We start from the raw sequence: 105,339 nt of genomic DNA, 5'->3' as shown, positions 1-105,339 counted from the left end.
CTACTTTTTTTGTAATTTGTATATCTTTCATATCAGATGGTATTATTTAAGTTAATTTTGCACTAACAAATTAATAATACCTCCTGGTTTTAGAATGACACTTTAAACATACAAACTCGATTTAATTTTTTTATAAAAAATAATATTAAAACAATGATTTTCAATTGTTTGTCATTTCGACAGAGCGAAGTATGAGCCTTTCGACTTCGCTCAAGATAAACTTTCGAGAAATCTCATAAGGATGGGATTCCTCCTCAATAGCTACGCTATATACGTTCAAGTAAAATATATTTTACCCTCCGTAGCGTTCGGAATGAACATAGGTTCATTTAAAGAACTAATTATCAGATTATAATATATCGAACTCACCTTTAGTGAAAATTTGTGTAATTCGTGTTCAACTTTTACTATTCTATTACATATGCTAATTTTCTGTATGCACAGTAGGCTTTTATAATCTTAAGTTATCTATTTTTTCAAAAACTGAAACAATAACCTTTACAGCTTCTACATAAAACTCTGGATGAATGTTTTCATAATCATCTGTAGGTTCATGGTAATCATTATGATCCTCTACTCCAAAGTATAAAAATGGAATGCCTTTTTTATAAAAATTCACATGATCCGATGAATAGGTCCAGTTCTCTAGGGCATCACTATCATTATGACCTTCTATGAGTTTGATTTTCTTAGAGTGTTGATAATAGCTAACAGCATGTTTCAATTTTTTGTTACGTTCTGTTCCAACTACATACAATTCATTCTTTTCACTCCTGCCAATCATATCCATATTGATATTTACTTTGATGTTTTTTAATGGAATAATCGGATTTTTCACAAAGTACTTAGACCCTTGCAACCCCAATTCCTCACCATCAAATGCTGCTAAAATTACTGAATACTTTGGTGGATTATTTTTAAAATATTCACCAAAACTAAACAATGCGCTTAATCCGGAAGCATTATCATCGGCGCCATTATAAATGGCTCCTTTTTTAATCCCTTCATGATCATAATGTGCACTAATAACTATGTATTCGTCAGGGTTTTTGGTACCTTCTATTAGGCCTAAAATATTTACTGCCTTATATTCTTTTTGTTTTTTTACAAACAAAAATGGTTGCTCATAGCCTTTTCCTAATGGTTGAACATTTAGCGAATGGAACTGATTAATTATATATTTTCTAGTTTTTAAGGCGCCTCTAGTCCCTGTTCTTCTACCTTCGAAAGCATCAGATGACAATGATTTTAAATGTTTTAACATAGATTCTTCACAAAAGAAACTAGCTTCTTTTTCACATATTTGTGAATTTACATTTATACATATAAAGTGACATAGAAAACATAAAGCTATCAATTTTATTTTCATCTACTAGATTTAATTTCTTAAATCTAAATAAAAAAACCCAAGCATGAGCCTGGGTTCTTAAATTTTAAGATATGTATAACTAAAATACTATGATATATTAGCTTTCATTAACTCGCGATTCATTCTAGCAATGTTATCTAAAGAAATTCCTTTAGGGCATTCAATTTCACAAGCACCTGTATTTGTACAGTTACCAAAACCTTCTAAATCCATTTGAGCAACCATATTTTTAACACGATCTGCTGCTTCTACCTGTCCTTGAGGTAATAATGCATATTGTGATACTTTAGCACCTACAAACAGCATGGCGGATGAATTTTTACAAGTTGCTACACAAGCACCACAACCAATACACGTAGCAGCATCCATGGCTTCATCAGCCGCATGTTTTGAAATAGGAATCGAATTTGCATCTTGAGTATTTCCAGAAGTATTCACAGAAATATATCCTCCAGCTTGCTGAATACGCTCGAAAGCCATTCTGTCTACTACTAAATCTTTTATTACAGGAAAAGCTGCTGCTCTAAATGGCTCGATAGTAATCGTATCACCATCATTAAACATACGCATATGTAATTGACAGGTTGTTATACCTCTATCTGGACCATGAGCTTCTCCATTAATATACATAGAACACATTCCGCAAATACCTTCGCGACAATCATGATCAAATGCTACAGGCTCTTCACCAGTATTAACTAATTGTTCGTTCAAAACATCCATCATTTCTAAAAAAGACATATGCTCTGAAATATCAGTAACTTTATAATCGACCATTTGACCCTTTGCATTTGAGTCTTTTTGTCTCCAAATTTTAAGTGTTAAATTCATTTTATTTTAGTTATTTGGTTATTGAGTTATTTGGCTATTGAACGATCGTTTTATAGTGCAATTTCTAATTAACTTAATAACTTTATTTTTCTTTTTGATTCTTTAAATATTTAATATATCCATTTAAAATCAAAAGCGTTTTTATTATGTATTATTCTTAATTCATTTAAATTTTCTTCTGAAATGTAGCCTTCATCAAAAGCAATAATTCCATGATCAAGAGTTTCAAACAAAGAGCCTCTTGCTATCCTACAAAACTGAATGTTCTCTTGGAAGTGAAATCTTCCATAACCTTCAGATATATTATTTCCAACAGAACGTGATGAACGTTTAATTTGATCAATAAGAGCAAATTTCTCAGAGTTAGGTATCTTAGTAATTATTTGAGTCTTTACAAACAATCTTAAATTTCTTGCTTCTTTCCAACAAGACAATTCTTCAAAAGATTTAAAATTACCCACTCAAAATAACTAAATAATTAATAACTATTTATAAGATCTCTGCTTCAATTCAATATCATTAAATTCTAATTCTTCTTTATGTAAAACGGCATCGGCAGGTTCTCCTTTATATTCCCATGCAGAAACAAACGCAAAATCTTTATCATTACGTTTTGCTTCTCCTTTTTGAGGACCATCTAATTCAACAGATTCTTCTCTAAAGTGACCTCCACAAGATTCTTCACGTACTAAAGCGTCTTTTGCAAATAATTCACCTAACTCTAAGAAATCGGCAACACGACCAGCTTTTTCAAGCTCAGGGTTCATTTCATTTGCACTTCCTGGTACTTTAACTTCTTTCCAGAACTCTTCGCGAATGGCTTTAATTTCGGCCATAGCTTCTTTTAGTCCTTTTTCATTACGCGCCATTCCTACTTTATCCCACATAACTTTTCCAAGTCGTTTGTGGAAATGATCAACAGATTTTGTTCCTTTATTATTGATGAAGAAATCAATACGGTCTTTTACTTCTTTTTCAGCTTCTTCAAACTCCTTAGTATCTGTTGGTATTTTTCCGGTTCTAATATCATCCGATAAATAATCACCTATTGTATAAGGTAATACAAAATAGCCATCTGCTAAACCTTGCATTAATGCCGAAGCACCAAGTCTATTTGCTCCATGATCTGAGAAATTAGCCTCACCAATACAGTACAGTCCTTCAACAGTGGTCATTAAGTTATAGTCAACCCAAACACCTCCCATTGTATAGTGGGTTGCTGGATAAATCATCATAGGTGTTTCGTATGGGTTCTCATCAACGATTTTCTCATACATTTGGAATAAGTTTCCATATTTGGCTTCAACGATAGCCTGCCCTAGTTCGTATATTTTTTCTTCAGAAGGGTTATCTATATTTTGAATTTTCGCCTGTTCTTTTCCGTAACGTTCTATAGCAGCAGCAAAATCTAAATAAACAGCTTCTCCAGTTGCGTTTACCCCAAAACCTGCATCACAACGCTCTTTTGCAGCTCTAGAAGCTACATCACGAGGCACCAGGTTACCAAATGCAGGATAACGTCTTTCTAAGTAATAATCTCTATCCTCTTCGGCTAAATCGGTCGGTTTTAATTTACCTTGCTGAATGGCCTGAGCGTCTTCTATTTTTGCTGGAACCCAGATGCGACCATCATTACGTAGAGATTCAGACATCAATGTTAATTTAGACTGATAATCTCCTGAACGTGGAATACATGTTGGGTGAATTTGTGTGTAACAAGGGTTTGCGAAATACGCTCCCTTTTTATGAATTTTCCAAGCAGCTGTGGCATTACTTCCCATAGCGTTTGTTGATAAGAAATATACATTTCCATAACCTCCAGTAGCTATTACAACAGCATGTGCCGAATGTCTTTCTATTTCACCAGTAATTAAATTACGAGTGATAATACCTCTTGCTTTTCCGTCTACTTTTACAACATCAAGCATTTCATGACGGTTAAACATCTCTATTTTACCACGAGCAATTTGTCTATTCATTGCAGAATAAGCTCCCAATAATAATTGTTGTCCTGTTTGCCCTTTAGCATAAAAAGTTCTTGACACTAATACACCACCAAACGAACGGTTATCTAATAACCCTCCATAGTCACGCGCAAAAGGAACTCCTTGTGCCACACATTGATCAATAATATTTGCAGATACCTCAGCTAAACGATGTACGTTTGCTTCACGAGAACGATAATCACCACCTTTTACGGTATCGTAAAATAATCTATATGTTGAATCCCCATCTCCTTGATAGTTTTTTGCAGCATTAATCCCTCCTTGAGCAGCAATAGAATGCGCACGCCTTGGAGAATCTTGATAAGCAAATGCTTTTACATTATATCCTAACTCAGCTAGAGTAGCGGCAGCCGAACCACCTGCTAAACCAGTTCCTACTACAATAACATCTATATGACGTTTATTAGCAGGATTTACTAAGTCGATATGATTTTTATAATCTGTCCATTTATCTTTAATTGGACCTTTTGGTACTTTTGAATCTAAAGCCATACTAAACTATTTAAGATTAATGGTTAAGGTGATGATAAAGTGCAATTATTATAAATCCTAGCGGAATAACAATTGAATATACTTTTCCAAATGTTTGTAATGCTTTTTTACGTCCAGCTGTAGCTCCTACCGATTGGAATGCTGATGTAAATCCGTGCATTAAGTGTAGCGCTAAGAGTATAAATGCAACAACATAGGCACCTACTCTGGCTGGACTTAAAAATTTGTGTTGCAATTCGTGAAAATATCTAAAACTTCCATCATGCATTCCAGACATGTCACCTTGAATGTATTTAGTATTTATTTCCGGAAACCAGAAATCTATAAAATGAAGTACAATAAAAGCTAATATTACTAGCCCACTGTAAATCATATTTCTACTCATCCAAGTAGAGTTTGCTGCACCATTATTTTTGGCGTATGCAACGCCATTTGCTTTTTTGTTCTTAATTTCTAATACGAATCCCATTACAAAATGAAATACAACACCAAATATTAACACTGGTTGTAAAGCAAATTGAACTAGAGGGTTTGTTCCCATAAAATGAGATAGCTCATTAAAAACATCTTCACTAAATAGAGATGTTATATTTACTGCTAAATGTATTATTAAGAAAAACATGAGGAAGAAAGCAGAAAGTGCCATTGCAACTTTTCTTCCAATCGAAGATTTAAAAAATCCACCCATTATTTTGAAGTTATTTTTGTTTTTACAAAGGTAAGTTAGGATGAAGTTTTAGACAACTAACAAATGTCATGTTTTTACTATTTATAATGATTTTAAGTTAAAATTAGCTTAATTTATCACTAAAACTTCTTTTTCAGATTCAATTTGAATATAGTACGTCCCTTTCGGTAAGTAATATTTATCATTCTTAGCTTTATTGATTTCTATGTTAGCATCTTCTTTAAGAAGTAACTTTCTACCTTTTTGGGTCAGAGTCATATCATAACTTGTATAATTATATCCTTTATCTGCTTTAAGTTTAATTTGATTGAGTAAAGTTCCTTTTTCTGAAAATACCTCAATAATTTTTTCTTCGGATGAATTTGAATAAAAAGTCACATTAATTTTAGGTTCAGAAGCTTTAAGCCACTTGCTCCAGGTATTCCCCCAATTAGAAGCATGTTTTAGACCTTTTACTTTAAAAAGTGTAACTGGTTTTAACTGCATCGTGTCATTCATTAATTGAAGTGGTGCAATATCTGTTTTGTAAATACTTCTTCCGTGAGTGCCAAGTAATAAATGTTTTGCATCTGGCTGTACAACCAAGTCGTGAATAGCGACACTTGGTAATCCGTTGCCAAACGCTTCCCAAACCAGACCTTGATTAAACGAAACATAAACGCCATTGTCTGTTCCTAAATACAAAATATTCTCGTTCATAGGATCTTCTTTTATCACATTAACTGGAGAGGCAGGAATGTTTGAGCTGATTTCTACCCATGTTTTTCCATAATCATTACTCTTGTAAACATGTACCATGAAATCGTCCCAACGATATCCATTCAAGGTCACATAAACACGTTCTTTTTTATGCTGTGATGCCACAATACGACTTACCCAGAGATCTTTTGGTAACGATTTTGAAATAGTCTGCCAACTTCCACCAGCATCTTTAGTAACCTGTATTAATCCGTCATCACTGCCTGTATAAATTAGCCCAAATTGAAAAGGGGATTCACTAATAGTTGTCAATGTTCCATAGGCTACATTACCTTTTTTCCCTCCATTGGTTAAATCTTTGCTGATGGCTGTCCAATTGGTTCCTTGATCCATTGAACGCATTAATTTATTTGCGCCTAAATATAAAATATCCTGATTATGAGGCGACAGTAAAATTGGAGTCTGCCAATTAAAACGATACGGATTTTCTCCCAATTCGTGTTTAGGCTGTATATAAGTTCGTTCTCCGGTTTCTAAATTTAATCTATAATAATTTCCGAATTGATAGCCTGTGTATACAATATTGTGATCTCTACTATCAATTTGAACTTGCATACCGTCTCCACCCATGATACTTTTCCAAGGATATTGTCCGCTTTGATGCCAGCTTTTATCTTCACGAGCATTATTAGCACCAACCCAGACACCATTATCTTGTAAACCTCCATAAATATTGTATGGCTTAGCATTATCTACATTAATAGAATAAAACTGACCAACAGAATTAACATTGAGTTTTTCCCATGATTCGCCATCATCATAACTCATATTTAATCCGCCATCATTTCCATTTATTAAGTGACCCGTTTTTTCAGGATTTACCCATAATGCTTGATGATCTGCATGTACATTTTCTTTACTTATAGAGGCAAACGTTTGCCCTCCATCTTTAGATTTTAAAATAGGAACTCCTAAAACATAGATACTTTTTTCATCTTGAGCATCTACCCTTATTTCTCCAAAGTAATACCCATAACTATAATATAATTCATCAATATAATCTTTATGTGTTTTTTTCCAACTCACGCCTCCATCTTCACTTCTATAGACTTCAGCACCTATAACCGGCGTATCAAATAACATTGAATTGGCAGTTTCAAGATATTTTGCAAGGTCAATTGGCTTTACATTGCCACTCCTTACCATTTGCTTTACATTTTCTGCTCTGTATTTTTCTTGAAATCCATTTGTTTTTAAAAACCCATTGAGCTTCTTATCATCAAGTTCAAAAAAGGTTTCATCTGTCATCGTCTTAAAATCTTCCTTAGTTAACCCTCTTTTTTCTTCATTTTTTTCTTCAGGAACTCTTCTAAATTGACTATCGTGTAGTGCATAAATAATAGTATCGTTAAAAACGGCTAAACCAATTCTTCCAACACCTTGCCCCGTTGGAAACCCACTTTTTTCGGTAGAAACTTTAGTCCATGTATTTCCCGCATCTGTACTTTTATAGATTGCGGAATTATTTCCGTTGCCATCAAAATTCCAGGCTTTACGATCTTTAGTCCATGATGTTGCAAACATGAGGCTAAAGTTATTTGGACTACATTGTACATCAATAATGCCACTCATATCATCTACAAATAGTTTTTGTGTCCAGGTTTTTCCTCCATCTACCGTTTTATAGACCCCTCGTTCCTGGTTTGGAGAATATAAATGCCCCGTAACTCCAACAATAACTTCATCGGGATTCTTTGGATTGATTAAAATTCGACCTATATGATGCGAATCTTTAAGCCCCATATTTTGCCAAGTTTTTCCATTATCTGTAGATTTTAAAATTCCAATACCAGCATAACTAGATCGAGACGCATTGTTTTCTCCGGTACCCACCCATATGGTTTTATTTTTCCAATCAACAGCAATATCACCTACGTTTTGGGTATTAGAAGTGTCCAGTACAGGGTTAAAAGTTGTCCCATTATTTTTGGTATGCCAAACACCTCCGGATGCATACCCTACATAAAATTCGGTGGGGTCTTCTGGATTAACAGCCAAATCGGTAACACGGCCACTCATAACTGTTGGTCCAACATTTTTAAAAGCAACATTCTTCACTAATGACTTTTGAACAAGCTGCTCTTTTTTGATTAATGCGTCTTCTATTGTTTTTGGAGATGTAGCAACTTGTTGTGCCGATATTTTTAAAAAAGAAATAAGGAAAAATAAATGAAGAATTTTAAATTTCATGTGGGCTAGTTTTTTAATTATTGAAAATAACTAAAACCAGCCAAAATAATACTATTTTAATATGCTATAGTTTTGTTAAATTAATCTAGAATCATTTTTCTGGTAATCATAGCGCTTTCGGAATGAATATTTACAAAGTAAATACCTTTGGACACTCCAGTTACATCAATAGTTTTAGTTCTTGTGGTATTAGAAATGTCATATTCATTAATAAGCCTTCCGCTTAAATCGTAAATCACAGCTTTTTCTAAATTAATAAATGAATTATTTTTTATATAAAATATACTTTGAGCTGGGTTAGGGTATAAGCCAATAGCATTATTTAGTTCTTCATCTTCCACACTCAATGAACAAGCGTAAGCAGACATACTTGATTTTCCAACAAAACAAGCAGGCACACTAGATTCGCTTCTACTTTGCACATTGTTCGCAGCTATAATATTATTAGAACTTAAATCTCTTAGCTGTTCACCAAAACCTAAATTAAAATGCATCGCATCATTATTTGTATCAATCACATGGCCTAACTGGTGTGCATGGCCTAATTCATGAAGTGCTACACTTTCAAAATCAATTTCAAGTCCTGGCAAACCACTACCATAAAACCAATTCTCATCATCATTAAATACCATATCAATTTCTGTTGGATACGCTTGAATACTTCCTAAATTTCCACATCCTGAAAAACTATACGACGTTTCTCCAAGTGTTCCAGAATCTAATTCGTTACCATTATCAAATCTTATAATATTGGTTCCGTCTACAGTAGCCTCATCAATAGAACTAACAGAACCTATTGTAAAATTAACTCCTGTTTCACACCTCCAAGTATCCAAAGCGCTTAAAAATGCTGCTTTGGCACCAGACTCTTCAACATCTGCGTCAAAACTTGTCTCCATTCGGAAAACATATCCGCCACTTCCATCGTTATCCAGATGCCTGGTGGGAAATGCATACATGGTTCCAGATCCTTGAGGCACTTCGAACGTTACATTAATTTCGGCATGAGTAACCGTTAAGTCTGCAGAAGAAACTATGACGTTTGAAGAAGCATCAGTCACTCTAATATCACCTGTTCCAGCTTCGGCAGGGACTTCTACAGTAATAGATGTACTTGTCCAACTTAATACTTGTGTATCTAAAGCATCAATATATACTGGGTTAAATGAAGGAGGACCGTCATTACCACCAGAATCCGCATCTCTAAAACTAACCTTACCTTGATTATCACCAAAATTACCAGTTGCTCCTCCGGGAATAGTAATAGTTATTGTAGATTTTGTACCAGCAGAAACACTTGTTGGAGAAAAAGTTATGCTACTAGGAACTAATAAACTTTTATTCTGACTTGATTTAGAGGTTCTTTTTTCAACATCAAAATGACTTACATTCTTATAATTAGACTTAGTATGACCCGTAATTTTTTTATAAAATGTACTAGAAATACCTTTTTCACCATGAAGCGTATTAGTTACTATATCATCATGTAAATTATATTTGTAAAAGCCTTGTTTTGCCCCATATACTTTAAACAATTTATTTGTAATTTTATTTTTATCAGATATGGATATATCATTATTATATAAAGTGAATACCCCCAAATCTCCTTTACGTAAATTTAAACTAGGAATTACCATTTGACATTCCATGCCTATTGCCCCCCCCTTAGTTATAACATCAACAGAGGTTATTGGTTCTCCTTTAAAAACTTTATATATTTCAACTGTATTAGCGGTGTAAATATTATTATCTAGACCTCTAAAGGATTTTTTTGAAATTACCTTACCTTCAACAACCAAACTTGAATTTTCAATTTGTTGTTGCAGTGGTATCTCTCTAAGTAACTGCTGAGCAAATAAAACAGAGGAATTAAAAAGATAAATTAATGTTATAGCAATTAAACCAGAGAGTGTGTATGTTTTCATTTAAAAAAAATTTGTAACTGAGAGTATTATTAACCTAATATACGTGCTATACCTGTACTTAGACGTTCAATCATATTTCCTAAGACAGATAGATTCTTTTCGGTATTTTTTACTGAAACTTTCAAATATAACAAATTATAATCTAAATGATTTATTTAGCTTTGCTACATTTAATAAACTTAATATACAATTAACATGAAATATCATCCAATTAATAATGAGCTCTTTATAAAGAATCGCAAAAACTTCACTTCTAACATGAAACCTAAAAGTTTGGCTGTTTTTAATTCAAATGATATCTATCCAATAAGCGCGGATAGCATTATGCCTTTTGAACAACATCGGGATATCTTTTATTTAAGTGGTGTGGATCAGGAAGAAAGTATTCTTGTACTATTTCCAGATTGCCCTAAAGAGAAACATCGCGAGATTCTATTTTTAAAAGAAACCAATGAACATATTGCTATTTGGGAAGGCGAAAAATTAACCAAAGAAAAAGCGTTCCAAACTAGTGGTATTAAAACTGTTTACTGGTTACAAGACATGGAAAAAATCATGTTTGAGATTATGACACAATGTGACACGGTTTATATTAATACCAACGAGCACTATAGAGCCAATGTAGAAACCGAAACTAGAGAAGTCCGTTTTACAAAATGGTTAAAAGAAAAATACCCCGCTCATGCTGTTGCTAAGAGCAATCCTATTTTACAAAGACTCCGCTCGATTAAAGATAATATTGAAATAGATTTAATTCAACAAGCCTGTAATATTACAGAAAAAGGATTTAGACGTATTTTAAAGTTTGTAAAACCAGATGTTTGGGAATATGAAATTGAAGCAGAATTTATGCATGAATTCTTAAGAAATCGCTCTAAAAAATTTGCTTACACACCTATTGTTGCTTCCGGAAACAATGCTAACGTATTACATTATATAGAAAACAATCAACAATGTAAAGCAGGTGAATTAATATTAATGGATGTTGGTGCAGAATATGCTAATTATTCTAGCGATATGACACGTAGTGTGCCTGTTTCTGGAAAATTTACTCCAAGACAAAAAGATGTTTATAATGCTGTAAATAGAGTCAAAAATGAAGCGACTAAAATGCTAACTCCCGGAACTATTTGGGCTGAATACCATGTAGAAGTAGGTAAAATAATGACTAGTGAACTATTGGGGTTAGGTCTACTAGATAAAGCAGATGTACAGAACGAAAACCCAGAATGGCCAGCTTATAAAAAATATCTCATGCATGGTACAAGTCATCATATGGGATTAGACACACATGATTATGGTATATTAACAGAACCTATGCAAGCTAATATGGTATTTACAGTAGAACCTGGAATTTATATTCCAGATGAAGGTTTTGGAATACGATTGGAAGACGATGTAGTTATTCAGGAAAATGGACAACCATTTAATTTAATGAGAAATATTCCTATTGAAGCAGACGAAATAGAAGATATTATGAACTCATAAAAAAGAAGAAAGGGTCGTTTAAAAACGACCCTTTTTGCTAACAATACTAAAATTTTGTAATTTAAAGAGTGACTAATTCAAATAAATAATCGTTTAGTTTTTGCAGCGAATCAATTTTATCTTTTGTATCAACTAATAGAGAAATATTATTTTTACTCCCTCCATAAGAAATCATCCTAATTTTTACATCTTGTAATATTTGGAATAACTTATAAGTATCTTGATGATTAACAACAGAATGACCTACTAAACAAATAATACTTTGGTTTGTATCAATTTCTATTGTTGCAATTTTTTCTAATTCTTCAATAATTTTTTCTAAGTTTCTATCATCATCAATCGTTAAAGACACCGCGACTTCCGATGTTGTAATCATATCTATAGAGGTCTTATAAGTTTCGAAAATCTCGAAGACTTTTTTTAAGAAACCATGAGCCTGCAACATTCTTGCAGATTTAATTTTTATTGCTATAATATTATCTTTAGCCGCTATAGCTTTAATGCCTTTTTCTGAAGTGATATTAGAAATTAAAGTGCCATGTGCTTCAGGGTTCATCGTGTTTTTTAAGCGTACAGGAATATTATCTGCTCTAACAGGAGTAACTGTTTGCGGATGTAATATTTTGGCTCCGAAGTAAGCTAACTCGGCAGCCTCATCAAATGATAGATTAGAAATTGGTTTGGTGTTTTCAACATATCTAGGGTCGTTGTTATGCATCCCATCTATATCTGTCCAAATTTGCACCTCCTTAGCTTTAATTGCTGCGCCAATTATAGTTGCTGTATAATCGCTCCCGCCTCGTTGTAAATTTGAAACTTCATCCTTATCATCTAAACAAATAAACCCTTGTGTGATATATATTTCTGAATTCCCTGCAGCATTTATAGCAACCTCAAAGTGTTTTTTAATATAACTTATATCTGGCTCTTTATCTTTGTCTATTTTCATGAAACTCAAAGCTGGCAGTAAAGCAGAACTTATACTTTCTTGTTGTAAAAAGCGGTTAAACATATAAGTTGAAAGCAGTTCTCCTTGAGCCACAATGTTATTTTCTAAATCTATAGAAAACGCTTTGTAAGTGCATGTAACTAAAAAATTAAAAACACTAGAAACGTAATCTTTAACTTCTTTATTTAAATCTTTATTAGTTAAAAGTGTATCTATTGTAATAGTATAAATTTCATGCAGCTTGTTAATTTTATCAACAGCTTCATTAGGTTCTTTGTTCGAGATATTATTTGCAATAGCAACTAACTTATTTGTAGTGCCAGACATAGCCGAAAGTACAACAATTTTCTTGTGCCCATCGTTAATAATATCTTTAACGTTTTTTATGTTTTCTATGGAGCCTACGGATGTACCTCCAAATTTTAAAACTTTCATTCACACTAATTTGAATGTAAAACTAAAACTCCTTAATCCAAATACTATATTTATTTAAAAAAAAGATTATTTTTACACAGATTGTTAAATAATTAACATGTACGTAATAGATATAAGCAAATGAAAACCGTATCTAACTGTGTTGAAGACATTTTAATAACGCAACCTTATTTGGAAGAGGCGTTGTCTAGAAACATCATAAACTTTAGCGCCCTAGCTATAGAATTAACAGAACCTATTAGTAAAATGCTTAAAAAAGAAGTTAAGCCTGGTGCTATTATGATGGCTTTAAGGCGATATAACCCACCTACAACATTAACCAACTCTGTAAAAATGAGACGAGTTATTCAGAATTTAGGTGATATAACAGTACGTTCTAACTTAACAGATTTTACCGTTAAAAATTCTGATACTATTATTGATAATCATTCCAAAATTCTAGATAGGATAAATCAAGAATCTAAATTATTTTACACATTTACAAGAGGTATTCACGAAAGTAATATTATAATTTCCAGCAGCTTAAAAGATTTCATTATTGATCAATTAAAAAACGAAACTTTTTTAGCGATACAAGACGGGTTATCTGCAATTAGCGTCAACCTACCTCAAGACAATTCTAAAATTGCCGGTCTTTATTATCACTTCTTTAAGCGTTTGGCTTGGGAAGGGATTGTCCTTTATGAAGTCATTTCAACTACGAATGAATTTACAATTTTGGTAGAAGACGAATACGTAGACAAAGCCTTTGCTGCTATTAAAAAAGTAAAATCTTAGTGTTTCTTATTTGAATGAATTTACAATATAAAGGCATCAATGTTTTTTATACTGATAATGGAAAAGGTAATGCCGTTGTCTTACTTCATGGGTTTTTAGAAAATGTCTCGATGTGGGATCCTTTTATTCCAACATTATCAAAAAAGAATAGAGTCATTTGCATCGATTTATTAGGTCACGGTAAAACCGAGTGTTTAGGCTACATTCACACTATGGAGCTAATGGCTGAAGTTGTGCAAGTTGTTTTAAAACATTTAAAAATTCGCCGCTCTACTTTTGTTGGGCACTCTATGGGTGGCTATGTAGCACTCGCTTATGCAGAAAAAAATCCTGATGCATTAAAAGGGTTATGTCTTATGAATTCTACTACAAGCGCAGATACTCTTGAAAAGAAAAAAAATAGAGATCGAGCTATAATCGCTGTTAAACAAAACCACAAAACGTTTATTAGAATGGCTATCTCTAGTTTATTCAGGCCAAAAAACAGAGCCATTTTTTCTGAAAAAATAAAGCTACTAAAAAAGGAAGCCTTAAAAACATCCTTGCAAGGAATAATAGCATCTCTTGAGGGCATGAAAATTAGAAATGACAGGGAAGCATTGCTTCATTTTACGCCCTTTAAAAAAATGCTGATTATTAGCAAAAAAGATCCTGTGCTAGATTATAATACATTAATTTCTCAAACAAAAAACACCAATGTCAAAGTAGTAGAATTTCCTGATGGACATATGAGTCATATTGAAAATAAAAGCGAATTTTTACATACAATTATGCATTTCATCGAAAATATATAGCATTTTGTCGTTTTATTGATTTTTTTATTTTAGATTTATTGTTCCTAAAATTATTACCATGAATAAACCTACAACTAACAAACCTACTTTTATTCCTAAAATGTATTGTAATCTTTTTGGTCATCATTATCAAGTCACTAAAAAAGTTACATATCATGTTAAGGAATACACATGTTCTCACTGTAAAAAACAATTAACAACAAATAGCAATGGCCGTTTAATTGAACTTACGCCAAAATTTAAAGAGATAAATGCCATCTTAGAACGTATTCATGCTTCACGAATGGAACGTTCAAAGAAGAAAACACTCGCTTCGTCGATTTATTAACAAATTGTTTTTTCTGTCTGATTGTTTTTTAATATTTTAATAAGCTCTAACTAATTAATCTAATAGCGTTAAATGAAAAACATTCACTGTAAGGTATTCGGACATGATTTCCGAGTATCAAGAAATGTTACTTACCATGTAAAAGAGTACACCTGCAAAAATTGCAAAAAAGAACTCACCACCAACGGGAGTGGTCAATTAATCGAGCTTACTCCTAAATTTAAGGAAATTAACGACGTATTAGAGCGCATTCATGTGAAGCGACACATGAGGTCCATTGATAATAGTCAATACGTAACTGCAGATTATGATGAATTGGAACCTATTCATATTACACATGAAGTAAAATCAAGTGATGATCAACCTTCAACTATAAATCCTGCTAATTTATTAGTATTTAAGCATTAAAATTTTTCCAACCCTGCGCTTTAATAGGTATTTTAGTATCTGCTCGAGTTACTAAATGCATTCCAGCTTGCGCTTCCTTCATGTAACCAATTACAGTAAAATTCGGATTGGCTTTAATTTTAGAATAATCGTCTTGGGAAATTGTAAATAATAGCTCGTAATCTTCCCCGCCATTTAAAGCAACTGTTGTACTATCAATATTAAACTCTTCGCAAGTAGAAATGACTTGAGGGTCCAATGGAATTTTTTCTTCATACAGATCACAACCTACTTTGCTATGTTTACATAAATGTATAATTTCTGAAGATAAACCATCACTTATATCAATCATTGAAGATGGTTTTACGTCTAAGTCTTTCAATAATTTAATAATATCCTTTCGTGCTTCAGGCTTTAATTGACGTTCTATTATATAAGAGTAAGCCTCTAAATCTGGCTGGCTATTGGGATTCACTTTATAAACTTCCTTTTCACGCTCTAAGACTTGTAACCCCATGTAAGCTGCTCCTAAATCTCCGGTAACTACTAATAAATCACTAGGTTTGGCTCCTTCTCTATATACCTCATTATTATTTTCAACTTCTCCAATAGCTGTTACCGAGATCAACAGCCCTGTTGTTGAAGAGGTTGTATCTCCACCAACAACATCAATATTATAAATCTTAGCAGCTGTTTCTATTCCAGCATATAAATCCTCAAGAGCTTCTAATGGAAACCTATTAGAGACGGCTATAGAAACTGTAATTTGTGTAGCTTTGGCATTCATCGCAAATATATCGGACAAATTAACAATAACCGACTTATAACCTAAATGCTTTAACGGCATATAACTTAGATCGAAATGAACACCTTCTACAAGCAAATCAGTTGTAACAACAATCTTTTTATCTTTAAAATCTAAAACAGCAGCATCATCTCCAATACTTTTTATTGTTGATTTATGGTTAATTTTAAAATTCTTAGTTAGGTGATCTATAAGTCCAAACTCTCCTAAATCACTTAATTGAGTTTTCTGTTGATTTTTATCTTCTATCATAGTGCAAAAATAAGAAGCTTAAGCATATAAATGGATAAACTTTAATATTAAATAATCTCAAATTAATCGACTAACATTTAATTTTAACATGAAAAACCCAATAAGCTGGAACACTTTTTATTATTTATTAAACTAAATTTATTACTTTACACAAGTAACCATATCGTAATACATATAAATACCTGTAAACAATATGTTTATTATAGAATTCGTTTTAATTTAAAGGCTATGAGATTCTAACAAATTCTAGATTTCGAAAAAGATTGATTAAAAAAATTGCAAACATGAACTACTTAAAAAAAAGTATTTGTTTTATTAAGCTATTTATTTTTGGTTGCCTGTTATTTCTATGTACACAATCTTGTGAAAGAGATAACAACGTACCTATTCTTAAAGATGAAGCAGACCTTACAGAAACAAACACATCAGTTGCATGTGAAAATGGTTTTGCCGGTGCTTATCCATGTAATGATTATGATTTAATGATGCAAATGCCATTAAATACTTTTGGAGCTACCAAAGGAAATGATTCCTGGGGCTGGGTAGATATAACTACTAACAAGGAATATGCATTACTGGCAACAGACGCTAATGTGTCTTTTATTGATATTTCTGATACAAATAATCCAATATATTTAGGACATGTTCCAACTGCTACAATAAGTACTTCCTGGAGAGATGTAAAAGTTTATAAAGACCATGCCTTTATTGTAGCAGATAATGCTGGAAATCATGGCATGCAAGTATTCGATTTAACACGCTTAAGAAATGTTGCTAATCCACCAGAAACATTTACTCCCGATGCTCATTTTACCGAATTTGGAAGTGCTCATAATGTGGTAATAAATGATGTTAGCGGATATGCTTACATTGTTGGTACAAACAGAAACGGAACATTTGCTGGAGGTCCGTTATTTATAAATATTCAAAATCCGACATCGCCAGTATCTGAAGGTGGTTTTGATGAAGGCGGCTATTCACATGATGCGCAAGTTATAACATATAACGGTCCAGATACAGATTATACTGGGCGTGAAATATTAATTGGAAGCAATGAAAATGAAGTGGTTATTGCCGATGTAACCAACAAACCCAATCCGATAAAGATTTCAGATATAAGCTACTCCAATGTTGGATACACACATCAAGGTTGGTTTACGGAAGACTTGAATTATTTTATTTTAGGTGATGAAACCGACGAAATAGACATTGGCACCAATACACGTACAATCGTTTTTGACTTCTCTGATTTAGATACCCCAGCTTACCACATGGATTATCTAGGCCCCTCGGCGGCAATTGATCATAATGGCTATGTGAAAGACAATACATTTTATCAGGCAAGTTATAGTGCGGGAGTACGAATGATTGATATTTCACAAATTGCAAGTAGCACCATGACAGAAATAGGATTCTTTGACACCCATCCAGAAAATGATAATACAGGTTTTAATGGCGCGTGGAATGTTTACCCGTACTTACCAAGTGGTAATATTATTGTAAGTGATATCGAAAGAGGCTTGTTTGTTATTAAAAAAAGTGACTCTTAATAAAAGATCGCCATGCAAGTCTCAAAAACAAAAACCCTTTTAGCAATTGGTTTTGCTTTCTTTTGTAGTTGTTCTAATAATGATGACTCTTCTAATGAAACTCCTAATGAAATAAAAAAAGAAATAGATTTTGTTAACACCATTGGAGGTACAAAAAATGAAAGTGCGCAGTCCATTACTAAAACTTCAGATGGCGGTTATATTATCTTAGGATATGTGCAGAGTTCTGATGGTGATGTATCAAATAAATTGAATGAATCTTTTGATTATTGGTTATTGAAATATGATCAAAACAATACACTACAATGGCAAAAAATTTATGGAGGCAGTGATGATGATCGCGGTAGAGATATCATTCAAACATCAGATGGCGGATTTGCGATTTTAGGCTATAGTAAAAGTAATGATGGTGATGTCACTGAAAATAATGGTTTCAATGATTTTTGGATTTCTAAGTTAGATGCTTCTGGATCTATTTCCTGGGAAAAATCTTTTGGTTTTTCAGGAGCAGACAATGGTACTTCTATGATTCAAACCAATGATGGGGGTTATCTCTTAACTGGTGTTTTAGATGTATCTGCTTCAAATGGTGAAGGAAATAGTAAATCTTTTTCATCAAAAAGACATGCAGGTGGAGATTACTGGGCTATTAAATTAAACGCTTCTGGCGAAAAGCAATGGAGCAAGTTTTATGGAGGTACGTTCACAGATACTCCTTACGATGTTATTCAAACAGAAGATAGTGGATATATTATTGTAGGTTCATCAGATAGTGACGATGTTGATATAAAAGGAAATAAAGGATCATACGATTTTTGGATTATTAAAATATCTGATACTGGTAATTTAATTTGGGAAAAATCTTTTGGAGGTTCTCAAACAGATGAAGCCAGAGCCATAGTAAAATCATCTGATGGCAATTACATTATTGTTGGAGATACTAGAAGTGAAGACTTCGACATTTCAAGTAATAAAGGTGCCGCCGATCTATGGGTTATTAAAATATCTACAACTGGAAACTTAATCTGGGAGAAAACATTTGGCGGTAGTAATTTTGATGTTGGGCGTTCCATTTCTAAAACCCAAGATAATGGCTTTATTATTTCTGGTAGTTCCAGAAGCTCAAACGGAGATCTTTCAAATAACAATGGACAAAATGACGCCTGGATTGTAAAAATTGATGACCAAGGAAATTTAAAATGGCAAAAAACTGTTGGAGGCTCCGATATAGATTTTGCTTTCGATGCTGTAGAGATTAACAACGGAAGTATTATTGTTGTTGGAGAATCAAATAGTGCAAACATTGATATTCCAAACAATAAAGGATTTACAGATTTACTAATTTTTAAAATAAAATAAGAAGATGCGAAACATATTCCCCATATTAGTTTTCAGTTTTATCACATTACTATCGTGTGGCTCTGATAATGATGATGAGGTTTCTCAAGCAAATGTCACATTCAACTTTGACCATAATTGGGATGCATCACCCGTTACAAATTCTAATTTCAATACCATTCAATATACCAATGCTAATGGTGAGGAATTAAGTATTACAAAACTAAGATACCTTATTTCAAACATAACATTTCAAAAATCAGACGGAGAAACATTTGTTCTTGACGGTTATAATTTAGTAGATGTTACTAATAATACGAACCTTTCTTTTACACCAACCACAACAATCCCAACTGGTACTTATAGTAAAGTGCTTTTTACTTTTGGCTTTAATAATGATGCTAACTATAATAATAATTATCCCGATTTAAATTCAGCCACCTGGAATGTTCCGTCCATACTAGGTGGTGGCTATCATTATATGCAGTTAGAGGGGAAGTTTATTGATAATACTACTACTGAAACCGGTTATGCTTATCATGCCATAAGAGCATTAGATAATTCAGGTGCAACTCAAGAATTTCAAGATACTTTTTTTGAAGTTGATTTAGGTGAAGTTACTATAACGCACAATGCAACTTTTGAAATCGATATGAATATTGCCGAATGGTTTAAAAATCCAAACACTTGGGATTTGAATGTTTTAAACAATATGCTTATGCCAAATTTTAATGCCCAAGTAATGATGTCTCAAAACGGACAAAATGTATTTAGTCTAAACACAGTTAATCAATAAAATGTTTAAATGGATTTCATATTTTATCTTACTTTTTTTCATTTGTATATCATGTTCAAATGAAAGTGTCAATGAATATGTACCTACGCCAAGTCCATTAGAAATCCCTCCGTTTTTTCAAGACAATATACTTGCTCCAGTTATCCCCACTAACAACCCACAAACCGTTGAGGGAATCGCTTTAGGTAAAAAATTATTTTTCGACCCTATATTATCAGCAGACAATACGCAGGCTTGTGCAGATTGTCATGCTCCAGAAAATGCATTTTCGGATGCAGATCGATTTAGTGATGGTATAGATGGTTTTTTTGGTAATCGCAACTCCATGCCTTTATTTAATTTAGCTTGGAATTACGATGAGAAATTCTTTTGGGATGGTAGATCATTTGGCATAGAGCATCAAGCTTTTCAACCTGTAATCGATCCTTTAGAAATGCATAATACCTGGGTACAGGTAGAACAAAAATTACAACAACATATAGAGTACCCTAACTTATTCGAACAAGCATTTGGTACCTCAACAATAGATTCGACCTTAGTAACCAAAGCCATTGCACAATTTGAACGCACTTTAATTTCTTCGAATTCAAAATTTGACAAACACCTTTTAAACGAAGCAACTTTAACGCCTGAAGAACTTAATGGGTTTAATATTTTTATGGACGAAACTAAAGGAGATTGCTTTCATTGTCATGGTAGTGACAAAAATCCCTTATGGACGGATAACATGTTTCATAATAATGGTTTAGATGCTACTTTTACAGATTTAGGCTTAGGTAAAATTACTGGTGATCCCGCAGACAACGGAAAATTTAAATCGCCTTCATTACGAAATTTAGCATTCACAGCACCCTACATGCACGATGGTAGATTTGCAACACTCGACGACGTTATTAGTCATTACAGTGAAGGTTTACAAAACTCACCAACTATTGATCCTTTAATGAAAAAAGTAGCACAAGGCGGTGTGCAACTATCAGCACAGGATAAAGCAGATTTAAAAACCTTTTTACTATCTCTATCTGATTTTGAATTTATAAATAATCCTGCTTTTTCAAATCAGTAAATACTTTGTTGAAAAACTAATAACGCCAATTACCAGCAAATAACAAGTTGTTAATTCATAAATCGAAACATCACTTTGTTTTTCATCGAAAAAAAAATTGTTTAATCTGTTTTGACAGATTTTTTGCGATATTTGCAGCCCTAAATTTCCCACGTAATGACCTACGAAAAACCTATAGATAGATTTTGCTCCATATTTGGGCATAATTATTTACATGTAGATAAAATAAATAAAGAAACCTCAGAATTAATATGCAAATCTTGCAATAACCGTTTCATATCAACCAATAGTGGTAATATCATAAATCTATCAGTTTATAAAGAAATGAGTCACTTTCCTAATTACCTAAAAAGAAGAAGAGCATCTAGACTTTCAAAAACGTCATCATAAGACAATGCTTTATTCTAAATAGGTAGAGAACAAGTTCCGATTAGCGGAAGAAATACAAAAATCTGATGGCAAAAATATATTGTTTTTAAGTAATTTGTCTGAAGAAGAAGTAACTTTTCAAACAAGAGTTAAATTTCAAACATTATTTTTCAAAACAATGGAACGGAATCTAAATGATGATATATCATTTTACAACAAAATCTGGATAAATTAAGGATTATAGTCCTCATTTTTTGAATCTAATTTTCATCACTAAATATAGTTTGATGATAAAAAATAATATCATGCTTTAGCATGATAACGCACACCACGACCAGAACCAGTAGTTAATATAAAACCTTCTTGAACCAAGTATTGTAAATCTTTTTTAAGTGTATTTCTCGAGTAATCAGATAGGTTTTCTTCCAAGTCTTTTATCTGAACCGTTTTATGCTCATCTATATAAGCTAATACTTGTTTCTGTCTATCGTTGGTACTGCTTTTTAAGCTATTATAGGTATCATATTTGGTTTTTAACTTTTCGGTAAGTTCAATGAGGCAGTCCAAAAAGAAAACCACCCAACGATCCAGTATTTCATCATCTGTTCCTCTGTGTTTTTGAGTTTCCATAAGGACTCTGTAGTACATATCCTTTCTGTTTTCAATAACATGTTCAAAGGATACATATTCAATGAAATTGTAGTCCTGTTTTAGTAGTAAAAATGTGGTTAACAATCGTGACAATCTACCATTGCCATCTTGATATGGGTGAATTGATAGAAACTCATACACAAATACGGATGTTATTAGTATTGGGTGTAGTTTTTTTTCTTCCAATTGCTCATTAGTCCACACAATTAAATCGTGCATCTCACTAGCTGTTAAATGTGGCTCGGTAGTTCTAAATATAACTTTTTGTCCGCCACCTGGATAGTTAGCTACTACTTGATTGGATAAATTTTTATATTTCCCTTTGTGTCGTTGGTCTTTACTACTATACTTTAAAAGTACTGTGTGTAATTGGTGTAAATAGCGTTCTGAAAGGTCTATATCCTCGTAATGCTCTAATATAAGTTCTAAAGCTTCATAATAGCCTACAACTTCTTGTTCTTCACGCTTATCAAGTTTATTTATTTGTACCGACTTAAGTAATTGTTTAACTTCTTTATCAGTTAAAGTAGCACCTTCTATTCTGGTTGATGAACCGATACTTTGAATGGTAGCAATATCACGTAACTCTTTTAAGTAACGCTTTTCTTTATTTTCAATGAGATTCCAGCCACCTTTAAAGGTATCAACAAGACCTGTTTTTTGTATGATGTCCTGAAATATAGCTGGTTGAAATACTATCTTTTTAGATATATCCATTTTGTATCCAATTTTATCCAATTACAAATATATGTAATTATTCTTTTGGATATATCCAATTAGTATCCAATTTTATCCAATAATAGAATCATTTAATAAAAACAGATTTATTTTAACACATGAATCAAGTCATGGATTAACCACATCAAATAAAACACATCCGCAGCACTACGATTAGTATTCGGACCATACTTTTTGTGGTTTTAGGTAAAGGCTATAAAGCGATGTCTTGTTTTATTTTTTTAGCTGTTCTTAAACCATACACATCCTAAGAGAATTTAAAACCAAATAGAGGCCTTAGAATTAAAGAGCATCTAGATTTTCAAAAACTTTATCTAAAATTGATTTAAAATATTATTACCCAATTAAAAGCTACTTTCTTTCCTAATATCTTTTACAATCTTAACACTTTAAAGTTTTAAACCTCTTAAGTTCTTACATACAACTTTCAGTTAAAAATAATGCAAATTTAAAAGTGTTTAAAACCTTCCTTTTCAAACTGTCAATTTATCTATAAAAAGTGATTTTAAGAGGAAAAATCACCATAAAAACCAATCTAATTTGTTAAAAAAATAGAATTTTTCTTTCAAGTATGTATTATTTTACTTAATTTAATTTACAGAAAATTACTAATACCATGAAAACCAATTTAACTTCAACCCTATTTTGCTCTGCTTATGGACATAATTATTTTCGTTTAAACAAAACAAATACAAACACACCTCAATTGATTTGCAAGAGTTGTAAAAACTACTTTAAATTTGGTAAAAATGGTGATATTGTAAACGTAAAACAAAAACAAAATATTTTATCCATTACAAAAACAAAAAGAATAGTTTAACGTATTAACATTTAAAAATCTTAAAACAATACAATAAAAGAGCTTTCATTTAAGCTCTTTATTTTTTAATAAAAAAAACCTATAAACCCATATACTAATATAATGTTAGGTTATATGGTAATCCATGACTTATATTGTATATTTGTGATCTATTTAGAAACTGTCTTAATAAAATTAACACATTTCTAAATCTAATAAAAAATAATATGATAAAAGTTTCTGAAACAGCTAAAAAGAAAGTTATTGAATTAATGACTGATGATGGCTACAATCCTTCTAAAGACTACGTACGTGTAGGTGTTAAGAGTGGCGGTTGTTCTGGGCTGTCTTATGATTTAAAATTTGATAAAGAAAGTAAAGAAGACGATAAAGTGTTTGAAGATAATGATGTAAAAATTATCGTTGATAAAAAAAGCTTTTTATACCTAATCGGAACAACACTTGAATATTCCGGAGGATTAAACGGAACAGGTTTCGTATTTAACAATCCTAACGCAAACCGCACTTGTGGTTGTGGAGAATCATTTTCACTCTAAAAAGCCCATCTAAATCTTCCCAAAGGGAAGACATAACCAAAAAGAACAATGAGTAATAAATACACAGAGGACGATTTAAGGGAAGAACTTAAAACCAAAGAATACGAATATGGTTTTTATACTGATATAGAATCAGATACATTCCCTAATGGTTTAAATGAAGATATTGTACGTGCCATTTCCCAAAAGAAAGAAGAGCCACAATGGATGACCGATTGGAGATTAGAGGCCTTTCGTGTTTGGAAAGAAATGACTGAACCAGAATGGGCAAATGTACGTTATAAAAAACCAGATTTTCAAGGCATTTCATATTATTCTGCACCAAATAGTAAACCTAAATATGATAGCATTGATGAAGTTGATCCAGAATTATTGGCAACTTTTGAAAAACTGGGTATTTCTCTGGATGAGCAAAAGAAACTTGCAGGTGTTGCCATGGATGTTGTTATAGATTCTGTTTCAGTTGCAACAACCTTTAAGAAAACCTTAGGAGAAAAAGGCATTATATTTATGAGTATTTCCGAAGCTATAAAAGAGCATCCGGAATTAGTCAAAAAATATTTAGGTACTGTCGTACCTCAAAAAGACAACTTTTATGCTGCATTAAACAGTGCTGTGTTTAGTGATGGTTCTTTCTGCTACATCCCTAAAGGGGTAAAATGCCCAATGGAATTATCAACTTACTTTAGAATCAACCAGGCAGGTACTGGACAATTTGAAAGAACATTGGTAATAGCAGACGAAGGCAGTTACGTAAGTTACCTTGAAGGCTGTACAGCACCTAGTAGAGATGAAAACCAATTACACGCAGCTGTAGTCGAACTCATTGCTCTAGACGATGCTGAGATTAAATACTCAACAGTACAAAACTGGTACCCCGGTAACTCAGAAGGTAAAGGAGGCGTTTACAACTTTGTAACCAAGCGTGGTTTATGTGAGAAAAACGCGAAAATCTCTTGGACACAAGTTGAAACAGGTTCTGCTGTTACCTGGAAATACCCATCATGTATATTAAAAGGTGACAATTCTGTGGGAGAGTTTTATTCTATAGCAGTAACCAATAATTACCAACAAGCAGATACCGGAACCAAAATGATTCATTTGGGAAAAAATACCAAATCAACTATCATTTCAAAAGGAATTTCAGCTGGAAAATCACAAAATAGTTATCGTGGTTTAGTTCAAATTAATTCCAGAGCAGAAAACGCACGTAACTTTTCGCAATGTGACAGTTTACTAATGGGAAATGAATGTGGTGCACATACCTTTCCTTATATAGAAGCAAAAAATAAGTCCGCTAAAATAGAGCACGAAGCTACTACCAGTAAAATTGGTGAAGATCAAATTTTCTACTGTAACCAACGTGGTATAGACACAGAAAAAGCCATTGCTTTGATTGTAAACGGATTTAGTAAAGAAGTTTTAAATAAACTTCCAATGGAGTTTGCGGTAGAAGCTCAAAAATTATTAGAAATAAGTTTAGAAGGAAGTGTTGGATAAAATAGTTTGCAGTATTCAGTTGCAGTTCGCTCACGCTTAACTGAATATTCAAAACCTTAAAATATAATGAACAGTTTCTCGTTTAGTTTTGAAAACTGAAAATAAATTTAAAAATGAAAAGAGCATTTTTTATCGTAACAATTCTGGCAATATTTGTAAGCTGTGAAAAAGGGGAAATAATAAAAGGGGAATTTGTTTATTATGATGGAGCTGCCGTATTACAAACTCAAAATGAGATTTATGGTGTTTTAATTACTGATAAATTGCATGAGTTAAACAAAAAAGCCGAAACCTTCAAATCTGAACCGACAGATATGGTTTCTGTTGAGATTAGAGGGCGAATTACAAATCAAAAAGACGAAAAAATACTTTGGGAAAATAAAGTTGAAATTGTTGAAATTTTAGACGTAACAGCACCGAAGAAAGGAGATAACAACGTTGTAAAACTAGTGAAGTAAATAAAAACTATGTTAAAAATTGATAATTTACACGCAAGTGTTGAAGATAAAACCATTTTACAAGGCATTAACCTTGAAGTAAAGGCGGGAGAAGTACATGCCATCATGGGACCTAATGGTTCTGGAAAAAGCACATTAGCTTCTGTGATTGCAGGAAAAGAAGAATATGAAGTGACTAAAGGCAATATTGAATTCAACGGTGAAGATATTGATGAATTAGCTGCCGAAGAACGTGCACACAAAGGCGTGTTTTTATCATTTCAATATCCTGTTGAAATTCCTGGTGTTTCCGTTACCAACTTCATGAAAACAGCTATTAACGAAACCAGAAAAGCCAAAGGATTAGAAGACATGCCTGCTAAAGACATGCTTAAATTAATTCGTGAAAAATCTGAGCTTTTAGAAATTGATAGAAAGTTTTTGTCTCGTTCATTAAACGAAGGGTTCTCTGGGGGGGAGAAAAAACGTAACGAGATCTTTCAAATGGCTATGTTAGAACCAAAACTAGCAATTCTTGATGAAACAGATTCCGGTCTTGATATTGATGCTTTACGTATTGTTGCAAATGGTGTAAACAAACTTAAAAGCAAAGACAACGCTGTTGTTGTTATTACACACTATCAACGTTTATTAGACTATATCGTTCCTGATTTTGTACATGTATTATACAATGGAAAAATTGTTAAATCTGGAACAAAAGAACTTGCTCATGAGCTTGAAGAAAAAGGTTACGACTGGATTAAAGAAGAAGTGAACGCATAGCTAGTCCGCAGTATTCAGTTAGCAGTTGGCAGTTTTGCTTACTCAAACCCTGATTACTCTTACTATTCTATTCAAAATAAAACAGCAATAAATTACACAGATTTGGTAACGCTTATGACTGCTTACTGAAGACTGATCACTGAAGACTGAGAAAATGGATTTAAAAGAAAAATTATTATCATCCTTTTTAGTATTTGAAAATCAAGTAGACATTGATACCTATGTGCACGATGTAAGAAATGATGCTATTAAGATATTTGAAGAAAAAGGCTTTCCAACAAAAAAAGAAGAAGCCTGGAAATACACTTCTTTAAATAAAATACTAAAAGAGGACTATAGTGTATTCCCTCAACAGGAAAATGCCATAGAATATAAAGACATTAAAAAATATTTTATCCACGATATAGATACCTATAAAATTGTATTTATCGACGGTAAATATTCGTCTCACCTATCGCAAACTACTCACGATGGTATGGATGTTTGCTTAATGTCGTCTGCACTTACAAAACCTAAGTATCGTATTTTAATTGAAAATTATTTCAACAAAGCAGCAACAAAAGATAGTCTATCATCATTAAATACAGCATTTTCAAGTGAAGGTGCCTACATTCATATTCCAAAAAATAAAATGGTTGAAAAACCAATTCAGATCTTGCATTTTTCAACAGGAAATGAATCAGCAACCATGTTACAACCTCGAAATTTAATTGTGGTTGATGAGAACTCACACGTACAGATTATCGAGCGTCACCAAAGTTTAAACGACAATCCTGTTCTTACAAATAGTGTTACCGAAATTTTCACAAATAAACGTGCTATTGTCGATTACTATAAAATTCAGAACGATAACTCTAATGCATCATTAATAGACAATACGTTTATAAAACAAAAGAAAGAAAGTGTAGCATCTGTTCACACTTTTGCCTTTGGAGGGAAATTAACACGTAACAATTTAAACTTCTTTCAAGAAGGAGAACGTATTGATTCTATCCTAAAAGGTGTAACTATTATTGGTGAAAAACAACATGTAGACCACAATACATTAGTACATCATATAGAACCGAATTGCGAAAGTCATCAAGACTACAAGGGTATTTTTGGAGAGAATTCAACAGGTGTTTTCAATGGGAAAATTATTGTTGAAAAAGAAGCTCAGAAAACCAATGCATTTCAGGCAAACAACAATATTTTAATAAGCGATAAAGCAACGATAAACACCAAGCCACAGCTAGAAATCTTCGCAGACGACGTTAAATGTTCGCATGGCTGTACCATTGGACAATTAGACGAAAGTGCTATGTTTTATATGCGTTCGCGTGGTATTCCGGAAAAAGAAGCCAAAGCACTTTTAATGTACGCTTTTAGTAATAACGTATTAAGTTCGGTTAAAATTCCAGAAATGAAACAACGTATTACAAAGATTATCGCGAATACACTAGGGGTTAATATAGGATTCGATCTATAGTACAGAGCTTATTTCAGTATCAAAATTATTCATTAATATAATGTCACTTTGAGCGCAGTCGAAAAGTCTTTCCTAGTAAAAAAGACTTCAAATCGTAAACAGAATCAAAAACAATTATCGAGACTAAACAAAAAACCATGTTCAACGTACTAGACATAAGAAAAGATTTCCCCATTCTTTCGCGTAAAGTTAATGGCAAATCATTGGTGTATTTCGATAATGCAGCCACATCACAAACACCACAACAAGTTATTGATACCATCGTAGATTATTACTCAAACTACAATGCCAATATTCATCGTGGTGTACATACCTTAAGTCAGGAAGCAACCGATTTATACGAACAAGCACGCCATAAAATACAAGCCCACTTTAATGCTAAGTTTTCGCATGAAATCATACTAACATCCGGAACAACACATAGCATTAATTTAGTAGCAAACGGCTTCTCTTCACTCTTAAAGAAAGGAGATGAAATCATTGTTTCTGCTTTAGAACATCATAGTAATATTGTACCATGGCAAATGCTCTGTGAACGCACAGGTGGTATTCTCAAAGTCATTCCAATGAATGAAGATGGTGAATTGGTGATGAGCGACTTCGACAATTTACTATCCGAAAACACAAAACTTGTTTTTGTAAATCATATTTCAAATGCTTTAGGAACAATCAATCCTATTGAATATATTATAGAAAAAGCACATCAAGTTGGTGCGGCCGTTTTAATTGATGGCGCCCAAGCATGTCCACATATAAAACCAGATGTGCAAGCTTTAGACGTTGATTTTTATGTGGCATCGGCTCATAAAATGTGTGGTCCAACCGGTGTTGGTATGCTTTATGGAAAAGAAACATGGCTTAAAAAATTACCACCCTATCAAGGAGGAGGGGAAATGATTGCCGAAGTAACGTTTGAGAAAACGACCTATGCCGATTTACCCCATAAGTTCGAAGCTGGCACACCAAATATTGCTGGAGGTATTGTTTTTGGAACTGCTATCGACTATATGAACAGCATTGGGTTTGATGCTATAGCAACTTATGAAAACGACTTGTTAGATTATGCTACAGAAAAGTTATTGGCTATAGATGGTTTAAAAATATATGGAACCTCTAAAAACAAAACATCTGTAATTTCTTTTAATTTAGAAAATATACACCCCTACGATGTTGGTACCATTTTAGATAAACTAGGAATCGCCGTTCGTACAGGACATCATTGTGCGCAACCTATTATGGATTTTTATAAAATTCCGGGAACCGTTCGAGCTTCGTTTTCATTTTACAATACCAAGGAAGAGATTGATATCTTAGTTGAAGGTGTAAGAAAAGCAAAAATGATGCTCTCTTAAATCTCGGCTTCTTTTTTGTAATACTCTTATAAAAATCAAACCCTATGAAATACCTTTTTATATTATTATCATTTGCTTTTGTCGACAACCGTTGTTCAGAATCTAAAATAGATCAAGAAGCTATTTCGGTTGAATATACAACTCAATCAAGAGGTAGATATAAAAATATTAAAATCAATAAAAAGACTATTTCTATTATCGACAAAAAAGGCAATACACCACTAAGTAAAACATGTAGCGAAGCACATTGGAATATTCTATTAAAAGCACTTAAGCCTATAAATGTTGAAAATATGCCGAACCTAAAAGCCCCTTCAGAAGATCGCTTTTTTGATGGAGCAGCTATTGCAAGATTAAAAATCATTTATGACGGGACTACATACGAAACACAACCTTTCGATCATGGAAATCCGTCAAAAGAAATAAAGGAACTTGTTAAAGAAATACTATCTATTTCAGAAAACATTGAATAGAAAATTTTCTTGTTGTATTTTTGTATTATAACGATATGTCAGATCGGGTGCAGTCGAGATCTATTTAAAAAACGCTTTTATTAAAACGACCTCTCGACTGCGCTCGAGGAGATAAATTAAAATTGTAACTGTGACTATTCAAGATATACAAAACGAAATTATAGACGAATTCTCAATGTTTGATGATTGGGAAGAACGTTATCAATATATGATTGATTTAGGTAAAGATTTACCTTTAATCGAAGAGCAATACAAAACGGAGAGCAACATTATTAAAGGTTGCCAGAGTAAAGTTTGGGTACATGCCGAAATGAAAGACGATAAAATAGCTTTTACAGCAGATAGTGATGCTATTATTACAAAAGGCATCATCGCTATTTTAATACGTGCTTTTTCAGATCAGCACCCCAAAGATATTATTGACGCAGACACTGATTTTATAGATAAAATTGGTTTAAAAGAACACTTGTCTCCTACACGAGCCAATGGTTTAGTAAGTATGGTAAAACAACTTAAAATGTATGCGATAGCGTACCAAACACAGTTAAACTAGTTTATAAAAATGAGCGAAACAACAATAGATACCAATGCCTTAGGCGAAAAAATAGTAAATGTCTTAAAAACTATTTACGATCCGGAAATCCCCGTGGATATATACGAATTAGGTTTAATTTACGACGTATTTGTTAATGAAGATTACGATGTAAAAATCCTGATGACCTTAACGACACCTAACTGTCCAGTGGCAGAAACGCTACCATTGGAAGTTGAAGAAAAAGTAAAATCTTTAAACGATGTAAAAAGTGCGGAAGTTGAAATTACATTCGACCCACCCTGGACACAGGAATTAATGAGCGAAGAAGCTAAGCTTGAATTGGGAATGCTTTAAACTCGGTTAATAGTCTCAGTGTTCAGTATACAGTTGCAGTGTTCAGTGTTCAGTGTTCAGTGTAACAGATAAAAAATCAAATAACTTAATAGCTTATATTTTTTGAAAGACGAGATCATAAATCGCATAGCGAATAGCAAGTTAATAACTATCGACCTAGAAGATTATTATCCTAAAGGACAACGTGTTCTTTTCGATATTAAAGACTGGTTATTTGATGGCTTCGTATTGCGTGAAAAAGATTTTAGGCGCCAAGCATTAGAGTTTGATTGGATTCAATATCAAGATAGCTATATTGCTTTAACGTGTAGTAGTGATGCCATTATTCCAGGATGGGCATATATGCTTCTTAGCATTCATTTAGAACCCTTTGCAAAAAAGATCGTTATTGGCGATTTAGAAACACTGGAATCTTCCATTTATCAAGACATTTTAAACCAACTGGATATCACCGAATTTAAAGACAAACCTGTCATTATAAAAGGGTGTTCCAAAAAACCAGTGCCACAAAATGCTTATATCATGCTTGCCAATAAACTAAAGCCACATGCAAAATCTATTATGTATGGTGAAGCTTGTTCTTCTGTCCCACTTTACAAAAACAAATAACTTAACCTGTGACCAAATTGTAAAAAAGTGTCTAACTATTAATTCAAAATTTTAATAAACTAAACATGAAAAACCTATCATTATTATTTATCTTTTTTATTGGAATCACATCAATACATGCACAAGAAACTCTAGAAGAATTAAAAGCAATTCAAGGCCCCAAAAAAGATTCTATTGCAGCAATCCAAGGACGTGTTGATGCGATACAGGCAAAAATTGACGCTTTACCAGGATGGAAAAAAGGGGCTTTTGGTACTATTGGTGGTAGTATATCTAGTTTTGAAAACTGGTATGCGCAAGGAACTCCAAATAACAATTCAGGAAACATTGGTTTTACTGTTAATGCTTTTGCTAATTTAAATAAAGAAAAATTCTTTTGGAGAAATGCTGTTAATGTAAACTTATCTTGGGTAAAATTAGATGATAAAGATGATCCTACAGATAGTGATTCCTTTCAGGAAGCAACAGATGTTTTTAATATTACCTCTTTATATGGACATAAACTAAGTGATAAATTTGCACTTTCTGGATTGGTTGAATACAGAACGACTATATTAAGTAATTTTAACGACCCTGGGTACTTAGATTTAGGTGTTGGTGTTACCTGGACGCCAATAAAAGATATGGTTGTGGTAGTACACCCTGGAAACTACAACTTTGTTTTTAGCAAAGAAGACACCGTTTTTGAGTCTTCTTTAGGAGCTAAAATCCTTATTGATTATACGAAGCAAATAAAAGCCATTAGTTTTAAAACAAATCTTTCAATGTTCCAAAGTTATGAGAGTTCAAACTTATCAAACTGGACATGGACAAACTCTTTTGGCTATAGTTTATGGAAAATGATTGGTGTTGGTTTTGATTTTGGCTTAAGAAGCAATAAACAAGAAGCACTTAATTATGCTTTGGCTCAAACACCTCCTACTGCAACTTCTTTTGAAGATGTTGATAATGACTTACAAAGTTATTGGATGTTTGGGTTAAACTACAAGTTCTAAAAGCTACCTAAGCAAATATCATATATAGAATAAATGCGCTTTTTAAAATAAAAAGCGCATTTTTTTGTATTATAGTATGTACTGGTTTTTCTTAAAAACCGAGCACCAAACCAAGAAGACAAAGACTACATTCTTATCATTTATTTCTTACTTAATTAATCATTTTGACGTATTTTTTTGCATTTAATCGATATAATTTCATATATTGCATTCAAATTTGAAAGAAAAATCAATCTAAATAAGTGAGAGATTATGGTTAAATCGAATTATGAATACATAGATTTAGATGTACTAAAAGAAAGTACTTTTGATGATGTTTCCATTATTAAAGAAATAATGGAGCTATTTCTTGAACTTATAGATGAATACGTAGAAGTTCTAACATCTCAGTTTCCAAATAAAAAATGGGATTTGCTTTTTCAAGCCACCCATAAGATAAAACCAAACATAAGCATGTTTGGCATCTTTAAATTAGAATCAATAATACTTCAATTAGAGTCTAATTTTAAAGACAAACAAAACTTGGACACTACTGCAGCACTTGTTAATGAATGTTTAACTCTTTTTAAAGAAGTAAAAAGAGAAATAATAATCGAACTTAAATCAATCAATAATGACTAAAAAGAAAATTGTTTTAGCAGAAGACAACTCAACACTTTCATTGTTATTGAAATTTAGGTTAGAGAAAGAGGGATACGAATTACTTATGGCAGAAGACGGTAGGAAAGCTCTGGATTTAATTGAAAAAGAAACACCAGATTTAATTTTAACAGACATTATGATGCCGTTTGTTAGTGGACTGGAGGTAATAAGTCATATCCGATTAAAATTAGATTCAGACACACCCATTATTGTATTCTCCTCAGCTGGTCAAGAAGAAATGGTAATTAAGGCATTCAATCTAGGAGCTAACGATTTTATGGGCAAACCATTTAGTCCTAATGAATTAATAATTAGAGTAAAAAGGCTTTTAAACTAATTAGCGTTTTATATGGCAGCTTATCAATATCTTATTGATCATTTCAATGAAGCCCCTCTCTTAATACAAACAGCTTGGGCAATTAGTTGTACATTACTTTTGGCCATTGTTATTCTTACCTTATACTTAAAACTAATTCGTGCAGCTCTAAGAAAAAAAGATATAGAAACTGCCAAGTTTAGAGAAGATTACGAATCAACATTAATTGAATATTTGTATTCTGATTCTGAAGATGGAGACATTACCGATCATCAAATAGCTATAATAGAAAAACTAAAAGTCTCAGTACATATAAAATCAAAACGTAAAATAATTATTTCCATTTTATATAATTTAATGAATGAAGTTTCCGGGGAAATGTCAGATTCTATTAAATTACTTTACTTTAAAACAGAGCTCTATAATTATGCTTTGAAGCGTTTAGAAAATAAAAATTGGTACATCATAGCCAAAGGCATTGGGGAACTAACCCGTTTTAAAATTGAAGAAGCACATGATCTTGTAAAACCATTTATTAAGCATCCAAGACTTGAGGTTAGAAAAGAAACCCAATTATACATGGTAAATATGTTTAGGTTTAATGGGCTTTCTTTTTTAGACGAACTTAAAAACCCATTATCTGAATGGGCACAGGTACAGTTACTGGAAACACTTCAGAAGTTTGACGATCAACAAATTTGCGATATTAAACCCTGGTTAAAATCTTCAAACCAAACAGTCGTTTTATTTGCCCTAAAACTAGCCAAGATGTATAACCAATTTGAGGTTAAAGATACTTTAATTGAGTTGTTATCTCACCCAATAAAAAAGATTAGGGTTAAAGTTATTGAAGTATTAACAAGCCTATATGGAATAGAAGCAAAAGAAATGCTAAAAGCTAATTTTAACGAACTAAGTTTAGAAGAACAAATTAGTTTTTTTGGTTTACTCGAAAAATTAGTAGTTCCATCTGATGAACCTTTTATTGAAAAACATCTTTTTCATAAAAATTTCGAAATACAATTGCTGGCACTTAAAATATTAAAATCTATCAACTTAGATAAGTTTATGGGACTTAGCAAATCCCCTAAAAGCAGAGGTAATAAAAAGATATTAAAATTTGTAACTAACACTTAATTATGGATACTAGTACAGTTAAAATAATTTTACAAATACTGCATTACCTGTTTTTTGGGTACGCATTTGCTGCGATTACTTCTTATATCATTCTATCGGTAATATCTGGCAAAGAAACCGTTGAATATCTTAAAAAAAATAGTTTCGTTAACTATAAAGACATCTTATCATCTACCATGTCCCCTTCAATAACCATTATTGCTCCCGCCTATAATGAGAGTTTAAATGTTGTTGAAAATGTAAGGTCGCTATTATCTAATCATTATGTTAATTACAATGTAATTATTATTAACGATGGTAGTACAGATAACAGTTTAGAAAAACTTATTGAGGCTTACGATTTAGAGACGGTTGATTTTATAATTAATGAAAAAATTAAAACACAACCCTTGCGTGCTGGTGTATTTAAATCTAAAAACCCCGCCTTTGAAAAGTTAATGGTCGTTGATAAAAAAAATGGAGGAAAAGCAGATGCCCTAAACATGGGCTTAAATATTAGCAAAAGCAAATATGTTGCCTGTATAGATGTAGACTGTTTACTATTAGAAAATGCCCTTCAAAAAATGATTAAACCCTTTTTAGAAGAAACTAATGTTAAAGTCATTGCTACGGGAGGTGTTATCCGTATAGCAAATTCATGTATTATTAGAGGCGGTAAATTAATTGATGTTAATCTACCAAAAGCCCTTTTAGTACAATCTCAAATATTAGAATATTTAAGAGCCTTTTTATTAGGCAGAATGGCATGGAGCCGATTAAACGGTCTATTAGTAATATCTGGTGCTTTTGGCATATTTGATAAAGAAATTGCTATTGCCGTAGGAGGTTACGATACCAAAACCGTGGGAGAAGACATGGAAATTATTGTCCGTATGCGACGCTATATGGAAGAGAAAAATGAAAAATATAAAGTGTCATATATTCCTGATCCGCTATGCTGGACAGAAGCTCCCGATAATTATAAAATATTTATTTCCCAACGTAATAGATGGACACGTGGCACTATAGAAACTCTAAAAAAACATCGGAAAATTGGTTTTAATAGAAACTATGGTTCCTTCGGCATGTTAAGCTATCCATATTGGTTAATATTTGAACGTCTTGCTCCAATAATAGAAGCTGTAGGTATTATTTATTTTGCCATTCTGGTTATTCTAAAAGAAGTACGGTGGGAATACGCGTTGTCATTTCTTATGCTTGCCTATATCTTTTCTGTACTATTTTCAATAATAGCACTTTACTCTGAAGAGTTAACATTCCATCAATACAAAAAGAAAGGTACAGGTTACAAATTAGTTTTACTAACTGCACTTGAACCCTTTGTTTTACATCCATTTATTCTATATGCAGCCATAAAAGGGAATTACGATTACTACTTTAATAAGAAAAAGAAATGGGGCGTTATGCAACGAAAAGGTCTAACCTCATCATAGTTTAAAAACACAAGTACTATGACATTTAATATCGAAAAAGAAGCCATAAATAAATACGTGTATTTAACTATATCACTAATTGGTGCATTGTGGTTTGTAAGTTTATTTGAGCTTTTTGCTGCAAAAACATCTGAGACTAATATTTTTTTAGCTTCAATCTATAAACTTGTTAATGATTTTTGGAGTGGCTTAATTATAGGCACTTTACTACTTCCTCTTTTTTTATTATTAAACTCATTAATAAAAAAACAAGCCATCATCATAACAAAGACACTGTTTATTTTATTTGTAATTATTCAATTTTCACTTGTAAAATATAGTTTAACAACCAATTTAAATTTAGGAGTCGACATTTTAGGATACTCATTTAATGATGCTTTTAGTACCGTTTCGGTATCAGAATCAATATCTATTACTTATTTTTTCCCATTCATAATATTCCCTTTACTGTTCTTATTGTTATATAAATATATTAACAATTCCATACCCAAAAGAAAGTTAATAGGCGTAAGTATTTTATCCATACTGTTATTAGGGTGCTTAAAATTAATTATCCCTGGGGTATCCAGTAAACCGCATCAAAATAAAATTTCTTTTTTAGTAAACGATATTATAAAATTTCAGTGCGAAAAGAGTAAGTTAAATGCTTCCGAATTTGCAAACAGAACTGATTACCCACTATTAAAATCAGTTAATAATTCCAAAGATGTACTATCACCGTTCTTAACATTTAAAGAGGGTAAACCCAATATTGTATTCATTGTAGTAGAAGGATTGGGAAGCGAGTTTGTAGATGGGAATCAATATAGCGGTTTTACCCCATATTTAGATTCGCTGATATCAAAATCATTGTACTGGAAAAATTTTGTAAGCACTACGGGGAGATCATTCGGAATCTTACCCTCGTTGTTTGGGTCTTTACCTTATGGTGAAACAGGTTTTTTAGATGTAACAAAAACACCTTCGCACATATCACTTATTAGCATCCTAAAAGCTAATGGATACAAAACGTCTTATTATTCTGGAGGGCCATCTAGTTTTGACCGAAAAATTAATTTTTTAGAGTATAATGGTATTGAGACCCTCATAGATGAAAATAAATATGGCCCATCTTTTGAAAAAACAAAAGGCAACGATGGCGGTTTTTCTTGGGGATATCCAGATAGTGAAATCTTTAGAAAAGCATTAACATCTTTTCAAATAGAAAAGCAACCTCGCTTAGATATCATTATGACGCTTTCTACGCATGAGCCATTTGAATTTCCTAAAAAAGAAGAATATATGGCTAAAGTTGACAAACTATTAGCGTCTTCCAATGAGTTAGAACCTATAAAAAATCAGATAAATGACCATAAAGATATTTTTGGATGCCTGCTTTATACCGATAACGCTATAAAAGAATTTATGCATGGTTATGAGCAACGTCCAGATTATTCAAATACCATCTTTATCATAACCGGAGATCATAGGCTTATACCAATCACTCAAAAAGACAAACTTTGCAGGTTTCATGTTCCTTTTTTAATATACAGTCCACTATTAAAAAAAGCCGATACATTTAAATCTGTATCATCTCATTGGGATGTGACACCAAGTATATTAAATAGCTTAATAAAAAACTTTAAATTCAAACCATTAGATAAAACACCTTGGGTTGGAAATGGATTAGACACTACCAGACATTTTAGGAATATTCATAAAATACCTTTAATGCGCTATAAAGGAAGCATCAATGATTTTATATACAAAGACTATTTATATTCTGATGGAGAACTATTCAAAATAAACGAAAATTTTGGAACCTATAAAGTAAATGAAGAAGTCATTGTAAAAACTATGACGGATTCATTATTAGCTTTTAAAAGGATAAATGCTTACGTAACACAGCAGAATAAAATTTTCCCAGACTCACTCAATATTTACGTAACTCCAAAAACAGAATTCTCTTCGGAGCAATTAGCTACAATTAACGAACATACCAAAGGAAAAACATATGATGAAATTCTATTTATAGCCAGAGATTTATCATTTAAAAAACAATACGAAATAGCCCGTTTACTTTGTGATTATATACTAAATGAATATCCAAATTACACAGATGCCAGAATATTAAAAGGGCGGTCCTTAGCTTGGGAAAGAAACTATGAAGAATCAGAAAAAGTATTACTAAATGCTATTAAAAGATCGCCTTATTATGATGATGCCTATTTAGCAATTCTGGATATGTACTGGTGGTCTGGACAGGATAATAAATCTGTACAGATATTCAATCAGGCCAAAAAGAATGATGTGTTAAATGCAGACATTCCCTTTAAAATGGCTAAAGCATATCAGCGGTTAGACCATAAAGCGTTTGCTATTAAATTAATGGACAGTATTATTAAAATTCACCCAAATAATTCTGATTATCTGGCATTTAAAAAAGGCTTAAAGTAAAGACCATTCAAAACTATGAACAAGTATGTTTTTATCATATTAATGTCTATACATTTTGGTTCTTTTGGGCAGCAAAAAGTCTTTAAGGGAGATCCCGATAATGCTTTTAAAGTAGCAAGAGACCTTGCTTTTAACAAACAAAGGAAGCAGGCACAAGATAGTTTGCTACTCATATTAACCAAATACCCCGACTATCATGACATCCGTTCATTTTTAGCAAGCACATATTCCTGGGATGGCCATTATAAAAAAGCCAAAGAAGCGTTCAATTACGTATTAAAAAAATCGCCAGATAGATTAGATACCTGGGAAGCTGCTATTAAGAATGAATTATGGAGCGGTGCGCCATATAGTGCTTTAGAAATGGTAAAAAAAGCCTTAACGCATTTTCCTAAGAATTCAGAAATTTTATACTTAAAAGCAAGTGCAGAGGATGCCTCAAATAACCCTGAAGAAGCTCTGGCAACTATAAAAACCATTTTAAAAAACGACTCTAAACACGAAAAAGCCATCGCTTACAAAGCAAGCCTAACAACTAAATTAAGCCTAAATACTATCGGATTAAAAGCCTCAGTGGATTTATACTCACAGGTCTTTGATCCCATGCAGTTTTATTTAATAAAATATGCCCGAGCTACTAAGTACGGAAGCATTCATGCTAAGATTAATTTTAACAGGCGTTTTCAATCTAATGGTGTTCAGTTTGAAGTTGATATGTATCCCAGAATAGTTAATGGTTTATATGCTTATTTAAATTTTGGAGTGGCTAACTCATTTTTATTTCCAGATGTAAGGTATGGCGCAGAATTATATAAATCGTTGCCAAAAAGTTTTGAAGCTTCATTAGGTTTTAGAGCTTTAAAATTTAGTTCGACAACCATCATATACACAGGTTCTATTGGCTGGTATCAAAAAAACAATTATTGGGCATTTAGAGCTTATGTAACACCTGGTGAACCTAAAGCGAGTAAATCTGGAACACTTAGTTTTAGAAAATACAGAAGAGATGCTAATAACTATTTTAGTGTTGATGTTGGTGCAGGTTTTTCTCCCGAAGAAAACAGGTTTAATTTTGGAGGTAATGAAGATGCCATTATTAACCTGCAATCTCAAAAGTTTAATTTAGGGTATTACTTTTCTTCAAAAAACAACCATAATCTTTGGGGAGTTCAGACGGGGATAGCCCATCAGGAAATTAGCTTTAATCCAGGTACTTATTTCTGGATTTATTCGTTTTCATTATCTTGGGACTTATTATTTAAGTAATAAATTTCAATCAAAAATCAACAAAATTAGATGAATCAAAAACTTAAAACATCTATTGCATTTGCAAAAAACCTATTAGTTACTGGTGCTATATCTGAAACCAGTAGACAGGTTGAAATTGATATTTGTAAACACATTTCAACAGAAAACAATAAAGTTATTGTTGAATTTGGAATGGGACATGGTAATATTACTCAGCAAATATTAAATACCATCGCGCCAACATCAAAACTATATACTTTTGAAGTAAAAGAAAGTTTCTGCGATCATGTAAGAAGAAACATTACAGATGACAGATTGGTTATTGTTAACGATGGCGCTCAAAACTTAAAAAAACATGTAAAAGAAAATGTAAATGCTGTAATTTCATCTATTCCATTTTCTTTTTTCAGTAAAGAAAAAGGCTTGGCTATTATACAGGATGCTTACGATCTTTTAGAAAATAATGCCTATTACAGTCAGGTTTTATATACCAAATTCAACTTCAAGAAATTTCAGCAAATATTTGAAGCGTGTGAAATGACTTCAAATAAAAATTTTATAACTGAATATATTTATCACTGTAGAAAGGTTAGAAATTAAAGCACAATACAAATGTCATCCAGAGCGTAGCGAAGGATCTCACTATATTTATAGAACTACCAGTAGTAAAGTAAAAACAAAATTAGATTCTTCAGTCGTAAGCTCCGCTTATATCTTCAAACAAAATATATTTTGTTTTCGATAGCCTTCTGAATGACATAACGATTTCTTTTTATATAGAGGTAATGTCATTCAGAGCGCAGCGAAGAATCTCATAAAAATAGCACTAAATGAAAACAAAAGGCACACATAACTACTATGTCTATGTACTAACAAATAAAATGAAAACAGTTCTATATACTGGAGTAACCAATAACTTAAAAGAACGACTCTATTTTCATAAAAACCCAGAACCTTTTTCAAAAGCTTTTACTTCAAAATACAAATGTTTTTATCTTATTTATTATGAACATTTTTTTGAAATTGAAAATGCTATAAAAAGAGAAAAGCAAATCAAAGGTTGGAGTAGAGAAAAAAAGAATAATCTAATTTCTAGTATTAATCCTAAGTGGTCATTTCTTGATGATACTATATAAGAGATTCTTCAGTCGTCCCTCCTTCTGAATGACAACGCAGCTTATTTTGTTCATTTGTTTAAAGGATCGTGCCTTTTAAAGAGTACTAAAAGCGTAACGTGAGAATCTACAATACTAACACCTAGCAATCATATCGAATTAAACACAATTGAGGCTCAAATGTCATTCAGAGCAAAGCGAAGAATCTCATTGTCCTATTGTATAAGGAGACCCTCTAAATTCATATACATTAACAATGCATTTACGCATTGGTAGTAAAAAAAGGACAGTGTTTTAGATTCTTCAGTCGTCCCTCCTTCTGAATGACAACGCAGCTTATTTTGTTCATTTGTTAAAGAATCTTGTCTTTTTTAGGAGCACCTAAAACTAGATGAAAGGATTTGTAAGGCTAAAGGAAAACTGCACCATAGTCATATCGAATAAAACACAATTAAAGCTAAAATGTCATTCAGAGCGTAGCGAAGAATCTCACCATGCTTATTGAATTACAATAAAGTAAAAAACATTTTTTTGGATTCTTCAGTCGTTCCTCCTTCTCAATGAAAAAGTTGCCTTTACCTCTTTTTCTTAAAGGCTTTCTTTTTCTTCTTATTCCCAAAAATTCTTTTAAAGAACCCATCTCGCTTTTCCGGATTACAATCTAAATCATCCAACACTTTCTGAGTAGGTGTTTCAAATTGGCTTTTAGTAATGTTATTAAAACGCGCATCAGCATTCATCTTTTGATAAAACTTTGCGAAAATCGGTAACGCCGAATTAGCACCTTGCCCTATTCCTGTGGATTTAAATCCTATGCTATGGTTATCATTGCCAACCCATGTTACAGTAACAAGTTTGGGTGTAATACCCACAAACCAACCATCTTTATTATTTTGAGTTGTTCCTGTTTTTCCGGCAATGTCATTTTTAAGCTGATACGTTGTTCTTAATCTGGATGCTGTTCCTGTATTAACTGTAGACTGCATTATTTTCAGCATCACCTGTCTGGTGTAATCACTATAAACCTTTTCCTTACTAACTTCTGGTTTAAAAGAAGCGATTATATTTCCTTCTTTATCTTCAATTTTTGTTATCGCATAAGGTTTAGCACTTTTACTATCATTCACATAACCCGCATAAGCCCCTGTGAGTTCTTTCAAATTAATCTCTGCAACACCTAAAGCCAACGATGGTTTTTCTGGAAGGTCTTTAGAAATCCCCATTTTTTTTGCTTGTTCTATAACACTCTCAATTCCTACTTTATTTAAAACTTTTACCGCAATGGTATTCACCGAATTACTTAATGCCGTTTCTAAATTATAGTTAAGGTGCTCTGTATCTTCGTCCTTTCCAGAGTTTGTAGGCGTCCAGTTATCAAAATCTGTATAGGTGACTTCAGATAATGAAAAATACGTACAAGGTTTCATACCATTTTCAATGGCTGTGGTGTATACAAAGAGTTTGAATGTAGAACCTACCTGACGTTCGCTTTGAGAGACATGATCATATTTAAAAAAACGATAATCAATGCCGCCTAAATAAGCTCTTATGGCTCCCGTTTGAGGTTCTATGGATAGCATGCCAGTATTTAAAAACTTCAAATAATGCTTTAAACTATCAATAGTAGATACATTTTTAATAGTGTTCCCTGTCCATCTAAACAATTCCGTTTTACGTTTTACAGACAACGAATCTAATATTTGTGCTTCTGTTAACCCTAATTTTTTATACGATTTATAAACTGGAAGTTTTCTTAGGGCAGTTTGAATTATATTTTTATTTGCAAGCCACGGCGCGGATTTCCCATAGGATTTTTCATGAGCCTTTTGCAAACTGGAAAGATGTTCTTTCATGGCAGTTTCAGCAAGTGTTTGCATGCCTGAATCTAAAGTTGTGTGTACAATCAAACCATCTCTATACAAATCGTACGAGTCGCCATTTGCTTTTTTAAGCGTATCTAATATCGTTGCTAATTCTCTTTTTACTTCGGCTCTAAAATAGGGGGCTAACCCCACATCGTGATGAAACGATTTATAGTTTAAAACAACATCTTGTTTTTTAAACAAATCAACCGAATCCTGAGATAAATACCCATACTTTAACATTTGCTGAAAAACCACGTTCCGTCGTGATTGGCTTCGCTCTAAATAAAGCCTTGGATTATAATAATTCGTTGCCTTTAAAGTTCCTACAAGTGTTGATGCCTCTAAATGCGTTAACGTCGATGCCGGTTTATTGAAAAATTTACGCGAAGCACTTTCAATACCATACGTATTATCGGGAAAGGGCACCGTATTGAGATAAAGCATTAAAATATCCTCTTTAGAATAAATAGCTTCAATACGTTTTGCTATAATAGACTCCTTAAACTTATTAATTAGCATGCTAAATACAGCATGTTTCTTTCTTCCAAATAAGTTTTTAGCTAATTGAAGCGTAATAGTACTACCACCTCCTGCCGATTTATCTCTTAAAATAATACTTTTAAAAAGTACACGAAGTAAACTCACATTATCAACACCATCATGCTCGTAAAAACGAACATCTTCTGTTGCTATTAATGCATCAATAAGGTGTTTTGGGAAATCTTTAAAAGTTAAAGGCTGCCTATCATAAATGTAGTACTTGCCTATTAACTTACTGTCCTTATCTAAGACTTGTGTTGCCTCGGCTTGTTTAATAGAACTTAAATCTGCTTCTGTGGGTAGTTTTCCAAAAAAGCCTAAAAGTACACTTATGTAAATGATGGTAAAAAAGACAATAACAGAGGCACAAACCAGCATGAACCACTTAACCCATTTCTTCTTCAATAACGATAAAATCCAATTCATTTTGGGGCTATGCTTTTTTGTTTGCGTTATATCATTTTCTTTTATGACAAATTCAAATATAAAATGACATTATTTCCCCATATCTTCATAATTATAATCTGGATATAAGAAATGATTATAAGGAAAACGTGTTACATGAATGTCTCGAACCTCATCGTAAACACGTTTTTTAAAGTCCTCTAAATTACTTTTATTTATTGCCGAAATAAACAAAGCATTATTACCAACCTTACTCATCCAGGTACTTTTCCATTCCTCTAAAGAATAATGTTTTTCTGTACGTTCCGTTTCTAAATCATCTTCCTCCAAAGGCTCAGCTTCATAGGCATCAATTTTATTAAACACCATAATAGTGGGTTTATCACCACTTTTTATTTCACCTAAAATTTTATTTACAGACTCAATATGTTCCTCAAAATTAGGATGCGAAATATCAACAACATGTAGTAATAAATCGGCTTCTCTAACCTCATCCAGCGTACTTTTAAAGCTATCTACCAATTGAGTAGGCAACTTTCTTATAAACCCAACCGTATCACTTAACAAAAACGGTAAGTTTTGAATCACAACCTTTCTAACCGTAGTATCTAAAGTGGCAAATAACTTATTTTCAGCAAAAACTTCACTTTTACTTACTACATTCATTAACGTAGATTTCCCAACGTTCGTATAACCCACCAATGCCACACGCACCATTTTACCACGATTGCCTCGCTGTATGGCCATTTGCTTATCAATGGTTTTTATACGTGCTTTTAGTAACGCTATTTTATCACGTACAATACGTCTATCTGTTTCAATTTCGGTTTCCCCAGGACCACGCATTCCAATACCCCCTTTTTGTCGTTCAAGGTGTGTCCACATACCTCTTAATCGTGGGAGTAAGTATTCGCATTGCGCCAACTCTACCTGGGTTCTGGCATAACTTGTTTGCGCGCGTTGCGCAAAAATATCGAGGATTAAATTAGTTCTGTCTAATACTTTAACATCAAGTATTTTACTAATATTTCGTTCTTGAGCCGCAGACAATTCATCATCAAAAATAGCTGTACCAACATCGTTTTCCTCTATAAATTGGCGTACATCTTCCATCTTACCAGTACCTATGAATGTTTTAGGGTTTGGCATATCCATTTTCTGAGTAAAACGCTTTATGGCATACCCCCCGGCAGTAAAGGTTAAAAACTCCAATTCATCTAAATACTCTTTAGATTTTACCTCATCCTGATCTTTAGTAATAACACCTATTAAAACAGCTTTTTCTAAAGCCATATCTTTCTTTTCTATCATGTTGCAAAGTTAAACATTTACAGGTATTATTATTTTTATATTTTTAAGCCTATTTTTGATTTATGACAGACGCTTTAGAAGACATTCCCGTTCGAGACGATTTGCAAACCGTAGCATTTTATAACCTTGAAAATTTATTTGACACTACGGAAGATAAACACACTCACGACAATGATTTTTTACCGACTTCGGTAAAAAAATGGACCCCTAAGCGTTATAAAAATAAACTCAAAAAACTGGGCTTTGCTATTTCTAACATCGGGAGGCACGAAACAGGAAAATATCCTGCCATCGTAGGATTGGCCGAAGTTGAAAACGCTTCTGTTATTGAAGATTTAATAAACTCTGAACATTTAGAGGGCTGCAATTACGATTATGTGCATTACGATTCTTTAGATGAACGTGGGATTGATGTCGCTTTATTATATGATGCCAATGCTTTTGAAGTGACTGCTTCTGAAACTTTTACCATCCAGTTGTTTGATGATGATGGCTCACCGGATTACACGCGAGATATCTTGCTGGTTTCTGGTCTACTTGATGGTGAAACCATTCACGTTATTGTAAACCATTGGTCGTCTAGACGTGAAGGCGAAAAGGAAACAGAACATAAGCGTATGGCATCGTCTAATAAAGCAGGAGAAGTTATTTCGATGCTACGCGACGATAATCCAGATGCTAAAATTATTGTTATTGGTGATTTTAACGACGATCCTTCCAGTAGAAGTATTAAACAACTTGTTGAGGGTTCTAATTTATATAACCCTATGGAAGTCTTACGGTCTTACAATAGAGGAACGACAAACCACAACCGACAATGGAATTTATTCGATCAGATTTTATTTTCAACTAACTTTTTTAAAAGCACGACTGATAAATTCGAGTTTAGCACAGCCAATATTTTTGATGAAGATTTCCTAAAACTCTTTAATGGGAGATACAAAGGCACACCTTTTAGAACCTTTGTTGGTAAGAGATACAAAGGTGGTTATAGTGACCATTTTCCTGTGTATGCTATTTTTAAGAAGTAATGTCATTGCGAAGGAGGCACGACTGTGGCAATCTGTTATCATCTCCAAAGCACATAGACCGCTTTGCTTTTAGAATCAAGAATAAAGACTTGTTTATAGTTAAATGATATGTCATTGCGAAGGAGGTACGACTGCGGCAATCTGTTATCATCTCCAAAGAACATAGACCGCTTTGCTTTTAGAATCAAGAACAAAGACTTGTTTATAGTTAAATGATATGTCATTGCGAAGGAGGTACGACTGTGGCAATCTGTTATCATCTCCAAAGAACATAGACCGCTTTGCTTTTAGAATCAAGAACAAAGACTTGTTTATAGTTAAATGATATGTCATTGCGAAGGAGGTACGACTGCGGCAATCTCTTAAATAAAAACGATATTGAGGATCTTGCTCGTACTAAGCTTATTTTACATTTAAAAGCTTCACTAAATTATTATAGGTGAGATTCTTCGCCGCACTCTGAATGAACAATACGTCCTAAACCGCCTGATACACAACATAACTCAACACCAAAGCAGCAATAGGCAAAAGCCAAAGCAACCAAATATTATAATGCTGCGTTCTTTTCTTATTCATTTTTGCATTTATCATCATACGTTTTTTGCCTGTGTACTGCATCCAGTTTTTAAAATAAATAAACACAGAAATTAAAGTAAATAATGTCCATGTTTTGGTAGACGACATGGTTACCATATGCATTTGCTTAAAAAACCCTGCAAAGAAAACACCTAAAAGCAATAGTAGCGAAACCTGTAAAAGTGTTACATAAGCAATAGCTATGTTGTTAGCCTTTTGCTTATACTTCGTTTTGTATTGCGAGAAAATATTATAGAATAAGATATCGAATAAATTCATTGTGGCTTTCTATTTAAAAACCAAAACTACGGTAAATAATTAATACAGATGGAATCTAGTTTGTAAACACTATAAAAGCAACATTATTACTAATTACGGATATCCGTAAAATATTAAATGTTATTTTAGTATCTTTATTAACTCTCTTATTATCAGGCTAATTAGATAATTATTATTTTTTAATAATTCCAATTAACAATGATTAAAAAGACGTTATTATTCTCCAACAAATGCTCGCTCACTACTAAACATGAACAATTAGTTATTAAATCGGAAACAAGAGATACAACCATTCCTATAGAAGACATTGGGTTTATAGTCATAGATAATCCAGAGATATACATAAGCATAACCACTTTAAATCTACTTATTGCAAATAATACATCTGTAATTATTTGCAATAAAACACATTTACCAAATGGCATGTTTTTAAATTTAAACAGCCATCATATTCAACAAGAAATCTTTAAGCATCAGGTTGAGGCAAGTCTACCACTAAAAAAGCAATTATGGCAACAAACTGTTATTGAGAAAATTAAAAACCAGGGAATCTTATTAGAAAAAATAACACAGTCGAAAAACAAATTTGAGTTTCTGGCGAGTAAAGTATTAAGTGGAGACACTTCCAATATGGAAGCCGTAGCTGCCAATTTTTACTGGAAATCTTTCTTTGAAATTAATTTTAAAAGGGAACGTTTCGGGAATTACCCAAACAATTTTTTAAACTATGGTTACGCCATTTTAAGAGCTGCCACAGCCAGAGCCTTATCGGGTAGCGGTCTGTTGAATACATTGGGTATTCATCATAAAAGCAAATATAATGCCTTTGCATTGGCAGATGATATTATGGAACCCTTTAGGCCCATTATAGACGAAGCTGTTCATACCATAACACAACATTATGATGAGGAAGATTTAAATACAGAAATAAAATCAATCCTTCTTCAAACCCTAACAAGAACGGTTTACTTTAAAGATGAAAAAAGTCCTTTAATGGTAGCGCTCCAAAAAACAGCCAGTTCTTTACAACAATGCTATGTTGGAAAAAGAAAAAAAATTAAGTACCCTAAATTATGGAACTAAATGGCTATAGAATTATGTGGTTATTTGTATTTTTTGATTTACCTACTGAAACTGCTAAAGACAGAAAAAATGCTTCTGGTTTTAGGAAAAACATTTTAAAAGATGGCTTTACCATGATGCAATATTCTGTATACATAAGGCATTGTGCGAGCAGTGAAAGTGCCGATGTACATGAAAAACGTATTAAAAGACTACTCCCGCCTTTAGGTAAAGTAAGTGTATTACGAATTACAGACAAACAATTTGGTAATATCATGAACTTTTGGGGACGCTCAGAAGTCCCTAAAGAACCTCCTCCAACCCAATTAGAACTCTTTTAAAATAAAAAAATGCTTCAATCTTGCCTTATCACTGCAAAAAAGAAGCATTTTTTAAAACGATATTCACACTTAATTTAATGATTATCAGAAGACAACAAGTCAACTAATATCGTGTTTTCTAATCCTTAATCAAACTACAACGAGTGGTTGAAGTTACAGCAACACGTAAAGAATATCGTGTTTTCTAATCCTTAATCAAACTACAACATTGTAAATAAGCTGGTAACCTGCAAAAGGAATATCGTGTTTTCTAATCCTTAATCAAACTACAACACTAGCGAGCAATGGTATTGTACTGCTAAAAATATCGTGTTTTCTAATCCTTAATCAAACTACAACGGATTTTAATCCGAGTTCGTTAGATGAGATAATATCGTGTTTTCTAATCCTTAATCAAACTACAACGTTTTTACCTGTTTTTCGGAATCTTAATGAAATATCGTGTTTTCTAATCCTTAATCAAACTACAACTTAGGAAACAGGAAAAAGCAAACAGGCTCGAATATCGTGTTTTCTAATCCTTAATCAAACTACAACCAGACATCAAATAACGATACACAGGAGACAAATATCGTGTTTTCTAATCCTTAATCAAACTACAACTTGGACAAGGATCAAGATGGACAGATCGATAATATCGTGTTTTCTAATCCTTAATCAAACTACAACTAGTTATCTTAATTCCTGTAGCGGCTGCAAAATATCGTGTTTTCTAATCCTTAATCAAACTACAACTGCGTAATAAAATTAAGCGTGCAATTCATAAATATCGTGTTTTCTAATCCTTAATCAAACTACAACGGTTCGGCTATCCCTTATACACAAGGTGGAAATATCGTGTTTTCTAATCCTTAATCAAACTACAACAGTAACATAGCGTATCGTAGCGATATTGCAAATATCGTGTTTTCTAATCCTTAATCAAACTACAACAGTACAAGTATCTAGATGATACAGTACATGAATATCGTGTTTTCTAATCCTTAATCAAACTACAACACTACCGGGTTTACGGTTTTTAGACTGTGCAATATCGTGTTTTCTAATCCTTAATCAAACTACAACTTTTTGGCATTACGGACATGATTCCGATTAAATATCGTGTTTTCTAATCCTTAATCAAACTACAACGACGTTAACGTTGTTCTTTCTGTAGGGTCTAATATCGTGTTTTCTAATCCTTAATCAAACTACAACTATACGTTGATAAAAGATGGTGTTTAGTGTAATATCGTGTTTTCTAATCCTTAATCAAACTACAACCGATGAAGGGTTAATTGCGGTATGGTTTGTAATATCGTGTTTTCTAATCCTTAATCAAACTACAACTGTGAAAGGAAATATTTGTCCGACACTTCGAATATCGTGTTTTCTAATCCTTAATCAAACTACAACCTTTGAACATCCAGTATTGGATGATATTCTAATATCGTGTTTTCTAACCCTTAATGTCAATGAACTTAATATTATAAATTTAGTAATTAAATCTCTTTATTTTTCCAGAAACCAAAACCTTTACTTTTATAGGATTAAAAGTTAACCAACCTGTTTTTCCTTCTCCATAACTTTGTATCCTAACATAGTATGGATTATTATTATTTTGTATTGAGGCTTCACTATTTAATCTAAACTCATAAAATTTCGATGATAATTTCTGCACCCTATATAAATGCTCTCTTAATACCTTATAGTCTGGAGTATCCCAATTAATTTCATCTTCATCGAGTCCTAATAAAAACATATCATTGATATGTAATGTCGTTACTATTTCTTCCCCTCCAGAAGGCAATTGATAAATTGAAGCGCCTTGTCTTTTCCTTTCAACTACTGTCCAAAAAGTAACGACATCTTCTTTTAGTTCGCCTTTTTCATCTTTGTAAATTAATACATGATGATTGTTTCTGGGGTTTACCCATTGGTTTACATCATCCTTCAGTTGTTCTGCTCCACTAAAGTTTTCTTTCATCCTTACTTTTAAAACAGGTACTGGGTCGCCATTTTTATTTGGTAAAAATATTTGCGGCTGTTTTACACCATGTTCGTCGACAATAAAAAAAGTATTAGCTGGAATCTTTCCTTTATCAAAACCTCCTAGTTGTTGAATTCGCTTTAATATTAAGGTCTTGATAGTTTCGTCTACTACTTTATCGAGGTGTTTTGAAGTTGTTAAACTGTCTATTGATTTTCTAACATGAAATGCTTCTTCGCTAAACGGTGCTTTTCGTTTACCAAAAACAGTTTCCTTGTGTAACTGTCCTCTGGCTGCAATGCCTTTATTTTTGTGTTTCTTTCCGTTTTTATCTGTTATATGTGTTCTAACAGTGATATCATTTTTAATACACTTATGAGATACCAGAATAGTATCAATAGCTTGTTCCGCATCATACCTAAAAGTTTTCCAAGGCATAGGAAAAACTTTTGATTCTGATTTTCTGTTGTACCCATTCCATTTAGACAATTCTTGTACATAAGAAACTTTTGTACATGCCATTACGAGTGCATCTACAGCATGATGACGATGGTCTTCACGAGACTTTGAGTTTTCATTGTTTAAAATATGATTTAGCCCCCATTTATGACGTAAATTTGAAGTTATCTGCCCTGGAGAAACGGTCACCTTGCCGCATATTTTAGAAAGATAACCTTTGGCTTCTTTGCTTATATATCTGGTATCATTTAACTGTCGTGAGGTAAAATCGTCATCAAAATTTTGCTGAACAAACCTTTTAAATTTTTGATAAGCGTTGGGATACTCTTTAGTATCTGAAAACAATTTTAAAGCGCGCTCCTTTACAGTTGCCCAATGAACTTCATCATTTCCATAAAACTCAAAAGGGGTTTTATTTCCTTTTTTTCTATTCTCGTCTGCCCAACATAAAGTTTTATTTCCAAAGCTATCATTTAACGACCTGCTCCACGGGTGAATATGTTCTATCTGAACTTCTCCCGAAAACAAATCTGTTACAGATATCGCTCTTCCTGTGTAAGGACATGTTTTTTTACATTCTTCCCATAGTTTGAATTTTAAAATACTATCGTGTGAAATACGCACATATTTTTCTACTTCGGTTTTTATTCTATCATTTTCGCGCTCTAATCGTTTTTGATTTCTACGTACTTTATTTCGCTGTGATTTAGATGATTTTAAATCGCGTGCCATTTCCACTTTTATATCCTCAATCTCACCATAGTCCTCAATTAACTCATTAACCAGCTTTCGCAATTCAAATAATGCGGTTATTACAATGGGGTTTCTTATGGATTGAATTTCTTTGTCAGCTTCTTTTCCTACTGGTAACTTTTCTAGTAAAGTGTCATTATTGATTGAAGCAGAATGGTGATATAATTTTTTTAACTGCCTATTATTAAACCCAAAATCTTTACGAAGTAATTCTTTAATCGTATCAATAAAACCGCCCTTAATTTTAGTACGAACTATGTCTTCTACATTATCGATTAATTCTAATTGTTTTTTATTGTTTTCTAAAGAATCATTCTGCCATGTATCGCCAAAAACATTTTTTACCCCTCCCATTACAACAGCCACATCGTAAGTATAACTTTGTTGTAAAAAGGGTAAAATATTAGAAATGGCTTTTCTACTTAAATTTGCATAACCATCTTTTACATTGAACTTAGAAATGGTTTCAGCTTGAGCTTCGGTAAAGTTCCAATTTTTAATGGCATATTGCTTTAAGTTGGATTTACTATCAAAAAAATATAATACGTGCCAAATATCATCCTGTTCTTTTTGGGTGAAATCGAACCACTTTTTACCAAAGTATTTATTATGAGATAGATTAGAAATGGTATGTGTTCCTACTATTTTATCGTCATCTTTATAGTTAAATTTAAATTCTGCACTTTCTTTACCAATAACTTTTCGGATTCTTTTAAAAACCGGTTTTTCAATGGAATACAGAAAGTCCACAATTTTACCCTTGTCTTCCTGACTTATTTTAGCACCGTTACATTCCACTGTATTTACCCATTGCCAAACTCTAAATTGCTCAAAAACAATGGCACTTATAGGGCATTTAGTTTTTGTGGGTTCAAAAGAACAATTACCTACTAAGTGTTTTTGAGAGCGTAAGGGGCGCTGATGAAATAAAATACCGTCTTCTTTATACCCCTCTAATTTCCTGCCCCCAAAAAGTGTTTTTAATTCATCATTTAAAACAGTATGAAATTGTGACTGTTGCTTCCAGATTGACTCAAACTCGTCTACATACATTTTTCGTGTAGTATATCTATTTCTTATACGCTCTGTACCACATTGAAAAGGTTGATGCTCCTTAGGATGTATTTCAAACAAATACGAGCCCAACGTTTTTTCTTTAATACTTTCTGTAGTTTCTGTAATACCTATTTTTCCTTCTTTGGTATTTCCTTTAAAAATAGCACCATCATCTGTTCCGCCTTTTCTACTATTGCTTAAAAACCCCCTACGCTGAATTAAATGATAAAAAACCCTTCCTATTTCTTCTAAAGATAATTTTTCATGCAATGCCTTGTGTCTTAATTCGTAAGGATTCTGTGCAAACCATATAGCCAATTTAGCAGAAGGAAATTGTTTTGTTTTTTTCCATATTTCAAAATCACTGTCCTTTAACGGACACATATGGTGTTTAGAAAGTGCTTTTAGTAGCTTTTTCTTCCTTAAGCGTCTTCTAAAAAATTGCCTTCTTACTCCTCTGGCTCCTGTTCTACTGGCATTTTTAGACATTTCATTATCGCCATCTCCCAGATTATCTACCCCCATTGGAAAAACTCTGCTGCCAATACCAAGTATTTTATTTTGTACATCGTCAATTAATGCCCAACCAATACTATTAGTACCCAGATCTAAACCTAAAATTTTTGACATAACTCCCTAATTTTTTGAGTTTTAAATGTACAAAAAACAAAATATATTTTTCTTACAGAAAACCGTATATTGTATGAAAAATATTTTAGTATCTTAGCAGCAAGATTAAACGTTCTAATCCTTAATCTTATCACAATAAGGCTATATGCCGTAGATGAAAATCTTTAGTCCTGCTTCGGTGGGACTTTTTATTTGCAGTTATTTATAATAGGTTATAGTTACCAGCTGGAGAAATGTACTAACTAAAAACAGTTTCTATCTCTTAACAGACTTACCCCATGCCTCAACCTCTATAAAAAAGTCTGATATTTTAATATCACGTGATTCGCAAATTTTATAAATAGTAGGCAAAGAAATTTGGTAATTTCCTCCCTTAATTATATCCCTAAGAGTACTTTCTTCAATGTTATGATTAATTGCAAATTTTCTTTTTGAAAGTCGAGATTTTTCCCATAGGGAATTTATATAACCATATATGTACTCATTTTGCTTCATTAGTAACAAAAGAATGTATTGGAAAAATAAAAAATGCGGTCTATGACTCGCATTTTGAAAATTTTATTATATTTGTAGCTTAATACATATGTTTGCAATTCTTCAAATAAAAGATATTGAAGCAATTGCTTTGAATCTCGAAAAGAAAACTGGTAATTTTTGCAAACGAAGTAGTAACTCTTTTCGGTAAGTTGAGTTCCACGCCTTTTTTGTTTCCCTACATAAAAAGGTTAATGAGGTATTTATCTCTTTTTTTAGGCAAATTGAACTTATAATTATGAGATTCTGCTAGGTACTGAAAGAAATTCAGTACGGGCACCAAAATAGTTCAATTTACAATTTTAAGCCCGTATCTTAGATAAGCTATTAAAAAATGAGAATTATAAACTATAAAACTAAAACCATGTTAAAAACCGAAACCCAGAAATTGTCTCAAAATTTTTTAATTTCTCATTATATTACTTTAGCTTTACTCATATTATTACTAGACAAGACAACCTTAAACCAAGCTGTTAAAAAACATTGTAAAACAGGGTTATTGGCCATTGAAATTATTTATGCCAACAAGGTTTACAAATCAGGAATAGATGCCTTATTAGGAAAAGAATTTGACACATTTTTTAAATTCTTTCCTCGTTCATATTTTGACAATAGAGGTTTAATTTCTGCGGGCATGATAATAAAAAATATAAAATTATGCATTACAACAGACGATATCATATATATGATTTCCGAGTAATACAAATTTGGTTAATAAATATTGAGAAAAAAGAACATTGAAAGCTTCAAAAAATGATTTTTAAACACTTATAATTTTTTTCGTTATTAACTAACTGTACAAATAGAATTTAGTATGTAAGCAATTCCCTTTTGCAATTCATATAGAACTTATAATCTCTCATTATAATGCATCTAAAATATGGAAAATTTTATCTCTCAAATTATTGATGAGCAAATACAATTTGCAATGAAAAGGCAATAATATCTGACTAACAATTTTTCTCGCAAAAGGGGATCTTACATCAGCTTTTCTATTAACTTTAAGGCTAGATTAATCCAACACTTTTAAAATTAAACTAGATGTACGTAATTTTAATGTTACTATATTAGTATTTAAATTAAATTTAGCCTTTTTATGTTTAAAAACCCCTTTTCGTTTTCTGGTAGAATAAGAAGACTCGAATATGGATTAACTTTTCTTTTTTATGCTTTTATTCTTATATTAAACATCTTTTTTACTGAAATTTCAGAATTATTAGACTCCATATTTGTCTTGCTTATTTTTACAACATATTGGGTTTTATTAGCCCAAGGTTCTAAAAGATGCCATGACTTGGGAAATAGTGGATTCTATCAATTAATTCCATTTTACATATTCATTATGTTTTTTTATGATGGGCAAAATAATGAGAATAAATATGGTCTTAACCCTAAATCTAAAGAATATCTAGAAAAAAAGAGCTCAATTAAATTCCCCGCTGTTAAAAAAATCACTCGGATAAAAACTTTTGAAATTATTACTATAACACTTCTTCTTGCTTTAATTTTAGGCATTAACAACCTAATATTTTTTGAATATGACACCTATCTAACACTTTCATATTTTGCAATGCCAATTCCAGGATTTATTGTTTTACTCTATGTTAGTTATTACAAAAAACCTTATCCAGAAGAAAAATCTAGTTTAGTTAATCAGCAATTAGTTTTTGCTGGGTTTTATTATTTAACTATTAGACTCTATAATGTCATTTTTAGATTAGCAGACATTGGCTTTGAAACTATAATTTCCGAGTTAATAGCAATCTTATTTATTTTTGGATTAACTTATATTTCTCTGGGTCTATATTCATTCATTTTTAATCATCGTTTAAAAGATGTTTAAGTTAAAAACACTCTATTTTATTTCTGGAATCTTGTTTGTAGCTTTATTATATACAGGATTAACTGAAAGAAAAAAATACACTACAAGCAATAAAGTTATTTGGTCAAAAAAAAATATCACATGGGATAACTTTACAAAAGTTGAAAAAAAAGAAAAGGATTATGTAGCTACAATAAATTATGGGATTTATTGTCCAGAAAGTATTTCTTGGTTAGATTCTGATGTATATGCCTATATGGATCCTGATAAGTCTGAAAAATTAGCGGATTCTATGTTAGATGATCAGGTTCTAATTCACGAGCAGTACCATTTTAATATTACCGAATATCATACGCGCCTTTTAAGAAAAGAAATTGTAAAACTGGGTAAAGATAAAATCAATGATAAAACGTTAGACTCTTTATTCAATAAATACTATTCGGAAAACGAATTAATGCAGTTAGAATACGATAGTGTTACAGACCATAGTGTTATTGTAGAAAAACAAAGGTACTGGGAAATGAAAATTGATGATCTATTACGTCAAACTGCTTATTTTCAAAACACAGACATACATAGTTACTATCAATATGATACAGGTGATACGAAATACTTTAGAAAAATTTACAGAACCTTTAACAATGATATACTACACTCATTTCCTATTTATGAAGAGAACACAAAATATGGAGAATCCTACAAAATAGTTGAAAAAGGAAATGAAGTCATTGTTTATTTCTTTAAAAATGGTGTTTTAAAAAATGGAGGGGCATTTAATACCGCTAAAGTTTCAATTAAAAAGAACAAAGAATTAACTGAAATTAAATATTTTAATCCTAATAATACTTTGAATGATGGATTAGACTTTTGTATTTATAAAAGGTACAACAAAGCAAATAAAAAAGTAGGTCATTATTATAACTCTAAAGAAGAAAGAATTAGTGTAAATAAGATTTATCAAATTGAAAGTAAAATTGATCCTCAAGGATGTTATATAACTTCTTATTACGATATCAATTTAAAGAGTATTAAAAACAAATACGGCATACATTATAAGAAAAATACGTTAGACTCTTTAGGTAGAACAATTGAACTTGATTTTTTTGACTCTAATAACATTCCAAAAAATGATATAGATTTTGTGTCAAAGGTTATCAAGGAGTATGATTCTAATCATCAATTAATTGGTTATAAGGAGTATGACGAGAGTGGTACTTTTGCTAAGCACCTATATTCCTATAACAGTAAATATGAATATGATGAAAGGGGTAATTTAAAAAGAAATATTAATCTTAATCAAGACTCAGAAATTGCTCCAAATAAAGACGGGATTTCCATCTACACTTACACATATGACTTATATGACAACCGTACTAGTTCTAAAAGGTTTAACAAATTTAATGATCCTGTTCTAGGTGTAGATGATTACCATATGGAGCTTGAAAAATTTGACAAGAAAGGACGCACATTGTTTTATGGCAAATATTATCCTGGATATGTTCTGTCATTTAACGATGAAAAATGGGGGGCTTCAAAATACAACTACCTTAATGACTCCATAGTTTATGTTCGTAATGTAGATGTTTTTAATGATGTTTTTAATGATAATTCTGGTGTTGCTATTCTTAAAAAACATCTGGATAAAAAAAATAGGGTGAAAAAACTAATTTATTTAGATACCAATAATAATTATGCTCAAACCAAGGATGAAATTGTAGAATTTCAATATCTATATGATAATCGTGGTAATAAAACCCAAGAATCTACACTAGATTCATTAGGAAACTTAAAAGAGTTTCAAGCCGATGTAGCTATAGTTAAATGGGACTATGATTTAAATAACAATAAGATAAAAACAACATATTATAACAGTTCATCAGAACTGGCAAATGCAAATCAAAATGTTACTTATAACACCTATAAGTATAATAATAAAAACCAACTTATAGAAAGAGCTAACTTCAATAAGAATATGGAGCCAAAAATACTTGATGGCTTTTTTAAGCGGAAGTTTATCCTTTCTGTTACGGGCAGGGACTCTATTATACTAAACTATAACACTAATAATAAACTAGTTAAAGGAGTTTGTAAGACTGTATACATCTATAATAAATATGATAATAATACGTCCGAATCTTTTTTTAATAAAAACAATGAACCAGCGTTAAATGACTCTGGGGTTTCGTCGATCAAATATTATTATAACTCAAAGCAACAATATATAGGATATGCTTATTTTGATGAAAATGGAAAAAAAACAAATAACATTGATGGCATATCATCTAACAATCAAACATTAAATGAATTAGGTTATGTGGTTTATGATACTTATTTTGATAAAAATGATAAGCCCGTTATAGGTCCAGAAGGGTACTATAAAAAAGAATATAAATGGAATGAAAAAGGAGAAACAATAAAAATTAGAACTTTTGGAACCAATAACAAATTAATCGAAGATAAAAGTGGTGTCGCACAATACTTATACACTATTCAAAACTCTGGCCTAATTAAGAGCGTAAAAAGGTATGACCGAAACGGACGATTAACAAATAACATTGATGGAATAGCCGAAAGTCATTATACATCGTATTTAAATGGTTTATATTACCTTGAAAAAGAACTAGATTATTTAGGCAATGAAATTTCTAAAGATAGTATCCAATAATAAACTTATAGATTTATTATTGGATTACTATAATTGATAACGATTTTACAATATTTATAATATTTTCTCAATGAACTCGTTTAAACTTTTTGTTTTTAACCGAAAATGAGATGAAATTTATTCAGAAGAGGCACTTTTTGCAAGGCATAGCAGAGCTACGCATAAGAAAAGTAACAAAATATGGGTAAATTTCGGCCATTTTTTAGGAAATAGAAAAAGTTTAAACGAATTCAATTCTTTTATCCGGAATCAACAAAATAACAGCAACACTAATCTATAATAATAATTGGATAAAAACATAAAAGTATCTTTCTGGAATTTTTAAGTATCAAAAAGAATTAATCACTAACTAAATTGTTGTTCTAATTTAATAGCCTTAGGGAACAAAATGTTGTTTTCTAAATGAATATGCAAATGCAAATCTTTTTCAAACTCCTCTAACATAGCATAAGTGACTCTAAACGTATTACAAGCATCAGCAGGCGGGTTGTATTGGTTTGTTAATTTTGCAATGTCTCTAAAACGCACTCCTTCATTATCATGCTCATCCTTCATCATGGCTATGGGGTTTTCAACAGTTCCAAAATGAGGTGCTTCTATAGCAGATTTGCTAATAGTGGCACTTATCATTTTCTTAATAAATGGAAACAGAATCAATTCTTCCTTTTTCATATGGGCAGCTAACTCTCTTGCCGATGCCGTAAAGTGCTCATTAATTTTTAATAATTCAGGGTGTCTTTCTCCATGAACTCTACAAAGCTTATTTAAAAATTGAAGTAATACAGGTACTTTCTCTTCTACATAACGATGGTGTTTTTTTTCAATGTAATCAACCAGTAAATCTAACGGCCATGATTTATAATCTATATTCTGACCAGTAGTGCTGCTTAAAACATTCTGAAGTTTATCTAATAACTCAGAGGTTTCTATACCATTTTTATCACATACCTCCTCTACGGTTCTATGGCCTCGACAACAAAAGTCTATCCCATAGTTACTAAAAACTGCGGCTGTTCTAAAATCTTCGGCAACAAATTGTCCGATTTGTTTTTGTGAATCTTTAAGTATTGTTTCCATAATAATTATTTTAATTCGGATAATTTTATCCTATTTTGATTTAAATTTTTTTTACACTTTTAAAAATGATGCTCCCGATTTAATATTGAGAGCTAATTCTTCAAGATTAGTATTCTCTAACATAGATTTTAATTCTTCCCTAACAGATTTAAATTTGTGATGTACTGGGCAGGGATGGTTTTCATCACAAGTATGAAGCCCCAGACCACAACCGCTATAAATAGCATCTCCATCAATAGCATTTACTATATGTGATAATTTTACTGTAGAAATTAATTCTTTTTCGATTTCAAAACCACCATAGGCCCCTTTCATAGAGTTAATAACATGATGTCTTACTAAATCCTGAAGGATTTTAGCTGTAAATGCTTCTGGCGAATTAATCTCTTTAGCAATGGATTTAAGGCTAACGCGAACATTTTTATAAGAATTAAGCGCAATAAATATTGATGCTTTAATACCATATTCGCAAGCTTTAGAAAACATATAGATTATAATTTAGTACAAAAATAGGTTAAATTTTTAATTAGGACAAATTTATCCGAATTAAAATTATTGAGAAACTAAGCCACTAAGGACTAAAAGTTCATAGGTTCTCTTTGGCAGACTGAAAGTTTGCTTCGTGAAATAACAAAATATAAAATAATAAACATTGTAAAAACTGAATTCGTATGCATTCGTGAAATTCGTGTCTAAAGTTTTTAAAAGCTAAAAGCAAGAGACCAATAGAAAGCTCCTCCACCTACAATTCGCTTCTATTAATAATTATTTCTAAACCATACTTTTTGCCATTCCCTTTTAAGAATTAAAAAAGAAACGGCTTCTGAAAGTTTTAAAAGATCATCTCCATTTAGTGCTTTAACCTGTTTTTCTGGAACATCAATAATATAAAGCAGGTTTAAATATTCAGTAAATTTTTCCTGAATTAATTTATATATCATTTCGTGAAGCAAGAGTTTTAAGCTTGATGGCAAGATTTCTTCATGAAAATCTAAATCGATATTTGCTAAGAGGAAGTCTTTATTAATTTGAAGAATTAACTTATTGTACAAATCTGATTGATTGGCCTCTTCAATTAATTTTTCGAATGTAGATGGTAATTGCATTATACGTTTCTATTCATTAAGGCATTACCAAAATCACGTAAAAGTGTTTTTTTCTCCTCAGAAATATCTAAAGATTCTAAAACCATAAAGGCTTTATTTGTATAATTTTTAATTTCTTCCTGGGTGGCACCTGAAGCTCCCGAACCATTAAAAATTTGTTTTACAGTGCTAATTTTAGCGTCGTTATCCTCAAGTACTGAATTAAATAACTCTTTTAGTTTAAGCTGATTTTCTTCATTGGAAAACTCTAAAGCTTTTAAATATAAATAGGTTTTCTTGTTTTCTATAATATCACCACCAACTTGCTTTCCAAATGTTTTTGGATCTCCAAAAGCATCTAAATAGTCATCTTGTAATTGAAAAGCTATACCTAAATTTCGCCCAAATTCATAAATACTATTTTGATCATTATTTGATGCATTAGCAACAATAGCTCCCATTTTCATTGCAGCACCTACCAAAACAGCTGTTTTGTATTCAATCATCTTTAGGTATTCCAGAACAGTCACATCATTTCTGGTTTCAAAATCAACATCGTATTGTTGACCTTCACAAACCTCAATAGCCGTTTTGCTAAATAGCTTTGCTAAAGATTGAAACGTATTAGTCTCATAGTTTTCGAATAGCTGATATGCCATAATCAACATGGCATCACCAGAAAGAATCCCCGTATTAATATCCCATTTTTCATGAACAGTTTCTTGTCCACGACGCAAAGGCGCATCATCCATAATATCATCATGAACCAGAGAGAAATTATGAAAAACCTCAATACTCAAAGCAGCATCTAAGGCTTTTCTATAATCGCTATTAAAAATTTCAGCAGTCATTAATGTTAAAACTGGCCTTAATCGTTTTCCTCCCAAGCCTAAAATATATTGGATGGGCGCATAAAGGTTATTAGGTTCTTTTAATGTTGAATATTTTTCCAAATAAGCAACAAATTCTTCTTGATATTTTTCTATTGAAAGCATGGCGCAAAAATAAAGTAAATAGTATTATTAAAAGGTTTTCATCTTATTTTCATATGTTAAAAAATTGTGAAACTTTGGAAACTTTTTTGGTTTTTATAGTTTCCATTCTATATTTGCACCCAGTTATGAGAGAAAAAATTATACATAGGGCAGCCGAATTATTTATTACGTTAGGTTTTAAAAGTGTTACAATGGACGATATTGCTCAAGAAATGGGTATATCTAAAAAAACCATTTATGTACATTTTGCTAACAAAACTAAATTAGTTGAGGCTGTAACATTTGAACTATTTGAAACTATCTGCGATGGTATTGATACTATTTGCGAAGCTTCAAAGAACCCCATTGAAGAATTATATGATATCAAAATGTTTGTGATGAATCACTTAAAAAGTGAAAAATCATCACCTCAATTTCAATTAAGAAAATATTACCCACAAATATATGATGTGCTAAAACTTAAACAGTTTGAAAAAATGCATGATTCGGTTAAAGAAAGCCTTCAAAAGGGTGTCGACACCGAATTATTCAGATCAAATATTAATGTAGATTTTATATCCAGAATGTATTTTAATGGAATGAATGGAATAAAAGACAACTCCATTTTCCCTACAGATATTTATACCATGGAATACTTAATAGAGAGTTATTTAGAATATCATTTAAGAGCCATTGTTACTGATAAAGGCTTTCAAATATTAAACAAATTTATAACATCAAATCAATCATAAAAATGAAGAACAAACTAATTTTAATATTTAGTTTATTATGCTCTATTGCGATTTATTCTCAGGGAGACATTAAAAGTTTCTCTTTGCAAGAAGCTATAGATTTTGCATTAGAAAATAATAGAACTGCTAAAAATGCTGCACTTGATATTAAGGCAGCAGAAAAACAAAAATGGGAAACTACCACAATTGGATTACCTCAAATAAACGGAAAAATTGATTATCAAAATAATGTAAAACAACAATTTGATGCTATAGATTTTGATCAAGATGGTGTTATAGATTTTGGAGCTAAACAATCTATTACGCCATCAATACGAATGGACCAATTACTTTTTGACGGGTCTTATTTGGTCGGGTTGCAGTCTGCAAAAGTATTTCTAGAAATTTCTGAAAATGCCAAAGAAAAAACCGATTTAGAGGTTAGAAAAACTGTTATTGATGCTTATGGTAATGTTTTACTTGCAGAAGAAAGTGTTAAGATTTTAGAACGTAACATAGCTGTCTTAAAGAAAAATCTTAACGAAACTACAAAGATTTATGAAAATGGTCTAGAAGAAGAAGAAAGTGTTGAACAATTACAAATAACCTTATCTAGTGTAGAAAGTAATTTAAGTAATACATCACGATTAAAAACTTTAGCTTACCAAATGCTAAATATTACTTTAGGTACAGATATAAATTCTAAAACTATATTGACTGATAATTTAGAAAGCTTAACAGCTCAAAATATTACTTTAGATCTTCTCAATGCTGAAGAGAAGATTGAAAATAATATAGATTTTAAAATTGCAGAAAATGATAAAGTTTCTAAAGAACTTCTTTTAAAATTAGAAAAAAGTAAAGCGCTGCCAACATTAAGTGCTTTTGCAAACGCTTCGTATGTTGGTAATAATCAAAATTTTAGATTTTTAAATAGTAACCAAATTTGGGCAGGCACAGCTGCTTTTGGAGTTAGTATGAATATCCCTATTTTTAGTTCAGGAGGAAGAAGCGCATCTACACAACGTGCCAGAATTAATCTTGAAAAATCAAAAGAAGATCTAACAGAAACCCAACAAAAATTGAAACTCCAAATAGCATCAGCTAAAAGTGATTATCAGTTTGCTATTGAAGATTACGACAACAAAAAACAAAACTTGAATCTGGCAGAACGCATCGAACAGAAAAATCAAACGAAGTTTTTTGAAGGGATTGCTTCAAGTTTCGAACTAAGACAGGCACAAACACAATTATACAGTTCTCAACAAGAATTTTTACAAGCCATGCTTGACGTTATAAATAAAAAGGCTGAATTAGAAACGGTGTTAAATAAAGTTGATTAGTTTATTGTTTAAAGTTTAAAAAATTAAAGATGAAAATATTTTCTTTCGAAAAACTATCCGTTTGGCAAAAATCAAGAAAATTGGCTGTTAAAATATATAAACTAACAAAGAACTTTCCTGAAGATGAGCGTTATGGCTTAATTAGTCAAATGAGAAGGTGTACCGTTTCAATTTCATCAAACATTGCAGAAGGAACTGGAAGACATTCAGCAAAAGACAAAGCTAGGTTTACAGAAATTGCCTTTAGTTCGGCATTGGAGCTTTTAAACCAAATAATAATCTCTAATGATTTAGAGTTTCTTTCAAATGAGGAGTATGAAAACATTAGACAAGATATTTCAGAAATAACCGCCATGCTTGATGGCTTATATAAATCACAATCAAAAATAAACTTATAAACAAAATCAACCTTTAAACTCAATTGACAATGAAAAATATATATTCACTAGTAATCGTAACGCTACTTTTAACTTCTTGTGGAGCCGATAAAAAAATGTCTGTAGAAGATATTATAGCTTCTGGAAATTTAGAACAGATAAGACAAAAGAAAACGGAGTTAGATGTGTCTGCTCAAGAAATTTCTTCGCAGTTACAGCAATTAGACTCTGAAATTAAAAAGCTGGATCCTCAGGAAAGAATTCCTTTAATTACAACTTTTGCTGCTAAAGAAGCCGTTTTCAATCACTATGTAGAATTACAAGGAAATGTAAGCACAAAGAAAAACCTTGTAATATACCCAGAGTATTCAGGAACCTTAACAAGAGTTTATGTTAAAGAAGGACAAAAAGTAAGTAAAGGGCAAATATTAGCAAAAATTGATGATGGTGGTTTAGGTCAACAAGTGGCACAGCTACAAATTCAAGCTGACTTAGCAAAAACAACTTTTGAGCGTCAGGAGCGTCTATGGAATCAAAAAATTGGTAGTGAAATTGAGTATCTACAAGCTAAATCCACGTATGAAGCACAGCAAAGAGCCGTTAATCAATTACAACAACAAATGGCAAAAACTTTGGTTCGCGCACCTTTTTCTGGAACTATAGACGATGTAATTTCAGAACAAGGAAGTGTTATTGCTCAAGGACAATCTCAACTTTTCAGAATTGTTAACCTTCAAGATATGTACATTGAAACAGATGTACCAGAGCGTTATATTTCTAATATAACACATGGGAAAGATGTACAGGTAGAGTTCCCAGTACTTGGAAAAAAGATGGACGCAAAAGTGCGTCAGGCAGGAAATTTTATAAACCCTGCAAACAGAACCTTTAAAATTGAAGTTGCTGTTTCTAATAAAGATAAATCTATAAAACCTAATCTAACAGCAAAGCTTAAAATTAACGATTACAAAAACGAAAAAGCCATATTAATCCCTCAAAGTATTATTTCTGAAAATGCTGAAGGGCAACAATATGTTTACACCGTAACCGATAAAGTTAATAACAAAGGAAAAGCAAAACGTGTTATTATAGAAACAGGGAAAACTCAAGGTGACTATATTGAAGTGCTTTCTGGTTTAGCAAATGGGAATGAAATTATTGATGAAGGTGCTAGAAGTGTTAAAGATGGACAAGAAGTAAAAGTACTTGTTGTAGAATAATCAACCTAATTCTGAAAAATAATGAGTAAAAATAAAAAACAAAAGAAGAAAGTAGATAAGGAATTTGGTTTATCATCATGGGCAATTAATAATAAAACAACCATGTATGTTTTAATTGTCTTGATACTATTTCTTGGTGCCGGTGCATATTTTAGTATGCCCCGAGAAAGTTTCCCGGAAATTAAAGAAACCAAAATCTATATTAGTTCTGTATACCCAGGAAACACTGCCGAAGATATTGAAAAATTAATAACAGACCCTATAGAAGATAAACTTAAAACAGTTAGTAATGTTGTAGAAATCACCTCAACATCTCAGGAAGATTATTCTATTATTATTGTAGAGTTTGATGAAAATATTTCTGTTGATGCAGCCAAACAAAAAGTAAAAGACGAAGTAGATACAGAGACTTCGGGTGAAGATTGGCCAACATTTAATGGTGCTAAAGTAGAGCCTAATATTTTCGATTTAAGTATGTCTGAGGAAATTCCAATCCTTAATATTAATATCTCTGGAGATTATCCTGTAGATAAATTAAAAGAATATGGAGAATACCTTGAAGATGAAATTGAAAGTTTACAGGAAATCAAACAAGTTGATATTCGTGGTGCTCAGGAAAAAGAAGTAGAAGTTGCTGTAGACATTTATAAAATGATGGCAGCTCAGGTTAGCTTTCAAGATATCATCAATACCATAAGCAATGAAAACATGACCATGTCTGCCGGAAATTTAATTACTAGCGGACAGAGGCGTACTATTAGAATTATCGGAGAAATTGACACACCAGATGAACTCGAAAATTTTGTAGTAAAGTCTGAAAAGAATAATCCTATTTATTTAAAAGATATTGCCCAGGTTACCTTTAAAGATGAGGACAAAACAACTTATGCAAGAGAATTTGGAGAACCTGTTGTCATGCTAGATGTTAAAAAACGTGCAGGAAAAAATATGGTAGCTGCAGCAGAGCAAATAGACGTTATCATTAAAGATGCTGTTGCTAATGTATTTCCTCCAGACTTAAAAGTTACTGTAGCAAACGACCAATCTTCAAAAACCATTGGACAGGTTGACGATTTGGTAAACAACATCATATTTGGTATCATCCTCGTGGTTACAGTTTTAATGTTCTTTTTAGGATTTAAAAATGCCTTGTTTGTTGGATTTGCCATCCCCATGTCTATGTTCATGTCTCTTATGATCTTAAACACGTTAGGCTACACTATGAATACCATGATTCTTTTCGGTCTTATTATGGGGCTTGGAATGTTGGTTGATAATGGTATTGTGGTGGTTGAAAACGTGTATCGTTTAATGAGTGAAGAAGGCATGAGTCGTATAGAAGCGGCTAAAAAGGGGATTGGTGAAATAGCTTTCCCAATTATTATATCTACGGCAACAACAGTCGCTGCCTTTATACCATTAGGTTTATGGCCAGGCGTTATGGGACAATTTATGATCTATTTCCCAATTACTTTGTCTGTTGTACTAGGTTCCTCATTGTTTGTAGCTATCTTCTTTAACTCCGTTATGGTATCCCAGTTTATGACGACCGAAGATAAAAACATGCCTTTAAAAAATATTATCAAAATCTCTGCCATTGTTGGAGGTCTTGGTCTTATTATTATGCTTGTTGGTGGAAGTTATAGAGGTTTGGGTTCCTTAATGATAGTCACTGTTATTTTACTTTGGATCTATCGTTTATTCCTAAGAAGCTGGGCTAACGGGTTTCAAAATAATATATTACCTAAATGGGAACGTCTTTACGAAAAAACACTTCGTAGTGCATTAAGTGGGAAAAAACCAGCCATTATTGCTATCGGAACATTTGTTTTGCTTATTGTAGCCTTTATGGGCTTTGGAGCTTCTGTTGGAAGTCAACGTACAAAAGTTGAGTTTTTCCCAGATAATACTCCAAATCAAATTATTGTTTACATAGAATACCCAGAAGGAACAGACATTAAAAAAACCAATGCTATTACAAAAGATATTGAAGAGCGTGTTTATAAAATTATAAATGAAGAAGCTTATATGTATGGTGATTTTAATTTCCTAACAGAAAGTGCCGTATCTCAAGTTGGTGAAGGTGCAGGAAACCCACAAACAGATGGCGGTTCACAAGCAGAAATGCCTCACCGTGGTAAAATAACAGCAACCATGCGTGAATATAAATTTAGAGAGGGTGCCGATAGTAATGTCCTTCTTAAAAAGGTTCAGGAGGATTTAAAAGATATTTATCCTGGTGTTGCCATTTCAGTTGAAAAAGATGCCGTAGGACCACCAGCAGGTTATCCTATAAATCTTGAATTAGAAGGAAATGACTATTCTGAGCTTATCGCCACTGCTGAAAAAATGCGTGATTTTATCAATTCGAAAAATATTCAAGGTATTGACGAATTAAAAATTGATGTTAACAAATCAAAACCATCCATGCAGGTTCAGGTAGACAGAAAAAAAGCCGGAGAATTAGGTGTAACTTCTGGTCAGGTAGGACAACAATTACGTAATGCTATCTTTGGAGCTAAAGCTGGTATTTACAAAGAAGATGGTGAGGATTATGATATCTATGTGCGTTTTAATGAAGAAAACAGGTATAATACGAGTGCTATTTTTAACCAGAAAATCACTTTTAGAGACCCTGCTAATGGGCAAATAAAAGAAATTCCTGTCTCTACTGTTGCCAAACAAAATAACACCTCTGGATTCAGTGCCATAAAGCATAGAGATGTTAGACGAGTGGTAACCTTATATTCTGCTTTAGCACCTGGGTTTACGGATGCCGGAGCTATCGTAACTAAAATTCAAAATGAAATGCAGGGTTTCACAGAACAACCTGCATCGGTCAAAGTGGATTATACTGGACAGATAGAAGAACAAAATAAACAAATGGCATTCTTAATGGGTGCATTCTTTACAGGTTTAGGTCTCATCTTCTTTATTCTAATTTTCCAATTTAACTCAGTATCTAAACCAGGCATTATTATGCTGGCTATTTTCTTGAGTTTAATAGGTGTATTTGGAGGTATTGTTGCTACTGGTAGTGCTTTCGTAATTATGATGACTATGATGGGTATTATCTCATTGGCAGGTATTGTTGTAAATAATGGTGTGGTACTCTTGGATTATACGCAGCTTTTAATTGACAGAAAAAAAGTAGAACATGATTTAGAAGATGATCAATATCTTGAAACGTCGGATCTATTAGAAGCTATTGTTAAAGGTGGAAAAGCACGTTTGCGACCTGTATTATTAACTGCTATTACAACTATTTTAGGGTTAATTCCTTTAGCTACTGGGTTTAACATCAATTTTTTTACTTTATTTAGTGAGTTTGACCCAAACATATACATGGGAGGTGACAATGTCATTTTCTGGGGTCCTTTAGCCTGGACTGTTATTTACGGATTATTTGTTGCTACATTCCTAACATTAATAGTCGTACCAATTTTGTTCTATTTAGTAACCAAATTTAAAATGTGGTTGTACAGCAACAGAGCTGCAAAATATAACAAAGAGGTTTTTAACGAATTAGATAAGATAAACGATTAGAATAATTTCTAATCAAACTAAAACAGCGTGAAATATAGCTGTAACAAAAGTCCTTTACTTTTACAAAGGATTGGTTAATAGCGGAAAGGCCTCAACATAATGTTGGGGCTTTTCATTTTTATTCAATTATAAGTAATACCTATTCTCATTTGAAATAACCGTAATAAAACACCCTTTTTCACCTTCTACTTCAATAGAAAAAGAAACCGCAACTGAGACTATGCTTTATTTTTATATTTTGTATAAAGCAAATAATCATTATTTTATTTTACAGTAATTCCAAACAGGAAATGGTATAAATATCTTACTATTGTCCTTCGTTTTGTGGAATCGGGAATTGATTAGGTACTGGAGATAAATCACCAGCTCTATCATAGGTCTTGATTTATGTCTGCAAGTCTTCCAAAACGTCTCATATCTACCCAACGATATGATATGAAAAGCCCCATGAATATTCATGGAGCTCATAAATAATATCTTATTTTCTTATTTCAACTTTAAGCTAAGTCTGGCAAAAAGAAATCGTCCTCCTATTCCAAACTGTTGTGCACGTCTAGACCAATCAAAACGACCGCTACTCCTGTTTGTACCTCCATCTGATAAAACTTCGGCAGCTCTATCTGGATAAATATCTAACAAGTTGTTCGCTCCTACCGTTAATGTTAAACTTTCTGAAGCTTTGTAACCAAAAGACAAATCGGTCACTACTTTTGTTCCAAAAACTTGTTGTCTGGCAACATTCGTTGTGGCTTCAGTTACCTCTCCGAAATACACATTTCTTAAAAATACATTAAATTTGCCAGCTGTTAAATTGTTAGTCAAATTTAGCTTAGTACGCGGCACTGCTTCTTCTAGATAAACTCTACTATCTTCTGGGAAGTAAGTATCCACTTTTCCTGCTCTTTCTAACAAATCTGATGCCTTTACTGCACCAACCTTCTTTGTTTTGGAAAATGTTCCTGATAAATCAGACTTTAGTTCCATGTTTGTTCCTATGTTAGCTTTGTGTGTAATAACAATATCCAATCCTTTAGACTCTGTATCAATAGCATTAGCAAAAAAAGCTGCTCTGGAAGCATTTGCTTGCGTTAATAAGTTGAATAATTCTAATTGCGCCCCTGAGTAAACAGGTGGTACACCTCCTGTTCCTGTGCCTGCATCTGGAGTTGGAGCAAACTGCCCTGTATAAACTACGCGATCATCAATTGCAACAAAATAACCATCAACTGTTACGGTTAAATTAGCATCAGGTATTTTAGCTGTAAAACCTAAACTTATACTTTGAGACGTTTCTTCTTTTAATTGTGGTATTCCTAATAGTTGAGCTGCTCTACTATCATTCGCAAACGTTCCTACCTCTTGTGGATCTCCATTTTGATCAAATATAGTCGACGTTGAATTAAAATTAAGCTGATGTAAAGAAGGTGCTCTAAAACCTGTATTTAATGCAGCTCTAACATTAACATTTTCACTAGCTTTTAACCTGGTCGCCAACTTAAAATTAATAGTTGAACCAAAATCTGAATAATCCTCAAAACGTGTTGCAAAACTAACTAAAAATGCTTCTGAAAAATCAGCCTCCAAATCGAAATACCCAGCGATACTACTACGGCCTCTAGACAACTCATTATTAGGACTAAAACCTGGAAATACTTGTGATCCTCCAGGTCTGGAATTGTCAAAAAAATCTTCGGAAGGATTTTGAGAAGCTAAGGTAATTACTTGTCCATCTGCTGTATATTGTGCATAAGATGCTTCTTCACCTGCTACAATTTCATAATTTTCTAATCTATATTCGGCACCAAAAGCGACATTAAGTCCACTAAGAATATCATCATAAAACTGATTGATATCTAAGTTAACCGTATTTTGCATAAAGTTAAACCCACCTGCATCAAATGTTGTTGGAGAAGAATTCTGAAAAGAGGCATTAAAAGTATTTCCAATAGTATATAGAAAAGCATTTTTTCCCCAGGTATTACTTAAATCTACATTCCAATCATTTATTTTACCTTTAATTCCAACCGCAAAAGATTTATCCGTAATAGTTGAATTTATTTCTGGTAAAAATCCGTTGATGTACGCTGGCGTATACGTTCTACTTTGGTTTGGTAATCTATAAAAACCAGCTGAGTTTCCTTTTCTGGAACTTGCTCCTGCAAATGAATACAATTCAGTTCCATTGTCATCCAGAGGTAATGATAAATTAGCAAAAAATCGACCTCCTCTTACTTCAGATTGACCAACGCGCATGTTAAAATCACTTTTAACCAATCCTCTGGCAGCTAATTCTGCATCCGTATTATCAGCTTCTAAAATAGGTTGCAAATCTGCTTTAGTACTAGCTCCCCCCAAATTAATTCCAGCAGCATTAGCATATTGTATCACATCAGTAACATCATCATCTAATAAATCCGACAAATTATAACCATCATTATTAGCAAATCTTTCAACCGTATTATAAAGGTTAAAAACATTGCCTTCCCATGCTTTCATTCTACCGTAATCCTCTCTAAAATCAAAATCACCCGTAAAGTTTATAAATCCACCGTTTTCACCTAAAGGCAAACCGTAGTTAGCACTAATATTAACGGTCTCTCCATCTACACCTCCTGTTTGATCATTGGCATTCTTTGTAAAATTGGCTCCTGTAGTCATGTTTAAAGTAAGCTCATTTACATTACTGCTTAGCACAATATTGATAACGCCAGCAATGGCATCAGATCCATATTGAGCCGCAGCGCCATCACGTAAAACTTCTAATCTCTGAATAGCTCCAGATGGAATAGCATTTAAATCGGTTCCTACACTACCACGTCCAAAGGTTCCATTAACATTAACTAAAGATGAATTATGTCTTCGTTTTCCGTTAATTAAAACAAGAACTTGATCAGGTCCTAATCCTCTTAATGATGCGGGGTCGATATGATCGGTCCCATCAGAAATTGTTTGTGTATTAGACGTGAATGAAGGTGCCACAAAATTTAAAATCTGATTTAAATTAACTTGAGGCCCTTGTGATGTTAATTCGGAAATATCAATAACATCAACTGGAACGGGTGTATCTACAGCTGTTCTACTTGGGTTTCTCGACCCAATTAATACAACTTCATCTAAGGCAACACCTTCCTTTAAAGCGATAGTGACCTTTTGAGAAGAAGACACATTAACCTCTTGAGTATCATACCCAACAGAAGAGACAACCAGAGTTACTGGGAAGCCTTTTACCGTTAAAGTAAAGTTCCCATCAAAATCTGAAATGGCTCCTGTACTAGTTCCTTTAATAATAATGTTTGCCCCTGCTAAAGGCAAATTTGTTTCGCCATCTGTTACCGTACCTGAAACCTGCTGCGAAAAAGCCATTACAGGTATAAAAAATAACAGTGTTAGAAACAATTTGAATTGTAAAAATTTGCTCATAATGTTTTTTTATTTGAGTTAGTTCCTTTAAATATGCAAAAAAAATATGTAAATTCATACAAATAATGTATGTAAATTCATAATTTAACAAAAAACATTAATAGATTCTAAGAATGTATTAAATCTGTTTTTATTTAAATCTTTGTAAAAAACGTTATACTGCAAAGTAATATCTTCATAAATTTGCAATCTGTTTAATGCATTTACTACTGCTTAATTAACTTGAAAACAGATAGGAATGCACTTCAATTTTCAACTATGTATAGAAGTCATAATTGTGGTGAATTAAAAGCTGCAAATATAAATGAAGAAGTCACCCTGGCGGGCTGGGTTCAGAAGTCTCGTGATAAAGGGTTTATTGTTTGGATAGATTTACGAGATCGTTATGGAATTACACAATTGGTTTTTGATGAAGAGCGTACTTCTAAAGAGATGATGCAACAAGCTCAAAACCTGGGTCGTGAATTTGTAATTCAAGTTAAAGGCACTGTTATTGAACGTGCTTCAAAAAACCCTAATATACCAACTGGAGATATTGAGATATTAGTTTCTGAATTAAATATATTAAACGAAGCTATACTTCCTCCTTTTACCATAGAAGATAAAACAGATGGTGGCGAAGATTTACGTATGAAATATCGCTACTTAGATATTCGTAGAAACCCTGTAAAAGAGAGTTTGATTTTTAGGCACAAAGTCACTCAAGAAGTTAGAAACTATTTATCTAAAGAAGGTTTTATTGAAGTTGAAACGCCTTATTTAATTAAGTCGACACCAGAAGGCGCTCGCGATTTTGTAGTGCCATCGCGTATGAATGAAGGTGAGTTTTATGCACTACCACAATCGCCACAAACTTTTAAGCAATTGCTTATGGTTGGTGGTATGGATAAATATTTTCAGATTGTAAAATGTTTTAGAGACGAAGATTTACGTGCTGATAGACAACCGGAGTTTACACAAATAGATTGTGAAATGGCATTTATTGAGCAGGAAGATATTTTAAATGCTTTTGAAGGGTTAACACGCCATCTGCTTAAAGAAGTGAATGGTGTTGATATAGAAAAATTTCCAAGAATGCTTTACGATGACGCTATGTGTTTGTATGGTAACGACAAACCAGACATTCGTTTTGGTATGGAATTTGGCGAGCTTAATGCTGTTGCTCAACATAAAGATTTTGGTGTTTTTAATAATGCAGAACTAGTTGTTGGAATTGCAGTTCCCGGAGGAAATAGTTATACCAGAAAAGAGATAGATAAATTAATTGACTGGGTAAAACGTCCTCAAGTTGGCGCTTTAGGCATGGTATATTGTCGTTGTAATGATGATGGCTCTTTTAAATCTTCGGTCGATAAGTTTTACGATCAGGAAGACTTAGCAAAATGGGCAGCAGTTACCAATGCAAAAGCAGGTGATTTAATTTGTGTATTATCTGGTAATACAAATAAAGTACGTTCACAATTAAGTGCCTTACGTATGGAGCTAGCAGAACGTTTAGGTTTGCGTAAACCAGATGAGTTTGCGCCACTATGGGTTATGGATTTTCCGTTATTGGAATGGGATGAAGACACAGAACGTTACCATGCCATGCATCACCCGTTTACCTCACCAAAACCTGGACAATTAGAATTATTGAAAACGAATCCCGGTGATGTAAAAGCCAATGCTTACGATTTAGTTTTAAATGGAAATGAAATTGGAGGTGGTTCTATAAGAATTCATGATAAGGAAACGCAATCTTTAATGTTTGATTACTTAGGGTTTACTCCCGAAGAAGCCAAAGCTCAATTTGGGTTTTTAATGGATGCCTTTCAATATGGAGCACCACCGCATGGTGGTTTGGCTTTTGGATTGGATAGATTGGTTGCTATTTTAGGTGGACAAGAAACTATTAGAGATTTTATTGCGTTCCCTAAAAACAATTCTGGAAGAGATGTTATGATAGATGCGCCTGCTCCAATTGACGATGAACAGTTAACAGAATTGAGTTTAAAACTTAATTTGAAATCATAAAATTTAAATCCTGCTTTTTTGCAGGATTTTTTTTAGTAATTTTATAAAATAATGCCTCTAAGTAGCAAAAGCCTTTTACGTAAGTTTTTAATCTGGAAATACAAACATATTTCTGAGCTCCAATTTATTTATATTCTTAGTGTTCTGGTTGGTTTCCTAGCAGGAATGGGCACCGTAGTCTTAAAAAACTTAACGCATTATATTCGATTACTTTTTGAATTAGATTTCTTTAATAATTACCAAAACTCACTTTACTTTATATTTCCAATAATTGGTCTTTTACTTGTTTATACGATCAAACAAATTTGGTTAAAAAAGCATATTGGGCATGGTATTTCTTCCACCTTATATGCTATTTCAAAACTAAACGGTATTATCCCGAGGTATAATATTTATGCTGCACTAATCACAGCGCCTTTAACAGTTGGTTTTGGTGGGTCTGTAGGTTTACAAGGACCTGCCGTAAGTGTAGGATCTGCTCTAGGATCTAATGCTGCGCGTTTGTTCCACATGAATACCAAAACAAGGATGCTTTTAATTGGCTGTGCTGCTGCCGGTGCTATGGCTTCTATGTTTAAAGCACCTATTGCTGCTATTATTTTTGCTGTTGAAATATTTAGCTTGGATATTGCTTTTACTTCATTAGTGCCACTTTTATTAGCATCTGTTTCGGCTGTAGTGACTTCTTATATGTTTTTGGGAACGGATGTTTTATTACGATTTGAACTCACCGATAAATTTGAGATTAACGACATTTTATTTTATATCGTTTTAGGACTCGTAACTGGTATCGCATCTGTATATTTTTCAAAAGTATTTTTTGGCATTACTAACTTCTTTAAGAAATTTGAAAGTCGTGCTAAACGATTGTTAATAGGAGGTATTGCTATTGGTTCTATATTATACTTTATCCCACCTCTTTACGGGGAAGGTTATGGTATTATGAATAATCTCTTAAAAGGCGATCATATATCTGCCATAGGAACCACGCCTTTTAATTTAGACTTATCTAATATTTGGATTGTTATCGCTCTATTACTTGGTATAGCCATATTTAAAGCTATAGCTATGACGACTACTTTTGGTGCTGGTGGTGTTGGTGGTGTTTTTATACCAACACTAGTTATGGGAAGTGCACTTGGTAATGCTTTTGCGAAAATCATTAATAATATTGGCTTAGATTTTCAAGTATCAGAATCTAATTTCACCTTAATTGGTATGACAGGATTAATGGCAGGGGTACTACACGCACCGCTTACAGCAATCTTCCTTATTGCTGAAATCACAGGTGGATATGAGCTGTTTGTACCTTTAATGATTGTATCGACCATTTCATTTGCCATGACCAAATATTATGTTTCTCATTCTATCTACACACTTAGACTGGCGCAACGTGGTGAATTAATGACCCACGATAAAGACCAAAATGTATTAATGGTTTTGGATATTGATAAAGTCATAGAAACCAATTTCATTATACTAAAACCAGAAATGAAACTTGGTGATATATTAAAAAAGGCTGTTGCAAAATCGTCACGAAATCATTTCCCAGTAGTTAATGATGCCCATGAGTTTTTAGGTGTTATTCGTTTAGATGATGTCAGGCATATTATGTTTAACTCCAACCTTTATGACAAGGTTGATGCTTCAAGCTTAATGCATGCAGATGCCGATATTATTGTTTATGAAGAACATTCTATGAATGATATTATGGATAAGTTTAAAAGCAGCGGTGCATGGAATTTACCAGTTGTTAAACATGGGAAATATTACGGGTATATTTCGAAATCTAAATTACTTACGGCTTACAGGCAACAATTGATTAATTTTACAAAATAAGGCTATCTAAAAAATAATATACTTTGTCATTCAGAGCGCAGCGAAGAATCTTATGTTTTAAAGAGATTCTTCATTTCATTCAGAATGACACTTTTTAGACGGCTTCTTAATTAACTTATATCCTTTTTAATGAAATATATTATCTTTTTTTTCTTTTTAGCTGCCCTAGGAAGTATTGCAACTGGTTACTTTTTAGAAAATGAATGGTCGCAAAAATTAATTGGTTTTGGTGTTGCTGGGTTATTCTTTATTGTATTTCCATTGTTTTCTTATTATCGTTGGAAAGACAAAGATGTTAAAGACTATATGCTTACTAAAGAGAATTTAGATAAAATGCGCGAAAATGAGCGTGATAAAAAATATTAACATTATTATATGCGCTATCTAAATATATATGGTACTAATCTATACAGAAGGTGTTTTGTCAGGTCGATCTTTAGGCTATGCTCAAGACAGGCTTTAGGAGACATCACATAGTGTTATAAATAAAGATCACCTTTACCGTTCGAAATGACTAAGTACATTAAATAGGGCTTGATAGTCATGTCGAAAGAGGTACGATTGAGACATCACATCATTTAGGCATATATTAATATTTTATGCGATTTCTCTCTTCGTTCGAAATGACTCAGAACGTTAATTCCTTCGTTATAATTAATTCAAATTCCGTTTTTCAATAAAAAAACGCTTCATGAGTTCAGAAGCTTCATCAGCCAGAACTCCTCCTTTTATAATTGTTTTAGGATGTAATTTTGTGTTTAGAGCAATGCAACCACGTTCTTCATCTCTAGCTCCATAAACAATGTTAGAAATCTGGCTCCAATACAAAGCACCTGCACACATTTGGCAAGGCTCCAGAGTGACATACAACGTGCATTTTTTTAAATACTTACCTCCTAAAAAATTAGCTGCAGCTGTAATGGCTTGCATTTCTGCATGTGCTGTTACATCAATTAATGTTTCCGTTAAATTGTGTCCTCTAGCAATTATTTTATTATCAATAACAATAACAGCTCCTACAGGGACCTCTCCTTTTTCAAAAGCCGCTTCAGCTTCCTGAAGTGCTTTTTTCATAAAGTAAGTATCATCAAAAGGTTCTATCATAAAAGCAAAAATACAATTTCAAATAGTACATTTGCAATCGCATGCAAGAATTATTAAATACTATTCACTCACCAAAAGAGCTTCGTCTTTTAAGTCAAGAAGACTTACCTCAACTTGCAAAAGAGTTGCGTGAGTTTATAATTAATATAGTTGCTACTAAAGAAGGCCATTTAGGAGCTAGTTTAGGTGTTGTGGAATTAACCATTGCGCTGCATTATATTTTTAATACGCCCGAAGACCAACTTATTTGGGATGTAGGACATCAGGCTTACGGACATAAAATATTAACTGGTAGAAAGGGTATTTTTCATACGAATAGACAAATTGGAGGCTTAAGTGGTTTCCCTAAACGAGAAGAAAGCAATTATGATGCTTTTGGGGTTGGACACTCTTCCACATCTATCTCAGCAGCTCTTGGCATGGCCATTGCGTCTCAACTAAAAGGTGATAATAAAAAACAACACATCGCCATTATTGGAGATGCTTCAATAGCAAGCGGTATGGCTTTTGAAGGCCTAAATCATGCTGGTGTAACGGATGCCAATTTACTGGTTATTTTAAATGATAATGCCATTGGTATAGATCCTAGCGTTGGTGCATTAAAACAATATTTAACCAATGTTAAAAAAGGCACTCAAAAGCAAGACAATATTTTTGAAGCTTTAAATTTTGATTACTCTGGCCCTATTGACGGACATGATATAGATCTCATAATTTCAGAGTTAAAACGTTTAAAAACTATCCAAGGTCCTAAGTTTTTACATATTATCACTACAAAAGGCAAAGGTTTAAAACAGGCTGAAGAAGACCAGGTTAAATATCATGCTCCTGGAAAATTTAATGCGCAAACTGGTGATTTGATTGTAAAATCTGAAACCATTCAACCTCCCAAATACCAAGATGTATTTGGACATACTATTGTAGAATTAGCAAAACAAAATAAAAAAATTGTAGGTATCACACCTGCCATGCCAACCGGTAGCTCATTAAAATATATGATGGATGAAATTCCTGAACGTGCTTTTGATGTTGGTATTGCCGAACAACATGCCGTGACATTAGCTGCTGGAATGGCGACTCAAGGTTTAATTCCTTTTTGTAATATTTACTCAACTTTTTTGCAACGTGCTTACGATCAGGTAATACATGATGTAGCACTACAAAAACTACCTGTTATTTTTTGTTTAGATCGTGCTGGATTGGTTGGAGAAGATGGTGCTACGCATCATGGTGTTTATGATCTATCTTATTTAAGGTGTATCCCTAATCTTATTATTTTTTCTCCTAGAAATGAAATCGAGTTACGTAACATCATGTACACGGTTCAATTAGAATTGGAGCAGCCTATAGCGATTCGTTACCCTCGTGGACGTGGGGTTATTATAGATTGGAAACAACCATTTTCTAAAATAGAAATAGGCATAGGCAAACAACTTAAAAAGGGAAATAATGTAGCTGTTTTAAGTATTGGAGCTATTGCTAAAAATGTAAGCAAGGCCATTCAAAAATGCAATACACCGAAAGATGTTGCACATTACGACATGCGTTTTGTAAAACCTTTAGATGAGGCTCTTTTACATGATATTTTTACAACATATAAAACTATTATTACCATTGAAGATAATGCTGTAAAAGGCGGATTTGGAAGTGCTGTTTTAGAATTTGCAGCAGCAAATAATTATAAAAATACGATAAATACATTAGGTATTCCCGATAATTTTGTTGAACATGGAAGTGTTAACGAGTTACAACAGTCTATTGAATTGGATGCTGAAAGTTTGACAAGGTATATTAATGATTTTTTGTGATTTGATTTATAATAATCAATTAAACATTAAGATGTCTGTTCGAGCGTAGTCGAGAACTAAAACATCTTATTGAATAAGAGGTTTCGACTGCACTCGAACGGACAAAAATCAGGCTTTTTTGTTATATGATTAACTCTCTAATTATTTAATAATAATTTTCTTAGTTTCTGAAAAATTATCTTTATTAAACTTAACCAAGTAAATCCCTGAAGACAAACCATTTAAAGTTAAAGGTCTTTTTCTTCCATTCATTTCAAGCTCAGATTTATAAAGGCTTTTTCCACTCAAATCATATACTTGCAAATCAACTTTTCCTGTAATCGCTTTTGTTGAAATAATCATTTCTCCATTTGAAACTGTGGGGTATAATGCTATTTGAGACTCTAATTCGTTATCTACAATACTTAACGATGTTGAGGTAAACTCACCAGAAAAGATTCCTCTTCCATAAGTAGAGGCATAAATTACGTTATCATTTCTTAAATCTAAATCTGTGACTTTAACATTACTCATACCATTAAATGCAGGATTCCATGAAGGCTTTGCAGATGAAAAATTATTGGTATACCAAACACCTAACTCTGTACCTACAATAACTTCCTCTACATTTAAAGGGTTTTGGAGTATAGCTTTAACTGGTAAGTCTGGTAAATTCCCTTCTTTTTCAAGCCACGTAGTTCCCTCATCTGAACTATACCAAATGTTTTTAACACCATAATTATGCATGGTTACAAAAATATCGGTCTCAGATTGACCAAATTCAATATCTGAAATACTTCCAATAAAATTAGCGTCTCCTATTTCTGTCCAAACTGGTGTTGTAGCTCCATCTGCATTGGTAACCTTAATCAATTTCCCATTTTCAACCCCAATGAACAATGTTGTAGATGATGTAGTAAAAGGTGATACTTTAAAAGCCGTAGGGTTTCCATCAAGTAACCCATTTGATAAAATAGATTTATTTACTGCTCCTGAGCCACTAAAATCATATCTTCTAACCTCATAAGTTGACGCTTCGGAATAATTTGTATATAAAATATTTAAATTAGAATCCAGGGTTTCTTGATTGATAAAATCACCTTTATTTAAATCTTCTCTATTAATTATAGTTTCTGTCCCAGATGGATAGTTTCTCCTAGTAATTCTATTATTATAAACAAAATTATAAATAAAATACGTATCCGTTCCATCTTGATCGACCATGGTTGCTGCACCATCTCCGCCTGTTGGATTGGTTACAGAACTATCAATCCCCGAATTGGAATTTTCAAAGAATTGAGTACCATTATCTTGAGTCCCTCCATAAAAATAATCTCCAGTAATAGTAGCCGTAAGAGGTGCTACACCTACAGTATAGAATTGAGTCACATTATACCCTAAATTTCTCTTATTAATATTTAACCCACCGTTGCTTGAATAATATACACCTCCATCGTTACCAAAAAGCATAATGCTTGCATTATTATTACCAAAAGTAATAGCATGGTGGTCTGCATGTACTAAAGGAACACTTAAGGTTGATAAATTATTATTATTAGACCATTTGGATATTTGTGACCAAGAGGTTCCGCTATTTGCTGATTTAAACAAATCAATACCTCCAACAAACACATTAGCATCATTTGTCGGATCTACTTTAATTAATAAGTTATAAAAAGCTTGGTTTCTTGTAAAATCAGTAGATGGAATATCTGTATCTGCATCATTTGGTAAAGTCAAACTAGTCGTAGATGTAAACGCATTATCTGTTCTAATCAATTCAACGGCATTGGTTCCAGAAGTCAACTCAGCTAATACATAAACTTTGTTAGGGTTTGAAGCTGAAACTGCAATTTCTGTTCTTCTTCCATTTGAAATGGTATGCTCTAAAGTAAATGTTGTTCCATTTGAAGAGGATAAAACTTGACCACCGGGATCTGAAGGGGAAACTAAACTTCGTGTTGTTGAAACCCAAATCCTGTTATCTGATCCAATTTCAATATTATTCGGGGCTACATCACTATTACTACCATTTTTTGGTAACACAATTTTAGTCCAGGTGATTCCATTATCGGTAGATTTATATAAGCCGTAAGCACCTGTTCCAATAAATCCCGTAGGATTTGCGTCTGTATATGCACTAGCTGCAGCGGCCACATAGATTTCACTAGTACTCCCTAAATCCCTAACCACAACATCGTTAATATGCTGAATTCCCCGTGAGCTAAAATTCCCGGTTGAAGGTGTGGCATTTGGTTCTATAGTTACATTTACTGTACTACCAAGTGCTGCTATTATAGCTTGTCCATCTGTTTGAGAAACCATAAGTGACGGTATGTAAATGGTATAATCATCACCACCCATGGCAATTATTGTATCTGGGCTATTATTAACAATTATAACTGCTATAGCTCCAGCATTTTCTGCATTTTTAACTTTGGTATCAAAACTGCAACTTCCTCTTTGAATGACAGCTATTTTTCCGTTTATTGCTGCACTGTTTACCAAAGTACTACAACCATCGATTGTTGTTGCTAGACCATCATCAACCAATACTAAATCTCCAGTAATCTCAGTTAAAGGACTACCAAAAGCTGCTTGAACCGCATTGTATTCTCCTGCTATAGAACCTGGAACATTTACAGTAAGTTTAGCGCCTTCTCCATTAGCTGTAGCTCCTCCAAAAATTCTTTCCCAAGTAACGCCTCTGTTAATTGATTTCCAAAGGCCATTTCCGTTTACATCGCCTTGCACATAAGATTCTCCTGTGCCTGCATAAAAAACATCTGTATTGTTAGGATCAAAAGCCAGACTTGTAATACTAAGATTTTCTGGAATGTTTACTTTTGTCCATGAAGAGGAAGAGGATGTTATATCTGTATTCTTCCATAAACCACCACTAACACCACCTGCAAATACAATTTTATTCGTTGCATCATTAGGATCGAACATAATGGCTCTAGTTCTTCCTCCAACATTGTTGGGCCCTCGTTCTACCCAGCTATTATCAATTTTATCACCAGAAACCCTTGCAAATGTACTAACTCTAGAGTTTTTAATGTCTTTTTGAATTTTACTTAAGTTTTCTGAAGTTGGCCTTCCTAATTCCGGATTCATTGTAAGCTCCCACTCTCTTTCAAAATAGCTATTGGGTGGTATCCCTCTCGATTTTCTTTCTTGCTTAGATAGTTTTTTAGTTTCTTTAAATGGGCTATTTTCTAAAAATGCTTTGTGTTTTGATTTTAATTTTTCAATAGATAAATCATCGTTTGGTGTATTTGAATTAAAATAATAAACAGTACACAAAGCAAGTAAAAAACATGTTACTAATGCAGTAGGGGCATTTTTTTTCATAATTAAGTAGATTGTATTTGATTAGAAATTAATTAACAGCCTTATTCGTCTTAACTAAACTGAAAACCTTTCAATTTTTTATAATTTAATATCGCTTTACTATCTGAAAGTAAGGATACAAAATGACATATACTGGACAAGCGCTTATATAAACTAACATCATCAGTTTTAATGGTTTTTGGCAAGCTCTTTAAAATGAGTTTATCATAATTTGAAGCGGTATTATTATAACCATTATTTACAGCATTTGTATACGTTTTTAACAATGTATTTATAATACCATAACCCGCAATTTCTTTATCTACAACTTCACTTGATTGATAGATATTTTCAATACTAATTTTAATAATATCATTTATTTGTGCTTCATATTTACTTTTATCCAACAAAGCACAATCAAAACTACCATTTAAAATAACGTCTTCATGTTCCATAAAAATAGCCGCTGCCTCGTCTATTAATGTTCCAATTGCTAGAGCTCTTAAGTAACTTACTCTATCCTCCTTATTTGAAAGCTCGTAGTAATTTTTAGTTTTAATTTTGTCTCTTACAATGTTTATTAAATATTCTAATGCAAACTCTTCTTGTATTAAACCAAGATTGATACCATCTTCAAAATCGATTATGGTATAGCAAATATCATCTGCCGCTTCTACTAAAAAAGCAAGAGGGTGTCTTGAAAAACTTATATCTGTTTCACTTCTTTTTAATAAACCTAACTCACTAGCAACATCAATAAATGCTTCTTTTTCACTTTGAAAAAATCCATACTTCTTATCAGCAATATGTTTTGTTGGTTTTTTGGGAAGTGATTCTTTGGGGTATTTCATAAAAGCGCCTAATGTGGCATAACTTAATCGTAATCCTCCTTCTCGCCCTGCTCTACTTTCGGTTAGAATTTTAAAGCCATTGGCATTCCCTTCAAAATCACATAAATCCTGATATTCCTTATCTGTTAACGAGTCTTTAAACTGTTTTCCATTTCCTGTTTTAAAAAATTCTCCTATGGCTTTTTCTCCTGAATGCCCAAAAGGCGGATTACCAATATCATGTGCTAAAGCAGCCGCGGCAACGATAGCACCAAAATCGTTAGCCTGATACCCATGAACACTATGCAAATGCGGATGTTTTTCTAATAGTTTCTTACCAACTAACCTTCCTAATGAACGTCCTACAACACTTACCTCCAAACTATGTGTTAATCTGGTATGTACAAAATCGGTTTGAGATAAAGGAATTACTTGTGTCTTATCTTGAAGGCTTCTAAATTCTGCGGAAAAAATAACCCGATCATAGTCTACTTCAAATCCTAAACGGGTTTCGTCTTGTTCTTTTCGTATGCGTTTATTAGTATCGCCAAAGCGTTTTAAGGATAATAATTGTTCCCAGTTCATTTTATATTTTTAAGAACAAGCAAGATAACTAAATTCAATAATAATTAGCCTTCAATAATTTGATAACATTAAGATAACATTTTAATCATCGTTCTTTAATAATTAGATAACATACCAATGATTATAAAATCAGTTCTTTGCTGCATTATTTTTTATACTAATGAAACAGCTAATAACTTTTTTTATACTAATTTTCACCTCTTTTTGTTTTTCACAAAACACTGGGTTAATAGCTGGCAAATTAACGGATAAAGAGTTTGATAACAATCCTTTAGTTTTTGCTGATGTCTCTATTAAAGGAACTTCTATTAAATCGACTACAGATGAAACTGGTTTATTTGTTATCGAAAATTTAAAGGATGGTGATTACACTTTAGTATGTAGCTTCACTGGTTATGAAACTAAAGAATTAAAAGTAAAAGTTATTTCTGGAGAATCTGATTATATTAAAACTTCTTTAGGAGCAAGTACTATTTCTTTACTTGAACTTGCATCCATCACCAACGTTAGCGAGAAAAATAACAAAACAGCTTCTCGATTAAATTAAAACTGAAGACGTAAAAACGAGCTCATTCAAAGTTGGTTATTACGCTAATTCACTATCATCATTCCTTTCCCTTTCTTTTTAGAGCATAAACTATTTGTCGTCCATATTTTAAAATCTAATGTAAAAAGAGAGACAAGAACATCTAATACTTCGTTAATTTTCTACTAAACACTAATAGCTGTTTTTATAAACTTAAAAAATCTATTCTTTTTAAGGTCTTTTCAATGTTAATTTATTGTTTACAAACCAAAATACAGTGCCGTTTTAGATAACATTTAGATAACTCTTTGGTTACTGTTGTTTAATCTAAAGGTAACATATTCTTTACATAGTCTACCGTTCTTTGCAGCTTAGAAATTAATAGAAATAATGAAAAGAATTTTAATACTATTCGCAGTATTTACTGCTACATTTTCTCATGCTCAAAGTACGGGTTCTGTTGTTGGAAAACTAACAGACAAAGAGTATAACAATGAGCCTTTAGCCTTTGCTAACGTGATAATAAAAGGTACTACTAAAGGAACTACTTCAGATTTTGATGGTTATTATAAATTGGAAAACCTAGATCCTGGAGCATACACATTAATGTTCAGTTTTGTTGGGTATGAAACTCAAGAAATACCTATACAAATAGTTGCAGGCAAAGTAACTGAAGTAAATGTACCAATGGGAGCTAGTGCAGCTTCTTTGGATGAAATTGTCATTAAAACGACAACCAAAAGAGAGAGTGAGACTGCTCTTTTGTTGGAACAAAAGAAGGCTGCTATAATAAAAGAAAGTATTGGAGCTGAAAGATTAGGTAAAATTGGTGTTTCCAATGCAGCTACAGCAACAACTAAAATATCTGGAGTTACTAGAAGTGAAGGAACCGGAGAAATATACATAAGAGGACTAGGAGACAGATATTTGTCTACTACAATGAATGGATTACCTATACCTTCTGATGACGTTGATAATAAAAATATTAATTTAAATTTATTCTCAACGAACATGATTGAGAACGTAGGTATTAGTAAAACCTATGCTACTTCAAGTTATGCTGATCAATCTTCCGGAAATGTGGATATTTCTTCTAAAGAATATTCCAAAAAGCAATTTTCTATTAGTATTGGCTCTGGGTACAATACTAATGTTCTGGGTGTAGATGGTGATTTTAAAAGAAGTGTAGCCTCTGAAGACGTTACACTTGGTTTTCATAAAAAACAGTTTGCTACAGTCGATTTAATTACAAGACAAGGTTGGGATCCATTAAAACAAAATAATACAGGAAACTACAATATATCTTTAACCGGAGGGTATAAGTTTGAAGTTTTTGGAAAAGAGCTATCAATCTTTGCTTCTGGTTCTCATTCAAAATCTTTTGGATACCAGGAAGGTATTTTCAGAAGCTATAGGTCAAACATTTTAGACAATGAATTTACCGATGTTGAGTCTTTTACAACTAATACTAACTCTACTGGATATATAAACCTGGGATTAAAAATTAATAGTGATAACAGAATAAAAATAAGTAGTTTATCTGTTAACAGGAGTACCGATAATGTTTACGAGCAAGGTAGAAATGGCTTGGGTTATGTCTTTGACCAAGATCCTCAAGAAGATGGTGCTTTTGTAAGAGATCAAAATTTCAAGCAAACCAGATTACTTGTTAACCAAATAATTGGTAATCATAATATAGGTGAGAATAACAGACTTAAATGGGCAGGTGGTTATAATTTTGTATTGGCAGAAGAACCTAACAGGATAAGAAATGAGGCTAATATTTTAGATATAAACACATCTGGTTTAACTCAATATGCACACGTTGGTGATTTTCAACAAAGAAAATCTAACCAGAAAATTGAGGACATAGAATACAATGCTTATTTAAAAGATGAAATAAGTTTTGGACAATTAAATGAAGATGACAAGAAGCCCTTCAAACTTCATGTAGGAGCTAATATCCGTAAAAAAGAAAGGGTATTTAGTTCATTATTCATTGGTGTTAGAGCAAGAGATTTTCAAGTTCCGTCTGTGGATGAATTTTCACTTACTTTCACAGAAGCTAACTTTAATAACGGGTTAATTTTAAGAGAAAGAGATGCAGATAGGTATGATGCAGATTTAACTATCATATCTGGTTTTGCAAATTTAGATTTTGAGTTCAAAAAGTTATCTGGAAACGTAGGTGTAAGATATGAGAAAGATGAAATAAATGTCTTATGGGATGTAGCAAACTTTGTTGGACGTATTGGATCAATTGCAAAGGAATATAATGACATATACCCAAGTGTTAATTTAAAATATGAGTTAAATGAAAAACACTTTCTACGTTTTGCTTCAAGTTTAACTCAAACTTTACCAGAGTTTAAAGAATTATCTCCTTTTGAATATGTTTCACCAACAGGTCGTGTTACGAGAGGTGACCCTGATTTGGAAAAATCTGATGTTTTTAATGCTGATTTAAAATGGGAATTTTTTCCAAAACAAGGAGAGCTAATTTCTGCTACGGCATTTTATAAACAAATTAAAAATCCTATTAACCTTGCTTTAACTAGAGGTTCAGCCGGGATTTTTGAATTCTCAAATACGGGCGAAAAAGCAAATGTATTTGGTATCGAGTTAGAGTCACGATTAAACTTAATCGAAAATGAAGAAGCAGAACCTATCCTTAATTTTAACACCAACATAACAAAAATGTGGTTTAATCAGGATTTATTAGAAGAGTTTCAATATAATAATGTCACTGAATCTGATTTACAAGGAGCTTCAGATTTAATTTTGAATGGAGCATTTAGTTACAACAGTCAAAAAGAAAAAGAATTTATTGCAACTGTAACTGGTAACTATTCTTCAGATAAAATATTTGCATTAGGGTCTCCCGAAGATTTTGCTAATAGTGCTACACTTTATAATGATGAAATTATAGAAAAAGGATTTTTTACATTAGACTTAGTCGTTAGTAAAAAAATAACTGATAAATTATTAGTAAAATTTATTGGAAGAAACCTTATTAACCCTGATATAGAACAAACACAATTAGTTAGAGATATTAATACAAATATTGAAACCGATAAAATTGTTAGTTCATATAAAAAGGGAAGTTTGTTAAGTTTAAGTTTAAAATATTCTTTTTAAGAATAAGCAAAACACAATAAAAGAAAATCCCGAGGAGATCCTCGGGATTTTCTTTTATTAGCACATTTGTGCAACCTCAAATTCCGATATATATTCACTTAACATTTTAATAACAAAAGGATGTGTTTTAACAAAAAAACGTAACCTACGTTTAATATTCTATTAAACAACAAGAGACACTAATCAATTTTCTTTGCATAACAATAAAACTAATAAAAAAATGAAAAAATTATCTTTAAAATTATTAACCATAATATTAGCTTATGCTACTATTAATTTAACCAGCTGTAGCTCTGATGATCCAGCTCCCATAGTACCTTCGGAAACAGAAGTTATTGAAAACTTAAACGCTGGTACCATGAAAGGTACCTTAGAAGAAAACTATACACTTAACGCTTCGACTGTTTATAATTTAACAGGGCAGTTTATTGTTGCAGATGGCGCTACATTAAATATTCCTGCTGGCACGAAAATTCTTGCTGACAATGGAGGTACAGACGTTTATATCGCTGTTTTAAAAGGTGCTCAAATTAATATTAACGGTAATGCAGGAAGTCCAGTTGTAATGTCTTCTGTAGATGGAAAGCCTGGTGATTGGGGTGGATTAACTCTATGCGGAAAAGCTACCACATCTGCAGGAGTAGATGCTCAAGCTGAAGTTGGCGGTTTTATTTACGGCGGTAATGAAGACACAGACAGTTCGGGGATTATAAGATACTTACAAATTGTTGGTACTGGAGCCCAAATCAATACAGAATCTCAATATAATGGTGTTTCTTTTTATGCTGTTGGTTCTGGTACGTTAGTAGACCACGTAGCGGTAATAAATGGATCTGATGATGGGGTTGAGTTTTTTGGTGGAACTGTTTCCGCTTCTAACTTATACTTAGAAAATAATGATGATGATTCTATAGACTGGACTGAAGGTTGGAATGGATCTGTTACTAATGCTTATATTTCTAATACTGTTGCTAATTTCTCTACTGTTTTTGAAGGAGATAAAGACAATGGAAACCCTACTTTTACAAATATAACGGCAGTTTCTACCGTTGGAGGTACTGCTTTACAATTCAAAAAACAATCTGGTGGTACTATTTCTGGGTTATCTTTAAGTGGGTATGATATAGACTTAGACATGAAAGATGGTGGAGATACAGCCAATGTAATCTTCTCTGATGGTTATTCTCCTGTAGCAATGGTTGAAGATGACCCAGACACAGCAGATGTAGACGAAAGTATTTACACTTTCGCATTAAATACTACTGTAGTTCCTACTGTTGATGCTGCAGATTTTGATTGGGTAGACACAAATTTATCATTTGAAAGCAGTGTTTTACAAGGGGCTGTTATTGGTAATGTTACTTTAGATGCTTCGGTAAACTATACATTAAACTCTTCTTATATTGTTCAAAGTGGTGGTAAATTAACCATTCCAGCTGGAACAAAAATTACTGCTAGAGATGGTGGTACAGGCGTATACATCGCTGTTTTAAAAGGTGGTGAAATAGATATTCAAGGTGAAGCAGGTAATCCTGTTGTAATTGCTTCTGCTAGTGGTAACGGAGGAGACTGGGGAGGTTTAACAATCTGTGGTAATGCTACGACTACCGCTGGTGTTGATGCTGTTGCCGAAGTAGGTGGTTTTGTTTATGGAGGAACTACTGATAATGACAATTCTGGTTCAGTAAGATATTTAGTTCTTAAAGGAACTGGAGCTCAAATTAACTCTGAGTCTCAATATAATGGTCTTTCTTTATATGCTGTTGGTTCAATGACAACCATAGAAAATATATCTGTTATAAATGGTGAAGATGATGGTGTTGAGTTTTTCGGCGGAACAGTATCTGCAACTAACTTATATATAAAAGATGCTCTTGACGATGCTATTGATTGGACTGAGGGATGGAGTGGTTCTGTAACCAATGCTTATATTTCTAATACTAATGATGATTTCTCCACCGTTTTTGAAGGAGATAAAGCAAATGGAAACCCTACTTTTACTAATATTACAGCTATTTCTAGTGGAGGTGGAACTGCGTTACAATTTAAAAAACAATCTGGTGGCACCATTACTGGTTTACATCTTACTGGATATGATGTTGACTTAGATATGAAAGATGGAGGCTCTACAGCTAATGTAATAATTGAAGGTGCTGGTGCTGATGTAACAGTACTATCTGGTGAAACTAGCAAATACACACTTAATTCTGGAAAAGATGCTACTGCATTAGATATTTCAGGATGGACTTGGAGAAATGCTGGTTTATAAAAAATAACATATTTAATTCACAAAAAAGCATCCTAAATTTCTTAGGATGCTTTTTTTATTAACTATTTTTTTAGTTTAAATACCTTGATTCCCTTTGGTGTCAGATTCCTTTAAACCAGCTATAACATTAGCACTATAATCTACTTCTTTTACAGTTTCATTATTCCAATAAAACCACTTGCCGACTTTTTTACCATTATCATAATTTGCAGAAACTACTTTTTTGCCTTCTGTGTTAAAACTCAACCACTCACCATGTAGTTTACCATCTGCTGTGTAAGTCCCTGTTTGGCTTACAGCACCATTGTCATGATAATAAACAACTTCAATTAAGTTCGTGTCTTTGTTATGTTTTAAATCTCTCTTTTGTTGACCAAAAGATACCACAGTAATTAAAAAGGCAAAATAAAATAAAATTGAGTTCTTCATAATTATGGGTTTTAACATTATATACCAAATATACAAATAAGATAACACTAAATCAACCTTTACATAACATTAAGTTAACATTAAAACATTAACGCACTGATTAATAAATAAATAGATTTTAAGATTTAACATTGGAATCCTTAATGATTACTTAATATTTACATCACATTCAAGTTACTTTAAACTAAGAGATTTGTATTTGTCTTAAGACTAAAATTAGTATTTCATTATAATCTATTAGTTTTTGTCGACTACATTATTATGATTTCTAATGAGGCTGCCTTAGGCCAAGGCAGCCTTTTATTAGTTTTTATTTAATCCTTAGTTAACATTAAGTTAACATTAGTATTAGTTCTTTGCAGCGACAAAAACTTATACTTATAATGAAACTTAAAACTACGCTTGTAGCATTTTTTTTATTTGCTCTAACTGTTGTAAACGCACAAGAATCAAACGCACCAAAATTTGGAAAAGGATTATTTAATCTGGTAGGAAAGGATAGTACTTGGACTATGAAAATTGGATTAAGAGCTCAATTTTTAACTACTTCTATTTGGGAAGATGGTGAAAGCAATGAATCTAGCATGTTAATTAGACGTTCGCGTTTAAAATTTGATGGTTATGCTTTTAGCCCAAAATTTAAGTATAAATTTGAATTAGGCTTGTCAAATAGAGACCAATCTGGTGCTTCACAATTTACTAGTAATGCGCCAAGGTATATTTTAGATGCCGTTGTTATGTGGAACTTTTACGAAAATTTCGAATTATGGTTCGGACAAACAAAACTTCCAGGAAACAGAGAACGTGTTATTTCCTCAGCAAATCTTCAACAAGTAGATCGTTCTTTATTAAATAGTAGATTTACAATAGATAGAGATATGGGTATGCAACTAAGACACCATTTTAAGCTGTCTGATAAGTTTATTATTAAAGAAATATTTTCTATTGCCCAAGGTGAAGGCAGAAATATTACCACTGGTAATTTAGGTGGGCACCAATTTACAGGACGTGTAGAATTATTCCCTTTTGGAAGTTTTATAAGTAAAGGAGACTATAAAGGAGGCGATTTAACTCGTGAACAAACACCAAAGTTATCATTAGCTGTAGCTTATGATCATAATAATAATGCCGTTAAAAACAGGAGCAATCAAGGATCTTATATGATCAAAGATAATGGTGATGGTTTTTATGAAACAAATATTAACACCCTATTTATTGATGCTATGTTTAAGTATAAAGGCTTTTCATTTATGGCAGAATATGCCGACAGAGATGCCAAAGATCCTTTTGCAAAAAACTCTGATGATTCTCCTTTATTAAAAGATGGAAAACAAGTTGTTGTTCAAGTAGGGAAAGGTCTAAACTTACAAACTGGATATTTGTTTAAAAATAGTTGGGAAGTTTCTGGGCGTTATACTAATATAGAGTTAGACAAAGCTATTACAGGTAAAAACCCTGAAAGTCAATATACCTTAGGCGTATCTAAATATATTGCAGGACACAGTTTAAAAGTACAAACCGATATTAGCCACTTAGAAGTTGATGGTGCAAACAATGAATTAATGTGGAGATTACAATTTGACATTCATTTTTAAAACATAACATTTACGTAACATATTACTTAGTAACACTTAAGATATTTGCAAACTTATTTTAATTAAATTATGGATAATATATATTTATTAATGCTAATTGCCATTACAGTTTTAGCGATTGCTGATATTGTAGTTGGAGTAAGTAATGATGCTATAAATTTCCTAAACTCCGCTATTGGCTCTAAAGCCATTTCAATGCGAACTATTATGATAGTTGCAAGTTTAGGTATTTTTATTGGAGCCGTTTTTTCAAGTGGAATGATGGAAGTTGCCCGTAAAGGAATTTTCGTGCCAGCCATGTTTAATTTTGAAGAAATCATGTATATTTTTATGGCTGTAATGATTACAGACATATTACTGTTAGATTTCTTTAACACATTAGGGTTGCCAACATCTACAACAGTTTCTATTGTATTTAACTTATTAGGTGCTGCTGTGGTTATGTCATTAATAAAAATTAGTGCTTCAGATTCTCAAACTTTTGCTAATCTGGGAGATTATATAAATACAAAGAAAGCTTTAGAAATTATTCGAGGCATAATAATGTCTGTATTCATTGCTTTTACGGTTGGAGCCATCGTACAATGGGTTTCTCGTTTAGTTTTTACGTTCCATTATGAGAAGAAAATAAAAAATTTCGGAGCTATCTTTGGCGGTATTTCTTTAGCTGCTATCACTTATTTTATCTTTTTAAAAGGACTAAAAGGGACGCCTTATTATAAAGATCTTAAAGACCTTCTTGAAGGCAATGAATTGCTTATTATACTAGGAAGCTTAATTTTTTGGACTTTATTTTCATTCGGATTCCAAAAGGTATTCAAAAAAACGATCTTACTTGTTGTAATTGCTGTTGGAACTTTTGGTTTGGCACTCGCTTTTTCTGGTAATGATTTAGTAAACTTTATTGGTGTACCAATGGCCGCCTATCATTCTTATGAAGCATGGATTGGTTCTGGTGTTGATGCCTCCATGTTTTCAATGGAAGTACTTGACAAGAAAGTACCTGCTGAGCCATTATTACTATTTATAGCTGGTGGTATTATGGTATTAACCTTATGGTTTTCCAAGAAAGCCAAAACAGTAGCAGAAACTGAAATAAGTTTATCTCGTCAAGGAGATACACACGAAAAATTCGAGCCAAATATATTATCAAGAAGCGTTGTAAAAGGGTCCACTTGGTTATCTGATGTATTTAGTAAAATTGTACCTGTATCTACTCAAGAAAAAATAGGTAAGAGTTTTGAAAAACCAGATGTTGTATTAACAAAAGACCAAAGCATCAATGTGCCTGCTTTTGATATGATTAGAGCTTCTGTAAACCTAATGGTAGCAGGTGTGTTAATCGCTATTGCAACATCAATGAAATTGCCTCTATCTACAACTTATGTAACCTTTATGGTTGCCATGGGTACATCGTTTGCAGATCGTGCTTGGGGAAGAGAAAGTGCCGTTTATAGAGTTGCAGGTGTACTAAATGTTATTGGTGGATGGTTTGGTACCGCCATTGGTGCCTTTATTGCTGCAGGAACAGTGGTCTTTTTAATTAAATGGAACCCTAGTGTAATGACACCTATTTTGTTATTATTAACTATTATTCTATTAGTTAGAAATTACTTATCACATAAAGAGAGTTCAAAAAAAGTTGTTGATGAAGATAGTCTAACACAAGCTGAAAGCAGCTCTATTCAAGGTGTTATACATGAAAGCGCAAACAATATAGCTAATGTTGTAAAACGTGGTAACAAGATTTATTCTAGTGCTATAGATGGTTTAGCAAAACAAGATTTAGTTTTACTAAAAAAGAATAAGAAAAACATCGTGAAGCTATCTTATGAAATCGATGAATTACGTGACAATATATTTTATTTTATTAAAAATTTAGACGAATCTAGCTTAGGTGCAAGTAACTTCTATATTAACATATTAGGGTATTTACAAGATATGACACAATCATTAGAATATATTTCTAAAGTAAGTCATAAACATGTAAACAACAATCATAAGAAATTAAAGTTCAATCAAATTAAAGAACTTAAACAAATTGACCAGGATCTTGAGTCATTATTTAACACAACTAAAAAAGCTTTTGATTCACGATCATTCGAACAAATTGGTGCTATTTTAAATAATAAAAAAGAAATTTTTGATTTAGTTACTGAAAAAATACAAATACAAGTAGAACGCACCAGAACCGAAGAATCCAGTCCAAAAAATACAACTTTATATTTCAGTCTTCTTTTAGAAACAAAAGATTTATTAACGGCAACTATGAATCTCCTACAAGAATATCATAATGCTCATGATAGTTCTGTTGAACCTGCAACCCTTGCAAGTAATCCTGAAGAAGAATATACTTAAAAGCAAAGAGGCTGTCTAAAAAGTGTCATTCTGAATGGAATGAAGAATCTCTTTAAAATATATGACTCTGATTATGAGTGAAATAAGATTCTTCGCGTTGCTCTGAATGACAAGATTAACCACTTTTCAGACAGCCTCTTTTTATTATGACTCACCCTGTTCCGTTTTAAAATAACGCGAGTTCGACCTATATTCTTCTCTAGTATTTGATGAATTTAACTGTGTTAGTCTTTGGATGAAAAAATATAACTCCAGAGTTGGATCTGACTTTATTTCCAGTAGAATCTGGTCTTAGAATAGAATGAGCTTCATTTAATGCGTCAGTTAGTAACTTATGTATAGATAGAGAATTCAATAAAGAATTTCTTGAAACCAACTATCCTCGACAGAGCCATAGAGGTATGCTTCGACTTTAGTTTATACTGAGCGCAGCCAAAGTACTCAGCACAGGTCTCGCTCGTTTCATACCCAATCAAGTTGAGACAGGCATGGGAATGACAATTTCAACGGAGGCTGAGCCTCGGAGAACTCTTTTCGATTAAAACTCTTTTTTACCAAATTCACTATCTATAAACTTCGATTTGTTTTTAACCTTATTAAAAGTATAGGATAGATTTAAGGTAATCATATCTACTTCATACACATAATTGGTATAGGTATAAAATTCATTTGCTCTGGAAGTAGCAATACTTTGTTCGTTCGTTTTTAATAATCCCATATCGATATTTTGCCATTGTAATGTAGCTACTAATCGACTGTCTAAAAACGATTTTTTCAAGGTTAAATTTGGGGAATAGAACTGAGAGTCTTGACCCTGTGCGGTATTAGTTTCAGACAGGTAGTTAAAAGTAAATTGCAAAGTAGCATTTTTCCAGAACGAATAGGTAGAATTTACATTAAACGAATAGATCGTGTTGCTACTATTTACATTGTAATTTCTGGTAATACCATCGCGATGTCTAAACACAAAATCCCCATCTATATCGTAGTTATATATATTCGCACCTATAAAATTGCTCCAATTTTTGGCGGCTTTAAATTGTGTACCAAGTTCTATGCCTATAGCATTGCTTTTTCCAACATTAGAATACACACGGTTTAAAATAGTATCAATTACAGCACCATTACTCTCATAAGCTAGGGTATTAACACGATTAATAGCGTTGTTTACATGTCTATAATAAGCCGTTGCATATCCAGAAGTGTTATTATTGAATTTTTTGTTAACACCAAGCTCTACCAAATCTATAAATTCAGGAAGTAAACGATTGTCTCCTTGTTCAAAAACTTCTGAATGCTCACGTTCTGCGAAACTATTCATTTTTAAGGTAGTGGTACGCTCTACTCTCTTACTATAAGCCGCTTTAATTTTGGTATCGTCGTTTACCGAATATTGTAATGATGCTGAAGGAAACAATTTTACAAAATCGTATTTATATTCATTTGGAACTGCTTCACTAACCAAAGCTTCAGTGTACTTTCTATTCATTGATTCTAAACGTACACCAGCAGCATAATCCCATTTGTCTTTAGCTCCTGTTAATTGTCCATAGGCCGAATGAAGTGTTCTTTTTAACTCAATATTACTTGAAAACTCTGGCACGACAACCCCGTCGCGCTCATAAACAAATTCGCCTTCGTGATTTAAATTTCTAAATTGATATCCTGTTTCAATAATTCCAAATGAAAACGGTTTCCATTTATAATCTAAATTATAACGCACCCCATGTAAAGGATTATCGTTGGTATTAAATTCTTGTTGATAAATAACATTATAGGCTGGAGTATCTACATTGTCGTTATAGGTTGGACCCCCTAAAAAGGTATATTCATATAAAAATGATGTTGATACTTTTGATTTATCACCAAAAGTATGCCCATAATCAAAACTCCCCAGCACAAAATCTCCTTTACGGGTTCTTAAGTTGTGGTTGTAATACGAAAAGGTGTATAATCTGTTATTGCTTCCAATGGGAGAAATAGCGTGATTATCAAAATAGGTAATATCTGCTAACCTATCAACAGTATGTTTCCCCGCAAAAAAGCCTAATGAGAATTCATCGTTTTTATTTGGTGTAAAGTCTACAGTAAAACGACCATTATAACTAATATTGTCAAAACTACGTTCTCCGTCTGATGGCAAAAAGGTTTGTTTATCTTCTGCTTGGTTTACAATAAATAACTCGCCTTCTCTTCTACCAGTTTTATCATTACGCTGGTAACTGGTTCCAAATGATAAATTCCATTTATCGGTTCTTTTATTAATGGTAGCATCTATTCCGTAGCGTTGTGCCGACACTTGAGTATCATAAGGTTCAATCGACGGAAACCCACCACGCAGGTTTATTTGTGCAAATGTTCCGTTAGTAGCGCCTTCTTTTGTAATAATATTTAAAATACCACCCTTGCCTTCGGGGTCGTATTTTGCAGATGGTGCTGTAATAATTTCTATTTTTTCTAAGGCATTGGCAGGTAATTGCGCTAAAATAGCACTAGCATCCCCCTGGGTAGGTTTTCCATTAATTAAAACAGCAAACCCTTTACTTCCTCTAACGCTTATACCTCCTAAACCATCAACAGATACCGAAGGCAAGTTTTTAATAATATCAGTTGCGCTACCACCCTGGCTATTTTGAAAATTTTTAGAATCGAATACTTGACGGTCAATTTTGTTAATTACTGTTGCACGTTCTCCCCTAATTTCCACTTCGTTAAGTCGATTTCCTAAAACCAATTTTATGACTCCTAAATCTATACGTTTATTACCTTTATAGATGTCTATATTTTGAATAGTTTTCGTGGTATAACCAACAAAAGACGCTTCTAAATAATAGCGTCCATTTTTAACATTTTCAATAATAAAAACACCATCAATATTTGTAATAACGCCCGTTACAAGTGATTTGTCATCTTGGTTATAAAGTGCTACTGTGGCATATTCTAAAGGATAATTATCAGTAGTATCTTGTATTTTTCCAGTAATCTGTGCTATTGCAAAATTTGATATTAACAAAAAGGCAACAACTAGTAATTTAATAGACCTCATGTGTAGAGTAAGGGAGTTATTATTAATAAATTCTGGGCAAATATAAGTTTTAAAAAAGATTCTACTAAGGTCTTTTTGAAAAGTATAAGTCATAAGTAACGATTGCTTTTAAATAGTTAGATATTTTTATAAATTTCTGAAATAAACCTTCTTTGACCTTAAAAACCATTAAAAGTTTAATACATGTAGTAATAAATTTATTTTCTTTAATGAATAAGGGGGTTTTGAATATTTTATATAGCTATTTGACTAATAATAATGTTTATTAGCATACCACTATGCCAATTGAGTTTGCTATTTTCGTCAAAATTTTAAAATAAATATATGATTTCAACAAACAACTATTTTGATGGTAACGTTAAATCTTTAGGATATACTACTAAAACTGGAAAATCTACTTTAGGAGTTATGAATGCTGGCGATTATGAATTTGGTACTTCTACTCACGAAACAATGCTTGTTATTGAAGGAGAAATGACCGTTAAATTACCTGGCGAATCAGAATAGATAACGTACAAAGCTGGCGAATCGTACCAGATTGAAGCCAATAAAACGTTTCAAGTAAAAGTATCTGAACAGACCTCTTATTTATGTCAATATAAATAAGGTTCTTAATTAGAAAAAGAGCTTGTTTGATTATCTCGTGTCAAAAAATTTTAGAAGCTCAGTTTTAACTTCTTTTGGAACCAGTAAAAAGCACCTCTCTCCTAGAAGGTGTTTTTCTGTTTTATGATAAATAGAAACTATTTCCCAATATCCTCATTCCATAATTCGGGTTTATTAGAAATAAAGGACTCCATAAGCGTGATACATTCCTGATTATCTACAACTTCTATTTTTACACCGCGTGATTTTAATAAGGCTTCTTCTCCTAAAAAGGTTTTGTTCTCACCTATTATAACTTTTGGAATACCATACAGCAAAATAGCTCCAGAGCACATACTGCAAGGCGACAGTGTTGTGTATAAAGTACTCGCTTTATATACACTTGTAGGCAAGCGACCTGCATTCTCGAAAGCATCCATTTCTCCGTGTAGTACAACACTTCCATTTTGAATTCTCCTATTGTGACCTCTGCCAATTATCTCACCCTTATAAACAATAACAGACCCAATAGGGATACCGCCTTCTTGCAGTCCTTTCTTTGCTTCGTCTATGGCTGCTTGTAAAAATATATCCATTTAAACATAGTGTTTTTAGGTTTTATACATCATTTTATATATCAAATTAGTATTATTCCAGAATTTGATTTAGATGATGCTCTAAATGATTGACGTAGTCCTGAATTAAAAATCTCAAATCCGAGGTGTTACTGCTATCATCTATTTTAATTTTGTAATTAAGCGTTTCTTCTGTTTGTTGACTTATTAAACACATTATTCTAGTATTAATAGCAAACCAAAAATCAGCAATTTCTTTAGATTCAGCATTTTGATAGTCATTAGCTTTCACTAATTTATCTTGTTCGTACCTTCTTATTTTATAAGGTTTGTTCTCATACTGAATTTCGGTAAATCGTTGAAGGTTATTTATTCCGGAATCAATAAGATGTCCTAAAATTTCTTTTTTTGACCACTTTTCAGGTGATGATTTTTGAGCCAATTCAAGTTCTGAAGATTGCAATATATATTCTAATCCTTTTTTTATTAGAGCTTCAAGTTTATTTACTGTTTTATTCATTTTTTAATTAATTGGTATTAACGATAAAAAAGCATCTCAACAGAGATGCTTTTGTACAACACTTAATTCGAAATCCCTCTCAAATTCTTTTAAATAAGAATTGGGAGACATATTAAATAAGTGAAAATTAGTTAAGACCCGCACATTAAGCAATCATCGCCTTCTCCTGCTTTTGCTTGGGCAATAAGTGCTTTCATTTCTTCTGCAGTCATAGGCTCAACTTCCGGTGTGTTTTGTTTTGCAAATTTAGCTGCATTATTTGCTGCTACTTGTTTCTTTTTTGCTTGCTCTTGCTGTACATTAACATCCTTAACTTCTACAACGTCTGCAGTTGGTTCTTCTTTCTTAGTTGTTTGTAGAGTAAACTTAATAGCATCTACTGCACTCTTAGTACGCAAGTAATACATACCTGTTTTTAAACCACTTTTCCATGCGTAAAAATGCATTGATGTTAGCTTAGCCATAGTAGCTCCTTCTAAAAATAAGTTTAGTGATTGTGACTGATCTATAAAGTACCCTCTTTGGCGAGACATATCTATAATATCTTTCATACTTAACTCCCAAACTGTTTTATATAAATCTTTTATATCTTGAGGAATGGTATCAATATTTTGAATAGAACCATTAGCCCTCATGATATCTTGTTTTAAACTTTCATTCCAGAGCCCTAGGTCAACTAAATCTTCTAATAAATGCTTATTCACAACAATAAACTCACCAGATAATACACGGCGGGTATAAATATTAGAAGTGTATGGCTCAAAACATTCATTATTACCAAGAATTTGAGATGTTGATGCGGTTGGCATAGGTGCCACTAATAATGAGTTACGCACACCATTTTTTAGCACTTGCTTACGTAGTTTCTCCCAATCCCAATTACCGCTTAATTCTTCATCTTTTAAATTCCATAAATTATGTTGGAATTCCCCTTTACTTATTGGAGATCCTTCATAAGTTTCGTAAGGGCCATCAGCTTTTGCTTCTTCCATACTTGCAGTAACTGCCGCATAGTAAAGCGTTTCAAAAATATCTTGATTTAATTTTTTAGCGGCATCACTTGTAAAAGGCATACGTAATTGTATAAATGTATCTGCCAACCCTTGTACCCCTAAACCTATTGGCCTGTGGCGCATATTAGAGTTTTCGGCTTCTTTTACTGGATAATAATTTCTATCTATAACTCGATTTAAGTTTTTAGTAACGCGTTTTGTAATACGGAACAATTCTTTATGATCGAATTCACCGTTTTTAATAAACATTGGTAGCGCTATAGATGCCAAATTACATACAGCTACCTCATCTGGAGATGTGTACTCCATAATCTCTGTACATAAATTTGAAGAACGGATGGTTCCTAAATTTTTCTGATTAGACTTACGATTTGCCGCATCTTTATACAACATGTATGGCGTACCTGTTTCAATTTGAGATTCTAATATTTTCTCCCAAAGCTCACGTGCTTTTATTGTTTTACGCCCTTTTCCTTCTGCTTCATATTTTAAATATAGAGCTTCAAATTCCTCACTATGTGTCTCATCCATTCCAGGACATTCATTAGGACACATTAAAGTCCAATCGCCATCTTCTTGAACACGTTTCATAAATAAATCTGAAATCCACATCGCATAAAATAAATCACGCGCACGCATTTCTTCTTTACCATGGTTTTTCTTTAAGTCTAAGAAATCAAAAATATCGGCATGCCAAGTTTCTAAATAAATAGCAAAACTTCCTTTTCGTTTTCCACCTCCTTGATCTACATAACGTGCTGTATCATTAAATACACGAAGCATAGGCACAATACCATTACTGGTGCCGTTGGTTCCTGCGATATAACTACCTGTAGCTCTTACATTATGCATCGCTAAACCAATACCACCTGCTGATTGTGAAATCTTAGCTGTTTGTTTTAAAGTGTCGTAAATACCATCAATACTATCTTCTTTCATTGTTAAAAGAAAACAAGATGACATTTGAGGTTTTGGTGTACCAGAATTAAATAGTGTTGGTGTAGCGTGTGTAAAATATTTTTTAGACATTAGCTCATAGGTCTCAATAGCCGCATCTAAATCATTTAAATGAATTCCTATTGAAACACGCATAAGCATATGTTGAGGGCGCTCTGCAATGACCCCATTCAATTTTAAAAGATAGGAGCGCTCTAAAGTTTTAAAACCAAAATAATCATAACCAAAATCTCGGTTATATATGATAGTAGAATCGAGGCGTTCTTTATTAGCCATAATCACTTCATATACATCGTCTGCTAAAAGTGGGGCGTCTTTACCTGTTCTTGGATTTACATATTTGTGTAAATCTTCCATAACATCACTAAATGTCTTTTTAGTGTTTTTATGTAAGTTAGAAACCGAAATACGAGCAGCTAAACGAGCGTAATCTGGATGCGCTGTCGTCATAGTTGCTGCAATCTCTGCCGCAAGATTATCAAGTTCGCTTGTAGTAACACCATCATATAATCCTTCAATGACACGCATTGTTACTTTTAATGGATCGACTAATTCGTTTAATCCATAACATAATTTTCTCACTCTTGCAGTGATTTTATCGAACATGATTTGCTCTTTTCTGCCGTCTCTTTTTACTACATACATATTTATTACACTTTTTAGGTTTTCTGATACACCTTCAGAAAATCGGTTAGATTATTATTCTAATGTTTAGCTCTAATGGTTAATTAGACAAAAATCAGTTACTTTGGTTACTTTAACAAAAGGTTATTAATTTCCCTCCTATTATGGGAATGTCATTCTAATTGAATTTTCAAAAAGAGAGATTTTTGAAAATTAGGGGCTCAATTAAAAATCGGCGTCAAAACTGAATTTATCTTTTTCTTCTTCTTTATTAAGGACACCCGCTTTTTGATATTCTGACACACGTTTCTCAAAGAAATTTGTTTTTCCTTGTAATGAAATCATATCCATAAAATCAAATGGGTTTGCTGTATTGTATTCTTTTTCGCAGCCTAATTCACTTAACAATCTATCTGTCACAAATTCTAAATATTGTGCCATTAAAACTGCATTCATTCCAATTAGACTTGCTGGTAAAGATTCTGTTATAAATTCGCGTTCAATATCTAAAGCATCCACTAGTATTTCTCTAATACGGGATTTAGGCACTTTATTTATTAAATGCTTATTATGTATATGCACTGCAAAATCACAGTGTACACCTTCATCACGAGATATTAACTCATTAGAAAATGTTAAGCCAGGCATTAATCCTCTTTTCTTTAACCAGAAAATAGAACAAAATGCTCCAGAAAAGAAAATACCTTCAACTGCTGCGAACGCGATTAAACGTTCTGCAAAACTTGGAGATTCAATCCATTTTAATGCCCAATCTGCTTTCTTTTTAATAGCAGGAAAGTTATCAAGAGCATTAAACAAAAGATCTTTTTCTTTTTCGTCTTTTACATAAGTATCTATTAAAAGTGAATAGGTTTCACTATGAATATTTTCCATCATGATTTGAAATCCATAAAAGAATTTCGCTTCACTATACTGCACTTCGTTTACAAAGTTCTCAGCTAAATTTTCGTTTACAATACCATCACTTGCAGCAAAAAATGCTAGGATGTGTTTTATAAAATAACGTTCATCATCATTAAGCTTTGTAGCCCAATCTGTAAGATCTTGATGTAAATCAATTTCTTCTGCTGTCCAGAAACTTGCCTCCGATTTTTTATACCACTCCCAAATATCATGGTGTTGAATTGGAAAAATAACAAAGCGATCTTTGTTTTCTTGCAGAATCGGTTCTATAGTCTGAGACATTGTTTTTTAAGATTTTTATAAAATATTGGACGAAAATTTCTTTCGATTTGGGAGTAACAAAGATTGAAAAATGTAGTGATAAAAGAAAGGTATAGTTATAAACATTGTCAACAAGTTTTTAACAAAACTTAACAAATTAGCCTTTTAAAAGGCTTTCTTACAACATTACAACTTGCTGATTGTTAAATGTTTAATTTTTAACATCTTCGCTTAAGCCCCCTAAAACAAGGGGGCTTTGTTTACAAAAAAAGTAAAGAAATGAGACGCTAATTTTAAAATTTAAAAATAAATTTTAATCCCTTTTTTTTGAATTTGCAACTTTCTCTAATTCCATATACCAATCTTCACCAAACTTCCTAATTAAAGCTTCTTTTACAAATTTATAGATAGGTATTTGTAATTCTTTACCTAATGCACAGGCATCATCGCAAATTTGCCATTTGTGGTAATTAACTGCTGAAAACTCACTATAATCTTGAACTCTTACGGGGTATAAATGGCAAGACACTGGTTTTTTCCAAGAGATTTGGCCTTGATTGTAAGCTTCTTCTATACCACAAAGCGCTACTTTTTTTTCATCAAAAATAACATAGGCACAATCTGCTCCATTAATTAAAGGCGTTTCTAATTCACCTTCTTCACTAGTTACGTATACACCTTGAGATTCTATAGCTTCAACACCTTCTTTACGCAAAAAAGGTTTTACCTTAGAATATATGTCTTTTAGTATTTTAGCTTCATCTTCTTCTAGTGGAGCTCCAGCATCACCATCAATACAGCATGCTCCTTTACAAGCCGAAAGATTACACATAAAGTCTTTCTCAATAACATCTTCGGATACAATGGTTTTTCCTAATTGAAACATCAGGCAAAAATAGACAATCTTTAGAATTATTTAATGCAATAATTTGGTATTTAATACCGAACTTTGCACACAAACTTAATAACCAAAGAAATGCAATTAAACTTTAAAGAAATCTTTACGGCTTTTATGGTATTATTTGCCGTTATAGATATTATAGGAAGCATTCCTATAATTATAGATTTACGAAAAAAAGCAGGTCAAATTCAAAGCGAAAAAGCTTCTATTATTGCGGGTATTATATTAGTTGTTTTCTTGTTTTTAGGAAAGAGTATTTTAAACCTTATTGGTATTGATGTAAACTCGTTTGCTGTTGCCGGTGCTTTTATTTTGTTTTTTATTGCTTTAGAAATGATTTTAGGAATCACTTTATATAAACAGGAAGAAAACACTGCTATGACAACTGCTGTATTTCCTTTAGCGTTCCCTTTAATTGCAGGTCCTGGAAGTTTAACAACTTTATTATCGTTAAGAGCTGAGTTTAGAACTGAAAATATTGTTATTGCTGTTATTTTGAATGTTATTTTTATTTTTATAGTACTGAAAACATCGGCTAAAATTGAACGACTTATAGGGCAAAATGGCATAAACATTATACGTAAAGTATTTGGTGTTGTATTATTAGCCATTGCAGTTAAGTTGTTTGCTCATAACATTAAAGCATTATTTGAAATCGTATAAACATTATTTAGAATGAAATATTTAACTATTATTATAAGTATTATAGCCTTTGGGCTCATGATTTTCAACTTTACAAAAGTAAATCTTGATGCGCCTTTTAAAGATGATAGTTTAATTGCTTTAATTACTATTTTAGCGTCTCTTTGCGTGATCCTTATGATGTTTATTTTAAGAATATCTAAACGTATTGAACAAAAAGTAAAAGAACGCAACTATAATACCAATTAAACTTCAAAAAGACACATGTAAATTGTTTCTTTTTTACTTATGTATAATTTTAAAATTCAATTGGTATAATGTATGATGCTTTAATTATTGGTGGAGGTGCAGCAGGCTTGTCTTGTGCTTTGGTTTTAGGTTCTGCTAAAAATAAAGTTTTTGCTAAAGACAAAAGTATTGGCATCATTGCCCACCAAAAAACATCACATCTTCAAACCGCCTTATTTAATAATGTATTAGGTTTAGCGCCTAAAACAACTGGTGCTTCTATTTTAGAAAATGGAAAAAGACAATTAACAGACTTATACCCACATGTTAATCAAATTGAAAGGGAAAAAGTCTTAGAGCTATCAAAATCTGAAGATGTTTTTAAAATAAGAACCAATAAAAATACTTATTCTTCTAAAGTCGTTGTCGTTGCAGTTGGCTATACTAATTTAATGACTATTAAAGGGCTTGAGTATTATATTGAACCTCATCCAAGATCTCCTATTGAAAAAAATAGGATTTGGTTAAAAAACACAGATCATTTAATTGAAGATAATTTATATGTAGCTGGTACACTGGCTGGCTGGCGCAGTCAGTTTTCCATAGCTTCTGGTAGCGGCGCACATGTGGCTACAGATATTTTAACGCTTTGGAATGATAGGAAAGATACTAAGGTGCATGATAAAATAGAATCTTAATTTTAACGTGAGCTCGATATATTAAAACTTAACAATCAGTTGTTTAATTGTTTTAATAAAGAAACTATGTCATTCCGAATGCTATTGAAAATAAAATATATTTTATTTGAAGATATAAAGCGTAGCTTGCGAGGAGGAATCCCATCCTTATGAGATTTCTCGAAAGTTTATCTTGAGCGAAGTCGAAAGGCTCATACTTCGCTCTGTCGAAATGACAAACACTTGAAAATCATTTCTTTAATATTATTTTTCTAAAAAGAATTAAATCGAGTTTGTATGTTTAAAGTGTCATTCTAAAACCAGGAGGTATTATTAA

Annotated in this window: 83 protein-coding genes, 1 pseudogene and 1 CRISPR repeat array; of the genes and pseudogenes, 54 read left to right on the top strand and 30 right to left on the bottom strand. The window is 32.5% G+C overall.

Going from position 1 to position 105,339, the window contains the following annotated elements; genetic code table 11:
• Positions 1-451: 451 nt before the first annotated feature.
• The 7 genes from EM932_RS13440 to EM932_RS13410 form a co-directional block, all read right to left on the bottom strand.
• Positions 452-1,369 carry a M28 family peptidase gene (locus tag EM932_RS13440; protein ID WP_135877706.1) on the bottom strand — a complete coding sequence of 306 codons (918 nt, stop codon included), beginning with the start codon at positions 1,367-1,369 and terminating at the stop codon, positions 452-454.
• A gap of 87 nt (positions 1,370-1,456) precedes the next feature.
• Positions 1,457-2,200 (bottom strand): succinate dehydrogenase/fumarate reductase iron-sulfur subunit, encoded by a 744-nt coding sequence (locus tag EM932_RS13435; protein ID WP_135877705.1) that lies wholly within the window; start codon positions 2,198-2,200, stop codon positions 1,457-1,459.
• 110 nt (positions 2,201-2,310) lie between these two features.
• Positions 2,311-2,661: a four helix bundle protein gene (locus EM932_RS13430; protein WP_211344289.1), complete on the bottom strand. Its 351-nt coding sequence runs from the start codon at positions 2,659-2,661 to the stop codon at positions 2,311-2,313.
• Positions 2,662-2,685: 24 nt separating this feature from the next.
• Positions 2,686-4,698, bottom strand: coding sequence for a fumarate reductase/succinate dehydrogenase flavoprotein subunit (locus EM932_RS13425; RefSeq protein WP_135877704.1), 2,013 nt, complete (start codon positions 4,696-4,698; stop codon positions 2,686-2,688).
• Positions 4,699-4,714: 16 nt separating this feature from the next.
• The gene (locus EM932_RS13420) at positions 4,715-5,386 is read right to left on the bottom strand and encodes a succinate dehydrogenase cytochrome b subunit (protein ID WP_135877703.1); all 672 of its coding nucleotides are present in this window, start codon (positions 5,384-5,386) and stop codon (positions 4,715-4,717) included.
• A 108-nt stretch (positions 5,387-5,494) separates the two neighbouring features.
• Complete coding sequence (locus EM932_RS13415; RefSeq protein WP_135877702.1) at positions 5,495-8,335, bottom strand: VPS10 domain-containing protein; 2,841 nt, start codon at positions 8,333-8,335, stop codon at positions 5,495-5,497.
• Between the two features lie 80 nt (positions 8,336-8,415).
• The gene (locus EM932_RS13410; RefSeq protein ID WP_135877701.1) at positions 8,416-10,260 is read right to left on the bottom strand and encodes a T9SS type A sorting domain-containing protein; all 1,845 of its coding nucleotides are present in this window, start codon (positions 10,258-10,260) and stop codon (positions 8,416-8,418) included.
• A gap of 195 nt (positions 10,261-10,455) precedes the next feature.
• Between EM932_RS13410 and EM932_RS13405 the strand changes: the two genes are divergently transcribed.
• Positions 10,456-11,748 carry an aminopeptidase P family protein gene (locus EM932_RS13405; RefSeq protein WP_135877700.1) on the top strand — a complete coding sequence of 431 codons (1,293 nt, stop codon included), beginning with the start codon at positions 10,456-10,458 and terminating at the stop codon, positions 11,746-11,748.
• Positions 11,749-11,809: 61 nt separating this feature from the next.
• On the opposite strand, the gene EM932_RS13400 is transcribed toward EM932_RS13405, so the two are convergent.
• A complete protein-coding gene (locus tag EM932_RS13400; protein ID WP_135877699.1) occupies positions 11,810-13,132 on the bottom strand; it encodes an aspartate kinase in 1,323 nt (440 codons plus the stop codon).
• Positions 13,133-13,252: 120 nt separating this feature from the next.
• On the opposite strand from EM932_RS13400, the gene EM932_RS13395 reads away from it, so the two are divergent.
• The 4 genes from EM932_RS13395 (at position 13,253) to EM932_RS21350 (ending at position 15,439) form a co-directional block, all read left to right on the top strand.
• Positions 13,253-13,909: a hypothetical protein gene (locus EM932_RS13395; protein WP_135877698.1), complete on the top strand. Its 657-nt coding sequence runs from the start codon at positions 13,253-13,255 to the stop codon at positions 13,907-13,909.
• 14 nt (positions 13,910-13,923) lie between these two features.
• Positions 13,924-14,703 (top strand): alpha/beta fold hydrolase, encoded by a 780-nt coding sequence (locus tag EM932_RS13390; RefSeq protein WP_135877697.1) that lies wholly within the window; start codon positions 13,924-13,926, stop codon positions 14,701-14,703.
• Positions 14,704-14,761: 58 nt separating this feature from the next.
• Positions 14,762-15,031 (top strand): hypothetical protein, encoded by a 270-nt coding sequence (locus tag EM932_RS13385; protein ID WP_135877696.1) that lies wholly within the window; start codon positions 14,762-14,764, stop codon positions 15,029-15,031.
• 72 nt (positions 15,032-15,103) lie between these two features.
• Positions 15,104-15,439, top strand: coding sequence for a hypothetical protein (locus EM932_RS21350; RefSeq protein WP_317129373.1), 336 nt, complete (start codon positions 15,104-15,106; stop codon positions 15,437-15,439).
• Here the strand turns inward: EM932_RS21350 and thiL are convergent.
• Positions 15,429-16,475, bottom strand: a complete 1,047-nt coding sequence (thiL, locus tag EM932_RS13375; RefSeq protein WP_135877695.1) for a thiamine-phosphate kinase — start codon at positions 16,473-16,475, stop codon at positions 15,429-15,431. The genes EM932_RS21350 and thiL overlap by 11 nt on opposite strands.
• Positions 16,476-16,759: 284 nt before the next feature.
• On the opposite strand from thiL, the gene EM932_RS13370 reads away from it, so the two are divergent.
• From EM932_RS13370 to EM932_RS13350, 5 genes are all read left to right on the top strand, one after another.
• A complete protein-coding gene (locus tag EM932_RS13370; protein ID WP_135877694.1) occupies positions 16,760-18,025 on the top strand; it encodes a choice-of-anchor B family protein in 1,266 nt (421 codons plus the stop codon).
• A 12-nt stretch (positions 18,026-18,037) separates the two neighbouring features.
• On the top strand, positions 18,038-19,384 hold the full coding sequence (locus tag EM932_RS13365) for a hypothetical protein (protein WP_135877693.1): 1,347 nt from the start codon (positions 18,038-18,040) through the stop codon (positions 19,382-19,384).
• A 4-nt stretch (positions 19,385-19,388) separates the two neighbouring features.
• Positions 19,389-20,159, top strand: a complete 771-nt coding sequence (locus EM932_RS13360) for an MbnP family protein (protein ID WP_135877692.1) — start codon at positions 19,389-19,391, stop codon at positions 20,157-20,159.
• 1 nt (position 20,160) lies between these two features.
• Complete coding sequence (locus EM932_RS13355; protein WP_211344288.1) at positions 20,161-21,225, top strand: cytochrome-c peroxidase; 1,065 nt, start codon at positions 20,161-20,163, stop codon at positions 21,223-21,225.
• Between the two features lie 156 nt (positions 21,226-21,381).
• Entirely contained in the window at positions 21,382-21,615 is a 234-nt protein-coding gene (locus EM932_RS13350) for a hypothetical protein (RefSeq protein WP_135877691.1), read from the top strand.
• 282 nt (positions 21,616-21,897) lie between these two features.
• Here the strand turns inward: EM932_RS13350 and EM932_RS13345 are convergent, their stop codons facing one another.
• Positions 21,898-22,962 carry a Fic family protein gene (locus tag EM932_RS13345; protein WP_135877690.1) on the bottom strand — a complete coding sequence of 355 codons (1,065 nt, stop codon included), beginning with the start codon at positions 22,960-22,962 and terminating at the stop codon, positions 21,898-21,900.
• A 637-nt stretch (positions 22,963-23,599) separates the two neighbouring features.
• Between EM932_RS13345 and EM932_RS13340 the strand changes: the two genes are divergently transcribed.
• The 20 genes from EM932_RS13340 (at position 23,600) to EM932_RS13245 (ending at position 41,193) form a co-directional block, all read left to right on the top strand.
• Entirely contained in the window at positions 23,600-23,803 is a 204-nt protein-coding gene (locus tag EM932_RS13340) for a hypothetical protein (protein WP_135877689.1), read from the top strand.
• A 206-nt stretch (positions 23,804-24,009) separates the two neighbouring features.
• Positions 24,010-24,339, top strand: a complete 330-nt coding sequence (locus EM932_RS13335; protein WP_135877688.1) for a HesB/IscA family protein — start codon at positions 24,010-24,012, stop codon at positions 24,337-24,339.
• 48 nt (positions 24,340-24,387) lie between these two features.
• Positions 24,388-25,839, top strand: a complete 1,452-nt coding sequence (gene sufB, locus EM932_RS13330) for a Fe-S cluster assembly protein SufB (RefSeq protein WP_135877687.1) — start codon at positions 24,388-24,390, stop codon at positions 25,837-25,839.
• 113 nt (positions 25,840-25,952) lie between these two features.
• Positions 25,953-26,297, top strand: a complete 345-nt coding sequence (locus EM932_RS13325; RefSeq protein WP_135877686.1) for a hypothetical protein — start codon at positions 25,953-25,955, stop codon at positions 26,295-26,297.
• 9 nt (positions 26,298-26,306) lie between these two features.
• Positions 26,307-27,059 carry a Fe-S cluster assembly ATPase SufC gene (gene sufC / locus EM932_RS13320; RefSeq protein ID WP_135877685.1) on the top strand — a complete coding sequence of 251 codons (753 nt, stop codon included), beginning with the start codon at positions 26,307-26,309 and terminating at the stop codon, positions 27,057-27,059.
• A gap of 154 nt (positions 27,060-27,213) precedes the next feature.
• Positions 27,214-28,527, top strand: coding sequence for a Fe-S cluster assembly protein SufD (gene sufD / locus EM932_RS13315; RefSeq protein ID WP_135877684.1), 1,314 nt, complete (start codon positions 27,214-27,216; stop codon positions 28,525-28,527).
• Between the two features lie 137 nt (positions 28,528-28,664).
• On the top strand, positions 28,665-29,879 hold the full coding sequence (locus EM932_RS13310) for an aminotransferase class V-fold PLP-dependent enzyme (RefSeq protein ID WP_135877683.1): 1,215 nt from the start codon (positions 28,665-28,667) through the stop codon (positions 29,877-29,879).
• A 44-nt stretch (positions 29,880-29,923) separates the two neighbouring features.
• Positions 29,924-30,352, top strand: coding sequence for a hypothetical protein (locus EM932_RS13305; protein WP_135877682.1), 429 nt, complete (start codon positions 29,924-29,926; stop codon positions 30,350-30,352).
• 130 nt (positions 30,353-30,482) lie between these two features.
• Positions 30,483-30,905: a SufE family protein gene (locus EM932_RS13300; protein ID WP_135877681.1), complete on the top strand. Its 423-nt coding sequence runs from the start codon at positions 30,483-30,485 to the stop codon at positions 30,903-30,905.
• 9 nt (positions 30,906-30,914) lie between these two features.
• Complete coding sequence (locus EM932_RS13295; protein ID WP_102756453.1) at positions 30,915-31,241, top strand: SUF system Fe-S cluster assembly protein; 327 nt, start codon at positions 30,915-30,917, stop codon at positions 31,239-31,241.
• Between the two features lie 102 nt (positions 31,242-31,343).
• Entirely contained in the window at positions 31,344-31,850 is a 507-nt protein-coding gene (locus EM932_RS13290) for a DUF2480 family protein (RefSeq protein ID WP_135877680.1), read from the top strand.
• Positions 31,851-31,915: 65 nt separating this feature from the next.
• Entirely contained in the window at positions 31,916-32,845 is a 930-nt protein-coding gene (locus tag EM932_RS13285) for a DUF3078 domain-containing protein (protein WP_135877679.1), read from the top strand.
• A gap of 252 nt (positions 32,846-33,097) precedes the next feature.
• Positions 33,098-33,466 carry an Hpt domain-containing protein gene (locus EM932_RS13280; RefSeq protein WP_135877678.1) on the top strand — a complete coding sequence of 123 codons (369 nt, stop codon included), beginning with the start codon at positions 33,098-33,100 and terminating at the stop codon, positions 33,464-33,466.
• Entirely contained in the window at positions 33,459-33,824 is a 366-nt protein-coding gene (locus tag EM932_RS13275; RefSeq protein WP_135877677.1) for a response regulator transcription factor, read from the top strand. Before EM932_RS13280 ends, EM932_RS13275 begins: the two co-directional genes overlap by 8 nt.
• A 12-nt stretch (positions 33,825-33,836) precedes the next feature.
• Positions 33,837-34,940 (top strand): hypothetical protein, encoded by a 1,104-nt coding sequence (locus EM932_RS13270; protein ID WP_135877676.1) that lies wholly within the window; start codon positions 33,837-33,839, stop codon positions 34,938-34,940.
• A 2-nt stretch (positions 34,941-34,942) separates the two neighbouring features.
• Complete coding sequence (locus EM932_RS13265) at positions 34,943-36,373, top strand: glycosyltransferase family 2 protein (RefSeq protein WP_135877675.1); 1,431 nt, start codon at positions 34,943-34,945, stop codon at positions 36,371-36,373.
• Positions 36,374-36,391: 18 nt separating this feature from the next.
• Positions 36,392-38,809 carry a sulfatase-like hydrolase/transferase gene (locus EM932_RS13260; RefSeq protein ID WP_135877674.1) on the top strand — a complete coding sequence of 806 codons (2,418 nt, stop codon included), beginning with the start codon at positions 36,392-36,394 and terminating at the stop codon, positions 38,807-38,809.
• Positions 38,810-38,824: 15 nt separating this feature from the next.
• The gene (locus tag EM932_RS13255; RefSeq protein WP_135877673.1) at positions 38,825-40,075 is read left to right on the top strand and encodes a YaiO family outer membrane beta-barrel protein; all 1,251 of its coding nucleotides are present in this window, start codon (positions 38,825-38,827) and stop codon (positions 40,073-40,075) included.
• Between the two features lie 30 nt (positions 40,076-40,105).
• Complete coding sequence (locus EM932_RS13250; RefSeq protein WP_135877672.1) at positions 40,106-40,657, top strand: class I SAM-dependent methyltransferase; 552 nt, start codon at positions 40,106-40,108, stop codon at positions 40,655-40,657.
• A gap of 230 nt (positions 40,658-40,887) precedes the next feature.
• Complete coding sequence (locus EM932_RS13245) at positions 40,888-41,193, top strand: GIY-YIG nuclease family protein (protein ID WP_135877671.1); 306 nt, start codon at positions 40,888-40,890, stop codon at positions 41,191-41,193.
• Between the two features lie 554 nt (positions 41,194-41,747).
• On the opposite strand, the gene EM932_RS13240 is transcribed toward EM932_RS13245, so the two are convergent.
• Together EM932_RS13240 and hflX are read right to left on the bottom strand one after the other, a co-directional pair.
• Positions 41,748-44,003 (bottom strand): transglycosylase domain-containing protein, encoded by a 2,256-nt coding sequence (locus EM932_RS13240; protein WP_135877670.1) that lies wholly within the window; start codon positions 44,001-44,003, stop codon positions 41,748-41,750.
• A gap of 69 nt (positions 44,004-44,072) precedes the next feature.
• Entirely contained in the window at positions 44,073-45,293 is a 1,221-nt protein-coding gene (gene hflX, locus EM932_RS13235; RefSeq protein ID WP_135877669.1) for a GTPase HflX, read from the bottom strand.
• A gap of 62 nt (positions 45,294-45,355) precedes the next feature.
• Between hflX and EM932_RS13230 the strand changes: the two genes are divergently transcribed.
• Positions 45,356-46,324, top strand: coding sequence for an endonuclease/exonuclease/phosphatase family protein (locus tag EM932_RS13230; RefSeq protein WP_135877668.1), 969 nt, complete (start codon positions 45,356-45,358; stop codon positions 46,322-46,324).
• A 477-nt stretch (positions 46,325-46,801) separates the two neighbouring features.
• Here EM932_RS13230 and EM932_RS13225 read toward each other — a convergent pair whose 3' ends face one another.
• The gene (locus EM932_RS13225; protein ID WP_135877667.1) at positions 46,802-47,179 is read right to left on the bottom strand and encodes a hypothetical protein; all 378 of its coding nucleotides are present in this window, start codon (positions 47,177-47,179) and stop codon (positions 46,802-46,804) included.
• Between the two features lie 198 nt (positions 47,180-47,377).
• On the opposite strand from EM932_RS13225, the gene cas1 reads away from it, so the two are divergent.
• Entirely contained in the window at positions 47,378-48,262 is an 885-nt protein-coding gene (gene cas1, locus EM932_RS13220; RefSeq protein ID WP_135877666.1) for a type II CRISPR-associated endonuclease Cas1, read from the top strand.
• The gene (gene cas2 / locus EM932_RS13215; protein ID WP_135877665.1) at positions 48,253-48,582 is read left to right on the top strand and encodes a CRISPR-associated endonuclease Cas2; all 330 of its coding nucleotides are present in this window, start codon (positions 48,253-48,255) and stop codon (positions 48,580-48,582) included. The genes cas1 and cas2 overlap by 10 nt, the downstream gene beginning before the upstream one ends.
• A 105-nt stretch (positions 48,583-48,687) precedes the next feature.
• Positions 48,688-49,977: direct repeats of the CRISPR family, unit length 36 nt; unit sequence AATATCGTGTTTTCTAATCCTTAATCAAACTACAAC.
• Positions 49,978-50,056: 79 nt separating this feature from the next.
• On the opposite strand, the gene cas9 is transcribed toward cas2, so the two are convergent.
• Positions 50,057-53,449, bottom strand: coding sequence for a type II CRISPR RNA-guided endonuclease Cas9 (gene cas9 / locus EM932_RS13210; RefSeq protein WP_135877664.1), 3,393 nt, complete (start codon positions 53,447-53,449; stop codon positions 50,057-50,059).
• Positions 53,450-53,704: 255 nt separating this feature from the next.
• Entirely contained in the window at positions 53,705-53,944 is a 240-nt protein-coding gene (locus EM932_RS21435) for a helix-turn-helix domain-containing protein (RefSeq protein ID WP_369074047.1), read from the bottom strand.
• Positions 53,945-54,317: 373 nt separating this feature from the next.
• Between EM932_RS21435 and EM932_RS13205 the strand changes: the two genes are divergently transcribed.
• From EM932_RS13205 to EM932_RS13195, 3 genes are all read left to right on the top strand, one after another.
• Positions 54,318-54,683, top strand: coding sequence for a hypothetical protein (locus tag EM932_RS13205; protein WP_135877663.1), 366 nt, complete (start codon positions 54,318-54,320; stop codon positions 54,681-54,683).
• A 396-nt stretch (positions 54,684-55,079) separates the two neighbouring features.
• On the top strand, positions 55,080-55,826 hold the full coding sequence (locus EM932_RS13200) for a DUF805 domain-containing protein (protein WP_135877662.1): 747 nt from the start codon (positions 55,080-55,082) through the stop codon (positions 55,824-55,826).
• Positions 55,819-58,470 (top strand): hypothetical protein, encoded by a 2,652-nt coding sequence (locus EM932_RS13195; RefSeq protein WP_135877661.1) that lies wholly within the window; start codon positions 55,819-55,821, stop codon positions 58,468-58,470. Before EM932_RS13200 ends, EM932_RS13195 begins: the two co-directional genes overlap by 8 nt.
• A 345-nt stretch (positions 58,471-58,815) precedes the next feature.
• On the opposite strand, the gene ric is transcribed toward EM932_RS13195, so the two are convergent.
• From ric to EM932_RS13175, 4 genes are all read right to left on the bottom strand, one after another.
• On the bottom strand, positions 58,816-59,547 hold the full coding sequence (gene ric / locus EM932_RS13190) for an iron-sulfur cluster repair di-iron protein (RefSeq protein ID WP_135877660.1): 732 nt from the start codon (positions 59,545-59,547) through the stop codon (positions 58,816-58,818).
• Between the two features lie 51 nt (positions 59,548-59,598).
• Positions 59,599-60,033 (bottom strand): RrF2 family transcriptional regulator, encoded by a 435-nt coding sequence (locus EM932_RS13185; protein ID WP_135877659.1) that lies wholly within the window; start codon positions 60,031-60,033, stop codon positions 59,599-59,601.
• A 272-nt stretch (positions 60,034-60,305) separates the two neighbouring features.
• On the bottom strand, positions 60,306-60,653 hold the full coding sequence (locus EM932_RS13180) for a hypothetical protein (protein ID WP_135877658.1): 348 nt from the start codon (positions 60,651-60,653) through the stop codon (positions 60,306-60,308).
• Entirely contained in the window at positions 60,653-61,627 is a 975-nt protein-coding gene (locus EM932_RS13175) for a polyprenyl synthetase family protein (protein ID WP_135877657.1), read from the bottom strand. Before EM932_RS13175 ends, EM932_RS13180 begins: the two co-directional genes overlap by 1 nt.
• A gap of 125 nt (positions 61,628-61,752) precedes the next feature.
• Between EM932_RS13175 and EM932_RS13170 the strand changes: the two genes are divergently transcribed.
• The 5 genes from EM932_RS13170 to EM932_RS13150 are packed head-to-tail and all read left to right on the top strand — an operon-like array spanning position 61,753 to position 68,823.
• Complete coding sequence (locus tag EM932_RS13170; RefSeq protein ID WP_135877656.1) at positions 61,753-62,358, top strand: TetR/AcrR family transcriptional regulator; 606 nt, start codon at positions 61,753-61,755, stop codon at positions 62,356-62,358.
• A gap of 2 nt (positions 62,359-62,360) precedes the next feature.
• Positions 62,361-63,680, top strand: coding sequence for a TolC family protein (locus EM932_RS13165; RefSeq protein WP_135877655.1), 1,320 nt, complete (start codon positions 62,361-62,363; stop codon positions 63,678-63,680).
• Positions 63,681-63,709: 29 nt separating this feature from the next.
• Positions 63,710-64,078, top strand: a complete 369-nt coding sequence (locus EM932_RS13160) for a four helix bundle protein (RefSeq protein ID WP_135877654.1) — start codon at positions 63,710-63,712, stop codon at positions 64,076-64,078.
• Positions 64,079-64,107: 29 nt separating this feature from the next.
• Entirely contained in the window at positions 64,108-65,277 is a 1,170-nt protein-coding gene (locus EM932_RS13155) for an efflux RND transporter periplasmic adaptor subunit (RefSeq protein WP_135877653.1), read from the top strand.
• A gap of 21 nt (positions 65,278-65,298) precedes the next feature.
• A complete protein-coding gene (locus tag EM932_RS13150) occupies positions 65,299-68,823 on the top strand; it encodes an efflux RND transporter permease subunit (RefSeq protein ID WP_135877652.1) in 3,525 nt (1,174 codons plus the stop codon).
• 486 nt (positions 68,824-69,309) lie between these two features.
• Here the strand turns inward: EM932_RS13150 and EM932_RS13145 are convergent, their stop codons facing one another.
• Positions 69,310-72,243 carry a TonB-dependent receptor gene (locus EM932_RS13145; protein WP_135877651.1) on the bottom strand — a complete coding sequence of 978 codons (2,934 nt, stop codon included), beginning with the start codon at positions 72,241-72,243 and terminating at the stop codon, positions 69,310-69,312.
• Positions 72,244-72,501: 258 nt separating this feature from the next.
• Here EM932_RS13145 and aspS point away from each other — a divergent pair, with 258 nt between their 5' ends.
• From aspS to EM932_RS13130, 3 genes are all read left to right on the top strand, one after another.
• The gene (gene aspS / locus EM932_RS13140; RefSeq protein WP_135877708.1) at positions 72,502-74,256 is read left to right on the top strand and encodes an aspartate--tRNA ligase; all 1,755 of its coding nucleotides are present in this window, start codon (positions 72,502-72,504) and stop codon (positions 74,254-74,256) included.
• A 51-nt stretch (positions 74,257-74,307) separates the two neighbouring features.
• On the top strand, positions 74,308-76,095 hold the full coding sequence (locus EM932_RS13135; protein ID WP_135877650.1) for a chloride channel protein: 1,788 nt from the start codon (positions 74,308-74,310) through the stop codon (positions 76,093-76,095).
• Positions 76,096-76,224: 129 nt separating this feature from the next.
• Positions 76,225-76,461 (top strand): hypothetical protein, encoded by a 237-nt coding sequence (locus EM932_RS13130; RefSeq protein ID WP_135877649.1) that lies wholly within the window; start codon positions 76,225-76,227, stop codon positions 76,459-76,461.
• A 288-nt stretch (positions 76,462-76,749) separates the two neighbouring features.
• Here the strand turns inward: EM932_RS13130 and EM932_RS13125 are convergent, their stop codons facing one another.
• A complete protein-coding gene (locus EM932_RS13125) occupies positions 76,750-77,199 on the bottom strand; it encodes a nucleoside deaminase (RefSeq protein ID WP_135877648.1) in 450 nt (149 codons plus the stop codon).
• 41 nt (positions 77,200-77,240) lie between these two features.
• Between EM932_RS13125 and dxs the strand changes: the two genes are divergently transcribed.
• A complete protein-coding gene (dxs, locus tag EM932_RS13120) occupies positions 77,241-79,007 on the top strand; it encodes a 1-deoxy-D-xylulose-5-phosphate synthase (protein WP_135877647.1) in 1,767 nt (588 codons plus the stop codon).
• Positions 79,008-79,148: 141 nt separating this feature from the next.
• Here dxs and EM932_RS13115 read toward each other — a convergent pair whose 3' ends face one another.
• Together EM932_RS13115 and EM932_RS13110 are read right to left on the bottom strand one after the other, a co-directional pair.
• Positions 79,149-82,340, bottom strand: coding sequence for a T9SS type A sorting domain-containing protein (locus EM932_RS13115; RefSeq protein WP_135877646.1), 3,192 nt, complete (start codon positions 82,338-82,340; stop codon positions 79,149-79,151).
• Positions 82,341-82,390: 50 nt separating this feature from the next.
• Entirely contained in the window at positions 82,391-83,734 is a 1,344-nt protein-coding gene (locus tag EM932_RS13110; protein ID WP_135877645.1) for a deoxyguanosinetriphosphate triphosphohydrolase, read from the bottom strand.
• A gap of 160 nt (positions 83,735-83,894) precedes the next feature.
• On the opposite strand from EM932_RS13110, the gene EM932_RS13105 reads away from it, so the two are divergent.
• The 3 genes from EM932_RS13105 to EM932_RS13095 all read left to right on the top strand — a co-directional run bounded on the left by EM932_RS13105 (position 83,895) and on the right by EM932_RS13095 (position 89,667).
• Positions 83,895-84,281: a carboxypeptidase-like regulatory domain-containing protein gene (locus EM932_RS13105; RefSeq protein ID WP_135877644.1), complete on the top strand. Its 387-nt coding sequence runs from the start codon at positions 83,895-83,897 to the stop codon at positions 84,279-84,281.
• A 369-nt stretch (positions 84,282-84,650) separates the two neighbouring features.
• Positions 84,651-87,398, top strand: a complete 2,748-nt coding sequence (locus EM932_RS13100) for a TonB-dependent receptor (RefSeq protein ID WP_135877643.1) — start codon at positions 84,651-84,653, stop codon at positions 87,396-87,398.
• A gap of 220 nt (positions 87,399-87,618) precedes the next feature.
• The gene (locus EM932_RS13095; RefSeq protein ID WP_135877642.1) at positions 87,619-89,667 is read left to right on the top strand and encodes a hypothetical protein; all 2,049 of its coding nucleotides are present in this window, start codon (positions 87,619-87,621) and stop codon (positions 89,665-89,667) included.
• A 75-nt stretch (positions 89,668-89,742) separates the two neighbouring features.
• Here the strand turns inward: EM932_RS13095 and EM932_RS13090 are convergent, their stop codons facing one another.
• Complete coding sequence (locus EM932_RS13090; protein WP_135877641.1) at positions 89,743-90,096, bottom strand: toxin-antitoxin system YwqK family antitoxin; 354 nt, start codon at positions 90,094-90,096, stop codon at positions 89,743-89,745.
• Positions 90,097-90,479: 383 nt separating this feature from the next.
• Between EM932_RS13090 and EM932_RS13085 the strand changes: the two genes are divergently transcribed.
• On the top strand, positions 90,480-91,691 hold the full coding sequence (locus EM932_RS13085) for a porin (RefSeq protein ID WP_135877640.1): 1,212 nt from the start codon (positions 90,480-90,482) through the stop codon (positions 91,689-91,691).
• Positions 91,692-91,760: 69 nt separating this feature from the next.
• Complete coding sequence (locus EM932_RS13080; protein WP_135877639.1) at positions 91,761-94,049, top strand: inorganic phosphate transporter; 2,289 nt, start codon at positions 91,761-91,763, stop codon at positions 94,047-94,049.
• A gap of 538 nt (positions 94,050-94,587) precedes the next feature.
• On the opposite strand, the gene EM932_RS13075 is transcribed toward EM932_RS13080, so the two are convergent.
• Positions 94,588-97,095: a TonB-dependent receptor domain-containing protein gene (locus tag EM932_RS13075; protein WP_211344287.1), complete on the bottom strand. Its 2,508-nt coding sequence runs from the start codon at positions 97,093-97,095 to the stop codon at positions 94,588-94,590.
• A gap of 324 nt (positions 97,096-97,419) precedes the next feature.
• Between EM932_RS13075 and ppnP the strand changes: the two are divergent.
• Positions 97,420-97,701: pseudogene (gene ppnP, locus EM932_RS13070) on the top strand (pyrimidine/purine nucleoside phosphorylase).
• 137 nt (positions 97,702-97,838) lie between these two features.
• On the opposite strand, the gene EM932_RS13065 reads toward ppnP, so the two are convergent.
• The 5 genes from EM932_RS13065 to EM932_RS13045 form a co-directional block, all read right to left on the bottom strand.
• Entirely contained in the window at positions 97,839-98,276 is a 438-nt protein-coding gene (locus tag EM932_RS13065; RefSeq protein ID WP_135877638.1) for a nucleoside deaminase, read from the bottom strand.
• Between the two features lie 52 nt (positions 98,277-98,328).
• On the bottom strand, positions 98,329-98,775 hold the full coding sequence (locus EM932_RS13060; RefSeq protein ID WP_135877637.1) for a DinB family protein: 447 nt from the start codon (positions 98,773-98,775) through the stop codon (positions 98,329-98,331).
• A gap of 131 nt (positions 98,776-98,906) precedes the next feature.
• Positions 98,907-101,390: a ribonucleoside-diphosphate reductase subunit alpha gene (locus EM932_RS13055; protein WP_135877636.1), complete on the bottom strand. Its 2,484-nt coding sequence runs from the start codon at positions 101,388-101,390 to the stop codon at positions 98,907-98,909.
• A gap of 204 nt (positions 101,391-101,594) precedes the next feature.
• Positions 101,595-102,575: a ribonucleotide-diphosphate reductase subunit beta gene (locus tag EM932_RS13050; protein ID WP_135877635.1), complete on the bottom strand. Its 981-nt coding sequence runs from the start codon at positions 102,573-102,575 to the stop codon at positions 101,595-101,597.
• A 292-nt stretch (positions 102,576-102,867) separates the two neighbouring features.
• On the bottom strand, positions 102,868-103,440 hold the full coding sequence (locus EM932_RS13045; protein ID WP_135877634.1) for a DUF3109 family protein: 573 nt from the start codon (positions 103,438-103,440) through the stop codon (positions 102,868-102,870).
• A gap of 90 nt (positions 103,441-103,530) precedes the next feature.
• Here EM932_RS13045 and EM932_RS13040 point away from each other — a divergent pair, with 90 nt between their 5' ends.
• From EM932_RS13040 to EM932_RS13030, 3 genes are all read left to right on the top strand, one after another.
• Positions 103,531-104,118 carry a MarC family protein gene (locus EM932_RS13040; RefSeq protein ID WP_135877633.1) on the top strand — a complete coding sequence of 196 codons (588 nt, stop codon included), beginning with the start codon at positions 103,531-103,533 and terminating at the stop codon, positions 104,116-104,118.
• Between the two features lie 12 nt (positions 104,119-104,130).
• On the top strand, positions 104,131-104,346 hold the full coding sequence (locus tag EM932_RS13035; protein WP_135877632.1) for a hypothetical protein: 216 nt from the start codon (positions 104,131-104,133) through the stop codon (positions 104,344-104,346).
• A gap of 68 nt (positions 104,347-104,414) precedes the next feature.
• Positions 104,415-105,023 carry an NAD(P)/FAD-dependent oxidoreductase gene (locus EM932_RS13030; RefSeq protein ID WP_135877631.1) on the top strand — a complete coding sequence of 203 codons (609 nt, stop codon included), beginning with the start codon at positions 104,415-104,417 and terminating at the stop codon, positions 105,021-105,023.
• The last annotated feature ends 316 nt before the right edge of the window (positions 105,024-105,339 follow it).

Origin of the sequence: Flavivirga rizhaonensis, assembly GCF_004791695.1 — a bacterium.
In the GTDB taxonomy this organism is placed as follows: Bacteria; Bacteroidota; Bacteroidia; order Flavobacteriales; family Flavobacteriaceae; genus Flavivirga; species Flavivirga rizhaonensis.
Note: the sequence above shows the minus strand (reverse complement) of the source record. Positions and strands in the feature narration are given on the sequence as shown.

Excerpts from the sequence above, each read along its gene's own strand:
- EM932_RS13440 (WP_135877706.1), bottom strand. The coding sequence starts at position 1,369 with ATGAAAATAAAATTGATAGCTTTATGTTTTCTATGTCACTTTATATGT.
- EM932_RS13435 (WP_135877705.1), bottom strand. The coding sequence starts at position 2,200 with ATGAATTTAACACTTAAAATTTGGAGACAAAAAGACTCAAATGCAAAG.
- EM932_RS13425 (WP_135877704.1), bottom strand. The coding sequence starts at position 4,698 with ATGGCTTTAGATTCAAAAGTACCAAAAGGTCCAATTAAAGATAAATGG.
- EM932_RS13420 (WP_135877703.1), bottom strand. The coding sequence starts at position 5,386 with ATGGGTGGATTTTTTAAATCTTCGATTGGAAGAAAAGTTGCAATGGCA.
- EM932_RS13415 (WP_135877702.1), bottom strand. The coding sequence starts at position 8,335 with ATGAAATTTAAAATTCTTCATTTATTTTTCCTTATTTCTTTTTTAAAA.
- EM932_RS13410 (WP_135877701.1), bottom strand. The coding sequence starts at position 10,260 with ATGAAAACATACACACTCTCTGGTTTAATTGCTATAACATTAATTTAT.
- EM932_RS13405 (WP_135877700.1), top strand. The coding sequence starts at position 10,456 with ATGAAATATCATCCAATTAATAATGAGCTCTTTATAAAGAATCGCAAA.
- EM932_RS13400 (WP_135877699.1), bottom strand. The coding sequence starts at position 13,132 with ATGAAAGTTTTAAAATTTGGAGGTACATCCGTAGGCTCCATAGAAAAC.
- EM932_RS13395 (WP_135877698.1), top strand. The coding sequence starts at position 13,253 with ATGAAAACCGTATCTAACTGTGTTGAAGACATTTTAATAACGCAACCT.
- EM932_RS13390 (WP_135877697.1), top strand. The coding sequence starts at position 13,924 with ATGAATTTACAATATAAAGGCATCAATGTTTTTTATACTGATAATGGA.
- EM932_RS13385 (WP_135877696.1), top strand. The coding sequence starts at position 14,762 with ATGAATAAACCTACAACTAACAAACCTACTTTTATTCCTAAAATGTAT.
- EM932_RS21350 (WP_317129373.1), top strand. The coding sequence starts at position 15,104 with ATGAAAAACATTCACTGTAAGGTATTCGGACATGATTTCCGAGTATCA.
- thiL (WP_135877695.1), bottom strand. The coding sequence starts at position 16,475 with ATGATAGAAGATAAAAATCAACAGAAAACTCAATTAAGTGATTTAGGA.
- EM932_RS13370 (WP_135877694.1), top strand. The coding sequence starts at position 16,760 with ATGAACTACTTAAAAAAAAGTATTTGTTTTATTAAGCTATTTATTTTT.
- EM932_RS13365 (WP_135877693.1), top strand. The coding sequence starts at position 18,038 with ATGCAAGTCTCAAAAACAAAAACCCTTTTAGCAATTGGTTTTGCTTTC.
- EM932_RS13360 (WP_135877692.1), top strand. The coding sequence starts at position 19,389 with ATGCGAAACATATTCCCCATATTAGTTTTCAGTTTTATCACATTACTA.
- EM932_RS13355 (WP_211344288.1), top strand. The coding sequence starts at position 20,161 with ATGTTTAAATGGATTTCATATTTTATCTTACTTTTTTTCATTTGTATA.
- EM932_RS13350 (WP_135877691.1), top strand. The coding sequence starts at position 21,382 with ATGACCTACGAAAAACCTATAGATAGATTTTGCTCCATATTTGGGCAT.
- EM932_RS13345 (WP_135877690.1), bottom strand. The coding sequence starts at position 22,962 with ATGGATATATCTAAAAAGATAGTATTTCAACCAGCTATATTTCAGGAC.
- EM932_RS13340 (WP_135877689.1), top strand. The coding sequence starts at position 23,600 with ATGAAAACCAATTTAACTTCAACCCTATTTTGCTCTGCTTATGGACAT.
- EM932_RS13335 (WP_135877688.1), top strand. The coding sequence starts at position 24,010 with ATGATAAAAGTTTCTGAAACAGCTAAAAAGAAAGTTATTGAATTAATG.
- sufB (WP_135877687.1), top strand. The coding sequence starts at position 24,388 with ATGAGTAATAAATACACAGAGGACGATTTAAGGGAAGAACTTAAAACC.
- EM932_RS13325 (WP_135877686.1), top strand. The coding sequence starts at position 25,953 with ATGAAAAGAGCATTTTTTATCGTAACAATTCTGGCAATATTTGTAAGC.
- sufC (WP_135877685.1), top strand. The coding sequence starts at position 26,307 with ATGTTAAAAATTGATAATTTACACGCAAGTGTTGAAGATAAAACCATT.
- sufD (WP_135877684.1), top strand. The coding sequence starts at position 27,214 with ATGGATTTAAAAGAAAAATTATTATCATCCTTTTTAGTATTTGAAAAT.
- EM932_RS13310 (WP_135877683.1), top strand. The coding sequence starts at position 28,665 with ATGTTCAACGTACTAGACATAAGAAAAGATTTCCCCATTCTTTCGCGT.
- EM932_RS13305 (WP_135877682.1), top strand. The coding sequence starts at position 29,924 with ATGAAATACCTTTTTATATTATTATCATTTGCTTTTGTCGACAACCGT.
- EM932_RS13295 (WP_102756453.1), top strand. The coding sequence starts at position 30,915 with ATGAGCGAAACAACAATAGATACCAATGCCTTAGGCGAAAAAATAGTA.
- EM932_RS13285 (WP_135877679.1), top strand. The coding sequence starts at position 31,916 with ATGAAAAACCTATCATTATTATTTATCTTTTTTATTGGAATCACATCA.
- EM932_RS13280 (WP_135877678.1), top strand. The coding sequence starts at position 33,098 with ATGGTTAAATCGAATTATGAATACATAGATTTAGATGTACTAAAAGAA.
- EM932_RS13275 (WP_135877677.1), top strand. The coding sequence starts at position 33,459 with ATGACTAAAAAGAAAATTGTTTTAGCAGAAGACAACTCAACACTTTCA.
- EM932_RS13270 (WP_135877676.1), top strand. The coding sequence starts at position 33,837 with ATGGCAGCTTATCAATATCTTATTGATCATTTCAATGAAGCCCCTCTC.
- EM932_RS13265 (WP_135877675.1), top strand. The coding sequence starts at position 34,943 with ATGGATACTAGTACAGTTAAAATAATTTTACAAATACTGCATTACCTG.
- EM932_RS13260 (WP_135877674.1), top strand. The coding sequence starts at position 36,392 with ATGACATTTAATATCGAAAAAGAAGCCATAAATAAATACGTGTATTTA.
- EM932_RS13255 (WP_135877673.1), top strand. The coding sequence starts at position 38,825 with ATGAACAAGTATGTTTTTATCATATTAATGTCTATACATTTTGGTTCT.
- EM932_RS13250 (WP_135877672.1), top strand. The coding sequence starts at position 40,106 with ATGAATCAAAAACTTAAAACATCTATTGCATTTGCAAAAAACCTATTA.
- EM932_RS13245 (WP_135877671.1), top strand. The coding sequence starts at position 40,888 with ATGAAAACAAAAGGCACACATAACTACTATGTCTATGTACTAACAAAT.
- EM932_RS13240 (WP_135877670.1), bottom strand. The coding sequence starts at position 44,003 with ATGAATTGGATTTTATCGTTATTGAAGAAGAAATGGGTTAAGTGGTTC.
- hflX (WP_135877669.1), bottom strand. The coding sequence starts at position 45,293 with ATGATAGAAAAGAAAGATATGGCTTTAGAAAAAGCTGTTTTAATAGGT.
- EM932_RS13230 (WP_135877668.1), top strand. The coding sequence starts at position 45,356 with ATGACAGACGCTTTAGAAGACATTCCCGTTCGAGACGATTTGCAAACC.
- EM932_RS13225 (WP_135877667.1), bottom strand. The coding sequence starts at position 47,179 with ATGAATTTATTCGATATCTTATTCTATAATATTTTCTCGCAATACAAA.
- cas1 (WP_135877666.1), top strand. The coding sequence starts at position 47,378 with ATGATTAAAAAGACGTTATTATTCTCCAACAAATGCTCGCTCACTACT.
- cas2 (WP_135877665.1), top strand. The coding sequence starts at position 48,253 with ATGGAACTAAATGGCTATAGAATTATGTGGTTATTTGTATTTTTTGAT.
- cas9 (WP_135877664.1), bottom strand. The coding sequence starts at position 53,449 with ATGTCAAAAATTTTAGGTTTAGATCTGGGTACTAATAGTATTGGTTGG.
- EM932_RS21435 (WP_369074047.1), bottom strand. The coding sequence starts at position 53,944 with ATGAAGCAAAATGAGTACATATATGGTTATATAAATTCCCTATGGGAA.
- EM932_RS13205 (WP_135877663.1), top strand. The coding sequence starts at position 54,318 with ATGAGAATTATAAACTATAAAACTAAAACCATGTTAAAAACCGAAACC.
- EM932_RS13200 (WP_135877662.1), top strand. The coding sequence starts at position 55,080 with ATGTTTAAAAACCCCTTTTCGTTTTCTGGTAGAATAAGAAGACTCGAA.
- EM932_RS13195 (WP_135877661.1), top strand. The coding sequence starts at position 55,819 with ATGTTTAAGTTAAAAACACTCTATTTTATTTCTGGAATCTTGTTTGTA.
- ric (WP_135877660.1), bottom strand. The coding sequence starts at position 59,547 with ATGGAAACAATACTTAAAGATTCACAAAAACAAATCGGACAATTTGTT.
- EM932_RS13185 (WP_135877659.1), bottom strand. The coding sequence starts at position 60,033 with ATGTTTTCTAAAGCTTGCGAATATGGTATTAAAGCATCAATATTTATT.
- EM932_RS13180 (WP_135877658.1), bottom strand. The coding sequence starts at position 60,653 with ATGCAATTACCATCTACATTCGAAAAATTAATTGAAGAGGCCAATCAA.
- EM932_RS13175 (WP_135877657.1), bottom strand. The coding sequence starts at position 61,627 with ATGCTTTCAATAGAAAAATATCAAGAAGAATTTGTTGCTTATTTGGAA.
- EM932_RS13170 (WP_135877656.1), top strand. The coding sequence starts at position 61,753 with ATGAGAGAAAAAATTATACATAGGGCAGCCGAATTATTTATTACGTTA.
- EM932_RS13165 (WP_135877655.1), top strand. The coding sequence starts at position 62,361 with ATGAAGAACAAACTAATTTTAATATTTAGTTTATTATGCTCTATTGCG.
- EM932_RS13160 (WP_135877654.1), top strand. The coding sequence starts at position 63,710 with ATGAAAATATTTTCTTTCGAAAAACTATCCGTTTGGCAAAAATCAAGA.
- EM932_RS13155 (WP_135877653.1), top strand. The coding sequence starts at position 64,108 with ATGAAAAATATATATTCACTAGTAATCGTAACGCTACTTTTAACTTCT.
- EM932_RS13150 (WP_135877652.1), top strand. The coding sequence starts at position 65,299 with ATGAGTAAAAATAAAAAACAAAAGAAGAAAGTAGATAAGGAATTTGGT.
- EM932_RS13145 (WP_135877651.1), bottom strand. The coding sequence starts at position 72,243 with ATGAGCAAATTTTTACAATTCAAATTGTTTCTAACACTGTTATTTTTT.
- aspS (WP_135877708.1), top strand. The coding sequence starts at position 72,502 with ATGTATAGAAGTCATAATTGTGGTGAATTAAAAGCTGCAAATATAAAT.
- EM932_RS13135 (WP_135877650.1), top strand. The coding sequence starts at position 74,308 with ATGCCTCTAAGTAGCAAAAGCCTTTTACGTAAGTTTTTAATCTGGAAA.
- EM932_RS13130 (WP_135877649.1), top strand. The coding sequence starts at position 76,225 with ATGAAATATATTATCTTTTTTTTCTTTTTAGCTGCCCTAGGAAGTATT.
- EM932_RS13125 (WP_135877648.1), bottom strand. The coding sequence starts at position 77,199 with ATGATAGAACCTTTTGATGATACTTACTTTATGAAAAAAGCACTTCAG.
- dxs (WP_135877647.1), top strand. The coding sequence starts at position 77,241 with ATGCAAGAATTATTAAATACTATTCACTCACCAAAAGAGCTTCGTCTT.
- EM932_RS13115 (WP_135877646.1), bottom strand. The coding sequence starts at position 82,340 with ATGAAAAAAAATGCCCCTACTGCATTAGTAACATGTTTTTTACTTGCT.
- EM932_RS13110 (WP_135877645.1), bottom strand. The coding sequence starts at position 83,734 with ATGAACTGGGAACAATTATTATCCTTAAAACGCTTTGGCGATACTAAT.
- EM932_RS13105 (WP_135877644.1), top strand. The coding sequence starts at position 83,895 with ATGAAACAGCTAATAACTTTTTTTATACTAATTTTCACCTCTTTTTGT.
- EM932_RS13100 (WP_135877643.1), top strand. The coding sequence starts at position 84,651 with ATGAAAAGAATTTTAATACTATTCGCAGTATTTACTGCTACATTTTCT.
- EM932_RS13095 (WP_135877642.1), top strand. The coding sequence starts at position 87,619 with ATGAAAAAATTATCTTTAAAATTATTAACCATAATATTAGCTTATGCT.
- EM932_RS13090 (WP_135877641.1), bottom strand. The coding sequence starts at position 90,096 with ATGAAGAACTCAATTTTATTTTATTTTGCCTTTTTAATTACTGTGGTA.
- EM932_RS13085 (WP_135877640.1), top strand. The coding sequence starts at position 90,480 with ATGAAACTTAAAACTACGCTTGTAGCATTTTTTTTATTTGCTCTAACT.
- EM932_RS13080 (WP_135877639.1), top strand. The coding sequence starts at position 91,761 with ATGGATAATATATATTTATTAATGCTAATTGCCATTACAGTTTTAGCG.
- EM932_RS13075 (WP_211344287.1), bottom strand. The coding sequence starts at position 97,095 with ATGAGGTCTATTAAATTACTAGTTGTTGCCTTTTTGTTAATATCAAAT.
- EM932_RS13065 (WP_135877638.1), bottom strand. The coding sequence starts at position 98,276 with ATGGATATATTTTTACAAGCAGCCATAGACGAAGCAAAGAAAGGACTG.
- EM932_RS13060 (WP_135877637.1), bottom strand. The coding sequence starts at position 98,775 with ATGAATAAAACAGTAAATAAACTTGAAGCTCTAATAAAAAAAGGATTA.
- EM932_RS13055 (WP_135877636.1), bottom strand. The coding sequence starts at position 101,390 with ATGTATGTAGTAAAAAGAGACGGCAGAAAAGAGCAAATCATGTTCGAT.
- EM932_RS13050 (WP_135877635.1), bottom strand. The coding sequence starts at position 102,575 with ATGTCTCAGACTATAGAACCGATTCTGCAAGAAAACAAAGATCGCTTT.
- EM932_RS13045 (WP_135877634.1), bottom strand. The coding sequence starts at position 103,440 with ATGTTTCAATTAGGAAAAACCATTGTATCCGAAGATGTTATTGAGAAA.
- EM932_RS13040 (WP_135877633.1), top strand. The coding sequence starts at position 103,531 with ATGCAATTAAACTTTAAAGAAATCTTTACGGCTTTTATGGTATTATTT.
- EM932_RS13035 (WP_135877632.1), top strand. The coding sequence starts at position 104,131 with ATGAAATATTTAACTATTATTATAAGTATTATAGCCTTTGGGCTCATG.
- EM932_RS13030 (WP_135877631.1), top strand. The coding sequence starts at position 104,415 with ATGTATGATGCTTTAATTATTGGTGGAGGTGCAGCAGGCTTGTCTTGT.